Origin of the sequence: Bacillus cereus group sp. BfR-BA-01360 (genome assembly GCF_022663595.1) — a bacterium.
Classification (GTDB): Bacteria; Bacillota; Bacilli; order Bacillales; family Bacillaceae_G; genus Bacillus_A; species Bacillus_A cytotoxicus.
In genome coordinates this window covers 1-115343 of the sequence record NZ_JAKUFV010000003.1, presented here as the reverse complement: position 1 = coordinate 115343, position 115343 = coordinate 1, and the positions used below count along the sequence as shown (strand labels likewise).

Below are 115343 nucleotides of genomic sequence, written 5' to 3'. Positions count from 1 at the left end.
AAGCAAATGGCCTTCAAGATACGTCTGTATTTTTGACTTAGGTATTTTTAATTCGGACAAAGCTCTTACTAAAGCTGCATTTGCATCTTGTGGCCAATCTTTTAAAGCTTTACGCTGCTGTTTACTGAGTGCTGGATCATATTTAATAAGGTGGTGCCATGCATGATAGAAACCTTTCTCACGATTTGGCATTGCCCAACTTGACTGAAAGTTATCCAGATATAATTTACACCATTTGATAACATGATAATCAAGGATATTCGCTAACCTTTCGCTATCTTGATTCTCTATAAGCGAACTTATTGGTTGCATTGAGAAATCTTCGGTACTTTCTGTATTTACATTATTTATTTCCGCTGCTAATGTATTTAACTCTTTTGATAATAAGAGGTGAGAAGGTAACTTATCTAACTTTAAAGCTGCCTGGCAATAACGTTCTACTTTCTCTCTTGGTATATGAAAGGATTGTGAGTCAAGCCAACGATGCAATCCCGCATATAAAAAAGATTCATCGATCTCTCCTCTTCTCTTTGCCGAATGAATCATAGAAGCGCTAGGGTATATATCCACATCACGAATTTCTTTTAGCCAATCTGCAACTTGTTCAAAGGATTGCTTTTCAAGCCCCACCCAAGGATGACGCGCTGCAAACGTAGAGATAGGCCACAGTGGTGCTATAACTCGGCTAGCAGATTGAACGAAATCATTTATATCCTTTTCCTGAATATTCATATTTACGTCTTTCTTTTTAAAACTTTCTTTCGTTACTACAGATGATACGCTCATCACTGATTACCTCCCTGTGATACATAGTGTTTCAAGTAGTTAGGGTGACTTTCTACTGACTTTTGATTTGCCTCGCCTACTCGAACTAACCAAAGGTATAATATAGCGAATATAGTAAAGGATCGATTGCGAGCAACCAAAGCAACAATAGCGCTACCAAATAGTAAGAGACAGATAACAAAGGTAATAGCTAGAACTGGAGGTTGAACATTTTGATACACATCTGTATGCAACCACTCATAAAAAAGGGTATGAACGGTAAAGTAAATGAGCGAAAATCCAATCAAAAAAGATAAGCCAGCAATTCGACCAATTTTTCCCTCTCCGAAAACAACAAGCTGTTTCCATGAAAAGTATAATGACCATCCTAAGATTAGCGCACTCACCAATTGATATCCCTCTTTAGGAGTCATAAGCCAGAAACCAATTGCTATAAGTAAGCCTAAAATACGTCCAATCATAATCCATAAATACGATGCCTTTTCATGAGAGTGTTTCACAACCTCAAAATGGCGTACGGAAGAACCAGCTTGTAAAAACAATGTAGCTTTGAACAGACCATGTAAAATTAAATGAATAATGGCAGCTAAATAAGCACCCAATGCGCATTGAATGAGCATAAATCCCATTTGTGCAATCGTTGAACCCACTAGCTGACGTTTGTAGTCAACTTGGACTAGACTAATTCCAGTTCCTATTAATACAGAGATACTAGAGAAAATAAGTAAAATAATTTGTGCTATATCATCATGAAAAAGAGGTGAAAATCTAGTTAGCATGATACCGCCAGCATTTACTAAACCTGCATGCATAATAGCGGAAACAGGAGTTGGAGCAATAGCAGATTCAATGAGCCATCGTTGGAAAGGCCATTGGGCTGCCGGAATCATCACAGCTAATAGGATTAATAGGTTAATCCCCGCTTTCTCCCATTTTCCATATTGAGCTAAACTTTCATCCCCTAAAACGGATGTTAACTGCCACTGGCCAGTTACTTGAGAAAGCCAAATGACAGCTAATAATAGAGCCACCCAACTTATTGTAAATAAACGACCAGAAATTTTCGTTGCTTCACTTACCACTTTCCAACTGCTATTTAATCTTATGAGTAGGAGCAATCCGACAAGAGTTACTCCCCAACAAATGACCATTAAACGAAGATCATTACTTAACCATGCAATGGAAGAGGCGCCTGTAGTGAATGTGAAAAGTATAAAATATTTTCGATATGAGCGATCTCCCATTAAGTAACGTAAAGAAAAACGCTGAATGATAAAACCAATTGTAAGAACAAAGAAAGCCATTAACCAAGCTAAAGAATCTAGATGCCAAGGACCAATAACTCCATCTACATTTGTATGAATAAGTGCAAGTAAGGAAACGAATGATGGTAAAGCAGCGATGCCAATATGAATACGAACAAAATGTAAGGGTATCCTTGAATTTAAAAACAATAATCCACTTAGCAAAGAAGCACTAAGCGTAATGAACAATAATGTTAATAGTGTTGATGAATTTAGCGAAATTAACATTTAACTTACTCCCTTCCCAACGACGAACTTATACAAACTTCTGTTTCATCAAGGTAATTTTTCAGAATTTCAAATCTTCATTTCCTTCTTTTAGCGAATAGATGTTTTTTATCAATAAAAAAACCGACAACTTCCATAATTCAATGATGATATAAAATCATTGAATTATGGACATTGTCGGTTTCACTTCAACTAACTTCAGCGAAGTTTTTTGAAGAGCTCCCATTTTATAAAGGATCATAATTTATTTGTTTATTACTTCTATCTAAAGAAAAAATAATATACCTCTAACCTTCTAGATTATGCGATATACAAATTTATGTTACACCCAGTTTTTATATTCAGAAACTTTTTCATTTAGTCAATATGAATGATTAAAAAAATGCTAAAGCTCTAAATATAAACATCTGTAAGTTTTTAAAACAACTATAAGATAAACCATATTTAAAAATTTGTCAATTCCTTCATAAGATTTCTGAAAATTATTTTCATCAAAATTCACCAGAACACTCCTGAGTTGAAGTATATCTCTTTCAAAAAATCCCTATTTCTAAATCATTGTACGTTTCTTTACTGTTATCAACTATTTTTTCGAGTTTATCCCCGTTACTGCTTGTTATGCTTCTAACTTGTTGTTTACATTAAATTTTTTTCTCAAGATTATGAAATAACTTAAAAATCATTATCCGTTCACCCGTACGGGAACTTATATCAGTATGAAAGCTTTTTACTTTTTCTCCAGTTAAGTCTAGTATAATCTCCTTAAGATCATCTATTCCCGATTCCACTAGTTCCGAACGTGTTTTCTTTATCGTTAACATACCATCTTTCGTTTCACAAACAGCATATTCAGCTGGTGTTAAAATACCTTGTAAATTCACAATAATCATATCCCGTAATATATCTGTCTTAACAGATATAGACCCACGCCCAAGATAATCTTTTTCCCACTGCGTAATTGCTTTACTTATCTCTGATTCGATAGAACCTTTCGACTTTTTCATCATACTATGTATCCTCCTTCAACAAAATAAAATTACAATAATAATATAATAATCTGGATTCCTTCTATTTTCAATTACTACGGCGAAATGATAGAACTTCTAGTTAGATAGTATTCAATAAAAAATTAGAAGCAACTATAACCAAAAAGGATACAGCCTATAAAAAGAAACATAATGCTCCAAACAAAGAAATACGTGTCAGTACAGTAGGCCTGCATGCGAAATCGAAAATGCTAAAAAAGAGGCAAATGAAGGGGTATTTCATATATCGATATCACTTTTTATTATGTTCCCCATACTCTGAGAAAAACTGCTAATTATAGAGTTTTTCTTTCATGTATAGTTCTTCTTCACAACGTGTAACATAAATAAAAAAGGAAGGTGAAAGCATATGGACGAACAAAACAAAAAGAAAACATTCGATGAAGAATTCGCCCCTGAAATTTCACCTGGATATCGCCAAGATGTTCATAAGCCTCCTAAATATAAAAATACATCTTTTTTAGTTGGTATTACCATCTTCGCTGCTATATTGCTTCTACTCATCATTTTCGTTTATTTTTAATGAAAGGCGGACCATTTTATGAAACAGCAAAATGCTCATCCCTCCAAAAGAGTCGTTCCAACAAAAAAGGAATACGCTGGAAATTCTATTCATGAACAGAAACAAATGGAGCGAGGAAATCTTCACATCGCACAAAAAGAAATCGGACAGCAAAATGAAAACCTGTAAAAGAAGATAAAAAGTGATACCAATGTGTAGACGGTATCACTTTTTTAAACATGAATATACGATTCATATTACCATTCCTATGTTGATAATAAAGAAATTTCTGATATTATATAGTGAGAACTCTCACTATAACAGAAACGGGGAATAATGTATGAATTCTTTTCAACGATATATACAACAAGCCTTCCGCATTTACATATAGATTCTTTTCAACAAAATGAAAGCGGCTGGGATCATATAGCGATTATTATAAATAACGCTTTGCTTTTTCGCTTTCCTAGGGAAGCCACGATTGCAAAGAGAATTCCGCTAGAAAAAGAACTTTGTTCCCTCTTAGCTAAGTCTTTACATGATATTGAAATTCCTAATTATCACCTGTTCTATACAAATGAATCAGACACTATTCCAACTTGTAGTTACTATACGCTCATTTACGGAGAGCCCTTAACAGCTCAAATGATTGCTAACTTAACCATACAAGAGCGCGAACAAGTAATTACACAAATTGCTCAATTTCTTGCGACTTTACATACTATTTCACTAGAACATGCTACACAATTAGGATTTAAAATAGAAAAAACAATCACCTACTGGAAACAACTACAAATGAAATTAAATCGTTACCTTTCCCATACATTCATAAAATGCGAAAAAGAGGCCTTTGACAAATTGTTTCATCAATTTTTCACACTTTTCCATCGATACGACTTACAGTATACAATGATTCATGCCGATTTTACTCATCATCATATTTTATTCGATGAGAAGCGTAAAAAGGTTTCTGGAATTATTGATTTTGGCGATACACAAATTAGAGATCCTGCCTTTGATTTTGCTGGTTTATATCATGATTTTGGGAATGTATTTACCGAAGATGTTTATAAAAAATACTGTACCCTTATCCTTCATCATGATTCGTCCTTCATGCAACGCATTATTTCTTTTTATCAGCATAGTCCTTTACTTCATCAGCTCCTTTACAATTTGGAACGAAAAGATGAACACGCAATACATAATGGGTTGAAAAAATTACGAACCATGCTGCAGGGATTGAATTAGATTCTTTCCCTATATTCTTTTTCCTCATACGCCATTAACTTTTTATCTATTTCAACCATCACTTTGTGCATTTGAAATGCTTGTAAAATTTGCAGTCGAATCCAAAACGGCGCATTTTGTTCTTTTAACCATTGAAATACTTTTTTTTCATTTTCCACTAGTATCCCTCCTGTTATCAGGCAAAACTTTTATCAATTACAGTTCCTCCATTTTTTATTACTTATTCCCTTCCACTGCTAACTATATACTTATGTCTTTTTTTGTTGCTCACTTGATTCCTTTCCATTTATAGCGTAAAGGATGAAAAGCGTTTCATGTCAATCCTTACTATATATATTACTTTTTTATGTGAAAAATTTACCTCTAAGAAAAATAGTAAGGGCAGGAATAAAACTCTCCTGCCCTTACTATCTATGATTTTCCTTATTTAATACCAGGAAACAAAAACTGTAGTATATTCGGTGTATCTATAAAACGATAAACTGTGAAAAAGAAAAAACTACTATATAAAATCATAATGAATATTTTTTTCATGATAACTCAGCCACCTTATCCTTCTGCTTTTGGTAAATTCTCAAGATATTGATCTGATAAATATAGTAACTTTCTTGTCTGTTCGAATTGATTTTTTATCTCTGGAGTTAACGGAACTTGTTCTCCTTCTAAGCTCATTGCTTGTCCAGTTTCAAATTTTTCTTTTGGAATATAACTGTACTCCTGAGCAATAAATGTTCCATCTGGAAAAAAGAATCTCTGCGGAATCATATTTTTTCTATAATTCAGCAAATCTTGCCCAAATATAACTTGATCTCCTGTATCGATACCTAATAGATTTGTAATGGTAGGTAAAATATCTACCTCACTCCCTATTGTCTCAATTTGCTTTCCTTCTTCTAACCCAGGATAATGTATAATGAATGGAATGCGATATGGATCAATTTGCCCATTTTTCAGTTGAGATTTTGGCAAATATTTTTTTTCATGATTTGGTAGAGCATTTGTATCAATAATATGATGATCTCCATATAAGACAAATAAAGATTTATCCCATAATCCTTCACGTTTTAATTCCTCTATTAAGAAGCCCACTTCTTTATCTGCATAATGAACAGCCTGAATATAATCACCAAATTGTGTCCCTTCTAATTCTTTTGGTAATACTAGCGGTTTATGATTGCTTGGTATCTTGAACGGATGGTGACTACTTAATGCAATAATATGTGCATAGAATTTTTTATTCTGTTTATCTAATTCTTTTAAAATCGGTACTGTTTTTGTATACAATACTCTATCACTGGCTGCTATACCGATTACCTCTTTATTTCCAAAATATTGTTGGTCATAAAATTGATCAAATCCTAATGCTTTATATACTCGTTTTCGATTATAAAATTTTGCATGATTTGTATGAAACGTATTCGTCACGTAATGATTCTTCTTTAATAGTTTAGGAAGGCTTGGAACTTCACGATTTGCAAATCGATTTGAATTTAGCTCATGAATTCCTGGAAACGTTGATGTATTAACAGTCCACTCAGCGTCTATCGTATTTCCTCTTCCTGTTTGTTGAAAAAAGGTTGGAAATGACAGAGATTGATCACGTAACTGATCTAGATTCGGAGTGATTGATTTCCCATTTAGTTTTAAACCGATTACATTTTCTTGCACTGATTCGAGTTGAACCATAATTAAGTTTTTCCCCTTAGCAACGCCCTCATATTCAAGATGTTGTAAAGGTTGTATTTCTTTCACATCTCTTATAACAGAATTTGTTATTTTACCATTCGCTATATCATACAAATTATTTTGTGGGAAGATCTTACTCATTGGAAATGATACATTATACGAAAAAAAGCCCATTTTCTCTGATTTTTTTTTCTCATCTACTATATCTTCTTTATTTATGACATAGGTGAATGTAAATATTACAACTACAAAACTTAGAGCAATCACGCCCATCGCTTTTTTTGAAACTTTCATATCCTTTCGATTTTTGTTCATTTTCCCTGCCCTGTAAATCAAAAAAGGTATGATAATCATATCTCCTATGTAATATAAATCTTGCCATTTCCAAAGAGAAGAGATGCTTCCCTTTAATTCTACAGTTTGATTTGCTAATGCTAAGGAATGATACGTCGGCATCACACCATAAAACCTCTTATACAATACACAAATAATCAATAACACCCCGACTATTAAACTGAGTACGCTATATAAAGTTGGTCTTATTTTTTTCGTTATGAAAAATCTAATTAGAAAAAATACAAAGATAATATATAAACAGTCCATTATAAAACTATTAATATTAAATTGTTCATACAACTCAGTATATCCAATGAACATTTTACAAACTATTATAAAAAACATTAAGAAACTCAATTTTATTCCTCCACTTTTTCACTCTCTACACTGATTCTTCCATTTTTATCATATTTTCTCTATCCATTACTCGATTATGCGGAGTATGAACCCATACCTTTTCTTTTCTTTTTATAAATCCTAAAAAAATAATAGGTACCCATGAAAAACCAAAAATATAAACAATAGGTGTCCATATTATATTCGTTACCTTTTTCTCTTGTAATAAAGCTATAATAGGTAGTATATAAAAAGATACCGCTATCAAAAGCCAAATCCATGGATGTAATACATATAGCATGATGTAAGATGGAAGCAAATCATAGTATGTAACAAAAAATAAAATGATAGAATTTACTGAGAGCATTGTTCTTGTTGGCTGAACAAGATAAATGAACATATCTATTGCATTCATATTAAATGTTTGAGTAAAATTCTTCAAAAGTGGACCAGAATATCTAACCATGCAGTCCATGTGCCCTTGCATCCATCTAATCCTTTGACGAAACGACACCTTAAAATCCGTTGGTTTTTCATCATAAATTTTCGCATCATGTGCCCAGCCTACCGCTCTTCCTTTCGCCAATATATACTTCGCTGTAAACTCAAGATCTTCTGTTAAACTTTCGGTTCCCCAACCAATCTCTTTTAAAATATTCATTGTAAAGCACATACCTGTTCCTCCAAGTTGTGCTGATAGCCCTAATTTCCCCCTACTCAATTGATATAAACGATTAGTAGACCAATAAGCAATTGCATACGATTTTGAAATCCAGTTATCTTTTGGATTTTTCGAATCTAAATAGGCTTGAACAACTTCGTATTTTTCTTTTACCAACTTAGCATTTAATACTTGTAAAAAGTTTCTTGATACTACGTTATCTGCATCTAATATAACAACTGCATCATATACTTCTTGCTGCTCTTTTTCCAGTCGAAATAAATTTTGAAACATCCATTCTAGCCCATATCCCTTTCCTCGTTTCTGATTATCGTGCCTTTCCCAGGCCTTCACTTGATTCTCTCTCACAATTTGAGCTGTATTATCTGTGCAATTGTCACAAATTACATGGATATCATACTTTTCTTTCGGATAATCAATCTTCTTCAAATTTTTCACAATTTGTTCAATTACTTTTTCTTCATTATGTGCACATACCAATATAGCGAATCTAGTATGTGCAATATCATGATCCAACACATATGAATTCTTTTTCTTAACAAAACCTAATAAACTAACCACTACTTGATATAATGACAGCACACCTTGAAACTGTGTCAAGAAAATCAAAAAAGCTATCATCACATATAAAAGTACTCTGCCTATATAGCTCACAAACGATATATCATTAAAACTCATAAGTACTGTACAAATCGTACACAATACGAATAGAATCCAAAGCCTCTTCGCTTTATTGATATTCATTTTTTATTCCTTCTCCCATCTCTAACTTTTATAAACTGAGAAAAACACCTTTTTTTGTAAAACCTATATAAATTAATATTTTCATTAACAAATCATTCACATAACTTCCAAAAAAATCGTAAGTTGCGAATTACATATTGAAAATTCTCTTGTCCTATAAACCGTTATTTATCCTCTACTGTACCTTGTTCAATTTTAAATTTTGCTTCTTTATAATTTTGTATCTCTTTTCTAGATTTTTCATCCTTAAATTGAACAATAGAAACAGTATGTTCCCCTGTCTTCAATAATTCTCCTTCTAAGTTAACAAAAGTAGAAAACGCTTTCGTTACTTCTTCTTTTGTAATAAATTGCTTATCCACATATATATAAGCGGTTTCATTTTCATTTAACCCTTTTAACTCCAATTGAATTTGAGCTAAATTGAACTTGGGATCTACTTTTAAAATTGGGATTTGATTTTCTTCTTTTTTCTCACTATTCGTAATTAATTGCATACTAGCTTCCCCAGTTTCTTTTACTCCTTTAGGAAAAGTTATTTCCTTCCTTTCTCTATCTTCTTGTTTATTGATTTCCTGCTTAACCATATTCTCCTTACTACTTGAACATCCTGTGCTAAGTAATAAACAAGCTATTCCGATTCCAACTAGATATTTGTTCATTTCTTCTCTCTCCTTAACAAAATATCTTTATTACGTAACACTTATATGTGTGCGTCATCATTTCATTGTTAAAACTTTTAACGAATCCCCCTTATCCATTCTCTATTAATTTTATATTTAACACTATCATGATAGTGTTAAATATAAAAAAATTGAACAAATTAGTTAATTATTGTAAAATCATAAATATAGAATTTATGTGATTAAATCTCCCTCATGCACATCCATTAGGTTATATCGTTTCCTAAAAAAATTCAACCCTTTTTTTTACATATTTGGAAATAGATTAATGATTTATATTGATAAACATTTTATTTATAAAACCTTATTTTTATTAAAAAACTCATTTTAAATCCCTTTATATCAACATTTATTCATTATGACGTACTCTAAAAAAAGAAATGAAAGAATCTAAATTTTTTAAAAATAAGTTTGATTTTTTTTCCAAAATGTTATAAGGTAATTTGCGTGTTAATTTTGACACCAAACATACTAGAGGAGGATTTCTTATGAGAGAACCATACAAAAAAAGAAATGGTAGAAGAGTCATTACATCGCTATTATGTTTATCTGTATTAACAACACCTATCGTTTCAGAAGCTGCAACGGAACAAACTAACAATTCTAAGATTACTAGTAAGGAACAAATAGGTCATATGATCTTACAGGTGACCCCAAGTAATCCAACCCCTATGCCTGGTGAAACGATTACATATCGCTATAAGCTTACAAATGCCACAAATAAAGTCATTAAAGATGTGTGGATTGCAGATTGGAATGTGAATATGTTACAAGGCCGTTTCGATTTAGATAATGATAACGCTTTCGGACCAGGGGAAACCATTACAATGACGAAAAAATTCACTGTGCCAAATGATGTTACAGAGGGCCAAACGCTTCGCAGTTTAGCTACCGTGTATGGTGTGATTGACGGTGAAAAAATAACAACTCAAGCAAAAACATTGATTACAGTTGATGTAGTACAACCAGAAATTTCGCTAAAGGTTTCAACAAATAAAGAGGTTGTAACACCCGGCGAGACTATCATATACACTTATCATATAAAAAACACAGGCAATCGTAATTTGACTAACGTTTGGGGAGCAGACTGGCATCTTGGCATGTACCAAGAATATGCGGATATTGGTCCTGATAAAATTTTAATACCTGGAGAAGAAGTTACAGTTCAAAAAGAATTTACTGTACCAGAAGATGCGGAAGATCAGAAGCTTATTTATAGTGTTGCCTCCTATTATGGCTACTATGGAGATACCGTGGTGAAGCAAGATGCACGAATTGGTATTACAGTAAGCTACGAACTCATCAATAAAGCAACAAAAGGAGTAAATCGTTTATTCACTGATGAAGGTCATTCCACATTACATGCAAATATTACTCAGCGTGACATTGATGCTTCAGCGAAACTTGTATTAAGTTTACCTGAAGCAAAGCATAAACAACAATTACAGCAAGAATTGGAAAAAGCGCAAAATCTATTGAATCATCTCAATAACGCAACAAGTATCGTCCATGGACTTTTTGGCGATGAATCTCATTCTATTCTTCACAACGAAACATCAAAGAAAGAGATTGATGCAGCAAAAGAAAAAGTATCACAACTTCCTGATAACAGCAATAAAACAGAACTGTTAAACGAGATTAAAAAAGCGCAACAATTGCTCAAGGAACGGGAGGCAACACAATTAAAAAATGCGCAACAAGCGGTTAATGCTCTATTCAGCGATGATAAACACACTATATTAAATGACTCTCTTACTGAAAAAGAAATCAAAGAAGCTAAGCAAAAAGTGGAACTTGTATCAAATTTACCTGAAAAAGAAGTATTACAAAAAGAAATCGAACGAGCTGAACATCTATTAAATGTATTAAACGAGACTCGTAAAAACGTAGATTCTCTCTTTACTGATCGTTTCCATACAGCATTAAAAGAGACCATTACTCAAGTTGATATTGATAATGTCAAAATAAAAGTTGACCAACTTTCTGACAACAATGATAAGCAAACTTTAATAAAAGAAATTGAAAAAGCACAAAATTTATTCAATGCTACTCAAACTCTAAAATTACAAAATGCTCAAAAAGCAATTAACGATTTGTTCACGGCCAATGATCACAATACGTTAAAAGCTAATATTACACAAGCTGACATTGATGCCTCCAAAGCGAAAGTTGATCAACTTCCTGATACGGAAGATAAAACAAATCTATTAGATGAGATTAAAAAGGCACAACGACTCTTTTCTGAATTGCAAAAAGCACAAGAACTACTAGAGTCGCTATTTACAAATGGTATCGGAACTCCTGTCAAACAAGGCATTACACAAACAGATATTGATAAAGTACGTACAGATTTAAAGAAACTTCCTGATAGCCCTGGACGTACAAAATTATTAAGTAGAGTTCCTAGCAACTTCTCTAACATTACGTGGTATGCAAAACCATTTGGTGATAAAAACGTCACTGACTCACAAAACATTACAGTTACCAAATTATACAAAAATACTCAACATGCTCCGTTTATAGACTTCAATTTTGATTATTCTTTAAAAGGAGCACAAGTTACTGTCTCAAACCGTGATGTTCTAGACCCTATCATCTATCCTGATTATGCTGAAGCGGGTAATCTAAATATGAAAATCATGAATCGAGGTACAACAAAGGTAACAATTAGCTCCGCTGATGGACTATATTTTAAAGAAATTACGGTCAAAGTGATATAAGTAATGATAATCTTTCATACTATATATCGTCTCTAAGGTATATAGTATGAAAGATTTATAACGAATAAAAAATCTAGTCAATATAACAACTGACTAGATTTTTTATTCGTCATCATATCAGTTTCTTTTTTTAAAACTATATTTCAAACTTACTCTTACCTAATATATAATGATGAATTTTTATTATATCATATTCTTTATACCTATCAAGATATAAAATAAAGAAATAGCATCCAAATGAATATTATTTTAATGAATTGTTGTCTCTACTGACTGGTTTCCTCGAACACATTCTCTTTGAAATACACAGTTTGCACATTTTGAATGGAATGAAGCCTTCATATAGTTCCTCGAGTCTATTATCATTTCCTTCATTATCTTTAAATACTCTATTCCTTCTATTATATCTTTATCTTTTGGAACATATTCATACCTAGTTCCTTCTATTAAATTAACAAATTCAATTGTCTCTGGCAATATACCAAAAGCCTTATAACAAAATACAGTTGTTAATTTCTGACAAAGAGCAAACATTTCTTCATTTCCATCCACAACATACTTTTTTATGACAAAAGATTGAGAAGACCATTCACCAATTTCAAAGGTTAAAGAAATATGGATACCTAGTTCTTCCATGTACATTTGAATTTTTTCATATAAAAATAAAGGTGGTGTTTTACTTTCATCTTTTTTCACAAACTGTAACAAATGATCTGTTAATTTTGCCAACACAATATAATATTCTATTTTAGAAGAAAACATAGAAGTTTTTACTTTATGCCAATGTTTCTCCAATAGCTCTAGCAACAAGATTTCTGTTTGTTTCTCCTTTGACGTCAAGTAATATTCATGAACAATTTGATTTACAATCATTTGAACGATTTGTTGCCATTCAAGTGAAGAAGATTCTCTCCTTTTTATATGACGAAAATAATATTTATGTGGACAACGCATAAATTCATATAAATGATAGTCTGTCATCATCTTAATTGAGATTTTCCTTTGCAACTGCTCTTCATCTCCCTCCCGCCATTAAGAAAGGTATTTTATAAAATCGATACCAAATTGAAGACACTTTTCTATATCCTCATCTTCTGGCGTTAACTCTACTTTTAGTCCCTCTAACACAACTTCAGCACCGCGTTCTTGTAATTTTTCTATTAAAATATCCACAGCTGCACCATATTTTGGATAAGCGGAGTCACAAGAACCAAATACAGCCGCTTTTTTTCCTGTTAAATGAATTTTATCCATTTCATCGTAGAAATCTAAAAAATCATCTGGCAGCTCACCATCGCCCCAAGTATATGCACCTAAAAGAATACCATCGTATTCTTCTAATATAGAAGCTTCTGGTGTAGTCATAATATCGATCACATCAATTTCATTTCCTGTTTCACGAATTGCTCCAGCAATGTGATCAGCCATTTCTTCTGTATTGCCACTCATACTTGCAAAAACCATTACCAACTTACTCAATTCAATCTCTCCTTCGTTCATGTACTACTTTTTCTATGTGATTCGTTTCCATTCCACATTTTTTATTAATCAAAAATGATAATCATTATCATTTTTATTTACACCATTAGGTTAATTGATAACGATTATCAAAGTCAATGACTATTTTCAAAAAAATAATGAAAAGGTACAAGCTTGTCCTCTAAAAGTTCATATACTATGAATGAGCATAGTTCTTTCTCAGCCCTCTCTAACGGAAAGAAATAAAAGCAACTGCGATTCTCGCAGTTGCCTTTTTTTATCCCGGCTATTTTAAAGCGGTAATAATTCGGTTGGTGAAGAACTTCCCCACTGATTAAAGGTTCACTTTATATCAACACTCGATTTCTAATAGTTTCATTGTCGCTTCTAAAAATAGCATCGCACCATACATAAGTGCCGACTCATCTACATCAAATTTCGGATGATGATGTGGATAACACGTCTTTTTTGTTTCATTCCCAGTCCCTAGTTTAAAGAAACAGCCTGGAGCTTTTCTTAAATAAGCAGAAAAATCTTCTCCTCCCATGGAAGGACCCAGTTGTATAATGCTGTCACTTCCCAATAGCACTCGAGCACTTTCTTCGACAACTTTTGTAACCTCTACATCGTTAATCACTGGATCATATCCATAGCGATATGTATATTCATATGTAGCGCCATGTGCTTCTGTAACACCTTTTACAATTTGGTTAATTTTTTCTTCTGCTTCTTTTCTAACATCTTGCTGAAAAGACCGTACCGTTCCCATTAAAAATGCTGTATTAGGAATAATATTATCCGCTGTTCCGCCATGAAATTGTGTAACAGAGACAACTCTTTGTTCAAAAACACCTGTATTTCTCGAAACAATATGTTGTAAATTCGTAATGATTTGCGCTCCTACTGCTATCGGATCAATTGTTTCTTCAGGTCTAGCCGCATGCCCCCCCCTTCCCTTCACTTCAATTGTAAATACATCTGGCGCTGCCATCATAGGCCCGTATACGATTCCAATTTTACCGGTTTCTAACCCAGACATGACATGCAGACCTATAATACAATCTACTCCCTCCATAACCCCAGCCTTTACCATTTCTTGAGCACCACCAGGATAAACCTCTTCTGCATGTTGAAAGAATAACCGAATCTCGCCAGCCCATTCTTCCTCCATTTTTGCAATCGCCTCTGCTGCTCCTAATAAAATAGCTGTATGTGCATCATGACCACATGCATGCATAACATCTGAAACGAATGATGTATACGGCTTTTCGTTCTCTTCTTGAATTGGTAACGCATCTATATCTGCTCGAATGGCGACAACTTTTCCGCGTTTCTTACCCTTTTTCTTTGCCATCACACTATATTTTGTTGGTCTTGTTACTTCAAAAGCGGAAAAGGAGCACAATATATCATAGATAAACTGAGAAGTTTGTTTTTCATGGAATGAAAGTTCAGGAAACTGATGAAGATGGCGACGCCACTTTATTATATTTTTCTCTGAGATAAGCTTTTGCCATTTTATCATTTTATCATTCATCCCTAATACCCTCCTTCTAATCGTTCGTCCTCTATTTCAATATATTTATTTTTAAAGGCAGTCTTTTAGGATTTCTACGTTTCACATGACAAATTCATTACAAATTTATGATGATTGTAATATAATTAGCAAGTTGGGGATTTTCTTTTTTAGTATTTAGTGCTACTATCAGAAAAGAGCCTTTCATCTTATTTTTACCTAAAATGTGGAATTTTGTTTTTTTCACAATTATGTAGGACATGCTACCTACATAGAGTTATCATTTTATAAGAGAGGGAAAGACATGGAAAGATTAAAAGAGATATGGTCTCGACCACTCACACAATGGGTTACAAAAACCTTTTATTACCTTGCAATTTTATTTGCATTACTTTGGTTGTATGGCTTTCATGATACAAACACAAGTACATTTATTTACAATGAATTTTAGGGTGGGAAGAACGTTATGAAGTTATTAGAACAAATCGAAAAGTGGGCAACAGAAACGCCTGATCAAACCGCTTTCGTTTGGCGAGATGCAAAGATTACGTACAAACAGTTAAAAGACGATTCTGATGCATTAGCACATTGGATTTCATCTGAATATCCAGATGATTCTTCACCAATTATGGTGTATGGCCATATGCAACCTGACATGATCATCAGCTTCTTAGGTTGTGTAAAAGCCGGACATGCTTATATTCCTGTTGATTTATCGATTCCAGCTGACCGTGTACTACGTATTGCGGAAAGTTCTGGTGCGAAACTTCTTTTATCAGCAGCAGAATTAACTGTAACTGACTTACCAGTTCGCACTGTATCTCAAAACAACTTAAAAGACATTTTCTTTACACATAAAGGGAAAATTCCAAATCCTGAACATGCAGTAAAAGACGATGAGAACTTCTATATTATTTACACATCAGGAAGCACAGGTAATCCAAAAGGTGTACAAATTACGCATAATTGTCTTGTTAGTTTTACAAAATGGGCGATTCAAGATTTCAACTTACAAACAGGACAAGTATTCTTAAATCAAGCACCTTTCTCATTTGACTTATCTGTGATGGATATTTACCCATCGTTAGTAACAGGTGGTACACTATGGGCAATCGATAAAGATATGATTGCGCGTCCAAAAGATTTATTTGCATCATTAAAACAATCGAACATTCAAGTATGGACTTCTACACCATCTTTTGCAGAAATGTGTTTAATGGAAACATCTTTCTCTGAAAGTATGCTACCAAATATGAAAACATTCTTATTCTGCGGGGAAGTATTACCAAATGAGGTTGCGAAAAAATTAATGGAACGTTTTCCAAAAGCAACAATTATGAATACGTATGGCCCTACAGAAGCTACTGTTGCTGTAACAAGTATTCCTGTTACGCAAGAAGTTATTGATACGTATCAATCCCTTCCAGTTGGCTATTGTAAATCAGACTGCCGTCTTCTTATTATGAAAGAAGATGGAACGATTGCATCAGATGGAGAAAAAGGTGAAATCGTAATTGTCGGCCCAAGCGTAAGCGTTGGTTATTTAGGAAGCCCTGAATTAACAGAAAAATCATTTACTATGATTGACGGCGAGCGCGCCTATAAAACAGGCGATGCTGGCTATATGGAAAACGGTCTTCTATTCTATAATGGTCGTCTTGATTTCCAAATTAAGCTTCATGGGTATCGAATGGAATTAGAAGAAATTGAGCATCATCTTCGTGCATGTTCTTACGTAGAAGGAGCAGTTATTGTTCCTATTAAAAAAGGTGAGAAATACGATTATTTATTAGCGGTTGTTGTTCCTGGGGAGCATTCGTTTGAAAAGGAATTCAAATTAACATCTGCAATTAAAAAAGAACTCAATGAGCGATTACCAAACTATATGATTCCACGTAAATTCATGTATCAATCTTCTATTCCAATGACACCAAATGGAAAGGTAGATCGCAAAAAATTATTGAGTGAGGTTACAGCATGACCGCATATGGATCATTTTATTTTTTCGTGATTGTAGGCATTTTATTAATACCTACGATTATTGCCGGATTAAAAGGTAAAATGTTGCGAAAATATAACGCTGTTTTAACACTTGTTATGCTTGCGATAATCTTCTCAGACAAACCAAAGCAAGCCATTATGTTAGCAGTATTTATTATTTGGCAATATGTCCTTATTCGAGGCTATTTACATTTGAGGAAACAAAATAATAACACGTTCATGTTTTGCATGGCTGTTATTTTGTCGATTTTGCCGCTTATTTTAGCCAAAATCGCACCGTTTGTACCGGAACTAAAGTTTGTTGTTTTCTTAGGTATGTCTTACGTAACATTCAGAGCAGTACAGATGGTCTTTGAAGTACGTGATGGCTTAATTAAAGAGCTTTCATTCTTTCATTTCTGGGAGTTCGTTTTATTCTTCCCTGCTATCTCTACGGGACCTATCGATCGGTACCGAAGATTCCAAAAAGATATTCAAAAACCACCTAGTAGTGAGGAATATCAACAACTACTCTATACAGGAATGAATCGTATTTTCCAAGGTTTTCTGTATAAATTTATTATTGCTTATTTAATAAATCAACATCTTATGGAAGCAGCATTTGCTAAACAAGATACTTTTCTTTCAAATGTAATTTACATGTATAGCTATAGCTTCTATTTATTCTTCGATTTTGCTGGCTATAGTGCATTCGTAATCGGTGTAAGTTATATGATGGGAATTAAAACGCCAGAAAACTTTAATAAGCCGTTCATTAGTCGTAACATTAAAGACTTTTGGAATCGCTGGCACATGAGTTTATCGTTCTGGTTCCGTGACTTTATCTATATGCGCTTTGTCTTTTTTGCAACGAAGAAAAAGTTATTGAAAAATCGGTATACGATTTCATATATTGGCGCATTTTTAAACTTTTTCATTATGGGGATATGGCACATTACTGGTGAGCATGTATATCAATACATTATTTACGGCCTTTATCATGCTGCTTTATTTATCCTGTTCGATATTTTCGAACGGAAAAACAAGAAGCATAAATTTTGGCCAAATAATAAATGGATGCATATCCTTGCGGTTGTAATTACATTCCATTTTGTATGTTTCGGTTTCCTAATCTTCTCTGGTCACCTAAACAGATACTTTTAATGCATCACTTCTTATTTCATTAAGAAGTTCGCATATATAATACATTTCGGATATAAAGGAGATTTTTTAAATGGCAGAATTTAAAGAGCAAGTATTAGATATTTTAGAAGAAGTATGTGAAAATGATATTGTGAAAGAGAATCTAGATATTCAATTATTTGAAGAAGGTATTCTTGATTCTTTCGCTGTCGTATCTTTATTAGTAGAATTCCAAGAGCGCTTAGGTATTGAAGTTTCTATTTCTGATTTCGACCGTGATGAGTGGGCAACACCAAATATGGTTATTAAGAAATTGGAAGAAATCCGATGAGCAAAGCAAAATTTGGACCGATGCTTCTAGCATTGGCCCTTTTTGCTGTATTCTTACTTATTCCAACACGCGTTCTACTTCCACTTGTCAGTGATAAGAAAGTAGAACGAGCTGCTACTTCTTTACAAGAAGAAAAAATTCAAAGTATGATTTTACAGCAAAAAATGTTAGAAGACCCGAAATACCTTCCGATGTATGGTTCATCGGAGTTTGCTCGAATGGATGCTTTTCATCCATCCAATTACTTTAAAGTAAAACCAGAAGGATTCACACCATTCCTTCTTGGCCGAGGTGGAACACAAAACCTTGTACATGTATTAAACTTTGCATCTACAATGGATCAATTAAAAGATAAAAAAATGGTCTTTGTTCTTTCACCTCAATGGTTTGTCCCACACGGTATTGACGAAACGCATTTTGCACCTAACTTTTCTAAGCAACAAGGCTATCATTTCATTTTCAACAATGATTTAAAACCGGAAATGAAAAAACAAATTGCAAAGCGTTTGCTGAACTTTGAAATTGTAAAGAAAGAAACATTGTTGAAAACTTCTTTAGAAGGTATTGTTTATGATGATACAGAGCATAAAATAAAAGCAATGGCTGTGAAACCTTTTGCTTATCTGTATCGCAATATTTTAGATCGTAAAGATTTATTTACGGCAATGTTTCATATTAAAACACCGAAAGAAAAGCTTGATCCAGCATTGAAACAAATGAACTGGGAAGAAGCGCGTAAATATGCGGATGAAGCTGGTAAAATGGAATCGCAATCGAATGAATACGGTATCGAAGATCATTATTTCAATAAAAAAATTAAAAAGAAATTAAAACAACGTCAAGGATACTTAAAACATGATGCGTATGATCAATCTCCAGAGTATGAAGATTTACAAACTGTACTTGACTTATTAAAGCAAACAGGTGCAAAACCACTCTTCATTTCTGTTCCTGTCAAAGGAACTTGGTACGATTACGCTGGATTCCCGAAAGAACGCCGCGAATTGTACTACAAAAAAGTTCATAAACAAATTGAGAAAGCTGGGTATCCAATTGCCGATTTCTCAAATCATGAGTATGATAAATACTTCTTAAAAGATCATATGCACTTAGGTTGGAAAGGCTGGGTTTACATCGACGAAGCTATCCAACAATTTTATAAAACAAACTAACGAAAAGACCGCTTGAATTACTCAAGTGGTCTTTTTCTATATACATTTTCTAATTGTTCAATGGCATTCTCTGCTTCTTTCATCACTCGCTCCACGACGCGCTGAGCTGATTCTACTCGTGCTAATGATGATGCTTGTCCTGCCCAAAGCGACATGTATTCTCCTTTATTTTGTTTCGCTGCTTCTTGGCGTATTTTAGAAGTTAATACGTTTTGCACTGGATACATCGGAAGCCTATCTTCTTTTCCTTCATGCTTTTCTATAAAAGTATTCCGTATACCTCTTGCATATCTTCCAGAAAATACTCTCGTAACAGTTGTACTCGTATCTGCACTTTGCAGTATGGCCTCTTTATATACATCATGTGCAATACTTTCTTCACTCGTTAAAAAGGCTGATCCCATTTGAACACCTTCTGCACCTAATGCCAATGCAGCAACAAACCCTTTCCCGTTCATTACACCACCAGCTGCAATAATCGGGATATGCGAGACTGCTGCTACTAACTGAGGTATTAACGCAAACGTACCAATCATAGCATCTTGTTCTTTACCGATAAATGTTCCTCTATGTCCTCCTGCCTCGCTACCTTGCCCAGTAATCATATCTACCCCTAGTTCAGCAAGTGCTTTTGCTTCCGCTACATGAGTAGCTGTTCCAATCACTTTTATTCCTCTTCTTTTCAAAACATTTATTTCTTCTTGTTCTAACGTTTGAAATGCAAAGCTAACAACCGGCACCTTTTCTTCTAATAGTACTTGTAATTGTTCTTTATAGCTTTGTGGAAGCTTGAATTCATCTTCCTCTATACCTAACTCTCTACTCATTCCACTAAGTAAGACTTTCGCCTCATTTACCTTCTCTTTTTCTATTTGTATCTCTTTCGTTACAAGTAAATTAACACCGAAAGGCTTATCAGTTAACTGCCTTATTTTATAAATCGCTTCACGAATTTTTTCTGGGCTCATATAGCCGGCTCCAAGCGTGCCTAATCCTCCGCTATTACTTACAGCTGCAACAAGTTCTGGTGTCGTAATCGCACCTGCCATACCTGCTTGAATGATAGGGTACTTAATTTGTAATATGTCTGTAACTCGACTTGTAAACATTATGCCTCCTCCTATTCCCCTTATACCTTCTTTATTTGACAAGTTTTCCCCTTCTTTTACAAGGATTGAATTTCATACGAAGCGAATATATTGAAAGAGAAGGAGGCTGAAAACAATGATATATCCAAATGCGTTAAAACAAGGTGATACAGTAATGATTATTGCACCGTCTGGCCCACCAACACTTGAAAATGTATTAAAAGGTGTGGACATCTTACAAGAGATGGGCTTATCCGTAATAATTGGAAAGAGTGTTTATGAGAAGTATGGATATTTAGCTGGAAATGATCAAGTTCGTCTTGATGATATACATGAAGCCTTTACAAATAATGAAGTAAAGGCGATTTTCTGTGCACGAGGTGGTTACGGAAGTGCTCGTCTTCTCCCTCGCATTCAATATGAAATCATTCAACAAAATCGAAAAATCTTTTGGGGATATAGTGATATTACAGCTTTACATACCGCTTTTTCACGCTATGCAAACCTCGTGACGTTCCATGGACCGATGATTGAAGAATTAGGAAAAGGGGTAGATTCTCTATCGCGTTCTTCTTTCAATCAACTCTTCTCTCCTTATTCATCTATCTTAACGGCATCAGAATGTATTGTGCCAGCCCCTTCCTGCTTCACTACTGGAACACTCATTGGAGGGAACTTAACTGTATTGACAAGCACACTTGGGTCACCATTTGAAGTCGATACAACCAATAAAATTGTATTACTTGAAGATATTGGCGAAGAACCATATCGCATTGATCGTATGTTGAATCAACTCCATTTATCAGGAAAATTTAATAAATGTCGAGGTATTATTTTTACAAGCTGTCATAACTGCATTTCTTCAAAACCATCTCAATCGTTACAAACGATATTGTACGAATACTTTGCACCGCATCATATCCCAGTTCTATTCGGCTTACCAATTGGACATATTAACCCTAATATTGGGATTCCCCTTGGGATTACAGTCACAATGAATACAAACAGAAATACAATTTCTATCCCTTCTGGTATCGTGCCATTTATAAACTAAAAAAGAAAAGCCAAAATGGCTTTTCTTTTTTAGTTGTAATACTGAAAGATACGACCAGACACAATATCTGCGATTTCTTCAGGAATAAATGTTTTACTTATTTCCGTGCCTACATTTAATACTGCCGTTGCGTCCTTATCCATACTTTCAAACAATTCTTTACCACGTATCGTAATAAGGGGCGTATCTTCTGGCAATACTTCTTTTACAAATTCCAATTGCGTAAAGAACGGAACAATCCATCTACCCTCTCCTTGAAAATGGCGCAAACGCAACGTTCCTTCTTTTGCTGAATCTTCTGCTTCAATTGTACCAGCAACATAAAAATGAGTTATAAGCAACAGTTCATAAAATTCTTTTTGTTTTTGCTTATCATCCTCTGCTAAAACGAGTACGGTTTCTATTTTTTTTACTGGAATTTGCTCCATATACTGCCACCCCTATTTCTCAAAATAATTATACTTTAATTATACGAAATATTCTTATTTTTTTCCATATAATTATGCAATTATTTTATCGGAATAGTTTTAGCGATGAATCAGGCTGTAATTGAAATACAAATCCAAGTTGCTGCGACGCAGTAATAAAACAAATATACGCGCAAAGCTCTACAATTTCTTTTTCCGTCCAATATTGTTTTAATATATGAAACAGATTATCATCTATCGCCTTTCGATCATGAACAAATGTATGTGCAAAAGTAACTGCTACACTAATTTCTTCCACCTGTTGCATATCATCAGGTCTTCCCTTTGCCATGCAGTACGGACATTCATTCCCATACGCTAATGTTCTTCTTACTTGCTCCTTCAACTCTGGCGAAAGATTTCCTGTATGATACAGCGTGTTTTCTAACGCACTCCATGAATGTAATATATCCGGATTATGACCTAATAACTTTTGAAACTTTGTATCTCCTACATTTGATAATGAAATTCTCTCCATCACTCTCTCCTCCTCTTCACACTTTTATTGTAAAATAGATAAGACGTTCTTTACATTTCATATGAATCTTAATTTATATGTTTTCTTTACAAAAAATATAAATTTTCTGGAGGTATATTTACAAATGCAACTAGACCGTGTGGATCGTAAAATTTTAAATGAATTATATAATGATAGTCGCCTTTCAATGCGAGAGCTGTCAAAACGTGTGAATTTATCCGCACCTTCGACAACAGAACGCGTTCGTAAATTAGAAAGTGAGGGGGTAATCCGAAAATATACAATCGATATTGACTATAAAAAAGCTGGCCTCGTTTTAGATTGTATTTTAGAAATTACTTTAAAAAATGGTGATACAACACGTATGCAACAATTTATTCAGTCTTATCCATCAGCAAGCTTTTGTTATCGCGTAACAGGTAGCCTCTGTTATATCGTGAAAATTTCTGTTCCTTCCTTAGTTGAACTTGAGGAATTTATTAATGATGTCTCTTCCTATGCAACAACTGTTTCTCATATTGTCTTATCAGAAGTTGCACTAACGCCTGATATTGAACATGTTTTTCCAGAAAAATAAAAATTAATTTTTATTCAAAACAACCTTAAAAACCCCTTACAAAGAGAATAAAAATGTTTTATTATGTATTAAAATACAAAATCTTCGAGAAAGGGGTATCGTTTTGAAAATTTTGTTTTATGAAAAAACAGCGCAGGAAGATGACTTACTTGGCATTTGGGATAATGTTCCTACCATTCCCCGCATTGGGGAAAAAGTAGAGATTTTAAAAACGATTCGTACCGTTACAGATATTAAATATATAAAAAAAGGAAATAACTTTCATGTAGAAATTGTTATTCATTAAAAAAGTAGCCTTCCTTTCATCGGAAGGCTACTTTTTACTTTACTCAGCTTTTTGAATAATAATTTGATCATTCTCTACCGTTATTGTTACTTCATCATTTTCTTCTAATTTGATCCGATTGACAACTTCATCTGGTAATTCTACAGCCATCAATCGCTCCGTTATAATAACTTGACTATATATTCTATTTTGCGGCGCTATTTCCGTTCTCTTTTCCTCATCGATGAAACGAAGAGGCGGCACTCCTGTTTCCTTTATGTTTCGCCAATTCTTCCGAATAAAAGGTACAAACCATAATAGACTAATCAAAATGAAAATAGCTCCAACCCATAGGTTTCCTACTCCTTGTAATGTACTAGCAGAAATCGTATCATTTGCTTCTTCTCCTCCTATTAATTGCATAATCGTTACAATACAATTATTTAAAGCATGTACAGCAATGTTCATCCATATATTTTGTGTCTTAATATACAAAAGGCACATAATGATTCCAAATAAGAAAGCACCTACAATATCAAAGTGACCTAACCCAAAAATAAGAGATGAAATAATTACAGCTCGTTTAATTCCCCACTTTACTGTCATACGTTGTAAGAAAAAACCTCGAAAAATCACTTCTTCCATAATCGGTGCAAATATACATGCCGAAATAAAGCTAAATATCATTGTGAACACATTGTTCGTATTCATTAAACTAGTATCATTCAATATATCTACAATAAAATTCGGGACAAGATGTGCTAGTATGTAAAATTGAATAAATGATACACCAAAAGAAAAAATCATTCCCATTGCTGTTGCAATCAAAATTAATTTCCAATTCATTTTTGATGTTTTATCAAAAAAACTAGTAAATACAATATTATTTTTTTGTGTTTTCATATATAGCCATAGTAATGGGAATATAAAAAACACTGTCGTTTGCATGACGACATCTTCAATCGTTTTTGAAACTCCTATCACCGTTAACGTTACTACTGTAACAATCATTCCTAAAATCATCCATGCAAAAAAACTGCGAAGTCTTATATGTGAAAATGCGTACTGAATAAAAAACACCCCCAAAGATGATGTATCCATAAAATTCTTCCGATTTTGCTCAGTTCCTTTGTTACTACATTTCAATGAAACTATGTAATAAAAATTCCTCTTTACAAGATAATGCCAAATATTGCATTTTATACTTTCATTTTATAAAACATCTTAACGTGTTGAAAATAAGAAAAAGTTTTTACACGGATTTCTTTGAAAATATGATAACCTCTACCCCTTAATCTATTACATTATTAAACGCATATTTGTAGAAATAAATTCATGCGTACTTCTATAATCACAATCATTTTCCAGACCGTTATACCCTCTTTATAAGCATTGTATCCATCTTAATTGTCATTAAGAAAATCACTGCAAGACGATATACAAAAAGTAAAAAAGAACAAGTTCATAAATGAATCCCCCGCTCATCGCGGAGGATTTTTCATTTATAATACATCACGTTTTTGGAATAAGGCACTTGACACAATCAGTAATATAGCAAAGTATACGATATCGATTAATAATGATGTTGTAAAGGTAAACCCAGCAAATGGAGGTTTCATTCCCGCGTTAATGAATTCATTACTATCATATACACTTAAATCTAAATGAGAAAAAACAGAGAACTTTGCTACACCTTCTGCCAAAATCATTAATACCGTATTGATTGTTCCTTTTAAGAAAAAGATAAATAGGGTCATAACTAATGGTAATACAGATTTTCTAAAAATATTTGCTAAACAAAAAGCTAATGTTATAAAGAATAACACTGATATTATCTCATACATAAACTTCTTCATTAATACCGCAACTGTTAGTCCCTCTTTTTCTCCACCAAAAACAACCATTCCAATTAATACGGAAACCATGAAAGCAATAAATAATATGACTGTTACAACTAATGCAATTGTTATATATTTTGAAAATAAAACTGTAACTCGCTTTCTAGGACGAATCAGCAACTGTTTAATTGTTCCTTTTTGAAATTCTTCTGTAATAGAACGAGTTGCTAAGGTGATTCCAAAAATTGTAACAACAAGAAATATAAAATCGAACATGCTATTTGTAAATGAGCCATATCCAGACGGTTGCATCTCAGACGGTGCCCATTGTTTCACACCGACTGCGATTATAATTTCCAATCCAATTAATATTCCCATTAAAATATATATACCTTTTTTCGCATGTAATTTTAAACATTCATTTTGGATTAATTTTACCATTATGCCTTCACTCCTCCTGTAATTGATAAAAATTTATCTTCTAGTGTTTTGTTTTGTACTGTAACGCCATATACGAGAATATCATGATGAACAAGTTGTTTCACAATTTGCGGAATTTCAGTCTTTGTTATAGAAGCAACAATAATATTTTCTTGCACCTTACCTTGAATGATTTCATTTCCACGTTCGATTTGATCTACTTCAAACATTACGACAACAGTTTCATCATGCTTCGCTTGCTCATGTAAGTTATATGCTTGTACAAATTGACCATTCTTAATAATAACAACGCGATCACACATTAATTCAATCTCACTTAATAAATGGCTCGATACAATGACAGCTATATTTTTTTCCTTCGCTAATTTTTGTAAATAATCACGAATTTCATGAATACCAGCTGGGTCTAATCCATTTGTCGGTTCATCTAAAATAAGAACTTTCGGATTGTGAAGAAGTGCTTGAGCAATTCCTAGGCGCTGCTTCATACCAAGTGAATATGTCTTTACCTTTTTATGAATCGCATGCTCTAGTTCAACTAGCTTCACAATTTCAGCGATACGCTCTTTACTAATTGGCGTAACAGCCATATTAGCAAAATGTTTTAAATTTTGCATACCTGTCATATAATCATATAATTCCGGGTTTTCAACAATCGCTCCAATGTGTTCTAACGCCTTCTCACGTTCTGTCCGAATACTATGACCGCAAATCGTAATATCTCCTGCTGTCATGGCAATAAGACCTGTCATCATGCGAATTGTTGTCGTTTTTCCGCTTCCATTCGGCCCGAGAAATCCATATACCTCTCCCGCTTCCACTTCAAATGAAAGACCGCGAATAATTTCATTTCCACCAATCTTTTTATAAACATTTTCTAATTTAACTACTACGTTTCCCAATGATTCTTCCTCCTTTAGGCCTCTAGTTTGTTATCGATGATGTAGGCTGTTGCGTACATACATGCTACACCTATTATGCAAGCAAAACTAATATTGTATATATTAATAGTTGTTCCTGCATACATACCAATTTCTAATCCTTCACCACTTAAATACATTACTTTTTTTGTGAATTCATATGCTGTTGTTACTTTTCCTAACCCTACATATATTCCTTTAAAGATTGCATTTAAAATAAAGAAAGAAACAATGATAGATAAGAATTGCAGCTTCCTCTTTTTAATCAACCATTTCATTAGTACGATTAAAAATAATATTTGAACCATAATACTTTCTACTTTCAGCATTTCTATCAAAGAATTCAAAAGCCATTCCATTCTTGTCATATCTTTTATTTCAGTCAACAATTGAAACAATGTCGAACCCGGTATTGCCAAAATTCCCAAAATATATAATAGACAATCCGCTACAACTTCCCATACTATCATCACCGCAAATAAGAATAAAACGATTCCCCATACTATTTTCCATCCGGAAACCCCACTTAAACGAATAAGTGGATTTTTTAAAAGTTTTGAAAAGGTAGCTACCGTTTGTATAAAGGAAAGAAATAGACTAAATATATATAATATTACTATAACAAAAAAGAGTTCCAATTGCTTCTTATCAGATGTACCACTTAACTGCACATTCATTTGTATACATAATATAGCCATAATAAATATAAGTATACAAAATGAAATAATGAACCTCTTTCTATTACAATTCCACATATAATGTAGTAATCCGCTCACCTACTAAACACCTCCTTAAACAACTCAGTCACAGCTTTCCCTTTTTGAAAACGAAGCTCTTCCACATTTTCATGAAGTACAATTTCTCCATCCTTTAAAAAGAGAATTTCATCAAAAATATTTTCAATTTCACCAATTAAATGTGTCGAAATGATAATTGTACAATCCTCTCGATAAAACTGTAAAACAAGCTCTAATACATGTTCTCTTGATATAGGATCTATCCCACCAAGCGGTTCATCTAATATGTAAAGCTTTGCTTTTCTGGAAAATGTTAAAATGAGTTGTAACTTTTCAACCATTCCTTTTGATAAAGCTGTAATTCTCTCTTCTAACGGTATTTTGAATGCAGCAATTGTATCTACCGATTTTTGTATATCAAAATCTTGATAGAAATCACGATAGAAAAATATTGCATCTTTTACAGTCATCCACTCATCAAATACAGGGTAATCTGGCATAAATGAAACAACCTTTTTCGTATCTAATCCTATTTTCTTTCCTGCAATTGTAATACTTCCTTCTGAAGGATGTTGTAAACCAGCCATCATTTTTAATAGCGTCGTTTTTCCGCTTCCATTATCCCCAACAAGACCAATAATTTTTCCTTCTGTAATCTCCAAATTTACATTCCGGATTACTGTCTTTAAACCATACTTCTTCCATAGGTTTTTGATCACAAGTAAATTCGTCATCCTTTATCCCCCTTTTTGTCTTCTAATGAAGAACGAAGGATAGAGAGAATTTCATCTCCAGAAAACCCTAAATGATCCATTCCATTGATAAAAGAATCCAGCAGTTCTTTGGCCATCTCTTTACGCAATTCCATAATTTTCTCTCCTTCGCTCGTTACATATCGTCCCATCCCTCTACGAGTTATGACGATACCCTCCCGCTCTAACTCCTGGAAGGTTCGCTGAATTGTGTTTGGATTTACCTGTAACTCACTTGCCAATTCACGAACAGAGGGAATTTTATCACCAAGTGATAAATGACCGGTTGCAATCTCTTTTTTTATGTATTCCATCACTTGAATATAAATTGGTATATTTGGAGAAAACTCAATTTTCATTTCTTCCCTCCTTTTGTATCGGTGTACTAGTTTAATAGTACACCGATACAAGAGGATTGTAAATACTCATACGAAAATGAGCATAAAAAAAGAGTATGAACTTCTCCTGCCCATGTACACGTTTCAAATGCGATTTACATCCTATCAATTGTAAAGATCGTGACGAAATCATAAGACAGAGAAACTCTTTTGCAAAATAATAACATTATGTAAACTATTTAAGGAATATATGAAAACAATGGGTAACCTAATCATTACTGATAATTGGGTAAATGAAATAATATGAGCAATATGGTAAAAAACAAAAACAGGAGGCTTTTGCCTCCTGTTTCCTCAGTCATCTATTAAAAATCAAATACAAAATCATCATCCGATAATTTTTCAACATTCGTTGCTTTTACATAGCCATTCCCTTTTACAGAGAAGAAATCATGATTTTTCGTATCCGTACGTAAACCATTTAAAACAATTGGGTTAATTTCTTCTTCTTCAAAGCGTGGTTCTAATCCTAAGTTCATAAGCCCTTTATTCGCATTGTAACGAACAAAACGATTTACTTCTTCGACAAGACCAATAGACGCATAAATTTCTTCTGTATATGCCGTTTCAATTTCATACAGTTCCATCAATAAATCTTGTGTTTCCTTTTGCACGTCTTCTTGTTCTTCTGCAGACAGTTCAGCGAAGATTTGCTGTGCTAAAAGACCAACGAATACGCCGTGAATACTTTCATCACGAATGATTAGATTAATAATTTCACCACTTGCAGTTAATTTCCCTTGTCCTGCTAAATATAGAGGATAGAAGAAACCACTATAGAATAAATAACTTTCTAAGAATACACTCGCTACCATTGCCATGTATAACTCTTTTTTCGTTACTTGTGGCTTTAATAACTTGCGATAGTATCCTGTAATAATACCAGCTTTTTTCTCAAGTAATGGATGCTGATCCACCCAATCGAAAATCTCATCAATTTCTTCTTCTGTTGCAAGTGTCGTAAAGATATGACTGTAACTCTTTGCATGCACTTCTTCCATAGCGCCCATGAAAGCTAACACACTTTTCGCTTGTAAATTCTCGATATGTACAAGCACAAGTGGCATCCCTTCGCCACCTTGTTTTGTATCTAAAAGTGTTAAGCCACCTAATACACGCTTATACGTCGTTTGTTCTTCTTTTGATAATTGCACCCAAGTATTTTTGTCAGAAGATACTGCGATTTCTTCTTCTGTCCAAAACTGAGCGATGTTTTGCTTCCAAAACATTAAACTAAAATCGTCTTCTTTTTTATTCCAGTTTACCGCACGCATTGAATCGCCCCTTCTTTTTTATAATGAAATCCTTTCTAAACTCATACTTCCTAATCACAGTCTATCAGAACCTAAAAATTTATAACTAAGCATGAGCAGGGTTATAAAACCCTGCTCATGATGTCTTATCCTTTAAGTTATATATCATTACATCAAACCGTACAAGCTACACATTCTTCCACACTTAACTTACGCGTTCTTGTATAATACAGACTCTTTAAGCCTTTTTTATGTGCATAAATGTAGTAACGTGCTAACTCTCGTGTAGAAATGTCACTATTTACATAAAGAATCGTACTAATTCCTTGATCAATATGCTCTTGAATCTCTGCAATTAAATCAATCAGTTTAAACTGATTCATATCATAAGCAGACTTATAGTACCAGAACGTATCTTTTGATAAATATGGCATTGGATAATATGTTGTCGCATTCGCATATGTTCTTGACTCAATTTGACTTACAATTGGCATTACGCTTGAAGTTGCATTTTGAACATAACTAATCGATTGTGTTGGCGCAATAGCTAAACGATATGAGTTATATAAACCGTACTTCTGCACCTCTTCTTTTAGACTTGTCCAATCTTCTTTTGTTGGAATGTAAATCCCTTCAAATAACTGTTGTACTTTCTCCGTTACAGGGCTATAGTCTGTTGTTTCATACTTTTCAAAGTACGTGCCATTTGCATAATCCGACTTATCAAAGTCTTTAAATGTTTCGCCCTTTTCTTTCGCAATACCCATACTCTTTTCAATCGAGTAGTAGTTTAACATCATAAAGAATGTACGAACAAATTCTTTCGCTTCTGCACTTTCATAAGCGATTTTATTTTTCGCTAAATATCCATGTAAGTTCATAGCACCAAGTCCAACCGAATGAAGCTCATCATTTGCCTTCTTCACAGTTGGTGCGTTTGGAATAACAGTCATATCAGAAACGGCTGTTAAAGCTTCCATTCCTGCATGTACCGCTTCACGAATTTCTTTATTCTCCATTACGTTTACAATGTTTAATGATCCTAAGTTACAGTTAATATCACGGCGGATTATGTCATCTGTACCGTAGTCGTTAATTTCGGATGTTTCTTGTAATTGAAAGATTTCTGTACAAAGGTTCGACATCTTCACAGTTCCAATATTCTTTAATGGATGTTGCTGATTCGCATTTGATTTAAACATTAAGTATGGATAACCAGACTCAAGCTGAATCATTGCAATTTTAATGAGCATATCACGCGCACTTAAATCTAGTGACTTTTTCTTTACATTTGGATTGCTCATTAACTCATCATACATTTCATCAATATCAATATCATCTAAATGTTTTCCGTACTCTTTATATACTGTATATGGTGCGAAAACATGGAATGGTTCATTTTTCTCAGCAAGCTCAAAGAACTTACTTGGAACGATAATACCGATTGATAGAGACTGAATCCGGCTCTTCTCGTCGGCATTTATTTTTTTTGTATCGAGAAATTCAATAATATCCCAATGGAAAATGTTTAAGTATACAGCACCGGCACCTTTTCTTTGCATATTGTTACTCCATACCTTAAAACGTATGGGGGATAGTCATTTCTGCTACCCTCTCTATATCGCTATAGAGTTCAGACCATATCTTCTTCTCACCAAATTCTTTGTTTAGCCACTCATCATGTTTTTGATGTACCTAAATATGCCACGAATCACAAAGTAGCAATAAATTCATCATAAGATTTGCTTGATCAAGACTTTCAAAAAAACGAAATGGAATAATGTGATGTAATCTCAGTGTATTTTTTGTTCTTTTGATTAACCACATATTTACTTTTACAAATAGGACATATTTTTGTTATAAAGCTCTTTGTTCTCTCCATAACTATATACACCCTTTGAATTTGGTTTGAGAAGCCAGGTTCGAGCTATATAGTCACCTACATAACTACTTGGTCGTTGAACCTTCTCCATATCTAATAGACTTAGGAGCTCGGCTGCTGATTTCCTGCAATCTTGGTTTTTTAGGGGGCGCTACGTAATTTCTTCGTAGTATCCTACCTCGATATACTCAGGCGTTCCAGCAATTGACCCGGTTTTATAGTTGAGCCATAAGTTAACCCAACTGATTCGCATATGAAAACGAATCTTCAAGTAATTTCATAACTGGTACAACACCGCTTGCTGCGTTCTCGATACCTTTAATTTGTTCACCACGTGCACGCAGCTTAGATAAGTTCAAGGCTACTCCGCCACCGATTTTTGATAGCTGCATCGCCGTATTAATATTAAATCCAATCGAATTTAAACTATCATCCATCTCTAACAAGAAACAAGACACCATTTCTCCTCTTCTGCTTCTGCCGGCATTTAAAAAGGTTGGTGTCGCTGGTTGGTAGTTTTGTTTAACAATCATGCTCGCAAATTGTTTTGCCTTTTTCACATCACCGCGTCCCAAATATAAGGATACAATTGCTACACGATCTTCATAGCTTTCTAAATATTGCTTTTGATCATTTGTTTTGAGCGCATAATCTTTATAAAACTTAGATGCTGCCATATAAGATTGGAACTTAAAGTTTTCTCCGTACGCAATATCGTATACTGCTTCTATTTCCTCCAACTTATACTCGTCCAAAACATTGTAATAATAATCATGTTCAATCATATACTTTATTCGTTCTGCCACGCTATCAAAATGAATGGTATTTGCTCTCGCTTCTTCCATAAAGACTTCCAGTGCTTCTTTATCTTTATGAAGCTGATAGAAACCATCTTGCATTTGCGTGATTTCATTATTCAGTTCAATGTGTCGCAATCTCCCGCACCCTTTCCTTAAAATATTCTACATCCTTATTTGTTCCAGATAACTCAAATTTTGATACAATAGGTACTTCGTATTTCATTGAAATTTTGTCTGCACTCGCTCCAAACATATCTCCCCAGTTGCGATTGCCACTTGCAGATACGCCTTTTAAATTTGCATTATTGCGTTCTAAAAATTCTAAAACACGTTCTGGCACATTTCCAAAACCTGTTGTATACGTAATAAGTACAAACTCTTCATCTATTACTAAATCCTCACTAATTTGAACGGCCGGCATATTTAATTTGTTGATGAAACGCTTCACGTTCCCTGTCATAGAATCATATGCAATTAACATCTCCGACCCTCCCTTTCTTCCTTTTATATCTCGCTGCCGATTCTCGATGTCCCTATATATTGTATTACGTTTTAAAACAAGACACAAGATGTATGTATAAATTCTTTCTTTTTTTAACTTTTACTTTTCGACATAAACAGTCGTTTTTTTTAATACAATGACTATGAAACAACATTCTAAAACTCATGTCAATAAAGTGCTTTTCAAAAAAGTTGTCAATGAATTTAACCATTTTTACAAAAATGTTAAGAATCATTTTTGTAAAAAACGGGAAATGCTGAAGAAATCCTTTTCTCCAGCACACACAAAAAAGAACAGACTGTATGTTGTAATCTGTTCGAAACCGGTTACACATTATCTATATTGTACAAATCAGAAATACGACTCTCTAAATACATATACTCATTTTGTTACATAATAAAAATATCATTTGAATGATAAAAGACAATTAGAAACGCACATCCATATATTGATTCGTGCGACTGGATTGTAAAACAAGTGCATTATATATACAAAACTTTGTTATTCATTGATAATATTTAACTTTGAAACATCTTTTATAAAAATGTGATGAAAATTTTCTTCTTTATCTTGAATCGTAAATACTGGTGCCTCTTCATCAAAATATACAACAGTTCCTTCAACATGTTGATAAGTATGTTGTACTTTTACTGTCGTTTCAATTCTATTCCCTTGCTCATAGGCAACTTTTATTCTTTCCACGATCTCTTTCATATGCTTTCGTCTCTCAGGAAACATAACCATGCCAACAAGCCTTCTCCCAGCTTCATCTTTCCACATATAGTCCCAATGTGGCAAAGCTCCTTGTTTAAACTCTCCCATAAATCGCCTCTCCTTTATCTCTTATTATGAACGTGGGGTTTCCGTATATGTATAAATAACCTGCCCACCGCGCTGTGCATTTCCAATAAAATGTTTAAAATCTTCTCGGTTTACTAAAACTTCACGAAACGTATAAAATACATCTTTTGTTACAACATACTCTTTTATCTCACCATTTTTCAGTTGATCTAAAATTGTATTTGCTAATTGTTTATCCATGTATTTCACCTCTCTGCAATATTCTATCTTATCTTGTACCAGTCGACAACGGTAATTTTATCTTAATTCGGAAAGAAGGATCATTGAGTCATCGAACACGGCTACCTACTTATAAGCCTAAGGTGAGGGAATCTCTATGTTTCTTACTAACTAAACAAATGATTCACCTTATTTTACTGTTCAGCCTTATTATAGCTTCTTTAAAAAGCTTTCTCTATTATGGATATAGAGTAGCTCCAATTTGATTTTATGTTACAATAAGGTTAACAATTAGGAGGGATACTATGATTCGGAAAGCAAAAAAAACAGATGCACGAGCAATCGCTCCGCTATTGTATAATGCTCTGCATGAAATTGCTGAGAAACTCACCGGTGCAAAAGAGAAAACAGAAGTATTAAAAGGCCTTGAAAATTGGTTTTCCAAAACAGGTAATCGGTTGAGCTATGAAAACTGTTTCGTTGAAGAATTAGATGGGAAAGTAGTTGGAATTATCGTTGCTTACCACGGAAGTCATGCAAAGCAGCTCGATGCTCCAATTGTAAAACACCTGCAAAAGCTACACCAAGATTCAACCATTACGTTAGAAAAAGAAGCAGAATTAGATGAGTATTATATCGATACATTATCTGTTTCAAGCAAATATAGCGGACGAGGAATTGGCTCCCAATTAATTAAAACGGTTGAAAATGACGGATTGGACAAAGGGTATGAAAAAATTGCGTTACTTGTAAATTTAGAAAACATAAGAGCTTTCTCTTTATATAAAAAGCTTGGCTACGAAGAAGACAAGACTGTCATGCTTGTAGGTGAGCCATATGCTCACTTAGTAAAACCGCTCTTAAAAAAGACTTTCGTTTCATAACAAAAGCACGCGATTCACCGTTTGAATCGTGTGCTTTTATGTTAAATTCGTTTTTAGTTTCGTTCCGTTTAAAGCTTCGTGAAATGTATATTCTGTACATCCCCACGGTTTCCTATGAAAGATAGGTGGCCCAACCCAACCTCTCGTACGTAATTCCGTACCAATCATTGTATTAAAATAACTGTGTCCTACAAGGACAATGTGGTTATAGACAAGGGCATAACCAATAAGTGTATCAGCAGCTTGCTTTGCTCTCTCCCGTGCCTCTCGATAAGATTCAACCCCTTTAGAGTAACCTATAATCCATAATGTACGCCCTACCATTGTCCATATTTCTGGTTTACATTTTATCCATTTGGGAGCAAAAAAATAAGATGGTACCTCTACTTCTCGAAAAAGTTTATTTTGGATAAAAGATAAAGAATTTGTTAACTCTGCTGCTGATTGCACAGCACGTTTTTGATTACTTGTCACAACTAACTTGGAAGATTCAATCGCTTCAATCGTTTCACGTGGTATGCTTTCCTCTACTCTCATCTCCTCTATATCATAGCATTGCATCCATTCATGAAACTCAGTAACTGTCATTGGATTTACACAATGATTCAAGCGACCGTGACGAATAAAAGAAATTCGCATTCTCTTCCCTCCTCATTCACCGCTTATCGCCCATATGATTATACACGGATTTCTTATTGTCATCATACCATGAAAAAGCAGAAAGACATACTCTTACATACATAGTAACTGAATCACAATTTTATCTCCTTTCTTCCTTTCAACATATCTTTACAAATTTCTTATGAAAAATGAATATTTTTCAAACTCTCCCTTTGGAAGCATTTACAAACCAAGAAATATAGTTCAAAATAGAAGAAACTAGAAAAAAATTTATTTTTTGTTAAAACTGTAATAAGGAGAGTTGTTCATGGAAATCGCAAAGGCTGGAGATATTATCGAATTTAAAGACGGTATGCACGGACGTGTTCAAAAAGTAAATAAAAATTCCGTTATTGTTGATATAACAATTATGGAGAACTTTAGAGAATTAGATGTGGAACCTCTTACAGTTGTAAACCATAAAAATTATACTGTAATCAATCAATATGCATAACTTCCTAGATAAAAAGGATCTGTACACAACGTACAGATCCTTTCTCATCAACGGTTATCTACTGTTTCCGGATATAAATCATGATTCATCATGCGATACTCTGCCATTTTCTCATACTTCGTACCTGGGCGCCCATAGTTGCAATATGGATCGATTGAAATACCACCGCGTGGCGTAAATTTCCCCCACACTTCGATATAACGCGGATCCATTAATTCTATTAAATCATTCATAATCACATTCATACAATCCTCATGAAAATCACCATGGTTACGGAAACTAAATAAGTATAACTTTAACGATTTACTTTCCACCATTTTTTTCTCAGGAATGTAACTAATATAAATGGTTGCAAAATCTGGTTGTCCTGTTTTGGGACATAGACTTGTAAATTCAGGGCAATTGAATTTCACAAAATAATCACGATTTGGATGATTATTATCAAAAGTCTCTAAAATTTCCGGGCTATATTCAAATAAATATTTTGTATTTTGATTTCCAAGCAACGTTACATCTTTTAAATCTTCATCTAATCTTCCTGCCATCTTTAAACATCCCTTCTATTCACTTATACGCCTCGCTTATTTCCCCATACTAAGGCATGAAGCTGAGGTAATACTTTTACATCATTCATTTCTTTACTATGAACTGCCTTTTCAATTAACCATTCATATTTCTGTAATAATTTAGGAATTAACACTGCGTCCTCTGCTGTTTTTGTATCATCGTTTCCAACCTGTAGGAAAAAAGGTACATGAGGATAACGTTCATGAACGTTCTTTGCATATTCAAAGTCATCATCATCAAATATAACTACTTTTAAACTCATATTTTTATCTACTAATCTTTCTACTACTAAGTCTAACATCGTAAAATTTGTTTTCATTTTTGAACTTGGTGGTTTCGGTGAAATTGTAATTTCATCTATGTCCAAAAGCCATTCTTGCCATTTACTCCCTTGCGTTTCAATGGCGGTCCGAATGTTATTCTCTTTTAATCTCTCTAAAAGTTCTTTCATATGTTTCAGTAACACTGGATTTCCACCTGAAATTGTTACATGCGAAAAGTTTTCTCCACCAATCTCAATAAGTTCCTTCCAAATTTCTTCTGGGGTCATTTGTTGAATCTGATCTTTCGCCGATCCATCCCAAGTAAAAGCAGAATCACACCATGCGCAACTATAATCACATCCCGCTGTACGAATAAACATCGTTTTTTGCCCCACAACCATTCCTTCTCCTTGAATGGTTGGACCGAATATTTCTAAAACGGGGATTTTACTCATCGAGCATCCACTCCCGTCTTACTTCTGTATAACTTGTCGGCGTTTCAAACAGACGAACAAATTCAACTCGAGCTCCTTTATACTCTTCTGCTCGGCCTCCCTTTGTTAATGCCTCTGCCATTTTCTCATAAATCCAAACGACCATATTTTCCGCAGTCGTATTCATCGCTGGTAATGTTTCGTTTAAGTAACGATGATCTAAATAAATTTCAATTTCATTTTTCCAAATTTCTTTTATATCTCCAAAGTCAATGGCAATACCAATTTCATTTACATATCCACTAATTCCAAAGACAACTTTATAAGTGTGCCCATGTAAGTTTTTACATTTCCCATCATAGCAGTGCAAATGATGAGCTGCATCGAATGTAAATTCCTTACTGACCATTACGCGTTTATTATGATATTTTAATTGCTGACGCTGAATATCCTTATCTATTTTTTGTAAGTTTTCTACAACACGAAACCCAAAAAAACTTTGTTCCATTATGCCTTCGCTCCTTCACGTTCTTGTAGGTACGTATCTAAACCTGCTTTGCGAAGTTGACATGCTGGACATTCACCGCATCCATCGCCAATGATTCCGTTATAACACGTTAAAGTCTTTTCTCTCACAAAATCAAATGCACCTAATTCATCTGATAGCTTCCATGTGTCCGCCTTATCAATCCACATAAGCGGAGTATGAATGACAAACGGATAATCCATAGATAAATTTAAGGTAACATTTAATGACTTTACAAATGCATCACGGCAATCAGGATAGCCACTAAAATCTGTTTCGCACACGCCAGTTACAATATGACGTGCTCCTACTTGTTTCGCTAAAACAGCTGCAAATGATAAGAACAGTAAATTTCGTCCCTCAACAAAGGTAGATGGTAATTCACCTTCTTCATGCGTAATATCGATATCTGTTCTTGTTAAAGCATTGGGAGCAAGTTGATTTAAAAGGCTCATATCTAGTACTGTATGCTTAATTCCTAATTCCTTTGCAATATTTGCTGCACATTCAATTTCTAATTTATGACGTTGATTATAGTTGAACGTTACAGCCTCTACTTCTGCAAACTGTTGCATAGCCCAAAATAAACAAGTTGTACTATCTTGACCACCACTAAAAACAACAACTGCTTTCTCTTTTTTCATTTTACTCATTCTCCTTCTCTATTATAAATAAGAAGAAAGAACGTTCTTGAACTATCATAATAAAAAAACAAAACAATACCTTAAGATATTGTTGTTCTCATAGTTTTTTATAGAGGGAGTTCGCGAACCTCTCCCATGTTATAACATGGAATTTCTTCTTTCATTGACAAAACATATTGTATCATACGGTGCAGAATCAAGGAAATATCTAATTTTTTTATCCTTTAAAAAAACGTGATGATAATCCATCACGTTTTTTCCGTTTCACTTACAAGTTCTGCAAAAGCTTTTACTTTTCCATGTGGCTTTTGATTTTCTTTCCTTGCTTTCCAAGCACGCTCTTTTTCTTTCTTCTTTTTGGACATATTTTCAGCTCCTTTCTATCCTTGTATTATTCCAAGTATGATCAGAAAAATTCTTTCACCCTAATAAAAAAAGTGAGTCAATCGCTCACTCACTTTCTTTCATATAAAAAGGTAACTATCTTTGTAAAATAGCATGTTTTGCCTCTTTTAATTGGGTAAGGTGTCTTTGTTCATGTAAATCAAGAAATTGAATCCATTGATACAAACTAAGTTCTTGAAAAATCGAGTGTTTTAATGAATTTTGGCATAGTTCTTTTTCATCTATAATACTATGGAGCGTATGAAGGAGCTCTTGCCTTGAGTGTTCTAGCAATTGAATTCCGTGTTGTTTTTTCATAAGTGTCTCTGTAGGTTGCATTTGTTGAGGAGCTTCGCGTTTATACGTTCGATCAAGTGTTAACTGGAGGTCTTTAAATGGAACGAATTTTCTTTCTCTTTTCTGCAGTGCATATACAAGCGCCGATGTAATAGACTGTTCCACTAAATGTAAATGATGCATAATTTGAATGATACTCCATTTATCACGCCGTGGTCTTATGTTTACGTCTGTATCATTTAACGTTTCAACTTCTGATAATAATGCATGTCTTGTTGCTTGTAATGATTGCAGCAATGTCTCCAAACTTATATTCGATTGAATCATATATTTCCCCCCTCTTTTTTGGTGAAAAGAGGTGCTTCTTCATGTAGAAACACCTCCTTTTAATAAATCTGAATTTTCTTTTATTATCTCATTATTTTATAATTGTGTCGATGAGAAACAGAACGAAAACAGCATATGTTTTTTACAATTTTGTGTCCTCTACTGCATGTAACCACGCGTGAATGTCTTTAATAACTCCTTGTACACACCCTTCTGCAAACGGAGATGTTAAATTTGCAGTTTCTACTAATTGTAAAAATGACTGACTTCCACCTTGTTGGCAAAGATTCACATAATCGGCCCATGCTTCTTGTCTATTCTCCCTTGCGCGTTTCCAAAATTGGAGCGCACAAATTTGAGCCAATGTGTAGTCAATATAATAAAAAGGTGCATTATAAATATGTCCTTGGCGTTGCCAGAATCCACCGCGCTCTAAATAATCATTATTTTCATAATCACGATGAGGTAAATATTTCTTTTCTATATTCCGCCATGCTGCCTTTCGTTCTGCTGGTGATGCTTCTGGGTTTTCATATACATAGTGCTGGAATTCATCAACAGACACACCGTATGGTAAAAATAATAATGCTGAGCTTAAATGAGAGAAGTAATATTTGTCTGTATCTTCTTCAAAGAATAACTTCATCCATGGCCATGTGAAAAATTCCATACTCATGGAATGAATCTCACATGCTTCATATGTCGGCCAATTATATTCTGGAATTTCATATTTGCGGCTTTCATATACTTGAAATGCATGACCAGCTTCATGTGTTAATACGTCAATATCTCCAGACGTTCCATTAAAGTTTGAGAAAATGAACGGAGCCTTATAATTTTCAATATATGTACAATACCCACCGCCAGCTTTTCCTTTTTTCGCAACTAAATCTAACAAATCATTATCTAGCATGAAATGGAAAAATTCATCCGTTTCTTTTGATAACTCTTGATACATCGTCTTTCCATGATTGATAATCCAATTCGCATCCCCTTTCGGAGTCGGATTGCCTGTTGCAAATTCAAAGTTTTCATCATAATATGCTAATTTCTCTACACCAATTCTTGTTTTCTGTCTATTTCGAAGTTCCGTTGCAACTGGGACGATATAATCTAATACTTGTTTCCGATAACTTGCAACCATTTCCGCATTATAATCTGTACGGTACATTCTCGCATATCCAAGTTCGACAAAGTTTTTAAAGCCTAGCGCTTTGGCAATCTTCGTTCTTACTTTCACAAGTTCATCATAAATACGATCTAGCGCTTCTTCATGTTCTGCTAAGAAACCATAGTATACTTCACTTGCTTGTTTCCGCGTATCTCTTTCATTTCCTTGCATAAAAGGAATCAGTTGTGATAGCGTTCTTTCTTCTCCTTGAAATGGAATTTTTGCACTAGCTAACAACTGTGTATATTGCGAAGATAATTTATTTTCGATTTGTAAGTCTTTCACAACTTCATCTGAATATGTTTTTACGTCACATTCTGCTAACGAAAATAATTGATTTCCATAGTAGTCCTCTAATTCTGCACGAAATGGAGAACTTAACAATGCTTTATAATACTTTGTTACATACCCTTGTGCCACTGGCTCATATTCATCAAAAAAATCTTGTTCTTCTTTATAGAAAGTATCTGTTGTATCTATCGAGTGACGAATCGAACAAAGAGTGCTCATTGTCCCAAAATCATTGCGAATCCGATTAATAAACCCAATAGCTTCTTTTTGTTCTTCTACTGTTTTTGCCTTTTCAAATCGTTCTAAAGCTGCAGTAAAGTTTGTTTGGAACTCTTCTATATCCGGACGTTTATATTCATAATCTTTAAATGACATAGAAAATATGCCTCCTTTCAATTATATGTATCTGTTTATAGTTCTATTTCCCTTCCCCTTTCTCCTGTTATTTTCCAACAAAATTCGCCAGAACATAACGATTTGTTTTAAAAACGAAACATTTTCAGTCACTTTTTTTCCTCTAAAAAATGACTGAACAAAAAACTTTAGATCATTTTTCCCGCTATTTTAGGGCAGTAATAGCCCGATTGGTGGGAGGATGGAGAATCCCCATTAATTAAAGTTTCACTTTATCAAAAACTTTTTTGATCACATATCACTTTTCATATTTCCCAATCTTTTTCAATAAAGTTAACAACTCTGCCTTTTCTTCTTTTGTTAACATTTCAAAAGATTGATGTATAAGCCTTTCGTGATTCGGAAAAATAGAATCAATTAGCATTGTTCCGTCTTCCGTAAGTTCCGCATATATAACACGTCTGTCATTCGGGCAAGGAGTTCGCTTCACAAGCCCCTTTTTTTCTAACTTATCTACAACATATGTAATACTACCACTAGCAATTAATATACGCTCTCCAATTTGTTGAAGAGGTTGACTTCCTTTATGGTATAACAATTCTAGCACAGCAAATTCAGTTGGATTTAATCCATTACCTTGTATATACTTATTTGTTGTATCCATAATTGAGCGTTGCACACGTGATAACGCAATAAATATCTTTAAAGATTGCGAAATTTCTTCTCGTATATCATTCGACATTACATTTTTCCAACCTTTCTTGTAAATTCTAAAAATGAAAGACACTCTGCATCATAACCCATTCATCCTGCTCATTTCTGACTGATTGCTCACTCATCTTTTACTTCTTTACATATCCCAGTAATTTCCCTGAATAAAACATGACAATTTTAACATAGTTTATATATAATGATAATAAAAAAGAAGGAGTAGCAACTTTGAGTAAGAAACTCCGTGGCACCACTTTGTATATATTACTTGTTATATTACCCACAATCGGAATTGGTGTAACATTTTATTCGTACCATACTTATCAAATGAAAGAAGAAAATAAACAAGCTACTCATACGGTCTTATTTGTATATAGGGATTATCTCGATCATCATATCGGCGAAGCGATTTCTGCCCTCGAAATGCTCGCTATGGTCGTAAGCACAGAAACAGGAAACAGAAACGGTATTAAGCAAGTGCTTCATGAGACAGATACGAACGACGAACGGTTTTCTGGTCTATATTATACAAATTCCGATGGAGTCATAACTGTTGCCTCAGAAGGACTAACAGCTCCTGTCAATGTTTCAGATTGTTTTTATATTAAGGAAGCTTTTCAATCAAAAAAAACAACTGTATCATCTGTGATTACAGATCATGTACTTGGCCATCAAGCAATTATGATTGCTACCCCCATTCTCACAAAACATGCGAAAACTTCTGGTCTATTACTAGCCAGTTTGCGTTTCGATTATATATCAGATACTTTAAATGCTATTAAACCGCAATATCATTTTGAGATAACTGATCAATATGATGTAGTCTTCCTGAAGGATCATAATAACGAACAAAACGAACAGCATACGAATATACTTTCTACTCCACTCCAAAAAGTAAATTGGAAAGTATCTGTTGCTCCATTACCTATCCATACAAAAGCTTTATATCAAATGGTTATTGTAGAATGTCTTGTCACATTATTTTTAATGACCATTTTATTTTTATTAATTCAAAATATGCTATTAAAGCGACAAGCACGTTTAGAACGCCAACAAAATGAAATGCAAAAGATTGAGTTAGTTGGAACTTTTGCAGCTAGTACAGCTCATGAAATTCGCAACCCGCTAACTGGAATTAAAGGCCTTGTTGCTTTATTGAAAGAGAAATATACACTAGAACAAGACCAATTCTATTTTTCAGTGATTGAACAAGAAATCGAACGTATTAATGAGATTGTTAGCGAATTTCTCATTCTTGGTAAACCGACGGCGATTATCGAAGACAAATATGATATACGAGATATCATGCAAGAAGTTTCATTAATTATTCGATCAGAGGCAAACCTATATAACATTACATTTACTTTGTATTTACCTGATCATCCTGTTTACATACGCTGCTCAAAAGATCATATGAAACAAGTGATTTTAAATATTACAAAAAATGCAATTGAAGCTATGTCATCTGGTGATACATTAACAATCATCATAACCAGCAATCAAGATCATGCGCAATTACACATTATTGACACAGGAAAAGGAATCCCAAAACATATTCAAAAACACCTCTTTCATCCGTTCTTTACTAGTAAAGATACTGGAACAGGTCTTGGACTTGTTATATGCAAACGAATTATAGAAATGTACGGTGGTCGTATTCTAATCAAAAGTAAAGAGGCTCAAGGAACAACTGTGCAAATAGAGTTTCCGCTAGATTCAGTATAATTATCCTTCTCTTTGGAGGGTAATTATACTTATTTCATAAAACCGGTTACGAGAATTTTCCAAAAATCATTTGATTTTGCTCCCCATTCAATTTGAAAGATCGGTATTTTAGTGAAAAATAGCCATCTTGATGATTGTTTTTCTTTGTAACGCTGATACTTCACAATAAGCTTGTCCAATTCTTGGCTCACTTGAACTGTTTCCTTATTGGTTAATCCATATGTCAATCCTAAATGAATCATTTCTTCACGCTTCATATGAATATCACGTGAAAGTTTTTCCATTGTGTACTTCCTTTTTGCTGTAAACATTCATATCCCCCTTATTCTTCCCATACTCTCATCCTTGTTTTTTCTGTTCATCACATAAGCTTTTCAGTATCCATATTCAAGTTCGAATACTCAGAAATTTTAACAATTTCTCCCTGTAATTTACAAACCTTTAACCTCACCTTGAGAATTATTACAAATTATTCTATCTTTGTAAATACATTCGCAATAATAGACATTTTTTTTATATTATTTTTTTACAATACGTGGACAAACGTTGTTTTTCCGTTATTACCTTATTTTTCTTCGACATTTTTTGTTTAATTTAGATAAAAAAGCAAATCATAATGATGATGTTATTTCTTCCTATCTCCAGGTAAGCGCACCGATTGTAGTAGGTACATATATCCTTTTTAAAAAAGATGATTTATTTTATGAAATAGAAAGGAATTTCATATATGCGTAAATACATGATTACATTTATATTATTCATTTTGATTCCATTTCTTATATTCCCAATCAACATACATGCTCATACGAATAAAGTAGCTATTGTAATTGATGATTTTGGAAATAATATGAAGGGAACGAAAGAAATGTTATCTCTTCCAATCCCACTTACAGTTGCGGTTATGCCTTTTCTCCCTTCCACTAAACAAGATGCAATCGCCGCTCATAAAAAAGGACATGAAGTAATTATTCATATGCCAATGGAACCGATAAATGGAAAAAAAGAATGGTTAGGACCGAAAGCTATTACAACTGATTTAAGTGACGATGAAATTAAACATCGAATCGAACAAGCAATTGAAGCAGTACCATATGCAATCGGTATGAATAACCATATGGGGTCCAAAGTGACAGCAGATGAACGAATTATGCGAATCATACTCACTGTATGTAAAAAACATGGTTTATTTTATTTGGATAGTAAAACCAATTCAAATAGCGTCGTCTCAAGAATTGGAAAAGAACTAGATGTTCCGATTATCGAAAACCAAATGTTTTTTGATGACATCTATACATCATCACACATTTTGAAACAAGCACAGTTCCTTCTACAAAAAATAAGAAAAACACCTGTTGTCGTAGCGATTGGCCACGTTGGACCGCCAGGAGAAACCACTTCACGTGCAATCCAATCTACCATTCCAAAAGTACGGGAACATGCAGATTTCATTTTTCTATCTGATCTTGTCCTATCTCCTCCTGTTTCTAAGCAAAAATAAGAGAACAGCGTATCACTGTTCTCTTATTTTCTTAAATATAATCAACATGACTGACTCGGAATCCTTTTTTCTCTAGCTTAGCTATTAATTGCTTGAGCGCTTTATCATGTAATTCGTCTGTAATATTGACAATCACCCGACGAATGTATTGATCTCCATTATCTAATGTCAATAGCCCCCCAATATGATACGATTTTAGCACTGTTCCTATCTCTTTCATCGTTCCTTTACAATCCTGCGTTGCAATTGTAAGTATATGCCCACCTGTTCGCATACCAAATGAATCTTCAATCACATCAAATATGTTAGAATGTGTTAATATCCCAACAAATTCACTATATTCATTCAAAACGGCTAGAAACGGCAGACGTCTAATCATATAAAACGCTCGAAAAAAAGAATCTTTTTCAAAAATAAATGCAGATTGATCCTCACATATGTCCTTTACATATATTCCGTTTCCTCCACCTCCACATTTTTGTTCTAGAATATCTACTTTATAAATGATTCCTTGAAAGTGTTTTTCATCTTCTGCTAACACAGGAATGGCCCGATATCCATTTTCATTCATTATACTTAGTGCTTTTTCTGCCGAATCATGGCTTTTACAAAAAAACACCTGCTGTTTCGGCAGAAAATGATATTTAACTCGCAAAATATGTTCCCCCTCACATTAACATGTAATCTATATATAATAAGGAGACCTATATTTTATGAGTAAAACTAATATTAAAACGCTTTCATTGCCTAGTTTATCAATAAGGAATATTTCACATTACCGAACTCTTTACCCCTTTAATCATTAACAACTTGACATGATAGTTCATTAAATATTCAAGTCCTTCTAACCATTTTTTGGTTTCTTCTGGTGTTTTTCCCCAAACAATCATTCCATAATTATGAACAAGAACAACGCCCCCGTCCTTTGTAAAGTTTGGAACACTCTCCTCTAATAAATCTGCAAATTCCTTTTCATTTTCTACAATCGGAATCGTTAGCTCTTCTATCCCTTCTGATCCAAAAATACGTTTCACACTCCCTTTTTCAAATGTTACTTCTCCTTCTTTCCCGTATAGCTCTGACATTAAATGGCTGTCTACTGTCTGAACTTGTAAAATGCATTCCGCATTACTTTTTTTATAAATATCAGCATGCATAAAGGATTCAATAGCCGGCTTTTGATCATTTTCAAAAACAGGCTCACACATACTGTTTACCACAATAAAATCTTCATCAACAAATAAACCTTTATCCTTTCCTTCTATGTTCACTAAAAATGTTAATGGTTCTTTTGATGTACACATAGACAAACTAATTTTTGTTCCATAAAACCAATCACGAAGTGCCAATTCCATCTTTACATTCTTTAATTCTTTCCATTTCTTTAAAAAAAATAACATTTCGTCACCCCCATGGTAATCCCACGATCATTTCTATGTAAAAAAGACTGTTTTTTGATTATTCTAAAAATTTAATTGAATTATTACATGAGAACGCTTTTTTGTCAATACGATTTCTCTATCTAGAAAAAGAGAGGATTCTATCAAGCCTAAAATAAAAAGCCCTTTCTCATAGGGCTTTTTTGTTCATCATTTGAAGGATTTGACTTTTTTCTTGCTCATTAATGACTCGCAGTTTCTGTAATATATGAGCATACAGTACTAATTTATTGTATATGCGTTCCGACATTCTCGTCCCCCTCTTTCCTCAAGTCAACTTTTTTTCATTGGTAAATTATATGAACAAGTTGGGAAAATGTGTCCATTTTTTTGCACAAATACAATTTTTCATGTGTAAATTCAATTTATATTTAACTAATCGTCCACCGAATATGATGTTTAGCGATCTCTTCTTCAAAACTATACGGCATTCTTTTATTACAAATTACATGTTGAATATGAGAAAACCCTGCAATTCGATAATTTCCTTTCACACTAATCTTCGTATGATCACAAAGAATGAATGTTTTTTCTGCTAATTGAATCATCGCCTCTGATAACTTCGCTTTTTCCAGTTCAAAACTTGATGCTCCGAAACTTGGTAATAATCCATCGATTGAAATAAAAGCCTTATGAAAATGGAATTGGCGAATCATCTGCTGTGAAATAGAACCTGATACACGAGAATGCTTTGGAGATACTTTCCCTCCAATAAAGAGTACTTCACCATGAAACATATTTTTATTAATAGAAGAAATCAATTGTGTTGCAACTGGAAAGGAACTTGTTACAATCGTTAAATTTTTCCGGTGTATGAGATAGGGAACCATTTGGAGTGGTGTACTTCCATCATCAATTACAATAACATCACCATCTTCCACAAACGTCGCTGCTTTATAGCCAATTCGCTTCTTCTCTTCTATATGTAACATTTCCCTTTCTAACATAGATGGTTCTGTACCTACTCCTGGCAATTGAACAGCACCACCGTACACCTTTTTTAACTTTTTTTCACGATCTAATTCTTCTAAATACCTGCGAATTGTTTCGGTTGATACAGAAAACTCTTTTGCTAGTTCGGACACTTTCACTTTTCCTTTAAACTCTACTTTTTCAAGAATAGTACGCTTTCTTTCTTCTCCAGCAACAGACATTCTTTCACCTCGTTTCTTTCACTTATATAGGCACCCTTTTCTCAGCTCTATATGCTGAATTCCTCTTATGCAAAATACGTTTTTTTCATTTCAAAAGATAAATATTGTATGAAATCTAAATGTGCTTCTCGACAAGTTTTACTTGCACGCTTAAACAAAATACTTTCATCCAATTACAACTCCTTCAGAAATACAATCTACTAATTGATGAATATCACTTTCATACACATCACCAATATTCCCAATTCGGAATGTATCTACCTTTGAAATTTTTCCGGGATAAATAACAAATCCATGCTCTTTTAACTCCTCATATAACTGCTGAAATGTAAAACCTTCCCCTGGATATAGAAAAGATGTAATAATAGGAGACTGATATGCTTCATCTAACAATGGCTCAAACCCAACTTCTCTCATTCTCTTCACTAATACTTGTTGATTGTTACGGTAACGGGTATTTCGCGCTTTCACTCCCCCCTCTTCTTCTAACTCGAGCAAGGCTTGATAAAATGCACGTACAGTATGAGTTGGCGATGTAAAACGCCACTTCCCATTTTGAAGTTCCATTGTTTCCCACTGGTCATAAAGGTCTAATGATAAAGAGCGAGCCCTTCCTTTACATTGTTCTAACTCCGTACGCTTTGCAATGACAAATCCAAATCCTGGAACACCTTGAATACATTTATTTGCACTACTAATCATAAAATCAATTTGTAAATCAGCAACATCCATTTCTACTCCGCCAAAACTACTCATAGCATCCACAATTGTAACTTTTCCATATTGTTTTCCTAACCGACATACATCAGCGATTGGATTGATTATTCCTGTTGTTGTTTCACAATGCACCACCGCAATATGCGTAATTTCCGAGTCTTTTTGCAATATCTCTTCTACTTCTGCAAGATTCGTTGGTTCCCATTCATTTGTATAACTCTCAACAACATTAATATGTAATGTTGTTGCTATTTGAACGATTCGCTTTCCATATGCTCCATTCGTACAAACAAGTAGCTTTCCTTCTTGTGGAATCACGGATCCAATAACTGATTCTACGGAGAATGTACCGCTTCCTTGCATGAAAACAGTTGTATAATATTCCTCTTCTTTCGTCGCCAATGATACAAGGCGTTTTCGTATTTCTTGTACTAACTCGTTATATTCTGTATCCCATGTGCACCAATCGTATAGCATTACTTCCTTGACGGTTTTTGTTGTTGTTAATGGCCCTGGCGTTAATAATAAATAGTGATGATTCTTCATAATTTATGCTCCTTTCAAGAAATGATAAATTCTTGTTTTTCGATATATTCGATTACTTGAGGTAACTCTTTCATTGTTTCGATTACATAATGAGCGCCGCTTTCGATAAATCGCTTTCGGACAACTTCCATTCTCTCTTGAAGTGCTACCAAATCCATACTTTCAACTTCTTTTTCTGTCAATCCAAGTTCACTGCTACCAAGAATGACACCAACCGTCCACATTCCTGCATTTCTTCCTTCTTTCATGTCCGAAATTGTATCTCCAACTTTCACCATATGCTTCATTGGGTATACATTAAGTTGCATCGCATTCTGATAACACATCCATGGATACGGACGGCCAGCTGGGACATCATCTGGTGTAACAAGATAATCTGGTTCATATCCTTGCGCTTTTGCTTCTCTTGCCACAATATCCATCATTTCTCTTGTATAGCCTGTTGTGGAACCAATTTTAATTCCTTGACTTCGTAAATAAGTCACTACCTCTTTCACTCCAGAAATCGGCGTTGCATAACGCGGTAAAATGGAAAAGAGAATCTCTTCAAACTCTTCATACATTTCCTGAACATCTGCTTCCGTTGGTAACTGTCCAAAAACTCGCTCCCATTCTCCACGTATACGAGGCATTTCTGTTAATGCACGAACGTGATCAATTTTTAGTAATCCCATCGGCCTTCGTGCCTCTTCAGCCGTAATCATAACACCACGATTTTTAAAAATTTCCATAAACACTTCAAGTGGTGCAAAACATCCATAATCAACTGTTGTACCAGCCCAGTCAAAAATAACAGCCTCAATTTTCATATAATGTCCTCCTTTTTATCTTTTCTGCCATAATGATGTTCGCCTGCGAACAGCCTTTGTTCCCCATTCATAAATCGCTCTCACGACAATATTCGTTACAACAATTAACACACTCATCGCCGCTGCCGGCGCCACGTTTCCAGCATCGTCCATATTTACAATTGAAACAGCTGCTAATTTAAAATCAGCCGCATATAAAAAGACAACTGCTGACACTGTGACCATTGAATTCACAAAATAATACATCACCATTTCTAAAATTGCTGGTAAACACATCGGTACGGTCACTTTAAAAAACATTTTGTAAAAAGGAATGCTCAGCGATTGTGAAACAAGCTCAAACTCTCGATCTAGTTTCTTTAATGCTGTCGTCGCTGTAACAAATGTTACAGCGTAAAAATGAATAATATTTACCAGTACAAGAAGCGCAATCGTGCCATATAAAGAATGAAACGGATTTGTTACTTCCCACCCTAAAAATTGAAGAGTAGGCTGACTAAAGAAAAAGACATATCCAAGCCCCAGCACTAACCCTGGAATAGCTAGTGGAATAATAGAGAAAAAATACCCCACTTTTCTAAAAAACGCTAACTGCTGAATTTTTTCAATGATGTAAGCAAATACAAAAGTGACAATTGCTCCAATGACAGCTGTAATACATGAAACGATTACGCTATTTTTAAAAGCTTCTATTCCATCTCCTGTTAAACTTGAAAAATTGAAGTGTTCTAGTGTAAATGTCATGTTATACGGCCATACTTTCACACTTGCTGCAACTCCAACCGCGACAAATAATAGAATAATCATTAACGTAATGACGGTGCAGTACATAAATGAAATGATATCTCTTGTCTTATTTGGCGTGATCCGGTATGGTACGGCTTTGGAAGATAAAAAGGTTTCCTGTTTTCTATGCGTAATCCGATCCACCATAAAAGCAAATATGGCTGGAAGTAACAATATCATTCCAACAGTTGCCCCCATCGGCATATTCTGTTGTCCAATGACTTGTTTATAAACATCCGTCGCAAGCACATTATACTGCCCTCCTACAATTTTAGGAGCGCCAAAATCAGTAAAACTCAGTGTAAATACAACGAACATAGCGCTAACTAATCCATATTTTACCCCAGGCAATGTAACAGAAAAAAACTGTTTCACCTTGCTCGCACCTAGCATATTTGATGCTTCATGTAATCGGTAATCAGCTCCTTGAAACGCAATGAACAAAATAAGGAACGCTTGTGGAAATGTGTAAATAACTTCAGCGATCGTAATTCCAACAGGACCATACAACGGAATCTGAATCCCTTCAAATAAACCAAATAGCCCCTTTGTTACTAATCCTTGATTTCCAAATAAATATGTAAGTGCGATACCATGCAACATCGTCGGCGCGAATAATGGTAACAATGCAATGTATTGAAATATTCGCTTCCCCAAAACGTTGGTCCTTGCAATTGCATAAGCATACATAAAAGCAAGTGTAACGGAAATTACTGTTGTCATTCCTGAAATCCAAACCGTATTCTGTAAAGATTGAATTAACGTTGGTGTTGTAAAATATTTACTAAAATTTGCAACGCCAACAAATGTACCATCTTTATCATAGAAAGCTTGTGTAAACAGTTGTAGCAGCGGTAAAACGAGCATGATTAGAAAGGCTACAAGCACGCCAAAAATGAGCAACCTTTGTAACCCCTCTTCCTTCCCAATACTTCGCTTGACTTTTTTTTCAGAAATTTCTATTTTGTGATTTTCTAACATGTCCATCTAAACAACGACCTTCTTTCCATACGACAGCATATGCTTCTCTGAAAAAGTGATTTGTAAAGTCGTCCCTTTTTGAATGCGCTGTTTTTCGGCTACAGACGCTAATATATCAACAACAACTCTCTCATTATAAAGATGTGTCTCCTCTTCGATTACACGTACTTCCGCTCGATATACAGATCCTCGAAATTCCATATTTTCGACAACTGTTTTCAATCCATTCTCCTTCACAACCATTATATGTTCAGGACGAATGGCTTGACTTCTATCATTTTGCGAAAAGAAATTGATAGAACCAATAAAGTCTGCTACAAACGGATTAGCTGGTTTTTGATAAATCTCCTCTGGTGTTCCAATTTGCATAATCTCAGCATGATTCATGACAACAATTTTATCAGCCATTGTCAATGCTTCTTCTTGATCATGTGTCACCATAATTGTTGTCACACCTACTTTTTCTTGCAATTCTCGCATTTCCCTGCGCAATTTCTCACGCACTTTTGCATCAAGTGCAGACAATGGCTCATCAAGCAACAGAATATCTGGAGACAGCGCAAGTGCGCGTGCAAGTGCCACTCGTTGCTGTTGTCCACCAGACATTTGAGCAGGATATTTATCTTTCACATTCAACAAATCAACAAGCTCTAATGCCTCTATTGCTTTTCGCTTGATTTCTAGTTTTGGATATCGTTTCGCTTTCAAACCATACTCAATATTTTCAAGTGCAGTTAAATTCGGAAATAACGCATAGGATTGAAAGACCATTCCTACATTTCGTTTTCCAGGAGGCAACGCCGTTATATCTTTTCCGTTAATCGTAATACTACCTACTGTAGGTTCTTCTAAACCAGCCAAAATTCGAAGTAATGTCGTTTTCCCGCAACCACTCGGTCCAAGTAAACAAACAAATTCATTCTTTTTCACTGTAAAAGAAATATCTTTTAATGCCGTAAATGTATCAAACTGTTTTTGAATATGTTGAATGGATAAATATTCGCTCATTTTCTTCTCTCCCACTTACTTTTTCGCTTCTGCTTTTTGTCCAAACTCTTTTTCCCAGCGCTCTAAGATTTTATCTCGATTTTCAGCAACCCATTTAAAATCATTCTCTCTATACAACTTATCGGTCACATTTTTTGGAAAACCATCTGGAAGTTTATAATCATTTTTAATTGTTGCAAATCCATTTTTCTCAAAATATAATTTCATAACATCATCTGTAATGGCCCAGTCTAAAAAGGCTTTGGCAAGCTTTTCATTTTTAGCGTCCTCTTTCTTAATGAGTGCATTTGCTTCTACTTCCCAGCCTAGACCTTCTTTTGGAAGAACGACTTCAATCGGAGCACCTTTTTGTTTCTCCTTCAAACCGCTATAAATCATAGATACACCGACAGGATGCTCCCCAGCACCTGCTAATTTTGCCGGTTTTGAACCAGAATGCGTATAAGTTGCTATATTCTCATGAAGTTTCTTCATGTAAGCCCATCCCTTCTCTTCACCCATGATTTGCAACCATGCAGACACTGTTAGAAATCCTGTGCCTGAAGAAGCTGGGTGCGGCATCACAAGCGTTCCTTTATATTCTGGTTTTGTTAAATCTTCGTATGATGCTGGCATCGGTAATTTTTTCTTTTTCAATTCCTCTTTATTCACTGCAATGCCTGTCATAAAAGCTGTATTTCCAACCCATTTCTCCGGCTTTTTATCATCTTTAAATTGAGGAAGAACACGATCTACACCTTTTGGAGAATACTCTTTTAACATTTCTTTCTTATCTAAAGCAAGAAGACTAGACGCTGCCATTCCCCATACGACATCCGCATTTGTATTTTTTCCTTCTGCTAACAATTTCGCTGTAATAACTCCCGTTGAATCACGAACGATATTTAATTTCACATCCGGATATTTTTTTTTAAAAGAGTTAAGATAAATTGGTACAAGTTCTTCTTCAATCGCTGTGTAAACAGTTAATGTCCCAGACAATTTATCATCCTTTGCTTTCGCATCAGCAGTGGCTTCTTTTTTTGCAGCTCCACAGCCCATTAATAAAGAAAATGTCATCGCCGCTGTCACCGCTTTACAAAACATTTTTTTCACTGTTTCCCTCTCCTTTAACTTTTCTTATGTACAATTCAAATATAAACTATTAGTGTAAAAGGAGTATTAAACCAACATTAATCTTTTGTTTGTTGTGTCTATTTGTGCAATACGTTGCTACTTCAATGTTCTTCCGGACTTTTTCGTCAATTTAAAACAATAAATTTACAAATAATTAAAAAAACATTTAAAATCCCACAAAAAAATGAGGCATTTGTAAAAAATGTCCCATAATAAAAACAATATTTGTAAAAGAGCCCACCCACGGCAGGCTCTTAAAAGTCCAATTCATAAGCACTACGAATCAACAGAGGATAAACCTCCACTAATTAAAGTGTCGCTTTATTTTTGCTTCCCTTTTTTTGAATTACGATTCGCATATTTCGCTGGATTTTCATTTTCATATTCTAATGCAAACTCTGCATCGGGCAAACTTTCTTTTGGTGTTTTATTATGATTGACTGCTGCATGTTGTTTTACTTTTCGCTTTACCATACATTTCAGCCTCCTTATGAAAAGTCTTTACTCTAATAGATTAAGGAGACTACTTCATTTTATAACTGGGAAGTGTTAACATGTACAAAATACTATACTCGCGGAAATACTATATATGATTGTGCTCATTATAAAAAAAGGAAGGATTACTTTGAAGAAAGCATCAAAAATTCAATCACCAATTTTAGACGAAACGCTTCCGCATCAAATAAACTTTCCGTCCTATAAAGGAAGCGGAAAAAAGATGCAAGAGCCTTTTACTAATCAATATGGTGTTGTCATTGGGGACAGTCAATACAATTCACCAAACAGTCCTCTTAATCATTGGAGCGATGACATTGACCCTGCTATTATGGCCGGTGAAGAGTGGATCCACCCAACGAATGACATCGGATGGATTTCAGAAGAAAACCAAAAGTTATTAAAAAATAAAACCCAAAAAACAGAAGATATATTTATGCATCCACAATTTGGGATTCACGATTAAAAAAACCATTCTGCCTCCTTAGGTAGAATGGTTTCAAGTTATCCAATGATAATTCGTTCTTTCGGATATTTATAGCGTGGCGGCTGTTCTCTTCCACCGCTTGCTAAAATAAAGGTTAAAATCCCTACACGTCCAATAAACATAAGAACAATTAGGACACATTTTCCAACAGTTGTTAAATCTGATGTGATACCAGTCGATAAACCGGTCGTTCCAAAGGCTGAGCAAACTTCAACAATTAATTTCATAAGTGGTGCTGTTTCTGTAATAGATAAAATAAATAATGCTGAGGCACATAATAAAATGCCCATCGTCATCACAACAGATGCTTTTAAAATATCTTCCTCATGTAATTGGCGTTTAAAAATACGCACCGTTCTTCCACCTTTTGCAAATGAATATAAAGAAAGAATGTTAACTGCAAAAGTTGTTGTACGTATTCCCCCTCCAACTGAACTTGGCGAAGCACCGATAAACATTAACACACTCATAAATAGTAGTGTTGGTTGTGACAAGTCCCTTATATCCATTGTCGCTAATCCACCACTTCTTGTCGTTACAGATTGAAACAATGCATAAAACAATGTTTCATGCCATGACTTTCCCGTGAAAAATCGGCCCTGCTCTAATAAAATAATGACGATCGTACCAACAACAATAAGCGCAAAAAATGTCGTAGTCGTTAATTTTGTAAATAATGAAAAGCGGAACAATTGATGTTTCCTCTTACTTATGTACTGCTTTATTTCCATTAATACCGGAAAACCGATTGCTCCTAAAATAATCAATAGCATATGAATGATTTGTACAATATAATCCTTTTGATAAGGGATAAGCGATTGACCTGTTAAATCAAACCCACCATTTGTTGTCGCACTAATTGCAGCAAAAAAACCATGAAAATAGGCTTCTTGCCATGTTGAAAAATAATTTAAAAATCTCGTTCCTAAAAGAAGCGCACCGACGAGTTCTATTGAAATAATGACAATCAAAATAGATCGCATCAATTCAACAAGGCCAGATAAATTTCCTTGGTTATGGTCGGCCATAATTAATCGTCTACGTTGTAAACCAATTTTTTTACCTGTTAAAATCCAAAGAAACGTTCCAAGCGCCATAATTCCTAAACCGCCTAATTGTAAAACGAACGCTAAAACAATAATACCCACTGTATTAAATGTATCGGGAATTGAAACAACCGAAAGCCCTGTAACACTTACAGCACTAACCGATGTAAACAACGCATCTATAAACGTCCACTTTACCCCCGGTTTAATAACAAAGGGCATACTTAAGAGAATTACCGAGACAATGACTGCTATAAAATAAAAGAAAACGATAAGCTGCACTGGTCGTAATTTTTGTAAAAATTTCTTTATACCTTTCATTCCATCACTTCGCTACCTTTTTTCCATCAATTAAATAAAGAAAAATTATTTTCCTCTCCCTGTTTGTTCCTAATATACGTAGTACATCTCTACTGCACCGCGACTAACAATAAACACATCACATATCATATCATTTTCCAATAGCGAATAACAAGGTATACTCTTTCCTTTACTTCAAAACAAATTCTCACTTTTGCCGTTTTTTGATTATACTTCTATATTCGTTTCGTTCCTTTCATCCCGCTATTTTAGGACAGTAAAGCTCTCATAGTAAAAGTAAAGAACCACATGCTAATGTAAAATACTTCACTGTTCATCATGTCATAGAAAAAATCCAGCTAGCTACCGTTAGCTGGATTTTTTCACTTTATTGAGAGCGCTCTTCAAGCCACTCCCCAATGGTTGGATATGTTTGTTTTACAGCTGTTCCACCATATACGATAGACATATGTCCTGTCGGCAAGCAAACATATTGTTTATCCACACTAGAAATATGTTCTAACAATGCTTCTACTTGACACGGTAAAGCAATGTGATCACGTCTAGCAGAAATGTTTAATACATTTGCCTTAATGTTTTTTAAATCCACTTTTTGTCCTCGAATAACAAGCTCACCTTTTACTAGTTTATTCTTTTGATAAAAGTCACGAATCCATTGTCTATATGCTTCTCCTGGGAATGGAATTCCATCTCCCACCCATTTTTGAACCAGCTTCCAGCTTGTTACAAACTTTTCGTTTTCTGATCGATCCAGTAATGCTACATACGGCCCTACAAAATTTGTAACTGGTTTTAACATTTTATTTCCGAAATCAATCATCTCTGGAGGTATATTTCCAAATGTATCAACAGCTTTATCTAAGTTAAAATATTTTTCATCTAATAAAGGACCATATAATCCTGTATTAGAAAAATCAAACGGACTTGTCATAAAAATTAAATTGCGAATCGGCATGTGCGGATGAAGTGCTGCATAAATAGAAGTTAACGTTCCGCCCATGCAATAACCTAATAAAGAAATCTCGTCCGATTTTGCAGTTCGCATTACCTTCTTCACTGCTTTTGCAATATAGTCGAATACGAAATCATCAAATTTCAAATGACGATCCTCTAAGCCAAATGTTCCCCAGTCTAACATATACACATCAAAACCACGATCTACTAAATATTCTACCAAGCTGTTTCCTGGTGTTAAATCCATAATATACGGCTTATTGATTAAAGCATATATTAATAAAATAGGAACTGAATGTGTCGTTTCCTGCTTTGGAATATAACGATATAATTTCGCTTTGTTCTTTGTCCAAATGACCTCTTTCGGCGTTAAACCAACTTGCGGTTCCGGTTCGCGCAATAAAACCTCACTTGCTCTCTTCAAACGACGATATGCATTTCGATACTCTTCTGGGTATAACTCCAATTGTTTTTCCCATTCAGTTACGAATGTAGTCATTTTTCTATCTCCCTTTTCGATTAATTTCCTTCTTCAAAAAAGAAGTGCACTCCTGCTATGGATATGCACTTTTTTCTCGCTTCATTACATATATAATCCGCCATTAATATTTAATTGCTGCCCTGTAATATATGCTCCATCTCGGCACAGATACACAACGCCTTTCGCAATTTCATCCGCTTGTCCAAATCGTTTCTTTGGAATCTTTGCAACGATTTGCTCACGAACATTTTCCGGTACTTCTGCAACCATCTCAGTATCAATAAAACCTGGGCAGATTGCATTTACTGTTACATTTGTTTTCGCAAGCTCTAACGCTAACGATTTGGTAAATCCTATCATACCTGCTTTCGCAGCGGCATAGTTCGTTTGACCGAATCCGCCTGCTTGTCCAATAATAGAAGAAATACTAATAATCCTTCCACCTTCAGACTCTGTTATGTAAGGAAGCGCTGCGCTTGTTGTGTTGAATACACTACTTAAGTTCACATCAATGACGCGCTCCCAATCTTCACGATTCAACTTTTTAAACGTACGATCTCTTGTAATACCAGCATTATTAACTAAAATATCTACTTTACCAAAGTGATTCACAGTTTCATCTACAAGGCGCTTTGCATCTTCTAACTTTGAAACATCAGCTTGAACTGCATATACATCATGACCCTCTGTTCCTAGCTCATTTACAAGATTTTCAGCTGCTTCTTTACTGCTATTGTAATTCATAACAACCTTTACTCCTTCTTTTGCTAAAGCCACCGTAATTGCTTTCCCAATTCCTTTTGCTCCGCCTGTTACAATTGCAACTTTTCCATTTAATTGAGTCATTTCTTTTCCCCCTTTAATGAATTGTGAACAATAGTTAATAACTCCATTTGGTACTTATTCAAAAAATCCTATATATAGTATGTTTTCGCCGTTTACACAATCTCAAGAAAGTTCTCCCCATCTTTTTTGAAATTGATAAACAAGGCGCCTATTCCTTATTTTTTATTTTCTGGTTTCACTTGTGCTTTTGTCTCTTCCTTCACAGGGTCTTGTAATTTTGCTAATGTTTCATTTTGTTTTTCTAATAATTCTAAAATTTTATCAACTTTATTTTCTAAAGTTCGAATGTCTTGTTTCACTTTTGTCACATCACGTTTTAGCGTAGGAGGTTGGCCTAAAGTTTCTGCTTTTTCCTCTAGAATTTCCTCAATGTTATCAACCTTATTTTCCAAGTTAATAACAAGTGTTGCTACCCTAGCAATGTCTTCTTGAGTCGGTATGTTTACTTTTTCTAAATAGCCCTTCGTTACATCATTTAACATTTTCTGATAAAACAAGTTCAAATCTAGAACGCTTCCCATCCAAGCAGAATACTCTTCTGTTTTGATTGTTTCATTTAATGCTTTTCCCCAAAACGTTTCTGTTTTTTCATAAACCTCTTTCCATGTTTGCAGTGGATCAAATTTTTGATCAATCACTTCTCCTACACTCCTTTATTCGTTTTTGAAACAATTCAACCTATTCACTATTTTCTGATATTATGAAAAAAACTTCAAGTCTGTATTTTACTTTTTTATTCCAATAAATGTATTGACATGAGAAACAGATAGGTGTAAATTGCACTTATAAGCAAAAAATTCCATCTAACTGATTCATGAGGTGATGTACAATCATGCTACATAATGAACCAGACCAACAAGAAAGTATTGAAAAAATCTCAGCAAAACAACCAAACTCCATGCCAAAAAACTTCTTAGTTCCCTTCTTACTTCTCTGTCTGAAAGACTGGAGTCTTCACGGTTACAAACTCATTCAAATGCTAATGGACATCGGCTTTTCTTCTATCGATCAAGGTAATGTTTATCGAACATTACGCAAATTAGAAAAAGAAAATCTTATTTCTTCAACTTGGGATACAAGTGAAGGAGGGCCAGCAAAACGTATCTACTCTTTAACGGAATATGGAGAGCAATATTTAGCAACATGCGCGACCTCTTTTGAACATTACCAAAATATGTTGCGAACATTTTTCACTTTATACACCAATGCATTCTTTCCGTTTTCTACTTCTCCAGACAAGGATGAAAAAAATTCTTCATCTTCACCTGGTGGTACAGCAGAATAATCTGCGTTCACAATATGTAAAAAAACATTTGGAGGTCAAACTATGGAAACTAAACCATATGAACTTATCGATGCATTTTGGAAAAATTGGTCACATTCGCTTTCCCTTTTTTCTTCAGCGGGAAAACAATTAGAACAACTTACATTAGAAATATTAAAACAACAACAAGACGCTTTGCATAAACTAACAGCAGGAGTTGACGAACTAGAAAAAGAACTTCAACAATTCACTGCTCAATGGAACAGCCAATATACAGAATATGTGAACCAACTTACAGGCAATTCTCTAAATGATCAAATTCATGAGTGGCAAGAAAAATGGAATGAACTCTCTAACCACATTCATCAACTTACTGTTTCTCCTACAAAAACATCACTGTCTATTCTTACACAAACAAGCGGTCAATTCGAGGAAACAACAAAACAATTTATTGAGCAACATCAACTTCAGCGTGAGGAACTTCAAAAACAATTAGATGATTTTTTGACGGAGTTCAAGTCTACACAACTGGAACTTGTAAAAAAGTTCGAGGAAAACTCCAAAAATCTATTTACTTCCATCAAATAAGAAAAATGTGGCAGCTTACTGCTAAACAAACAAAACTCTTTCTTCCTCCTATTGCATCTAGATGGCTTACATTTTTCGATATGGAAAAGAAGGAGGATCACATGAATCTATTTCAAGAAGCACAATCCGTTCAAGAGCTTCAGTACGATGAGATTCAAGTTGGCGATCAAGCTTCATTAACCAAAACGATTACAAATGAAGATATCCTTGCTTTTGCAAAATTAACTGGGGACGTCAACCCCATTCATATTCTAGATTCCTTTGCAAAAACAACAATCTTCAAAGAGCGTATCGCACATGGAATGCTTGTTTCAGGTTTTATTTCTACTGTTCTCGGTACGCAATTGCCAGGTAAAAATACCATCTATTTATCGCAAAATGTTTCATTTCGTGCACCTGTAAAAATTGGTGATACATTACGCGTTATAGTAGAAGTGATAAAAAAACGTGATGATAAAAAAATCATTACATTGCAAACAAACATATATAACCAATCAAATGTTATTGTTGTCGAAGGAACTGCAACGATACTCAAAAAGGAGTAGCAAATGAGCTACTCCTTTTGTATATCCAAGAACTACTAATCCCTCCGATTACTTCCGCGTATGACTGGCGCTATAACACATACAATAACGATACCAGTTACCAAACTGGATTATAGACAAGGATGTGTGTATAAATGGTAAAAACAAATAAATTACTTGTTCCTGGTGCTGAACAAGCGCTGGAACAATTCAAATACGAAATTGCGCAAGAGTTCGGCGTAAACTTAGGATCGAATACAGTTGCTCGTGCTAATGGATCTGTCGGTGGCGAAGTAACAAAACGTCTTGTTTCTTTAGCACAACAACAATTGCGTGGATAATTTTATACTGTTTGGATTTAGAAGGCAGAGATTCTGCCTTTTTCTTTTTAGACATACATTATATTTCTTCTTCACATACTACAGAGAGCACACTGAAAGGACAGATGTACATGAAACAGATTAATATGAAAATGAGCCCACCTCGTGTACTCATTTTATCTTTTATAATGCTCTCCATTGCTGGAACATGCTTATTAAAACTCCCCGTTTCAACAACAACTTCTATTTCATGGCTAGATGCTTTATTTACAACTGTTTCTGCCTGTACCGTTACTGGACTAGGTGTTGTAGATACAGGGAAAATATTCACTACATTTGGACAATGTGTCATTTTATTTCTCATTCAAGTCGGTGGACTAGGTATTATGAGCTTTGCCGTATTCATTGCGATTATGTTAGGAAGAAAAATTGGACTTCAAAACCGAATATTACTCCAACAAGCATTAAATCAAACGAATATTGGCGGTGTAATCGGCCTTGTCAAATCTTTGTTTATATTTTCGTTTACAGTTGAGTGTATCGCAGCTCTTTTTCTTTCGTTCGAATGGATTCCTAAATATGGTATAAAGAAAGGGGTCTATTATAGTTTGTTTCACTCCATTTCTGCATTTAATAATGCCGGTTTTTCCATCTGGAGTAACAATTTAATGTCTCAATCTCACAGTATTCTTGTGAATATTGTTATTTCGACTTTAATTATTTTAGGAGGGATGGGTTTTACAGTCATCGTGGACATAAAACGAAAAAAGAGTTTTAAAACACTGACCTTACATTCTAAACTTATGCTCTCTTCTACTCTTATAATTAATATTATTGCAACACTTTTAATTTTTATATTTGAATTTCATAATTCTATCTCCATGAAAGGATTTACACCATTTGAAGAAACATTAGCTGCCTACTTTCAAGCCATTTCGACACGCACTGCTGGTTTTAATACAGTTGATATCGCACAGCTCTCCACCCCCTCTCTTTTACTCATGATGCTACTTATGTTTATCGGGGCTGGTAGTGCATCTACGGGAGGTGGTATTAAATTAACAACCTTTTTAATTATGTTATTTGGTGTATTTAAGTTCCTTCAAGAACAAGATGATATTGTTATTTTTAAAAAATCGATAAAAGATACTCTTATCGTTAAATCTTTAACAATTACTGTCATATCCATTTCATTTATTTTCTTTTCCATACTTATTTTAAGCATTACTGAACAAACCCCTCTTTTCATGAGTGCATTCGAAGTTTTTTCGGCATTTGGAACCGTTGGATTAAGCATGGGACTTACACCGCAGCTAACGGTCATTGGAAAATTTATTATTATATTTATGATGTTTTTTGGAAAGATGGGTCCACTAACACTAGCCTTTTCCTTTGCACGTAAAAAGCAAAAAAAAATAAAATATCCAAACGAAGATCTTTTAACAGGTTGACAACCAATTCCATCCCTCATATAATATAACTACAATAACATATCTCCAAAGGGGAGTAGCGTCCAAGAAATAATTCTTGGAAACAAAGTCGTCATTACGTAGAACTTAGTTCTTCCGGCTTTGTTGGCATTTTCATTACATATGTCTAGCAAGACCTTTGCCTACCAACGGCAGAGGTCTTTTTTGCATTCTTTTCCAGATTCTTCTACCGCTGATAGGTAGGAGTATGGGGAAACTAAACTGTGGGGATTTTCGTCACTCGTTTAGGATTTATACAAATGAGAGGAGAATGTGTATGGATGTATCATTACTTTTGGAGTACAGCTGGGTATTACTTATTTTAATTGCATTAGAAGGGATTTTAGCAGCAGATAATGCACTTGTTCTTGCCATTATGGTAAAACATTTACCCGAAGAAAAACGAAAAAAAGCATTATTTTATGGATTAGCTGGTGCTTTCATATTTCGCTTTGGATCACTGTTTATCATTTCTTTCTTAGTTGATGTATGGCAAGTGCAGGCGCTAGGTGCCATTTATTTAATGTTTATTGCAGGTAACCATTTGTTCAAAACTTATATGAGAAAGCATACAAATGAAGAAACGAAGAAAAAAGATGCAAACATAAAGAAAAAACAAGAAAACTTTTGGTGGACGGTATTTAAAGTCGAAGTTGCTGATATCGCATTTGCAGTTGATTCTATTTTAGCTGCTGTTGCATTGGCAATGACTTTACCAAAAACAGGATTAGGTACAATCGGTAGCCTCGATACTGGTCAATTCCTTGTTATTTTTGCCGGCGGTATAATTGGTCTAATCATTATGCGATTTGCTGCTTCTGCTTTCGTACACTTATTAAAACGGAAGCCAGGACTAGAAACAGCTGCCTTCTTGATTGTTGGTTGGGTTGGGGTAAAACTTGCTGTTTACACATTAGCACACCCAACTTTAGGGATTCTCCCTCATTCATTCCCTGAATCTGCTCCATGGAAAATTGGATTCTGGATTGTACTAGTTGGAATTGCAGCTGGTGGTTGGTTCTTCTCCAAAGATACAAAAACAAACACTATACAAAAGAATTTTGATGAAAAAGCGTTGTAATCACAGCGCTTTTTTCATTTATTATACAAGCTTACCCTTCCTACTTTCTCACATAAAGCGCAACTGGAATCAATGGCAATTGTCTCCTATCCTCAACTGACTATGAGCCCTCACTATTCATCTGAATGTCCGCAAATAGTGAATAAATTACATATTAATCCCTATACTCTTTGTTTTAATATGTGTCCCTTTTGTGAAACGTTTCACAATTTTGTTGAAAATGGAATCGAATCCATGTACTTTATTCATATAAAGAGTATTTACACAAAGGAGCGCAATTATTATGCTAGAACACGGATTGACTTACGTTGTAAAACTTGCTCAGAAAAAAAAAGAAATGCTAGACACAAATTTAATGCAATACTTCATTCGTGCTGCACTTGCTGGCGTTTATATCGGCTTTATTATTGTACTATGTTTTAAATTAGGTAATTTCTTCAGTATAGAAAATTCTCCGGCAACTTATTTAGCTGCTTCTATGTTTTTCGGTATTGCACTCGTATTAATCATATACGGTGGCGCTGAATTATTTACAGGAAATACAATGTATTTTACAGTCTCCACTTTAAGAAACAAAACAACTATTTCCGATACATTTCGTAACTGGATTACTTGTTATGCAGGCAATTTAGCAGGGGCATTATTTTTTGCATTATTATTTTATGCAACTGGAATTTTTGAAACAATCGATCATGAACATTTGATGAATAAAGTTGTGGAAATCAAAATGGGAACACCTACCATTCAGCTTTTCTTTAAAGGTATTTTATGTAATTGGCTTGTCTGTTTAGCTTGTTTTCTTCCGTCTCAAGTGAAAGGTGATACAGCCAAAATTCTTGTTATGATGTTCCTTGTTTTTACTTTTTTCCTATCCGGTTATGAGCATAGCATTGCAAACTTATCATTATTTGCATTATCTTTACTATCACCACACTCTGATACAATTAGTTTTGCTGGTGCCATTCACAATTTAATTCCCGTAACACTCGGGAACATCATTGGCGGATCCGTCTTTGTAGGTATGGTATATCATTATTTAACAAGCGGAACAAAAAAAGCTGGTAAAGTTGCTCCTCAAGAGGAAATCATTCCTTTACAAGCTCATATGAAACATTAATGAAAGGGCTGTCCCAAAAGCTCCTTTCAATGACTAACCCCCCACAGAGAAAATGTACTTTCTCTGTGGGGGGGTGTTATTTTTTTGATTTCCTTCCTCAAACAAGCTGTTTTTTTCGCCTGTTTGAGGAAGTTGTAGCCTATGGCAATCAGTTCGTACTAATGCCTAGTCTTGCCTCTGAAACCAAGTCCTAAATATTTAAAATAAAAGCCGATGATCCCCTAACGTACAGGAAATCGGCTTTTTCTATGTGAAAAATTGCTTAGGATACGAAATTCGCGTTTTGTTGATACTCCCCCACTTTCATACTATTTTATTGCGATCGTTTTTTGATCTCCGTCAATAACAGTTAATATATTTTGTTTAATCGTTATTAAAACTTCTATACTACGTAAAAAAAATTCATTCTCATTAATTGCATGTAATTCCATTGGCATTGTATTTGGTAAATATATATATAAGCGATTATTGGGTTGTAATACCACCTCAATCGCATATTCAGGATTCTCTTGTAAATAGTATTTTCCCACATATCCTTCCAATAATTCAGTTGATAAATGTATAGCTTTCAGTTGCTTAGGTTTTTTTGGTAAGATTAATTCATTTGTTTTTAGTGCCTTTTCAATCGCTTCTTCAATCGCTTGTTCGTAGGTTAATCCTTGCTCTTTACTACGTAAAAAGACAAAGATTGTTTTAGATTGAAGAAAAATTTTAAAGGTGGCTGCATAGCCTGGCCAACCACCAGTATGGGACACGCATGTTCCCAGTTGTTCATCTTCATATATCATCCATCCCATACCGTAAGGAAAAGATTGTTCTGCCGAAAGAGTTGATGGAGTAAAAGCTTGTTCAAGCAATTCTTTATTCCAAAGTTGCGCACAAATGACAGCACGCCCTAATTTCCATAAGTCCTCCACCGTTGAATAAATTCCTCCATCACCGGTAATATAATCTAAACAAACAGTATCCCTAGTTTCTTCAAATTCAACAGGCCTAATATGTTTGCCACTATAAACATCATATACATATCCTTGTGCAATTTCACAAGGATATTCCTCTATAAAAGTAGTTGAAGTTACTGTTGTATGTTTCATATTTAATGGATTAAAGATCGCTTCAGTCATATACTTAGAAAAACTCTTATTCGTAACACGCTCAATCAACAGGGATAATAATACATACCCTGTATTGCTATATACCATTTGTTCACCTGCTTCAAAGAGCCGAGGTGGTGCATATTGAGTTAAGAGTTGTAGCACATCTTCATTTGAAGCAAATGTTGATTCGTTCCAATGATCAGCAAACAATTCTATATAATCAGGTAAACCTGATGTGTGTTGTAAAAGGTGGCGTACAGTAATATTATCATAAGGTAAATTTGCAAACCATTTGTTAATATCATCATCTAATTTGATTTTATTTTCTTGCACTAATAGTAAAATACCTAATGCTGTTAGGGGTTTTGATACAGAAGCTAAGTTAAAACGTTGCTTGAGTTTCATTGGAGCATGTGTTTGAATAGAAGCTTCTCCATAGGCACCTTGTAATAGAATTTTTTATCTTGTGCAAGCAATATCGTGCCATTAAACGTATTTTCAATCTGTTTTTTCCCCTTATTCCAATCCATCATAGTCAATTTCCTCCTCAGAAATTCATTGTAAGCGCAAAAAATTGAGATACATGGTCGATTTGTGAAATTTTTTATAAATTGACGTGTTCTAGTTTAACTTATGGCCTCACTCACTAGCATTCTCCAAATAATTCGGTACAAATTTACGCTTATACAATTCATTCTACAGTAAAAAATATGCAACTAACTGAAATAATATTTTGTAGATGTTAGTAACGGTGGTAAACTCCCTTATAACAACAGTTCCAAATTCCCCGAAAATAACAGCCAATAGTTTCAAAACGATAATGATGGAGTAGAGAAGCTATGGTCAAGATTGGGGAATTTTGCAGGATAAAGATTCCGTTCCAAATAACTGGAATCTTTAATTGTCTTCTTGTATATTTAAATTTAGAGGGAATAACCGATAGAATATTCAAAATTTTCAAGAAAGAAGGGTTCAATATGCCATATTGCAAAGTTAAACAAGCCGACATTTACTATGAAGATATAGGGAAAGGAAAACCAATTTTAATGGTACATGGCTATGCACCTGATCATCGATTAATGAGTGGTTGTATGGAACCTATATTTACTAAAAGAGATGGATGGCGACGTATTTATATCGATCTACCTGGAATGGGAGTAACAAAAAACTATGACGAAATAAGTTGCTCTGATGAAATGTTGAATGCTGTTTTAGATTTTATTCAAGCCGTTCTCCATGATCAAGAATACATAATTGCTGGTGAATCTTACGGCGGCTATATAGCTAGAGGACTTATCGAAAAACAAAAAGAACGAATACTCGGAGCAGCATTTATATGTCCTGTTATTATCCCTCTGAACGAAAATAGAGCCGTTGAGAAACATAGAGTCTTGAAAACAGATGCTAAATTTATTGAAAGTTTATCGAAAGAGGAATTAGAACATTTCAAAAGCAATCAAGTTGTACTTGATGAGTATAATTGGTTGCGTTACAAAAATGAAATTGTTGCAGGCTGTAAAATTGCAGATGAAAAGTTTTTAAATAGAGTTAGGAATAAATATGAGTTTTCATTTAAAGTTGATCAATCTAATTTTGATAAGCCCAGTATATTTCTTTTAGGAAGACAAGACGCTTCTGTTGGATATAAAGATGCCCTTAACATTTTACATAAATATCCAAGAGGAACATTTGCCGTATTGGATACAGCTGGACATAATTTACAAATAGAGCAACCACAACTTTTTAACACTCTAGTAAATGAATGGCTGGACAGAATTGAAGAAGTTTATCATTAATATTCTTTTATTTTAAAAACTTTTTCATTGAGTTCTTGATAATAAAAGAAAGTATTCATTTCATCCCAATTTCTTATTTATATTAGAGGGCTCGCCCCGTTGCCATCAACTTAAGAAATTAATTATTCCCAAAAATGAACTTCATTTTTAAACTATAAAAATATGATCGTATAGGTTTCAATTCAGGTAATTCTCGCAATGGTTCGTATTCTCGTACCTGACACACCGAGTATGGAGAGTTACACTTACAAATACCGCGCGTGATCTAACGGCGAATTTAAGCAACAGACAGTGGCACCATATCAGCGCTCAAATGATACGCGAAACGCGACTGTGATTCATCTCTTTCCAAAAGGAATTACAAGGACAGAAATTGCACGTTTAATCGAGAAAATGTACGGTCATCATTACACGCCTCAAACGATTTCAAATATGGCGAAATCTGTTTCTGAACAAGTTAAAGCGTTTCATCAACGACCTTTACATACTCGCTATATATGTGTGTATATAGATACAACCTATATCGCTGTTGGTATTTGTGAAGATAAATCAAAAGAAGTGCTTGCGTACACGATTGCGCCAACTGAATCAGCGTATAACTGGCAAGAGCTTTTAGAAGAACTCAAAGATCGTGGTGTAAAGGATGTCCTTCTGTTTATTTCAGATGGCTTCAAAGACATGGTAGATGCCATCTCAAACGTATTTTCAAGAGCCAAATATCAATCTTGTTTAGTCCATATAGCCCGCAATTTATCACACAAAATTCGTAAGGCGCGTGCTGCATCGTTAACGATGTTGGAAGAATTTGAAGAGGAAGGACACAGCATCGTGAAATTTTATTTATTGGCAGGGCTAGCCCTGCCAATAAATAAAATCGATCCTTCGAGCAAAGCTTATATTTATACTAAAAGTGACGTTCTATCCAAAAAGGTTGAAAATGCATTTACACAAAAATATTGACGCTCCCAGTGGGAGATCGGGGCATATAAAACTTCAACATTATTAATACGTTTTCTTTTAAAATATAAATAGTTAAACATATGAAAAAACTTCGATTGTTATATCATCCCTTATTTCTTAAATACAGGTGCTATTTTATCAATGCGGTTTGTCCAAATTCCACCTGTATAATCGTCAGGAAGACGTTTTATATCTTCAGATGAGTCAAATCCACTTGAAAATCCAAATCCATTTCCTCCTACAACGATAACTCGAGTACCTGCTTTATCCATTCGATTAAGAAAACGATTTGGCCATCCCCAAAGCCAAGGAGCTACTTTGTCTGGTATATGTAATTCTCCATGCTTCAGGCTTGAAGGTATGTAGCCAGTCCACCCTAATGCAATATAAGTAAGAAGATCCTTTTTCATGGTTGCTTTTGACATTGTTCGTAAACTAGGGATACGCTCTTTTATCGCAGCAATTGGTTTATCACCGCCATATACAGTTAGTTGATCAAGGCGTTTCGCTGGTAGTTTCTTGAGGTAAGCCGCCAATTGGTTTCCTTCATTTTCATCATCACTTTTAATATGAATAAGAAAAGAACGATCTGGAAAATGGTGAAGTACTTCATCAAGTGTTGGCATAAGATTAATCCCTTTACCACGAAACGGGAATGTTTTACCCCCATCAGCTGTATAACCGTAACCAATATCAAGTGCTTGTAATTCTTTTGTTGTAAAATCTCTTGTAACACCTTTACCATTAGTACGGCAATCAAGAGTCCAGTCATGAAAAATAACAAAATTATTATCTTTAGTTGGTTGAACATCAAACTCTACTAGATCAGCTCCAGCTTTAAATGCCGCTTCCATAGATGGAATTGTATTTTCTAAATAAGGATGTTCAGGTTTATCTATACGTTCTGCTGTACATGTATCATCCTCAATCCCTTCCATGCTAAATGTTTGCGAAAGTCCTCGGTGAGCAAGAAGAAGAGGAGTCCCCTCGGCCCTCTTAGCCAAAAGAGAACTGTTATTTACATAAACAAATACAAATAGGATAAGAATTATCCAAGTCGTTTTACGTTTCAGTAACCGTTTTATTTTATTCATTGTATTCTCCTCTTAAATACTAGTTAAAATCCTTTAAACAATGTTCGTCATTTAAATACTGGTAAATGTTACAACCAATCATATTTTATTGCAATGGATATGATTGGTTATTAAAGAATTGATATGCAATTCAGCAATGTGCCCCCGCCTTATTCCAAAAATTTTATAGCGACATAACAGATTGTCCCAAGTGCAATAAAAGGGCCAAACGGCAAGGGATCTCTTATATTCATTCGCTTAAATAGGAAACAAATTCCTAAAAAGCAAAGACTGGAGCAAGAAGCAATACAAAGCGTAATCAAAATCCCTTTTATTCCTAGTACAAATCCAAGTAGAGATAACAATTTCACATCGCCACCTCCAAGACCATTTGGATATATCATTCGGAGTATATACAATACGCAAAATATAATTCCTCCACCAAGCACACTATCCAACCAAAAAATAAACGGGCTTATCATATATTCGATAAGAAAAATACAACTAAAACTAAGTAATACAGCATTGGGAATCATCATATAAAAAAGATCCGTAAGCGTAATCATAACAAGTAAAGAAAAAAGTGTACAAATGACAATCAATTCTTGCCCCACTCCCACCATGCATACTGAAATAAGAAATAAACTTCCCGTTATCAATTCAACTATCGGATAAGTATAAGGTATTTTCCTTTTACAATGTTTACAACGACCGCTTTGCATACAAAAAGACAAAATGGGAATCAGTTCTTTAGGCTGCAATCTATGCTGACAATGAGGACAATATGAGCGCGGAGTAATGATAGATTCTCCCCTTGGTACACGAAGAGCCACCACAAGGTAAAAGGATCCGAGCACGATTCCTGTTACAAATGCATATATATATAACAGCACTACTTCCTCCCCCTTTCTCCCCAAAATATATCAAAGAGAGTGCGATCTTGCTAATTACTGTTTTCTTAAGTCCACTAAAAAAAGCAGGCTATTTCTCGCCTGCTTTTCTCCATTTTATACTACAAAATAGTATGCTTTTAATGGTCCATGTACACCAACAACAAGATTCATCTCAATATCAGCTGAGTTACTTGGACCTGTAATAAAGTTAATACAAGATGCTACCGCTTCTCCCTTTTCAACACGTGCATTCATATCACGAACTGCTTGTGTAATACGAGGTACAATTGTTTCACGCGGAATAATCGAAAAGTATACAGTTGGTAAGAAATGCAAAGAACGACCTTGTCCTTTACGACTTTGGACAACGATAGTACCCGATTCTGCTAATGTATAATCACTGAATGCAATTCCAATGTTTGCTTTTTCAGCGAAACGAATATTTTCGTCCTTTTCTTCAGGATCCCAAATATTCACCTCAACATTTTGGCTTGGAAGCTCTTCTCTAAAGAAAGATGTTAAACCATACTTTTCAAAACGTTCATCATCAGATACTAAAATAGGTCCTCCACCATTTTCAGCAATCATTTGTTGAATCGCGTCTTTTAACTCATCTTTTGTTGTTTCAATTACAGTTGTATGAATGTTTTCACATTGTTTTTTAAATACTTCTAATAATTCTTCCTCTGAACAATCTTTTAATGTTTCGAGATTCACATTGTTTTTCCATACTGGGCGCTGCACTCCTTCTGTCTTGCGTGCACGTCCAAGTTCTTTTGCAATGTTATCTAAAAAAGAATCACGATTTTGAATTGTTCCTGCCATCACTTGTCCCCGCCTTTCTTATGCTCTTTATACCAATCGCGGAATCTTTCTTTACTTGGAGCTGGGAACTCACGAATTTCTGTCCAATTTTTCAGTGGCCCTACTCCTTTTGTAACACGATTACCGGATGTAAATGGGCTTAGTGCAACTGGTGCCATTTTTGATCCTATTTTGTATAAAGCGGCTGAAGAAGCACCCATACTAAACATCTTCATTGCTAATTTTTCTGCAAATGGGGCACGTCCTTCTTTCTCAACAATAACTTGACGATGTTTCAACAGTAAATCATGCAATGGAATTTTTACTGGACATGCTTCTGTACAAGCTCCGCACAGACTAGATGCATATGGAAGTTCTTTATAATCGTCATATCCACCTAAAAGTGGGGATAAAACAGCTCCAATTGGGCCTGGATAAATAGAACCGTAAGAATGTCCACCAACGTGACGATATACAGGGCACACATTAATACATGCTGCACAACGAATACATTGCAGTACTTGGCGGAATTCAGATCCTAAAATTTCAGAACGTCCATTATCTACAATTACTAAATGGAATTCTTCAGGTCCATCTATTTCTTCTTCTTGAATTGGACCAGCTACTGTTACATAACTCGTTAGTTTTTGTCCTACTGCACTGCGGCATAGTAAACCAACTAAAACATCGAGCTCTTCCATAGTTGGAACCATACGCTCCATACCCATTACCGCAATTTGTGTTTTCGGAATAGACATAACAAGGTCTGCGTTCCCCTCATTTGTTACTAGGCAGAGAGAACCTGTATTTGCAACCGCAAAGTTACAACCTGTTATCCCAATTTCAGCATCCATAAATTTTTTACGAAGATGCTTACGAACAAATTTTGTCATTTCATATGGATCATCAGAGTTTTCATATCCTAATTTTTCTTTAAAAACATCACGAATTTGTGTTTTATTTTTATGAAGTGCTGGTGCAACAATGTGAGATGGTGGATCATTGTCCACTTGTAAAATATATTCTCCTAGGTCACTCTCAACAACTTCGCAACCGATTTCTTCAAGCGCGTGGTTCATGCTAATTTCTTCGGTTACCATTGATTTTGATTTCACAACCTTTTTTGCATTTTTCTTTTTCGCTACTTCTTGAATATAGTTAGCTGCTTCTTCTTTTGTTTTCGCAAAGAAAACATTTCCACCTCGTTTTGATACATTTTCACTCAGTTGCATCAAGTAATAATCAAGATTTTCTAAAGTATGTTGGCGAATTTGTTCACCAAGCTCACGCCACTCTTCCCAATTTCCTAATTCATCTGCTGCTTTTAGACGATTCGTATATAAACGCGTCTGCGCAGAAGTTACTGCACCGCGCATAAATGAATCTTGAATTCCATCACCAACGCGATCATTAAATTTTTTTTCACTGATTTTCATAGACATAGCTTATGTTCCCCCTTTATGAACGACTATTCAATACCTCAGCAATATGCATGACTCTTACTTTTTTTCCCAAACGATCGATACGTCCGCCAATGTTTAACAAGCACCCACAATCTGCACCAATTAAGTAATCTGCGCCTGTTTCCATCACGCTATCTACTTTCTCATCTACCATTTGCTCAGAAATTGGTGTCATCTTAACTGAGAACGTTCCGCCAAAACCACAACAATTTTGCACGTTAGGCAGTTCTTTTACAGTTAATCCCTTTACATTAGATAATAGAATTCCTGGTGCTTCTTTTACTCCAAGCATACGTGTCATATGACAAGATTTATGCACGGTTGCTGTTCCTTTTAAACTCGCTCCAACATCTGTAACTTTTAACACATCTACAATAAATTGTGTTAATTCATATGTTTTGTCTGCTACTTTTTGTGCACGTGCTGCCCACTTTGGATCGTCTTTAAAAACGTGTGGATACTCGTGAAACATTGTCGCACAAGATCCAGAAGGTGTAACAATATATTCTGCATCTTCGAAAGTTTCAATCATATGCTTCATCGCTTCTTTTGCTGATTCTACATGCCCGCTATTATAAGCTGGTTGCCCACAACAAACTTGCGCTTCCGGGAATTCGATTTCACAACCTAAACGCTCCAACACTTCGACTGTTGCTTTACCGACATTTGTTTCAAACATATCGACTAAACAAGTAACAAATAAAGTAACTTTCATAATTTAAATTCCCCCTCATTACAATCTAGCTCACAATCATATGGTCATCAGATGACCAAAAAGAAGAAGTAGGCTCAACCAACGCCCAAATCTCCTTTTCTAAAAACACGCTCAGTTAATCTTTCTCTAACAGTAAATGTTTGAATGACCAAATCACGAATTTATATCTTTTTACCTGTGACAATATGCTCTACATTCGTTAAATGATTTAGCATTGCTTGTTGTGCAGAGTCTATATCCTGCCCCAATACTGCCTCATAAATTGCTTGATGCTCTTCTAAAAGTCGTTCTGCTGTCGTTTGTTCACCATATAAAATAATGCGCCTTGACTCACCAATCGTTTCAGCAATCATTTCTGAAACATGATTCATAAGCTCAAGTAAAATCTTATTATGTGAAGCTTCTGCAATTGCCATATGAAAATGAAAATCTGCTTTTTCGCCAGCTTTTTCATCTCCAATACCTTTTTCCATCTCATCTAACCAATGCCTCATATTTTGCAAGTTATCTTCCGTGCGCTTTGCTGCTGCTGCTCGAACTGCCCCCACTTCAAGCACTTTTCGCACTTCTAATAAATTCAAAATGTCTTCCTTCTTCATTAATAACGTATGATTTAACGACTTTGTCAATGAAGAAGAATCAAAGTTCTTCACATATGTTCCTTCTCCTTGTTTCATTTCAATTAGGCCCATCGCTCTAAGCGCGCTTAACGCTTCACGAACCGCAGATCTGCCCACTTGAAACTGCTCCGCTAATTGATGTACAGGAAGAAGTTTGTCTCCAGGTTTTAATGTACCATTTTTAATCATTGTTAAAATGGCTTCAGATACCTCTTCGTAAATTTTTTTTGGTTTAATAGATTTGTATTCCAGTTAAATCACCTCAGTATCATCCAAACAACAATTAAAACGATTTATAAGAATTAAGCATCATACCTATTTTAGAACGAATTGGTATGAAGTACAAATATTTTGTTCATAAATTCGTCAATTTTTCACTATACAAGGAATAAAATTAATAATTCTTCTATTTATCTTCCTTTTCTCTGCATACTATATTATTTTCACCCTTCATTTCCATAAAAATCCTATCGTTCTACCATACGCCCCTCTCTGCGTTACTCCATTTGTAATTGGATCATAACAGTTGTTCCTTTTCCTTTTTCGCTCTCAATTTTCCATTTCCCATCATGAATGTGCACAATTTGTTTTACAATCGCAAGTCCGAGTCCAGTCCCACCATGCTGACGACTTCTTGCTTTATCAACTCGATAAAATCTTTCGCCAAGTTGTTCTACATGTTCTCGTTCAATTCCAATTCCTGTATCCATGATTTTCAACTGACAATCTTTCTCCAGCTTCTGTAGCTGCACTGTAATCTTTCCCTTTTCATTTGTATAGCGGATAGCATTATCCAATATGTTATGGAGCACCTGTTGCATTCGATCTTCATCAATCATTACAATAATATCCGGATCTAGTTCCATTGAAATTTCCACTTGTTTTTCGATACATTTCCATTCATACGTTTCCACCACATCTTCAATAAGCTGCGCAAAGACAATTGGCTGTTTTTGAAGTGGAAAATGCTCCCCTTCTAATTGAGCTAAATCTAATAAATCATGCACAAGTCGCTGCATCCGTCCTGCCTCTTTATGAATAAGTTGCATAAATTTCTCTTGTTTCCCCTTTGCCACACCATCTAAAATCGCTTCACTATATCCTTTAATATAGCTAAGAGGCGTCCGAAGTTCATGTGAAACATTCGCTAAAAATTCCTTTCGCTTTATATCTTCATTCTCCAATGAAGTAGCCATTTTATTAAATGCTCTTCCAAGGCGACCTATTTCATCCTCAGATGAAATGGTAATACGCTCTGAAAAGTCCCCCGTTGCCATATGGTTTGCAATCTGTTCCATTTGTGAAAGCGGCTTTGTAATCGCAATAATAATTTTCCGGCCAATCCATACAGTAAGTATTACTATAATAAGCGCTAACGGTGCTAAAATAATGCCCATATCAAATATTAAATCTTTAATACTTTTTAAAGGGATGTAAGAATATACAATTCCCACTAATTTCTTTTCTTCTAAAACAGGAATAACTACTCCCATAATATTCCGATTAAAGTGTTCCTCATATCCAACCTTTGTCACTGTTTTACCGTCTAATAATATTTGTCGATCCTGTTCACTAATAAGTGAATCATAATGCACATCAAAAGGTAAGCACGCACTTAAATCACGCGGGTTATTTACAAACAGTATATCTGCATGAGAGACTCTATCAAACATTCTTACCTTTTCCTCAAATGCGGAAATCCCTTCACGCTTATTGTATTGTGAAACAAGTTTTTTTCCTTCTACAATTAATGTGTCTTTAATATTTTGAACGTATAATTTTTCATACGAGTACAATGACACAAAGTAAAGAAAAGAAACTGTTATACATACTGCACATACAACTGTAAGCCATAGCTTCTGTACCATTGTAAACATATTACACCTCAAATTTATATCCTACACCCCAAACTGTTTGGATGCAGTTTCCGCTTTCTCCTAGTTTCAAACGCATTGTTTTCACATGTGTATCCACCGTTCTTGTACTTCCTGCATAGTCATATCCCCATACTTTCTCTAATAACTGCTCTCGGCTAAATACTTGGCCATGGTGCTGGCAAAGAAAATATAATAAATCAAATTCTTTTACTGTAAGGGAAATGATTTTTCCGTTCGTTTCAGCCTTCCTGCTTTTTTCATTCATACGTATTGGGCCAAATTCCAATTCTTCTTGTTGCTCTTGCTTTGTATATCGTCTGAGTACAGCTTCCATGCGTGCAATCAGCTCCCCGGGACTAAATGGCTTCACAACATAATCATCCGCACCATTTCGTAAACCATTTACTCGATTCCATTCTTCTCCCTTAGCCGTTAAAAAAATAATCGGAATATCTGATGTTTTCCTAATTTCTTTACAAACGGCAATTCCATCCATCTCTGGCATCATAATATCTAAAATAACAAAATCATAATGCGCCTCTTCTAATTTTAAAAGTGCCTCTTTTCCATTTTCCGCTTCATCCCATTCATAACCAAAGTTGTCTAAGTACATACCAACAAGTTGCCTCATATCACTCTCGTCATCAACAAGTAATACTTTATATTTGTTCATTTTTCTCTCTCCTCTCTCTCAGTCAAGTGAAATGGCCCTTTGCCAACTGCAACCGTTTGTTTTATCTTCATATCCTTTATATCAATGATATACACTTCGTCACTATCATAGCTGGCGACATATCCTTCTTCTTCCCCGCTCTTTAAGAAAGCAAATGGATTGGATCCTACTTCGGTTGCTCCTACCTCTCGATATGTTCCCGCATCAAACTTTCGAAGCATATTTGACCCATGACTTAAGACGTATACAAATTTTCCATCCCCAGAAATACTAATCGGCATAAATGGTGCATGTAACGAACGAAGCATTTCTCCATTACGTAGTGAATATACAAGTACTTTTTCATTCACTTGCTTTCCATCTCCATGTCCGCCGATCCATATTTCCTTCCCATCGCTACTCACCATAGCTCCTGTCGATGCTGGTGGTACTATAAAAGATTGTTTCACCTGCTTTTTCTCTAAATCGATTGTAGATAGCTCTGTATCATAAAAATTTAGTACATATAAATTTTTATGATGCTGCACCATTGTAAGGGGGCCTTTTGCTACAGGAACATTTCCTATCTCTTTACCATCCATCGTAAAAAATCGTATCTTTTGTTCATTTTGGTCCGCCAAAAACAATTGCTTACCATCATTTGCTACAATAATATTTGCAATTCCTTTTCCTGTCTTCCACTTCTTCATTTGCTTCCCCTCTGTTAACGAATAAATATATATATATTCTAATTGCTTTCCGTATACAAGCATATCCTCACCATTTGGAAGTATCGTAACACCAGTAATAGGTTCTTGCAGCTCCCATGATGCGATTACTTTTTTTAACTTTTTATCAATAAAGCTAATGCTGCCTTCTTTTATATTTGTTGTTATAACTACACTTTTATGTTTTGCAATCGGTGTATACGAATTTTCATTACACCCTGCTAACAGAAACAAAAAACATAGAAGAAACAAATATTTCTTCAAGAGATTCCCTCCATCTGTAGATAATTTCGTTATAATTGTAAAATAACAAATAATTGTGAGGAATGTGTGAAATCTTCCTATATGAATACAACGACAACATATATAATGTACAACAAATAAAAGTAGAGGTGTGCAAATTATGCTTTCTCCTGATTTAGCAAATAAAATTGTCCGTGAAGTGAGAAGACTCATTACAGGGAATATTATCATTATTGATATACAGGGGATCATCATTGCGAGTACAGATTTCGAGCGAATTGGACAGTTTCATGAAGGAGCCCTTCGGTGTGCAAAAGAAAAGAAAACTGTCATTATTACAAAAGAGGATGAACACCATTTACAAGGCGTAAAAGCTGGAATGAACCTCCCGCTCCTTTTTCACGATGAAGTCATCGGTGTGATTGGCATAACAGGTGACCCCAAAAACATTTCACCATACGGAGAAATATTACGAAAAATGACAGAGTTGCTTATCCATGAAAATTATTTTCTAGAACAGTTAGAACTGAAGCAGCGCTCCTATGAAGCATTCGTGTTTGATTGGCTTCAAAGTAAGGATTGGTCACCTAGTTTTTTAGATCGTGCCAAAACACTTGGAATCGATTTATACAAAAAGAAACAACTCGTTTTAATCTCCTTTAATCAGGAGGACGCAATGTTACAAAGAAAAATTTGGCAACATATTCGCAATTTATTAACAAAAGATGCATTATTTGTACGATGGGGAAATGACCGCTTTATTTTATTTACTACAATCGAATCTAAAAACAAATCCTTTCAATTTTTCAAACGATTAAAACAAGATTGTGAAGCTTTATTCCCGATTACAGTTTATATTGGAATCGGTCAAACTGTTATGCCTAGCGAGATGCATATATCTTATGAACAAGCATTGCGTGCCCTTTCTGTCGCCTTTGAAACAAAAGGAATTGTATTTCATGAAGACTTACGATTGGAAATGTGTTTACAAGATATTACCACCGAAACTCGGAAAGAATTTCTGAAACGTACAATCGCCCCTTTATTATCTGAAGGGGAACTGATGCAAACATTACGACTATTTCTTGAGCACAATCAGTCGTATAAACAAACAGCTAAAAGTTTACATATTCATATTAATACATTGCATTACAGGTTAAAAAGAGTCGAGGATCGTACAGGACTTAATCCAAAACAATTTAAAGATTTAATTGTTTTATACTTTGCCCTCCTCCTATTAGATAATCATACAAAAAAAGGTGAAAAAACGAACTAATCTTTAGTTGTTTATATATAGAAAGAAATTCCCTACTTTTTTATCATTATTAATGAAAACACTGTGACAGCGCTTTTATTCTTATTTTCTTTCAGAAGCATGTCAACAATCTCAAGGTTATTCACGGGAGAAAAACAATTTACTTGAAAGATGTTTGTACTCATAATGCGATTTGTTTCACAAAGGCAAATCATGAAATAAGTCCAACTCTCATGAATAGGATATTAAGTCAACAGTTTGAGGGGGATTTCTAATGCTAGAACAACATATTATTGATTCATTTGTATCTATTGTTGGTCAAGAGAATGTAGATACATCCAATATGGGTCGTTTAACGTATAGTTATGATGCGACGCCAAACTTTCAATCGATTCCTGATGCAGTCGTTGCACCACGTAATACAAATGAAGTATCCGAAGTGCTAAAGATATGCAACACGCATAAAGTGCCTGTATACGTTCGTGGTTCTGGTACAAATCTCTGTGCAGGAACATGTCCGCTTGAAGGTGGCGTTGTTTTGATTTTCCGTCATATGAATCAAATATTAGAAATAGATGAAGAAAACTTAACAGTTACTGTGCAACCTGGCGTTATTACCCTTGCTATTATGAATGCTGTAGAAGCGAAAGGACTCTTTTACCCACCGGACCCAAGCTCAATGAAAATTTCTACAATCGGCGGGAATATTAACGAAAATTCCGGTGGCTTACGCGGCTTAAAATATGGTGTAACAAGAGACTATGTAATCGGTCTTGAAATCGTTTTACCAAATGGTGATATCATCCGAACAGGTGGTAAATTAGCGAAGGATGTAGCGGGTTATGATTTAACTCGTTTATTCGTTGGTTCGGAAGGTACTCTCGGTGTTGTAACAGAGGCTATTTTAAAACTCGTTCCAATGCCTGAAACAAAGAAAACCATGCTCGCATTATATCAAGATATGAATGAAGCTGCTCAAGCCGTTTCTACGATTATTGCGAATAAAATCATTCCTGCAACACTTGAATTTTTAGATCAGCCGACAATTGAAGTCGTAGAAGAATTTGCCCAAATCGGTCTGCCTACCGATGTAAAAGCCATCCTTCTCATTGAACAAGATGGTGCAAGTGAAGTGGTGAATCGTGATATTGAAAAAATGGCTGAAATTTGCCGCGAGATGCATGCGGTTGATGTGCGTATTGCAAAAGATGAGCAAGAAGCAGATGCACTGCGTACCGCACGTCGTAGCGCCCTTTCTGCCTTAGCAAGATTAAAGCCGACAACAATATTAGAAGATGCAACTGTTCCTCGCTCACAAATTGCGCCAATGGTGGAAGCAATTAATGCAATCGCTAAAAAATACGACATTTCAATTTGTACATTTGGTCATGCTGGTGATGGAAACTTACACCCAACTTGTATGACAGATGCTCGCAATAAAGAAGAAATGCACCGTGCTGAACAAGCCTTTGCTGAAATTTTTGAAACAGCTATTAAACTCGGCGGCACCATTACAGGTGAACATGGAGTAGGTGCTATGAAAGCTCCTTATTTAGAATTAAAATTAGGCAAAGAGGGCATCGCGGCTATGAAAGGAATTAAGCAAGCTTTCGATCCAAACAATATTATGAATCCAGGAAAAATGTTCGCCAAAGATTCTCGTAAAAGAGTGGTGGTCGAACAATGACAACATTGAACAAAGAACAAATTCAAAAAGAGTTTAAAGAGCGCTTAAATGAAGATGAATTATTAAACTGTATGCGTTGCGGATTTTGCTTACCAACTTGTCCTACTTATATTCAATCTGGTTATAAGGAGTCTCACTCACCTCGCGGGCGTATCGCTTTAATGAAAGCGGTTGTTGATGGTTTAATAGAACCTGATGAAGATGTGGAAAATACATTAAATGTTTGCCTTGGTTGCCGCGCGTGTGAACCTGTTTGTCCATCAGGTGTAAACTACGGCCATCTATTAGAAGAAGCACGAGATATTATTAATCAAAATAAAAAGTTCTCTATGCCTGTGAAAGCTGTTCGTAAAATGGTATTTGAGGGACTATTTCCCCATCAAAATCGCATGCGCACATTAACAGGAATCATTGGATTTTACCAACGCTCTGGTTTACAAACATTGACACATAAAACAGGGATTATGAAGCTATTTCCTGAAACACTTGCAACGATGGATCTTGTCTTACCAAAAGTACCAAAAATGAAAAAAATGAAAAACCGTCCAGAATTTTTACCTGCTCAAGCGACAAAGAAAAAACGTGTTGCTTTCTTTACAGGATGCTTAATGGATACCATGTTCTTAGAAACAAATAATGCAACGATGAAACTTCTTCAACTTGCTGGTTGTGATGTTGTGATTCCGAAAAATCAAAATTGCTGCGGTGCGCTCCATGGTCATGCTGGTGAAAAGAGGGGAGCAAAAGAACTTGCGAAACGAAATATCAAAGCTTTTGAGGATTTGAATATTGATTATATTATTACAAATGCTGGTGGTTGCGGAGCATATCTTGTAGATTATGATCACTTGTTAAAAGATGATTCGAAGTGGGCTGAACGGGCAAAACAGTTTGTTGCGAAAATAAAAGATATTACAGCCATTTTAGTTGAGTTAGATTTCCATAAACGAACTGATTTACGCCTACCACCGCAAATTATTACGTATCAAGATTCTTGTCATTTGCGCAACGTAATGCATACATCCTCAGAGCCACGTATGCTCCTACAAGCAATTCAAGGCATAACATATCGAGAAATGAAAGATGCTGATCGTTGCTGTGGTTCAGCTGGAATTTATAATATTGTTCATTCTGAACTATCGATGGAATTTTTAAATTACAAGATGGAACGTGTCCACGAAACAAATGCAACTACAATCGTTACTGCTAATCCAGGTTGTTTATTACAAATGAAACTTGGTATTGAACGTGAACATCTCTCTCATAAAATGCGAGGAGTTCATATTGTAGATCTACTATTAGAGGCAATTGAGTATAACTCATAATAATAAGAAAACGGCTATCCCTTTCTTCTATGTAAAGAGATAGCCGCTGTTTTTATCCGCTACAAGATTAAAAATATGTTACTGTCCGATAAAAAAGAACAACAAAAACGTTACAGTTTTGTTAAATAATATCCATTATATTCCTTCCAAAACTTTGAAACTCTTCGCTATGTGAGGTTTCTTATAATGAAACTACGGTAAATTATACCAAAATTTCATCTTTATTAGTAAAGATAAAATTGCTAATCATTCCTCTTATAATCTAGTGTTCTCCTATTTTTATTCTCCTCCTACTCTAGGATAAAACAGGAAATTTTACAGTCTATGAATTTTTTTCCATCTTTTTTGCGACCTTTTCTGTGTTACCATAAATTTGTCAGTCAGACAGGCTGTCAAAAATGAATCTGTTGAAAACAGTACAATACTTTTCCATAGGAGGACACATCTTTATGAAAAAACGTGTTTTATTATCTGTAGCAGCTGCAACTGCATTAACGCTAGGAGTAACATCTTTAGACGCACAAGCTGCAACTGTACAACCAGCTAAAATTAAGATTCAAAACATTCATAATTCTAAAGTTATGATGAAATATATGAATCAACAAGAATTACAAGCATACTTACAATCTATCGGAATCCAATCTTTAGCAGAGTGGAATCAAGTAGCATTCCAACAAAACTGCTTCATTTCTAATAAGCAACCCGTACCTATAACTCCAGAAATACAAAAACCTACTGTAAACAACGAAACAGCTAAACCTGAAGCACAAAAACCTACTGTAAACAACGAAACAGCTAAACCTGAAGCACAAAAACCTGCTGTAAACAACGAAACAGCTAAACCTGAAGCACAAAAACCTGCTGTAAACAACGAAACAGTTAAACCTGAAACACAAAAACCTGCTGAAGAAAAAAAAGGTTCTTTAAGCGAATTTGAACAACGTGTTGTTAAATTAACAAATGCTGAACGTGCAAAACACGGTTTATCAGCGTTACAAGTTGATAACGAATTAAGCAAAGTAGCACGTGCAAAATCTGAAGATATGCAAAAAAATAACTACTTTGATCACAATAGCCCAACATACGGTTCTCCATTTGACATGATGAAACGATTTGGTATCTCTTACAAATCTGCAGGTGAAAATATCGCACAAGGTCAACGTACACCAGAAGAAGTTGTACAAGCTTGGATGAATAGCGAAGGTCACCGCGCAAACATCTTAAATAGCAGCTTTACTCACATCGGTGTGGGTCATGTAGAAAACGGTAACTACTGGACACAACAATTCATTACAAAATAAAATAAGAAACATAAAAAGAGTCTTCTAAGCGAAAGGCTCTTTTTATGTTTCATAGTTTGCTAACAAATAGGAATATAGAATACCGAATAGAAAAAAAATGGCTCCACAGCAAATGATACTAATTAATACATACATCCCCCATTCTAACCTTAACAACAAGGAACATAAACTCATGTAAGCCATGCTGCAGAAAACACGTTGCCCCAATAGACATATTTTTTGCAAAGGAACCGGCTCTTTTTCTTTCCCCATCTTTTTAAAGCTTTTACTAGTCATAAAAAGAAATACACTAATTCCAATTGTCAAACCGATTTGAAATGGCACCATCATCCCTAAAGCAATGAAAAGAACGAGCATATGAATAAACAATAGGAATACTGTGATATTTGTTTTAAATTCTATTATAATTGTTTGATTCCCGCGATCCATTTTAGGTATATATTTCGAAATGATATACAGCAAACTATGAAAAGCAATAATAAAACAAGGAATCAAAAATACGACGATTTGTTTTCTGGCAAATTCATTTGGCTCATTGTCCTGATTCCAATGCACCGCGATAGAGTACGGTAAATACGGATAGAGAAATAAAGTAAATAAAAGGCAAGTCAAAAATATCCACAACATATATTTATCCCTTACCAATTGATCCTCCCCTCTCTTTCCTATTTACGGCTTCTCTTTTCACAACAAAATTCCTGCAAAAAATATTTTTCTCAAATTTCTACCAAATCATTTACATGTTGGATTTTCGAAAACTTTGCATAAGCGTATCTATTTTTTCAGGAGCTGGAATGTCTACTATAATCTCCTCTCTTGTAATGGGATGTAAAAAAGCAATTTGCATGGCGTGTAATGCTTGCCGAGACATATATGTTACATTTCCACCATATAGTACATCGCCAAGGAGCGGATGGCCATTGTAACTCATATGAACGCGAATTTGATGCGTTCTTCCCGTTTCCAATTGTACTGTGACAAGTGTCGTATCTTGCCTTTTAAAATACTCTTCTACTGTATAATGCGTTACGGCACGATCTCCTTTTGGAGACACGCGGCGCCTTGTTGCATGATGACGATCGCGGCCAATTGCTGCATCGATTGTTCCTTTTCGTTTCTTCATTTTCCCTTCAACAAGCGCCATATACGTTCTTTTAATGTTCCGCTCCATCAATAACTGATCCATAATGGCGCCAGCTAGTCTATGTTTCGCAAATACAACACCACCCGTTGTATCTTTATCTAAGCGATGAATATGGCGCACTTTCGTTTCTAAACCTTGCATTTGAAAATGAAAAGCAATTAAATTTGCAAGCGTTCCCGTCCCATTTTTTTCAGATGGATGTGTATCCATTTGTTCAGGTTTATTTACAATTAAGACGTGATCATCTTCAAATACAACATCTAATTCCCCAAATTCTGGTATAACACCATATTCTTCTGGAATAAACATATGTACTTGCAGTTTATCTCCTTCTTTTAAAAGCTCGCTCCAACGCTTCTGTTCATTATTTACAATAACACTTTTTCCCATTCGAAGTTGATGTAATATCTTTTTAGGCACGCACCATATTTCTCTTAATAAAAATTCGATAGAAATGCCGTTCCATTTAGATGGAACTGTTATTTCACACCATTCTCCTTTTTTGTTCGTCTTCATAGTTCTCTCCTTATTTCTATTGATTCTTCTATTGTATCGGAAATTCTTCTATGATGCACGATGCATAAGAAGGCAGCCTATTAAATAGACCGCCTTCTTATGCAAGAAGTCTTCTCATCTCTTGCAATACTTCTTCTGCTTTTTGCTCATATGATAAGTCCTTAAAGAAATCTGCTAGCCGTTTATAGTCATTATATGCATCTAACAAATCATCCATTGTCGCCACCTTCATAGTTTTCGATCTTTCCTTCAGTTTCACAGGATATCGATAGCCAGAGACCTCATGAATTTTATAGTATTCATCATCTACTTGAATCACTTTCACTAACTCATCTTCTTCTGCATCTAGCGTATATCCATCAAACTCCCGTAACAATTCGTAAATAATATGAGTCCATTCATCCTTTGGATAAAATCCTTTTTCTAATCTATAACCGACAATGCGATACATATGTCCATCATTTTCTGCAAACTGTACAGTATCATTTAATTTAAATTTAAAATAGCGAAACATTGTCTTCACCTACTTATCTATATTGTCCTTATCACATACTATTTGCAAAAAAAGGGGCATGCTATTCATAAACAAAAAGTTTCATTTCACATAAATAAAAAAACACTTATCAAAAAGATAAGTGCTTTCCTATGCTTTTTCTTTTTTCTTTCGAAATGGTAGCCACCAATTCCAATCTCCAAACAGTTTCATTAAACTTGGAACAAGCATAAGTCGAATAACTGTCGCATCGATGAAAATTGCAAGTGCTACTCCAAGGCCCATCTGTTTAACTGGCAGAATATCGGTGAAAGCAAATGCCCCTGTCACTACAATCATAATTAAGGCTGCCGATGTAATGATGCGACTTGTTGATATAAGCCCTTCTAACGTTGCTACATCATTATCTCCTGTCTCCTCGTATAGCTCATGAATACGAGAAATAAGAAATACCTCATAATCCATACTTAAACCAAATACAAGACCAAAAATAAAAATAGGTAGTACAAATAGTACGGAACTTTCATCCAATCCAAAGTGTCCACCTTCAAATAACCAAACAACAAGACCAATTGTTGCGCTGAGACTTAATATATTCATGGCAATTGCCTTTATTGGAATGAGTATTGATCTAAAAGCAAATAATAAAATTAAAAATGTAGATCCAAATATAACAGACATCCCAATTACAACTTTATCTTTTATTGCATCCTCTAATTCTTGTTGAAACGTTGTCATTCCACCTACATAATAGGTTAAATGATCGGCTTTATAATTTGTTTTAAAATCTCTCACCCATTGTTTTGCTGCTTCTGTCTTCGGCTTTGTATGTAAGAAAATTTGCAAAGTTGTTCGATTCTCTTTCGTGTAAATATCAAATATCGGAGCGATTTTGGCTCCCTCAGGCGTTTGTAATAACGCAGCAACTTGTTTTGCAGTCATTCCATGTAGCTCATCGTAAAGACTCTCCACTTTGTATACGTGCTTATCTTTTTGTAACTTTTGTACAATAGATTCTAGTTGCTGCAAGCTTTCTTGCTGTGTTATCTTTTCCTTTGTCTCTATTACTACCGTAACATCCGCATGAGTTTTCATCATGTTACGGAATGTCTCTTCATACTTTTCATAAGCAATCCTTGTCTCACTTTTTTCCGGCAATGCTTCTACACCTGGAAATTGAAGATTCGCTGTGCGAAGAGGTAAGAGACAGATGATAATAAACGTTGTTACGATTATGATCATCATAATTGGATGACTCATAACAAACTGCGCAAATTTCCTCCACACTCGTGAAATACGCGGCGGTGTTCGCTTCTTATTAAGAAACCGTTTTCCCATTAATGATAAGAGTGCTGGCAGAAGCGTAAGTGAAAAAATAATACTCATAATAACAACAATCATTCCGCTGATTGCAACTGATTGAATGTAGTCTATTTCAAAGAAAAATAAACCTGATAGTCCAACGAATACGCACAATCCCGAAAATACAATCGCTCGTCCTGCTGTTTGATATGTAACTAAAATTGCCTCTCGAACGGGGCGATATGCCAACTCCTCCCGAAAACGATTGACAAATAAAAGTGCAAAATCAATGGATAAGGCAAGGCCAATCATCGGCGCAACATTTAAAACAAAAATTGATAACTCTTTATCTATACCGATAAAATATAAAATCCCCATCGTACTAATTACACTCAGTACCCCATTTACAATAGGTAAGATGGACGCAAGCAAGCTACCAAACGAAAAAAGTAACACGAGAAAGGCAATTGGCAAGCCAATCATTTCAGCTACTTTCAAATCGTTCTGCGTTCGCTCATTGATTTCTTGATTAATTTTCGGAAAACCGGTTGGAGTTACTTTCAAGATACGATTGCTTTCTTTTTTTATTTCTTCGGCAAACTGTAATGTTTTTTCATTTCGTTCTTTACTAGTTTTCCCAGAAAATAAAATTGTCGCATAAGCTAGATCATTTTGTAACATACTCTTATTTTCTAACGGATGATGAAACGACTCATACGTTTCTTTCGTCTGAATTTTTGCTACGATTTCTGCAATTTTTTTTTGAAAAGCGTCGTTTGAAATCCCTTTATTTTTTTGAAACACAAGCAGCAGTGTGTCTTGTGATTGTTTAAAATCTTTGTCCAAAATAGCTTTTGTCTTTTGATAGTCTCCTTTTGTTTGAAAGCCATCACCGCCCAATACTTCTGGAAGTTTTGGCGCAAAAATACCTAGTATGATAGCTAGCATACATAATATAGCTATTACAGTATAGCGGAACTGAAAAAGAAAAGCTCCCATTTTCCCCCATGTATCTACTTGATCTCTTTTTATTTTCATCACCTTCACCTACTTTATCCCGCTATTTTAGAGCCGAACAACCCGATCAGTAAGGACATGAAGCCCACCGATTAGAGTTTTACTTTATTCCATCCAGACATGTATCTCCATTTTAACACATTCCTATTTCCTAAAAAAACATCTAGAAAAACCGTTTTCTAGATGTTTTATCGCTCTTGATTCACTTGAAATCTCTCTGAAATGAGACGATGAAAATAAATGGTAACAATTAACAGAATACCCCCTACTGCGTACCCTGCTAAAACATCAGTTGGATAATGAACAAATAAGATAATCCTGCTTAGTCCAATCCATATAATAAATAGTGCCGCAATGATTATGCTTATATATTTGCTCATTGTATTGTGCAAGTTTGCTGCGATAATATAAGCAAGAAATCCATACGTCATAATGGACAACATCGCATGTCCACTTGGAAAACTATATCCAAGTGCATCAAACGCTTCATTCAAACTTGGACGATCCCTTTTCACAATTTCCTTTATGCCTTTGTTCACAAGATGCGTTGTTAATATAGCAAACGGATATAGGAACATTGCAACATAATAACGCTTCTTCCAAAAAATAAGCAAGCTAAAAATAAGTACGCTCGTAATCCCAATTGCAGACCCCATTTTTGTAAAGTATGAAAAAAATACAAGCAAACGATCTGTTTGTAATCCCTTTACGAGCTCTTGTACATATGTATCCATCATTGTTACGCCATTAGCTTGTACTCTCCAAGCAACGATGCCAAATATGATACAAAATAATACCATACATAGTAATTCATATTGATGCAATTTTTTCTTCAAACTTTCTCCTCCTACTTATGAAAAAATGCGATTTCTATATAGAAACCGCATTTTTATTCTTTATTTTCCTTTTGTTTTTAACTCTGTCCAGTAACGATCATACTCTTTTAATTTATCATCTACATCAACAAGCCATTCTGTACGATTTAACTCATCTTGTGACAAGAAAATCATTTTGTTATCGCGGTATTCTTTACTATGAAGTGGCCAAGCTTTTTCGTTTGGATTACTATATCCAATGGATTCATAGTTTTTCACACTTACTTTTTCATCCATTAAATAGTTCATAAACTTCTCAGCAAGTTCTTTATGTTTCGCACCTTTTGGAATTGCTAATGTATCCGCCCAAATTGTACCGCCTTCTTTTGGAACGACATACCCTACATCTTTATTATCTTTTGCAATAAACGCTGCATCTCCAGACCATACTGTTCCAATCCATGTATCTTCTGTAATGAATTTTTGCTTAATGTTATCTGTGTCAAATGCAAGTAGGTTTGGAAGTAACTTCTGTAAGTCCGTTGCCGCTGTTTTTAATTGGGCATCATCTTTTGTACTATTGGAAAACCCATTTTTCTTAAGCGCCATACCTAATACTTCACGAGAATCATTTAATAAAGTAACGCGTCCTTTATACTTCTCATTCCATAAATCATTCCAGCTTGTTGGCGTTTCTTTTACATACTTTTTATTGTAAGCAATTCCTGTTACACCCCAAGTGTATACAAGAGAGTATTTATTCTCCGGATCAAATGCTGGCGTTTTAAAGTTAGAAACAAGATTTTCTACATTCGGAATGTTTTTCTTATTTAATGGCTCTAATAAATCCATTTCCGCCATTGTTTTCACCATGTAATCAGATGGCTGAATTAAATCATATTTCGCACCACCAGCTTGTAACTTCGCAAACATTTCTTCGTTACTTGCATACTTGTCATAGTTAATCTTGACATTGTATTTTTTCTCAAAATCCCTTAATACTTGCTCATCAAAGTTATCCGCCCAGCTATAAATGTTAAGCTCTTCTTTTTTTTCACCGCCGCATCCTGCAAGTACACCTGCTACAAGGCTAAAACTAATGGCTGCGCCGGCTATCGTCTTCATTAATTTCATCGATTCACGACCTCCTCTGTCTGTTTTTATAAAGGAAGATGCCCTCCGGAGTTTTCTTCTCCATCCGCTCCTTTATTACGAAATATTTCTGATGCAATCATTAATCCAACAATGACAACAATTAATATTGTTGAAAGTGCATTAATTTCAGGTGATACTCCGCGTTTGACCATACTGTAAATATATAGTGGCAATGTTGTTGATCCTGGCCCAGATACAAAGAAACTAATGACAAAGTCATCAATTGATAACGTAAATGTTAATAACGCAGCGGAAATAATACCAGGGGCAATACTTGGAAGCGTTACATGACGAAACGTTTGCCAAGGGGTTGCTCCTAAATCATTGGCTGCTTCTTCTAAATCATGTCCCATACTAGATAAACGCGCTGCCAAAATCACAACAACAAATGAAATACTAAACGTAATATGCGCAATGATAATAGTAGCTTGTCCAAGCTCCATTCCAATTTGGCTAAATAAAATAAGTAGAGATAATCCCATTAAAATATCAGGAATTAAAATGGGTAAGTATACAAGTCCATTTATCGCTCCTTCAAAACGATACTTATAACGATGTAATGCTACTGCAAAAAATACACCGAGAGCAGTTGTTACGAAAGTTGTAATAAGAGCAATTGTAATACTATTTACCAATGCATCAATAACGTCTTGCTTTTGAAATAAATCTGTATACCAATGGAATGTAAACCCTTGCCATTCTGCATTAATACGCGAATCATTAAAAGAATAGACCATTAAAACCATCATTGGAAAATATAGGAACAATAAAATTAACCAAGAGTAAGAAACTAAAAACTTTTTCATCGCGTACTATTCCCCTCCGTTTCCATATTTATATACTTTCGTCGCACGATAATATAAGTAAATTAATAGAACAGAGAATAGGACGACAATAATCGATAATGCAGAACCAAATGGCCAATCACGTGCACCTAAAAATTGGTTTTGAATTACGTTTCCAATTAATGCTACTTTCGATCCACCCATTACATCCGATACGACAAACATACCAATAGATGAAACAAACACTAAAATGGAACCCGTTGCAACTCCTGACATTGTCATTGGAAGTGTCACATGCCAAAATGTCTTAATTGGCGTTGCGCCTAAGTCATACGCTGCTTCTAACTTGCGTTTATCAAACTGTTCAATCGCTGCATACACCGGTAAAATCATAAATGGTAATAAAGAATAAACCATACCTAATATTACAGATGGTGTATTATATAATAAATTTAGTGGTTCATGAATGATGCCTAATTTTAGTAATACTGTATTCACAAGACCTTGTGAACGTAAAATAACAATCCATGCGTATGAACGGACAAGGAAGTTAATCCAAAACGGAATTGTTGCCAATAATAAAAGAATAGAACGATATTTACGATCTACAATCGTGATTGTATATGCAAATGGATATCCAATTAGTAAGCAAAGCACCGTTGTAATAACAGCAATCTTCACTGTCTCCCATAATGTACTCATATATAGCGAATCAAAGACGCGTACTATATTATCAAATGTAAATTGCATTTCCACTGTGCCGTACGCACCGCGCTGGAAGAATGCAAATGCTAATACAAATAAGAGCGGAAATAAAAAGAAAATTAAGAGCCATGCAACTGTAGGTAATGCGAGTAGTTTCCCTTTTTTCAACTTAAGGTCACCTCATCCTCTTGCTCCCAGCCTACGTATACATTATCTCCGATACTCCACTGCGCCGCTTCTTCTGCAGTTTGATATGTCATTAATAATTCAGATGTTTTTTCCTCACGTACATACAGCTTTTCCATATTTCCAACAAATTCAATATCTTCAATATGCCCAAGATGGTATTCTTTTAAAATCGGTTGCTCAACCGAACGGATTTTTACATTTTCAGGGCGAACTGCTACATAGTTTTCCCCGGATTTTATAATATTATTTTCACCAATAAACGTCGCTACAAACATTGTTTTTGGTGCGTTATAAATTTCCTTCGGTGTTCCAATTTGCTCGATATGTCCTTTATTCATCACGACAATACGATCGCTCATGCTCATCGCTTCTTCTTGATCATGAGTTACATAAATAAATGTAATTCCTAAATTACGCTGTAAGTTTTTTAACTCGCGCTGCAAATCTTTTCTTAACTTAAAATCAAGTGCGCCAAGTGGCTCATCGAGCAAGAGTACACGCGGGTTATTTACAATCGCTCTCGCAATTGCAACACGCTGCTGTTGTCCGCCAGAAAGTTTCGCTGGTTTTCGGTTACGGAATTCTAATAACTGCGTTAAACGCATAGCTTCTTCCGCACGTTCTTTTTGTTCCGCTGCTGATACTTTTTGCATTTTCATACCGAAACAAATATTCTTTTCAACTGTCATATGTGGAAATAGTGCGTAATGTTGAAATACTAAATTCATATGACGCTTATAAGGTGGTAATTCATTAATCCGTTCTTCATCGAGTAAAAGGTTACCTTTTGTTGGCGTTTCAAAACCTGCAATCATACGAAGTAACGTTGTTTTCCCGCAACCACTCGGTCCAAGAATTGTTAAAAATTCCCCTTCTTTAATATCTAAAGAAAGAGGTGGAATAATGACTTGATTTCCAAAATGTTTTTCTATCGCTTCAATTTTTATAATCTTTTTCATTTTCCCGTCCTATCTACCTCAAATTTTTCATTTTTATATTCATGAATAAATATTAACTTTTGCAAACTTTTTATTTCGATCCAAATAAAAATGATGATTTACCAGCATTCTTTATGTAGTATGTTTGATTCATTTTCGCATGATACATAGTCGAACAGAAAAACCCCTTCCCGTAAGAAGGGGTTTTTATCATGCGGCTACGCCTACTGATAAACACCCTCATCATTTTAACAACTTTCGTATAAATTTTAAAGCACTTTTTGTAGAAGAATAACGAATTTTCATATCAAAAATTGTAGATTGAGATAAAATGCTCTTATAATGAGAAAATGTTTGAAAACTTTGTTCACCATGGTAACTGCCTAATCCGCTACTACCAACTCCTCCAAAAGGTAAATACGGCGTTGCAAGATGATATACGACATCATTTATACAACCGCCACCATATGAAATATTCGTTGTAACTTGTTGCTGAATTTGTTTATTCTCTGAGAAAACATATAAAGCAAGTGGCTTTGGCTGTTGTTGAATAGTCTCAATGACCTCGTCTATTTCTTCATATTCTATAATAGGTAATAGCGGTCCAAAAATCTCATCTTCCATAATTGTACTTTGCCATGTAATATTCGTTAAAATGGTAGGCTCTATATGCAATGTTTCTTCATTATAATTGCCACCAACTTCAACATGCCCCTCCTGTAAAAATGCACATAATCTGTCAAAATGACGCTTGCTAACAATCCGGACATAATTTTCATTTTGTAACGGTTCTCCATATTGCCTAACAATCTCACTACGAAGTGCCTCAATCAGCCCCTTCTTCACTGATGAATGGACATAAATATAATCGGGAGCAACACATGTCTGTCCGGCGTTTAGAAATTTCCCCCAAACAATCCGTCTTGCCGCTACATCCATTTTCACATCTTTATGCACAATACATGGACTTTTCCCGCCAAGTTCTAACGTAAGAGGTATTAACTGTTTCGCTGCTACTTCCATCACAATTTTCCCTACGCTAACACTACCGGTAAAGAAAATATAATCAAAAGGTTCCTTAAGTAACGCTGTACTTTCCTGGATTCCACCTTCTATTACAGTAACAAGTTCTTTTGGAAACAATTCTTGCATCATATGAGCTAATAGTTTTGATACATTTGGTGTTAACTCAGACGGCTTTAAAACAACCGTGTTACCCGCCGCTAACGCCCCTACAAGGGGAGCGATTGCCAATTGGAATGGATAATTCCAAGGGGCCATAATAAGCGTAACACCGTATGGTTCTGGAACTATTTTCCCTTTCGATCCAAAATGCGTCAAAGCCGTTCGAACACGTCTCGGCTTACTCCATGAAGAAAGGTGCTTCATTTGAAAAGAAATTTCCTTTAGTACATAGCCAATTTCTGTTGTAAATGATTCATGATGGGATTTATTTAAATCTAACTGAAGCGCCCGAAAAATATCAGACTCAAACCGCTTAATCCCTTCATATAATGTATGTAAATGTAATTTTCTTATCGCGATTTCTCTCGTATAACCGCTATAAAAATATTCTTTTTGCATCTTGACAATAGAAGGAATATCCATCCTTTCACCTACTTTCTATCCGATTCTTTTATTTATAAATCGAAAGACTTCTCATTTACAGCGAAGCCTCTACCGATTATGAACTCTCTACTTATTAAAAAATAACTATTTGTAGAGTTTCATTATATCTAAGTTTTCTGCTTCTGTATAACTCTTTGTCTATAAAAAAAGCTGTTGAAAGGCAATCTTTCAACAGCTTTTTCCTATTATCGATATAAACGAACTGCACCTGCTGATTTATCATCAGCTTGACCAACTACTTCAAATTTCAAACCAAGCTTCGGTAAAATGCGCCCTGCATCTGGAATTTGATCATTGATGTAAACTTTTGAATCATCAAATTTCGCAACGCCAGGTAACCCGTTATATTCAAACGTTCCACGAGTTGGTGAGACAACTTTCCAAGCTGGTGTTTGATCGAAAGAGAATGCTGCATCTGCAATTTGATAACGTGTGCTATCTTTAAATGTTGGCTTACCATTTAAAGTGCCTGCAATGGCTTCAGGATGGGAATCAACTACTCCAAGGAAACCATGTCCCGGATGAACCCCAACCCAGTTATCTGTATAGCTTGCATCCGCATACCAGACAACCATACCTGTGTTATATACCGGACCACGAGCATATTTTAACGCTTCGTCGGCACCTGCATAATTTCTCCACTCTACATAATAGTTATGGCTCTTCTTCTCAATTCCATTTGAAACGACAAAACCATTTAATTTAAACTGCGTCTCTCCTTCTGCATCATCAGAAAATACAACGTTACCGTCTACTGTTAATGATGCATTATCAAGCGTAAATCCATTTAATGCAAGACCGCCGTCTGTTACATATTCAAAGACAAGCTTCACTTTTTTACCTTTGAACTGGCTTAAATCATAAGACTTGTCCACCCATTCTCCTAAAGTTGTATCTGCCCCATCTTTTACATCTTTATTACCAATTGTATCAATTAATGTTTTTGTACCATCTTCTGTTACCGCATGTACTTCTAAGAAATCATACCCTGTTTCAATTTCATACAGTGATTTAAAATCAAATGTTGCATTCGTTGCACTTGTTAAATCAAATAAAGGTGTTTCTAAAGTCGTGTGAAGATCGTCACCTTTTGTACTATAGTAGTACTTCTGTCCAAAGGCAGGCTCAATTCCTTTTACATCCTTGTCCGGTAAGTTGACACGAATTAAGCCTGGTCGATTTGATTTTGTAACACTTTGATCTAAATATGTTGCATAACCAATGCCTCGATTTAATTTCTCATAATCTATTTCTACAATATTTGCCCAATTCCCCCCCATTGTTTTTTGGAAAAACTCTTTATTTTGCGGAGAGAAACTTGTTGGCGTCGTTCCAGCAATTTTACCTGCCCAACTACCCCCGCTCATAATAGACCATGATTGAACTGGTTCACCGCCGCCAGAATATTTTGTATCATACTCATCTGGAAGCCCTAAATCATGACCATATTCATGTGCGAAGACACCAACTGCGCCATCCTCTGGCTCAATTGTGTAATCGAATGCAGCCATTTTCCCGTCCCAATATGGAACTTTCGCTGTTGTCCCATCAATTGGAAATGGTTTTTGACCAATTGTCCAGCGATGTGACCAAATTGCATCATCACCTAATTTACCACCACCAGCTTCTTGTCCAACACCAGCGTGAATAACCATTAAATGATCAACTAAGCCATCTGGTTCATTTTTATTTCCGTCACCATCTATATCATATTGATCAAATTGATCGAACTCCGATAAATCGATTCCACTCTCTACTGCTGCTTTTAATGCATCTTTTATTAAATCACGCGGTCCTAATGGTCCTTTATTATCATGCCCTTCTCCAGCATCCGCACCATAATCAGCTGCTTTGCCTGGAACGGTTAACCACTTTGACACTGTACCATCTACTGTATAGCTACCGCCAGATTGTTCTTCATAATACTGCTTAAATGTTTCAATTTTACTTCCATCATGTAGCGTAAATGGTTCATCACCGAATAACATTTTTTCATAATGTTCCTGATTAAAATCATCAGAATACATATACCCAGGTTCTTGTTCGATATTGTTATGCTTGAAATCATCATATTCAACAAGCAACACAAGTACTTTATCTTTACGAACCTCTCCGTTATACTTTTTTTCTTTTGCAGGAGTTGTTGGTACTTTACCATTTAAAGCGCTCTTTGCTGGAACAGTTCCCTCTGTCTGTCCACTTGCTGGTTCTTTTCCTTTCTCTTTTGTATCTGTTTTTGCATCTTTCACCTTCTTCAGAAATTCAGATGCCTCTTTCGTTACTTGATCCCCAACCATCTCATCTTTCCCAGGCTTATCACCTTTCTTTTTCTCGACATACTTCTCGACCGCTTTCTTTGTCTCTTCATCGGACGCCTTTTCGTTAATCACCCCGCGCTTCTTAAGTGCATTTGCTAAGCGCTCTTCTGGAATCAAATGATCATCAATTGGACTCGTCGCTATTGCCTTTGCAGATGTTTCTGCCTGAACAGCCGGACTTCCAAAGCTAAATGCGCCTCCAAGAACAGCCGCTACCGCAAGTGCTGATAGCACTTTAAATGGTTTCTTTTTCATCCCCAGTTTTCCTCCCCTAATAAAATATATATTTCAACATAAATTTTATTAAATTTTCAATTAATTTTCAATATTTAGTAATATTATGTAATTTTTTTAATGTTTTTGTAAAAATTATTTATTTGTTATAGAAGTATATTATGATTTATCATTCTTTCTGAAAATATTGATAAATCACGACAAACCTTTTATAATTTTTGATGAGAGAACTCGATGGGGATTTTATCTTTGTTTTTTATCTACAAAATACGACGATACATATACAAATTTTTTAAAGAAATTATTATTTTTATCATAAAAATGTTAAAATATCGAGTATTTTGTAATATTACTTATGACCGACAATTAGGGAGGAATAAATTTGTACAAAGATAAGACAGACTCGTTAGATCAGGAATGGATTGATTTAATACTTGAGGCGCTTGATGCAGGAATTGCAATTCAAGACATTGAACATTTCTTCCAAAATATGAAGCAATCCACGCAAGCCTAAGGCATTGTTCTTTTTAGAGAAATTTATGCTATAATAACATCATAAGTGGATATACATTTACAGAAAGGTGCGCAAATATGATTGGAGAACGTATAAAACGCCTTCGCTTACAAAGAGGGATTTCTTTAACAGAACTTGCTGAAAAGGCCGGTGTTGCAAAGTCCTACATTAGCTCCATTGAACGTAATTTACAACAAAATCCGTCCATTCAATTTTTAGAAAAAATCGCAGCCGTTCTGCAAATACCAATTGACACACTTCTTCATGACACAACACCGTTAGAAAATCAATTAGACTCTGAATGGACACACCTTGTTAAAGAAGCAATGAACTCTGGTGTCTCAAAAGAACAATTCCGTGAATTCATTGAGTTTAGTAAATGGAAACAAAATCAAAAATAATGTACATGAAAAGGAGGATATATGAAGATCCTCCTTTCTCTATCAAAAAAGCGGGAAACTCCCGCTTTTTTTCTGTATTTATCTTTCTTCTCCATCAGCTTGACTTGCATTAAATGTCCATTCTAAGTTTAATGTATCGCCTTGGAATTTATTTTGATCTTGTCCATTATCTTTAAATTCAAATTCTACCCATAGGTAGTCCTCTGTGTTTGGTTGTAGGCCTCCTTCTTCCCCCCACTCTGGAGCAAAGATATCCTTCGCTAATAAATCAGGATCCGCTTTTTGTAAATCTGCTAAAGTTGTTTCATAAACTGGTTCGCTTTGTTTATCCCAGTTCCAAATAAATTTCACATTAATATGACTCGCAAAGTCTTCCCCTGCGTTATCACCCTTCGCATCTACAGTTGAGTATTTCGTTGCTAATTTCACATCTTTAATCGCGATAGAACCACTGTTCTTTAATAAGAACTCTTTCTTAACAGAATCTCCTGGCTTCAAATCTTTAATGTCTACAATCGTCTTAGGATCCAAAGTAAGATCTAAAGTACCTGCAGCGAATGTATTGTTCGATACTTCTTTATCGCTAAAAAATGCAAACGTTCCTCCGCCAATTAAAGCAATCCCTAATGCCGCTGACGCAACTCCCATGCCTAACTTTTTCTTTAAACTCACTTTTCCATTCCTCCTAGATTTTTTTATTATCCCTTTCCATCATTCAGAGATATCGGATAAAGCCATAGTCTTTCTACCTCGCTCCTCCACTCACACTATCTCTAATATCTGTTCTTTAAAAAGTTGTTTCACGTTCATTATAAAGAACATTTTATTTAAACGCAATCTTTTCATTTAAATTTTTTATTTTCATATGTAGACAAAAATACAGCGATTCAATAGAAACACTCTATTTGCTTGTTGCTTCTTTTAAATGAGAGTCAACATCTTGTTCAGATGGTTGTTCTTCTTTATGATGAGACGGCTGTTCTGTCGCTGTTGACTCCGTAGCCGTTACATGCTCGGCTTCTTGTTTTTCTAATACATTTGCTTGTTCATGCAATTTTTTCCCTTTTTCCGCATCGACTTGCTTTTGAAGCGTTCGAATTTCTTCATCAATTTTTTGAATTCCTGCAGCTTTATCAACATTCTTACAAATCATATTGATAACATTTAAATTCTCTTTGACAGATTGAAGTTGCTCCTGTGAATGGCTTTCTTGTAATTGATGATAATACCCTTCCATTTCTATATATATTTTCTGTAATAACTCGCGCTCGAAAGCAACTTTTTCACGTTGCTCTTTCCATGAAACAAGTCTGTTTTCAAGTACTTCTATAGATGCTTCTTCTTCTACTTCTTTTTTCATGTTTTCATATACTTGTAAAATTACTTTCTCGTGCTGCTTTGCAGTTTGTTTCAACGTGTATATGGTTTTCGGAAACACAGGAGCTGCAGCGATCGAACCTTGCACTTTTTGCTCTGTTACAAAAGCTGCTTCTGTATGAGTGACAATTTGAGCTCCCATATAAAAAGCTACAGAACACATACATGGGAAAACAAGCATCATTTTTATTCTTTTTAACGCTTTAGGCATTCTACCCTCTCCTATTTACATCTATCCATTCTTTCAAAATAAAAACAAATACCTTTAACGAAAAAAGCTATCAATTTGATAGCCCTTTCTTCACTTTTCCTCCCCATTTCCTTGCTGCGCATCAAATGTCCACTTCAATTCGATTGTATCGCCCTGAAATTGATTTTGATTTTCCCCATTATCAACAAATTCAAAGCGCACTTTAAAGGAATCTTTATGCCCAGCCCTAATCCCTTTTTCATCCAATGCTTCCGCAAGTGAATCATTATTTACTGGTATGGATGGCTTTCCTACTAATTCAGATAATTTCTTTTCCTTTATCATGTTATGGCCCTTATCTGTATTCTTTAAGATTGTAACTTTTATGTGATCTCCAAAATCCTCTGTATTATCACCTTTTGTATCTTTCACTATATATTCGGAGTATAAGAAAACTTTCTCAATATTGAGTGTGCCGCTATTCACCAATTCAAAATCACGTATAATCGTATCCCCGGGTTTTATATTTCCTACTTGAATAATCTCCGTAGCCGGCTTTACTGTTAAATCTAACGTGCCTGCCGCAACCGTATTGTTCGTAACTTCCTGATCGCTAAAATACGCAACGGTTCCGCTCCCAATTAACGCTGCTCCCATCAGTGCCGATCCAATCCCTAGTCCTAATTTTTTCTTTATGGTCATATCCATATCCCCCAAGTGTCGTAAAGACTTTCTATCCCCGTATCTTTATACAGATTGTCCTACATCTGCTGACTTATTTTTCTTCTCTTTATCAATGCTACGAATTGCACTCGAAATAGAGAATACCGAATACCCAAGTAAGAAAAGTCCTGGAATAATTAATAGAAGAGCTGCTCCTGCCTTTGAATTTGCATAATTTAACAAATAACCAACATACGGAACTGTAATATCTTCATACTTCCCTATCACATTTTCCGCTAATACAGGCTTCATATCTGGTCCGTTGTTATTATCACCTTTTGTTACATACATCACTTTTCCATTCGCATTTTGCACATCAATAATACGGTGCGTAACAATTTTCGTATCACTTTCCTTAAATGTAATAACATCTCCCTTTTGATACTTAGAACCATCTTTCGTTGGTTCAATCGCAATTACAGAACCCGTTAAAAACGTCGGCTCCATCGAACCAGATAGTACCGTTTTAAATTGATATCCCATAATAGTTGGCTCCCCGCCACTTGCCTTAGAAGAAATCACAACAAAAGCTAAAAAAACCATTAATGCGAATAAAACAAACGAAATCACATTACTCATTATCTTCCAAACAAATTTCATCGGTCTCCCTCCTCTTTTTCATATATATGTAAAAAAATAGAATACTTTATCTTGTTCTTTAAAAAGAACTCAATTTAATACTATAATGAACAACTCGAAAACGCAATAAAAAATAGGCAATTCATCATTGCCTATTTTTCTTCTGAAACCGCATTCTTTTTCGATTTTCTCGTAATATATATACCAAGTAATAAAAGTATAATCATACCAATTCCAACACAAGCTGCAATCCCTTCAAAAGAATACGTTTGTCCCGTTTTTTCTATCTTCTCCTTCGCTGCCGCAAACTGCACATCTTCTTTTGAAAGAACATGAATGCTTGCAATCGTTTCATTATTCTTTGTTATATCTACAGTTCCCACTACCTCACCGCGATGAATTCCTCTTTCATATAAAGAATCTGTATCTACAGGAGCTTTTCGAAAAACTGTTTTTACATTTTTTCCTTCCCCTTTTTTCAGCATCAGTTCTGCACTTTTCTCTAATTCACAATCTATATCTCTATCTAAATACGTTGCTCTTTCATGCCAATAATTCTTATCGAGTACGAGCTGTTTCGTAAACTGCGGAAATGCATATTCAGCCATCTGCTTCATATCTTCATAGATTTCCGGCTTTTGTGAAGCCATCACAACATTAATAATTCGATTTCCATCTTTCTCATTTAATAAAACAAGCGTGTTACGTGCTTCATTTGTAAAACCTGTCTTTCCACCAATACTATACGGATTCTCAAAATAATTTGCTTTATTAAAAATAGAAACCGTTTGTCTAGAAGTTGTAACCGTCGTACGCTTTGTATTCATCGCCTGTAAAATTTCAGGATACTTTTGTACGCCTCTCGTAATCATTGCCATGTCGTATGCGGTCGTATAATGATTTGGATCGTGCAAACCATTCGGTGTAACAAAATGACTATCCGTCGCGCCAAGCTGCTTTGCCTTCTCATTCATCATATGCGCAAAGTTTTCTATACTTCCTCCAATATGCTCCCCTATCGCATACGCGACATCATTCGCACTCAGCACCATTAAAATCATTAGCGCCGTATTCCGATCTACCGTCTCTCCAGCTTGAAACTCCAGTTGATAATTACTCTTCTCCTGGTCTAATGCCGCTTGTGAAAGTGTAAATTGCTCTTCAGGCTTCGTATGCTCCATAAGTAAAATAGCCGTTAATACCTTTGTCATACTAGCCGGAAACGCATGTTCATGTGCATTCTTATCATATAGCACATCCCCCGTCTTCGCATCAATCGAAACAGCAAACTTTCCAAACACATTTGGACCTTGTCCAGGTGCTGGTGCTGGCTCCATTCCCGTCTCTGCATGTAATGGTAAAGGGGTAACAAAGAACAAACATATCACCAAAACAAAAAACATAATTTTCTTACATTTACCCATATAACTCTCCCTTTTTTCGTAACTTATATATAAAAATCACTAACCCACCTTTAAATTGGAAACAAACTGGAAAACAACCATCATTCTTCACTATATCACACTTTTACAATAAAGTGAACGAACTATTTATGAACAATCCAAAACAAAAAAGCAGGATTTACTCATTCTGATCCTTCTTATCATGCAACAAATCTATGAACCGATTCCTAGCTTCCTCTTCCGTAACCTCATCGGTCATTCCCATAAATGACCATCCCCTTCGAACCAACCTAGTTCACTAACTCCTTCAAAAACTCATCATGCGTCACATCCACATCTAAAATCGCACCATAAATCGAAAACGTTCTATTTCTAGGTGCTCGCATCTGAAAAGATTTTTAACCATACGGATCGCGCCGCTTTTCCCCACAAAAATTTTACAGCATCCACAGCTCATTCTGTTACATCGTATTTTCACTCCATTTGTAAAAGGATTAGTCATCTAAACGAAAAAGTGAAAAATTCTAAAATTTCACACTTATATATTGATTTCACACCAAAATTCTATTACAATGAATCATACATTCTACTACATATCCATGATCCCGTAGCTCAGCAGGGAGAGCGCCACCTTGACAGGGTGGAGGTCGTGAGTTCGAGCCTCTCCGGGGTCATACAATTCACGGTAAAATAGCGTTCTACCAACGGATAGAGTGCTATTTTTATGCGATGATTTATTCGTTGATTTAGTCGACAGGATTGCGGTACACCGCCAAACTGTATGTCGGTATGGAAACCTCCTATTTCGTTACAAAACAGAAAAGGGGGGTTTTTGTTTGTCTTCTAATCGTTTAAGAGGGAAACGTCTGAGGCTATTCACAAAGAAAGCACGGATAAAGTGAAACTTTAATCAGTGGGGATTTTCTTCATCCCCACTGATTATGAGCCCTCACCAATCGGACTGTTACGGGCAGTAAGACTCCCACCTATCTTCCTTGCTTCTCTCTGAATCTTGAGGTGGGAGTCTTACTGCCCTAAAATAGTAGGATAAGGAAAAGTGTACCCAATAATGATTTCTGAAAGGTAATTCATCGACGAAGAGATATATGGTCTGAGTGATACCTTTTTGAAATAGAATGCTCCTAGGAAAATATAGCCAATTATTGTTATAATTAAACTTGGAATATGTTTTTAGAAAGGCAATAAGGAGTTGGTATACTTCTGCTGCACTCTTCCCGATATATTTAGAGAAATATAGAAAGGGGTATACGATGGGACAATTTCAAAGTAATTTTCAAACGGCAAAACAAATTGCTACTCAAATGGGGAATGCTGTGGATACCATTCAAAATGCAACAAATCATTCTATAAAAAAGGCGACGCGTACAACACTATCTGTTAATTCCAAAGCACAAGAGGCGAACCAACAAGCTTTAGATTTGACGAAACAATTTTCTGCTGCCTTTCAACAAGCGGTGAATAATATTCATTCGGTAGCCCAAGAGTTCGAGAGAATGGATCATGAACTTCACAATACTTTTCGCTAATGTGACAACCTACGTAAAGGTAAAACGGTAGGAGGAATATGATGAGTCCAGATATTGAAAAACAAATCCAGCAATTAAATCAAAAGTTATGCAGTGTATTTGAAGAACAGGAACGAAATCAATCCGCGATTCAAACTCAGGAGCAAGCGGAAACAGATTTTCACGAATGGAAAAGTCGAAGCAATCGTTTATTTAACCGTATTTTAGAAACTTGGCACGGCGATAGAGAATTATCTCATTTTTTTATGAATATGCGTCAAGAAGCAGGGCACATTGAGCGAAAACTTACATTCGAATTAGAAAACAGAAAAGAAACATTGCTTAAAGAAAGACGAGACCTTAGTGATTTAGAAAACGACCTATCCTATCAGCAACAACAATTAGCAAGGGAGGTCACTGCATGAGTTTAAATATGTATTTGGGAGAAGTACAAAGCCAAACTCAAAGTATGAACGCTGTATGTACCGCTACCATTCAAGGCATGGAACAAGTCATTCAGTCGATTGATGCTTTTGCAATTGATACTGTTCTGCAAGGACAAACATATAGTAGTGCAAAAGCATTTTTTGTGCAAACCTTTCGTCCTTTAGCACAAGGAATCATTTACTTATGTGAGGAATTAATCCGTCAGAATGATGCCTTTCCAAGTCAATTTCAATCACAAGTCGCCTCCACAGATGTAATCGAACAAGAAATATTAGAACAAATTCGAGAAATTGACCGAATGATAGCAAGTATGGAAGCCATTACTCAAACTATGCCAATACCAGGTATGGATGCTATGGTAAATCTTTTCACTGCTATGAGAAAAAAACTGCAAGAAAAATTAGATCACCTATATGAGTTTAATCAAATATCTAGTAATAACTATAGTATAGCAATTCAATTGGCGGCTAGCATTGCGATGGGTCTTACAGAAGTCCAAAGTGGAAAAGGTTTTAGTCCTGTAAGTGGTACATTTAGTACACAAAGATTGAATATGGAGTGGACTACTTCTATTCAAGCGATTACAGAAGCTAGGGAACGTCAAGCGGACAATATTGTAAATAGCAATTTATCATCAGATGATAATATCGAAGAAGGTACAATGTATGATACCCCCCCTGAAAAATCTATGCTTAGAAAAGTTTGGGACGGTATATACGTTGGTTCTGGGCAAGTTATCGGAGAGATTGTAGAAGGATTCAATTCACTAGACGATACAGTAACAAAAGAAAATATTAAGTATGCTATAGGTCATCCACTAGAGACAGTCTCTACTGCATGGAATACTTTTTCGGATTCATTTATGAATGATGTTTGGAATGGCGATGCGGAAAGTCTTGCAAAATGGGGAACAACTACTTTTATGGAATTTGGATTAGGATGGATTGGTGATAAAGGGATTAGCAAAGTAGGAAAAGTAACTACACTTGGTGAAGGTGTGAATCTGGCGAAATTCTCAGAAGGTAGCTCGTCTGTTTCGAATCCGTTACCATTGAAAGATCGATTTGCTTTTGCTGGTGGAGGTGGTTTGCGATCTGGATTTGATACACCAGATTTTAGACAAGCTGAAGAAAAGCTATCGACCCATCAGTTTGCTAGAGATGAAAATATTCTTAATGTAAAACCTGGTGATAGCAGTCCGCTTACTCCAGGAGGCGGACTAGAAGCGCATAAAGCTAGAGGTGGACATTTAATCGAAAGACACGTAGGAAAAACAGATGAAGAGTTGTTGCAAAGATTACAGAATGATTCTAGAATAACAGGGGCATCAACTTTTACTGATAGGGCTACCGCTGAGAAAGTAGCTAATGCTACCCTCAGTGACCCTAATAACCAACGAATTATTAGAGATTGGTTAAATAATCCCCGAAGCCGTTCTACGATAGCGTTGGATTATTATAATAATGATATTATTGGGCGTGGAGTACGGAGAGGGTCTACAACAGCTCATGATATGAAAAATGCCAAAATTGTCTTAAAAAAAGACGGCAATGGAAATTTCATTTTAACAGGTTACCCAGTTGACTAATAGGAGGAAAGAAATATATGCTATTAAAAAAAAATCCAGAAGATCCGGTTTATCAGTTCTTAGCAGCAACATTTCATCAAGATACATTTTATGAGGAAGCACTCCAAGAGTTACTTGAAGAAGAAAGTACGGAATATTTACAAGACGCTATTATTTTTCTAACTGAATTTATTCAAAGTGATTATAGTGATAAAGAAAAAAATGAATACATACAGTTTTCAGCAGATGGGATATATTTTGAAGGATTAGAAATAACACCATTAGAATGGCTTGAACAAACAGTTAAAACGCTAAAACAAGCATTAAAAAACACTTAATAAAAAAATCGACCGCCTATTACGGAGGGCACTGAAAAACTCCACTTCATAAGAAAAAGGATCCCACCACCTACTATATAAAGGTTATGGGATCCTTTTTAATTTCAACATATTGATAAAATGCGTGTTATTTTCTCAAAGTAACCACTTTTTCAGTGGCCTCCCTATTACGGGCGGTCTTTTTACGTCCGATTAACGTACTTCCATATACGAATTACTAGCCATAATGTAATACGTATTCCCTTTCGAATTGTGCACGCGGTATTGAGGCGAACCGGTATTATCTACCGACTACAATTTAAACGTTTTTAATTTGTCCTCGATTTGTTCTTCCGTGATTCCAATGTATCTTAACGTTATCGAAGGGTTACTATGATTTAATATCTTTTGCAACTCCGCGACGTCCTTATGCTGCTTATAGTACCAATACCCGAACGACTTTCTCAACGTATGATTACCGACGCTCTCTACTCCTGCAAAGTCTGCGGCTTTATTTAGCTGACGATATGCTTGCGTTGGTGAGATTGCCTTGTCGCCTTTCCTCGAAGGGAACAACCACTCGCTATCCAGCGTGGATACGTACGCCTGTATCTCATCGTATATCGAGTCTAGGTAGATAGTGCGTTTCTTTTGTGTCTTACCTTCCTTAACGATTGCCTTACGCTTCCCCTTCACATCCGATATCTTTAACTTTAGTAGATCACCGACACGTAATCCCGTATTAATACCGATTAAGAATAGTATGTAATCTCTTTCGCTGCAATGTCTTCGTAATGCCCACTTCATGTTATCGATCTGTTCTAAATTCCGAATAGGTTGTACGTCTTTCAATTGATTCATACGACATCCCCCTCTCCTCAAAACAGTAATACCAATGTTTTGAATGTACGATTTTTTAAGATAAGTCTATTTTATCGCCGATATCTCTCAACGTCAATAGAATAGACGAAACGAATGTACGTTTTCACTTAGAATCATACATTTGAAATGAGGGTCGAAGTTTTTGAAGGACATCCGTCGTGAAGACATAAACTAATAAAATCGGAAGTAATCCATAAGCAGAAAACGAGTTTCTACTACTATACGGACGAAAAATGACCCACTTCCGAAAGTTCTAATCGGGTGTCTATCCGACGGCGAAGGTTTCCGAAATGTAAACCGTTGTAAACTGACGAATTCATTTCCTACTATATATAGCAGTAAATCAGTGCGCTTTACACTCACGTTAAAATTATCGAAGGGTTACGTATAACAAACGAAATGGGAAGCGTTGGGAAGTCGATAATGTAATTGCTTCTATATATACGCCATAAAACCGCCGCTTCCCATCGTTAGATATTACGCGGGTTACGATGAACGGTTTCCGTGCGTGGGTGACTATTTATTTTCCTATATATACCTCATGTAGTAGGATTATATAATAAAACTATGTAAAGGAGTGCGTTAAATGTTATTAGAGTTTAAAAATTTTACTATCGATGTAATAGATTATGTAGAGGAGAAAGATGATTTAGGTAGCCTCATTTCTCATTCACACAAAAAACGGCTTCTCTACGTTACAACTTTTCACACCATTTAACGTCACTCATTTTCGCCTTTTAGTTTACCTTACAATACCTTTATGTTTTTCTGTTATATGTTGTGAGAAAACCTCTACGATTCTTTGTATAAATCTTGATAGATCACACATGTCATCTACTAATTCTCTTGAAGGAGTATAATGGATTCTGGTCGTAGTTACACCATTATCCGTTTCAAAACGATTATGTACCACATATGGTGGTTGACTGTGAATAATTGCATTCCTAATCTTTGAAACTTCTTTATATCTATTACTAAATTTAATTTTACCTATTTTTTTATGTAGGTCTATGTCCCTCCTTTGATTTTTCAAATTCCAAAATGCATTATTAAAGGTTATATCTTGTAATCGCCCATGTTTCTTTTCTTGCTTTAAATCAAAATATTTGAACAGCAAATGTCCGAATATGTCTAATGCAGTAAATGCCTTTTGGAAAAATACATCTATGTGATACTCAAAATGAATTTTGTTCGTCCAGTGCTCGTTTTTAAAATCCGGGTAGTATTTTACACCTCCAGTAGCTTTTGACCTAAACCATTCATCATCCGGGATTCCTCTATTAAAATAACTCATTACGTATGCATAACTTAAGTTTGCTTGAAATATTCGGTTTTGATACAAACTAAGCATCTCCCCTACAGTAATTGAATAATCTAATTGCTCTATTGGATTAAGATCTTCCCTGCGAAACAATACCTCGTCTATATTTATTTTATTTAAAGGGCTATCTTTTAATACAGGTAGCATCTCTTCTTTCGTTGGATATTCGAATAATTCTATATGCACAGTCATCTTTTTCCTCACTCCACATTTTCTTCTACGTATTTCAATATAATCAAATACATAAATTTATATTAACATATCGCCAATCGCTTTTACCGCATTTTATCTCGATCTAAACCTAATAGAAAAATCCTCGATTGATTACTTACTCATATGTTGTTTTTTGTTAAGGCTAGAAAAACGAAGTATTAACAAAACATCTCGTTCAGCTTATCCGCCACCTCACGCTGCATGTTCGGTAGCACATGACTATAGGTATTCAAAGTCGTTTGTATATCCGTATGACCCAATCGTTCTGATATCAGCTTTACAGAAGGGAAAAACAAGGAAATTTATGTCGGATTATTTATCGACGAGGTGGTGGTATATCCTGTTGTAGTATTGCGGTGCTAATGCTATAATCGGTAGTAACGAAATAGGAACGTTTTCCTTTTACCGTTGCTTTAGCGGTTGATTTAACGAAATGATTTATCGCATGATCCCGTGAAACCTTGACAGGGTGGAGATCGTGAGTTCGAGCCTCTCCGGGGTCATATTTTTAGAAACCGTGTCAAATTAACGTTTGATGCGGTTTTTATTTGTGTATTCCCATACTTTATAAAGCCAGTGGTCACAGAATTGGTCACATTCCCTACAAAATCTCTTCTATTTTATTAACTACATCTTCTTGCATCGTTGGCAGTACATGCGAATAAGTGTCTAATGTGATTTTGATATTACTGTGTCCTAAACGCTCGGAAATTACCTTCACATTCACACCTTTAGCTAGTAGTAAAGTCGCATGGGTATGACGTAAATCATAAAAGCGAATCTTTGGAACAGCTGCTTTCTTAATCAAAGCGTTTAAACTTCTCCTTAAATTAGCAGGGTTAATTGGTGTTCCAGAAGGAGTACACATTACCAAGTCATTGTCTTGGTATTCCTCACCTTGAGTCAGCTTCTCTTTCAATACGACTGCTCTATGTTTCTTTAGCTTTACTACTGTTGATGCAGGCAATAGTATCTTTCTTAAACTTGATTTCGTCTTTCCTCCAAGTAAGAATGTCTTCCCGTCATGACTTAACGTTTGGCTAATAGTTAAATGCCCCTTTTCTAAATCAACATCTTTCCACCGCAAACCTAACAATTCACCCTGTCGCATTCCAGTTACAAGAGCGATATGAAAAACAATAGAATATCTACTGTCTTGTGCAGCTTTTAAGAATAATTGTACTTCCTGCTCATTCCATATAGTTAACTCTTCCTTATAAGCTTTTGGCAACTTTGTTTTAGCTGCAACATTTTTACTTATTAACTCTAAATCAATTGCATGTTCAAGGGAGTTCCGAATGACTTTGATTATCTTCTCGATTGCCCCTCGCTTTAACCCTTCGTCTCGCAGTGAATTAACATAGTTTTGCATGTGCAATGATGTTAACTTAGCTAGTTTGATATTGCCTAGAGATGGAATGATGCGACTGTTCAAGTACCCTTTTAGTACTTTTGCTGTTTGGATACCAACACTGTGTTTCTTTGTATTAAACCAACTCTCCAGATACTCACCATAAAATAGCTTACTAGGTTCTACGTATGTTCCAGTATGAACTTCTGAAAGCAGCTTTGTTAACGCATTTTCTGCTTCTTTTTTAGTAATGAATCCTCTTTTCTTTTTTTGCTTTCTTTTACCTGTTAGAGGGTCAATACCAATGTCTACAATATAAAAATATTTTCCTGTTTTCTTATCTTTTTTGACGCTTCCTTTCATCGTTAAGAGCCTCCTTGGAGTCCTTAACTGTGCTGTATATGGTAATTTTATTATAGCGGATATCTTGGTTTGATAGACTATAATTTTACTTTATGATATTTTCCCTATACGAAAAGGCTATCTTCACGTTGTAAGATAACCTTTTCGTTTATCTGTTACTAATCCAACTAAAGCATTTCAGTTGTTGAGAATATAGCCGCTGCTGAAGCATGTTATTAATTATAAATAATAACATACGACCCATCTTATCATGAGTTAGCTTTTCTCTTTATCCTCTTTAATACACAAATCATCATTTATTTTAATGACTATTATGACAAACAGTTTAAGAATTAAATAATAATCCGACTCATATTGTTTCTCATCATTAGTATTTGTTCCATGTAAGTATTTATTTCGAATATCATGACCATTAGTGAATTTTGACTTATTAAGATAATAGTCAAGATAATCTTGTTCATTTCTTGAAAACAGGCTATTTTCAAAATCAACAAGATTACGAGTACTTAACTCCTCTATCAATACTTGTATATCCTGAGGATAATGCCAATAACTCATTACCTCTTTATAATACAGTTCTTTAAGAATATATATGGCTCTTTGGTCAGCAAACTCTAAGTAACCCATGTTACTTTCACAAATCAAATTATTATCGAATAACCATTGAATGTCTTTCAACTGATACTCTTCAAAATCACTTCTAGTTAAATTTTCTAAAGTTATCAAGTCAAAAAAATTCTTATATTCCTCTTCTTTATTTGGTAAATAGACTATACTACTCTGGTCTGAAAATAATAAAAATGAAGCCGTTTTATACCAATCACTAGAAGAATAAACATACTTTTTTCTATTAAAAGACTTTATATCTTTATTTTTAAAACTTGAAGATGACATTTGAATTAACTCCTGGTCTATCATCCCATCTTCAATCAAAGTATTATACTGTTTAAAAATTCTATCTATCTCAGGAAGAATGGTTCTACATTTTTCAAAATACGATGCTTCACTCGAAGGCATTTTAACGATGAAATCATTAATTTGAAATTCTTCTTTCAAATATATTTCAAAAAACCATTCAATCATTTCTTCCAATCTTATACTAAGAACATTTAACACATTAACATAACTATATATCTCAGCATTAGACAGCATTTCTTTGAAATAAAAAGAGGTTGATTGGTTATACAAATGTTCTCCTTGTGGTCTAAATACTGACTCTAGAGCACTGCTATCACTTTTTTTAGAGTCAATTGCTAATCTCATCGTACCATCAAAAAATCCGAATAGATAAATGAAATTATTCCAAAGTGTGGGAAAATCAATATTTTCTTCAATCCACTTTCGACTTACCTTGATGTCTGCTGTTCTCCCATCCATAGTAACTAATATAGCTTCATCTTGCTCCTGTGGATAAGAAATCCTTACTCCAGATTCAATACCTGTTCCTTTAGTAAAAACTTTTTCTTCCTCTTCTTTAGCTTTCCTCTTAGCGTGCAATTTGATTTTATCAGGTATATTTAATCCCTTATTTGTTGGAAAATTAATAATTTGTCTCAATACATTTATATTAACTTGTGGTGAATCAATATATTCATCAATTAAATTTAATATATCCGTTTCGTTCAAAGAAGGTGGCAGATATAAATCATCTTTCTTTAGATACTTTGATAGAATTGTCTCCGCATTCCTAGAGTCAGCTAATAACACATCCTTAACTGCTTCATTAAAATACTCCGTCAATCTCTTAAATTTGAGTACTATATAAATATGTACATTACTCTTTTCAAGAAAATGTCTGAAATCATTAATTTCAATTTTTTGATATATCTTGTAACCTTCAAGAATTTCAAAGAAATCACCTTTATTACCAAATTCAATTTCATCATATAGATTCAGGAAGACATCCTTATAACAACCCATGAAGATACCAATTTTTTGTTTTATTTTTTTCTCATAAGCTTTTATATCAACGCTTGTTTCTTCAACAATATAATCACTAAATCTTTCAACACTTATATATTTTAAAACATTATGAAAATCTAATAAATCAGTAATACCCCATTCAGAATCAATAACCTCATTATTAACTTTCTCTACTATTTTTTCGAGTTGCCAGCCACAAGCCATATCATACTCAGAATAGAATTTAACCCTTGACATATGTTCTCCTTTCTTTTTTTTAGATTTTTCAGCTATAGTATCTTCATTTTCTCATCTCTTTTATATCAATTCCTTTCTTGGTCCTTCCTAAAATTATTAAGCCTTTTAACATATTGTTGTATTTAATCTACAGTAGGTGAAACTAAAATTTGCAAACCTTTTTCTCCATAATCCCACATTTTCACAAAAGGATATGTAGCTTCTGGTAGGATAAGTAATCTTTCTTCAAGTGGCTTAATCGGCGTTTCATCTCCTTTACAACCATGAATAAATGTAGCAGGATGAATAGAAACTGTTCTTCCTGTATCGTTGTAATATTTAAATTTCATTTAAATCCACCCTTTCTTCTTTACATATCATCAATATGGAAATCATAATACGTTAAATAATTCTAATTAAATATAATATTTCCTATCCCCTTGTCTTTTTGGCACCTCCTTCCACCTAAAAATCTATTCCTTTTTATTGAATAGAGACATACTTTCTAATGTTGTTCTAAATCATATTTAATTTTATATTCTATTGTCTCAACCCTAGATTGCTGTTGAAGTTTAATAATACCTTTTTCAAAGACCGCAATATTATTATATATTTTATCCCCAGCGCATTTATAGTAAACACCATCAAACCCAACCTCGTTACAAGCACTGGCTATGAAATTAGTGAATAAATAATTTCTTTTTACTAGGGTACTTTCATCGTTTTCTCTATTTATAAACGCAGAAAAATCCTTAAAAATAGTATCTATATCAAATAAAATAAGTTCTTGCTGTACTTGATACTCTGCCACGTCTACAACTTCATTTTTCTTAGGTTCAATTTCATAAGGTATACCCATTTTATCGTCTGTTACATATAAAACAGATGTCCCAACTAAGTTATACCTTCCATGACTCGCTAGGCCTTTCGGAGGCATACCTAAACTACTAATTTCAAATTTGGTACTATCCTTTGCTCTGCATCTCCCCCGAAATAAAGATTCTCCTATTTGCACACTTAAATTCTCTTTCTTTTCTAAAACCTTATTAAGGACTTCAAATATTGATTCTGCTAAATCATGCTTATAAGCTAGCATAGGGTTATCAAAACAGTGTTGGATGAAATCATCAATTTGTTCCATTGAAATCGTCACACCATAAATTTGAGCAACCTCAATTAATCCATCCTCAAATCCTCTCCAAAATTCATCGATTTCTTCTGATTTGTATATTCTATCATAGTAATCAAATTGCCCATTATCAGGATTTTGTTTAGGGTGATATCCTTCCCCATAACTACAATTACTACATCTTAATTTCGACATAATTTCATCATGCATATCCTCTGGTACATTCATCATACATAAAAAGTCATAAATATCTGTACCTCTGCTTGTATAAGGAATTTCTAATTTTTCAGCTTGAAATTCGTATTGCTGCAATTCTCCTCCTTTACAATGTGAACAATACTCAATCTCGTCCGATAATTGATTAGCAATTTCAGTTACAATTAGCGCTAAACCTACTTTTAAATCCTTCTCACATAAAAAATACATATCTAATGCTTCCAATTCCACTCCGCATTCTTTACATAAAAAAGCATCTTCTTCACCATAACCAACTACTTTTATTCTAGGGTACTCCTCTAAGTCTTCTATTTTAATTTCAAATTCCGCTAAATATGTATTAATTGAACAGTTACAACAAATAATTTCATCATAGACTTTCATACACTTGCTCCTTTTCACTTTATATTTCCGTCTAATTATATATATTTAAATATGATACTACATACTAATCTAAAAAATCACTTACTCTCTCTAATACAAACAGAAAACATATACATAAAAATTTGAATAAATGTTTTCTTTAATTAAAATAAAATTTCACATCAAAAAGACAGTGAGCATCTACAATTGCTCACTGTCTTTTAATTATGTATTCATATTCCCTTTTCAAATCCTTAAAATATATCCTTAGTTTTCTCTTGATAATCATTTAGAATAGTATGAGTAATAAAAGCAAGCTCTTTCATTAGATTAATTAACTGTGTATAGTTATTAATACTAGAAGGTAATTTCCCCTCATGTATCACATGACTGCTAGCTGAATAAACTTGCTTTAACTCATGGGAGAGTTTTTTTGAAAAAACATCCTCTTCAATTAATAAAGAGATTATTTTAAGAACAGGCATCCTTGTTTCTTCATTAAACCTGACAAAATACAGCTGTCTTATTATAGTTTCTAATATTATTCTTTGCTCAAATACCTGTCTAATTTCTTCACTATCATTAAAAAATTCATTAAACTTAACTTCTTCTTTTCTTTCGTTGTTGAGATTTGGTAACGATAATTGATAGTGTTGCTCACTCTCTATATCATCCTTACCCGTTTTTTCTTTTTTAGTTACAGGAATAATACTATCCCCTATAATTCTTACTATCTTTTTCACTACCTGCTCTAATAAAGGATTCACTAATATTAAAAGAATAGTCGGCACAACAACTACAGCAACTTTTAATATATTATTTAGGTTAAGATTTGATTCAGAATACTGAGCAAATTGTACAATAAAAAGAAACACGAATAGTGATGCTATTAAAGAAATTCTTGAAGTAAATAAAGAAAATCTATCTGAATCACTTTGGATAGTAGTATTAGTTATATCATATCTAATATTCTCCAAAATCTCTTCTAGTTGTTTTAATAATTCTAACCTTATTTCATTAGAAATATGTTCATTTTCACATACCCTTGCGTAAATCATTTTTACAATATCTACTCTCTCCATGTTTAATTTACAATTTTTATTTTTTTCAAACCCTTCTATCAATGAATCCAAATCAATTCGGAATATGTGAACCTCACTGTTAACATGGTTTCTAATTACCAAATTGATTATCTCTTCTTTTAATCTTATTATTTCTTTTTGTCGCTCTTTTCTTTGTTTAATCTCTTGATATAAAAAAAATACGATTGCTAAAATTAAAGAAAGAATTGTAGCTGTATTTATAACAGAACTTGAGTTTATTATGTCGTTAAAAAAGTTCATATGTTTAAACCTCTTAAGATAATATATGGATTTGAGTCAATATTTTGGACACAAAAAAGTTAAATCTAAGCTACTTTTATAGCCAGATCTTCTATTGTTTGAGGAGTTTTATAACCG

At 34.8% G+C, this 115343-nt stretch carries 113 protein-coding genes, 1 tRNA gene, 6 pseudogenes and 2 riboswitches (1 of these 122 running past the window's edge); of the genes and pseudogenes, 37 read left to right on the top strand and 83 right to left on the bottom strand.

Annotation, left to right across the window (positions count from 1 at the left end; all coding sequences use genetic code 11):
* The 3 genes from MR056_RS04210 to MR056_RS04200 all read right to left on the bottom strand — a co-directional run.
* Window positions 1-786: the 5' portion of a DUF2309 domain-containing protein gene (locus MR056_RS04210; RefSeq protein WP_011984186.1), read on the bottom strand. The gene continues 1839 nt to the left of window position 1, outside the view; the window shows 786 of its 2625 coding nt (coding positions 1-786); the start codon lies at window positions 784-786; the stop codon falls past the left edge of the window.
* Window positions 786-2318 (bottom strand): NADH dehydrogenase subunit 5, encoded by a 1533-nt coding sequence (locus tag MR056_RS04205; protein WP_011984185.1) that lies wholly within the window; start codon window positions 2316-2318, stop codon window positions 786-788. The genes MR056_RS04210 and MR056_RS04205 overlap by 1 nt, the downstream gene beginning before the upstream one ends.
* 641 nt (window positions 2319-2959) lie before the next feature.
* Window positions 2960-3322, bottom strand: coding sequence for a Na-translocating system protein MpsC family protein (locus tag MR056_RS04200; protein ID WP_041810286.1), 363 nt, complete (start codon window positions 3320-3322; stop codon window positions 2960-2962).
* Between the two features lie 391 nt (window positions 3323-3713).
* Here MR056_RS04200 and MR056_RS04195 point away from each other — a divergent pair, with 391 nt between their 5' ends.
* The 3 genes and pseudogenes from MR056_RS04195 (at window position 3714) to MR056_RS04185 (ending at window position 5114) form a co-directional block, all read left to right on the top strand.
* Window positions 3714-3887 (top strand): hypothetical protein, encoded by a 174-nt coding sequence (locus MR056_RS04195; protein ID WP_011984183.1) that lies wholly within the window; start codon window positions 3714-3716, stop codon window positions 3885-3887.
* 18 nt (window positions 3888-3905) lie between these two features.
* Window positions 3906-4055, top strand: a complete 150-nt coding sequence (locus MR056_RS04190; RefSeq protein ID WP_011984182.1) for a hypothetical protein — start codon at window positions 3906-3908, stop codon at window positions 4053-4055.
* A gap of 151 nt (window positions 4056-4206) precedes the next feature.
* Window positions 4207-5114: pseudogene (locus tag MR056_RS04185) on the top strand (aminoglycoside phosphotransferase family protein).
* On the opposite strand, the gene MR056_RS04180 reads toward MR056_RS04185, so the two are convergent.
* The 4 genes from MR056_RS04180 to MR056_RS04165 form a co-directional block, all read right to left on the bottom strand.
* The gene (locus tag MR056_RS04180; protein WP_011984180.1) at window positions 5111-5272 is read right to left on the bottom strand and encodes a hypothetical protein; all 162 of its coding nucleotides are present in this window, start codon (window positions 5270-5272) and stop codon (window positions 5111-5113) included. The pseudogene MR056_RS04185 and the gene MR056_RS04180 overlap by 4 nt on opposite strands.
* 391 nt (window positions 5273-5663) lie before the next feature.
* Window positions 5664-7256, bottom strand: coding sequence for an LTA synthase family protein (locus MR056_RS04175; RefSeq protein WP_235436383.1), 1593 nt, complete (start codon window positions 7254-7256; stop codon window positions 5664-5666).
* A gap of 262 nt (window positions 7257-7518) precedes the next feature.
* Window positions 7519-8898 (bottom strand): glycosyltransferase family 2 protein, encoded by a 1380-nt coding sequence (locus MR056_RS04170; protein WP_048722473.1) that lies wholly within the window; start codon window positions 8896-8898, stop codon window positions 7519-7521.
* A 164-nt stretch (window positions 8899-9062) separates the two neighbouring features.
* The gene (locus MR056_RS04165) at window positions 9063-9560 is read right to left on the bottom strand and encodes a hypothetical protein (RefSeq protein WP_210351519.1); all 498 of its coding nucleotides are present in this window, start codon (window positions 9558-9560) and stop codon (window positions 9063-9065) included.
* Window positions 9561-10069: 509 nt separating this feature from the next.
* On the opposite strand from MR056_RS04165, the gene MR056_RS04160 reads away from it, so the two are divergent.
* Complete coding sequence (locus tag MR056_RS04160) at window positions 10070-12301, top strand: toxin Cry1Ac domain D-VI-related protein (protein WP_210351517.1); 2232 nt, start codon at window positions 10070-10072, stop codon at window positions 12299-12301.
* Window positions 12302-12550: 249 nt separating this feature from the next.
* Here the strand turns inward: MR056_RS04160 and MR056_RS04155 are convergent, their stop codons facing one another.
* From MR056_RS04155 to MR056_RS04145, 3 genes are all read right to left on the bottom strand, one after another.
* Window positions 12551-13309, bottom strand: a complete 759-nt coding sequence (locus MR056_RS04155; RefSeq protein ID WP_210351515.1) for a hypothetical protein — start codon at window positions 13307-13309, stop codon at window positions 12551-12553.
* A gap of 24 nt (window positions 13310-13333) precedes the next feature.
* The gene (locus MR056_RS04150; protein WP_011984174.1) at window positions 13334-13780 is read right to left on the bottom strand and encodes a flavodoxin; all 447 of its coding nucleotides are present in this window, start codon (window positions 13778-13780) and stop codon (window positions 13334-13336) included.
* A 352-nt stretch (window positions 13781-14132) separates the two neighbouring features.
* The gene (locus MR056_RS04145) at window positions 14133-15317 is read right to left on the bottom strand and encodes a M20 metallopeptidase family protein (protein WP_011984173.1); all 1185 of its coding nucleotides are present in this window, start codon (window positions 15315-15317) and stop codon (window positions 14133-14135) included.
* Window positions 15318-15600: 283 nt separating this feature from the next.
* On the opposite strand from MR056_RS04145, the gene MR056_RS04140 reads away from it, so the two are divergent.
* The 5 genes from MR056_RS04140 to dltD all read left to right on the top strand — a co-directional run bounded on the left by MR056_RS04140 (window position 15601) and on the right by dltD (window position 19922).
* Window positions 15601-15747: a teichoic acid D-Ala incorporation-associated protein DltX gene (locus MR056_RS04140; protein WP_041809557.1), complete on the top strand. Its 147-nt coding sequence runs from the start codon at window positions 15601-15603 to the stop codon at window positions 15745-15747.
* Between the two features lie 15 nt (window positions 15748-15762).
* A complete protein-coding gene (gene dltA / locus MR056_RS04135) occupies window positions 15763-17277 on the top strand; it encodes a D-alanine--poly(phosphoribitol) ligase subunit DltA (protein WP_011984171.1) in 1515 nt (504 codons plus the stop codon).
* On the top strand, window positions 17274-18440 hold the full coding sequence (gene dltB, locus MR056_RS04130) for a D-alanyl-lipoteichoic acid biosynthesis protein DltB (protein ID WP_011984170.1): 1167 nt from the start codon (window positions 17274-17276) through the stop codon (window positions 18438-18440). The genes dltA and dltB overlap by 4 nt, the downstream gene beginning before the upstream one ends.
* 70 nt (window positions 18441-18510) lie before the next feature.
* Window positions 18511-18750: a D-alanine--poly(phosphoribitol) ligase subunit DltC gene (gene dltC / locus MR056_RS04125; protein WP_048722458.1), complete on the top strand. Its 240-nt coding sequence runs from the start codon at window positions 18511-18513 to the stop codon at window positions 18748-18750.
* Window positions 18747-19922, top strand: coding sequence for a D-alanyl-lipoteichoic acid biosynthesis protein DltD (gene dltD, locus MR056_RS04120; RefSeq protein ID WP_048722455.1), 1176 nt, complete (start codon window positions 18747-18749; stop codon window positions 19920-19922). The genes dltC and dltD overlap by 4 nt, the downstream gene beginning before the upstream one ends.
* Before the next feature lie 17 nt (window positions 19923-19939).
* On the opposite strand, the gene MR056_RS04115 is transcribed toward dltD, so the two are convergent.
* The gene (locus MR056_RS04115) at window positions 19940-21031 is read right to left on the bottom strand and encodes an NAD(P)H-dependent flavin oxidoreductase (protein ID WP_048722452.1); all 1092 of its coding nucleotides are present in this window, start codon (window positions 21029-21031) and stop codon (window positions 19940-19942) included.
* Window positions 21032-21146: 115 nt separating this feature from the next.
* On the opposite strand from MR056_RS04115, the gene MR056_RS04110 reads away from it, so the two are divergent.
* Complete coding sequence (locus tag MR056_RS04110; RefSeq protein WP_048722449.1) at window positions 21147-22064, top strand: S66 peptidase family protein; 918 nt, start codon at window positions 21147-21149, stop codon at window positions 22062-22064.
* 29 nt (window positions 22065-22093) lie between these two features.
* Here the strand turns inward: MR056_RS04110 and MR056_RS04105 are convergent, their stop codons facing one another.
* Both MR056_RS04105 and MR056_RS04100 read right to left on the bottom strand, forming a co-directional pair.
* A complete protein-coding gene (locus MR056_RS04105; RefSeq protein WP_048722446.1) occupies window positions 22094-22492 on the bottom strand; it encodes an SseB family protein in 399 nt (132 codons plus the stop codon).
* An 85-nt stretch (window positions 22493-22577) separates the two neighbouring features.
* A complete protein-coding gene (locus tag MR056_RS04100; protein WP_011984164.1) occupies window positions 22578-23009 on the bottom strand; it encodes a carboxymuconolactone decarboxylase family protein in 432 nt (143 codons plus the stop codon).
* Between the two features lie 124 nt (window positions 23010-23133).
* On the opposite strand from MR056_RS04100, the gene MR056_RS04095 reads away from it, so the two are divergent.
* Together MR056_RS04095 and MR056_RS04090 are read left to right on the top strand one after the other, a co-directional pair.
* Window positions 23134-23586, top strand: a complete 453-nt coding sequence (locus MR056_RS04095; RefSeq protein WP_011984163.1) for an Lrp/AsnC family transcriptional regulator — start codon at window positions 23134-23136, stop codon at window positions 23584-23586.
* Between the two features lie 103 nt (window positions 23587-23689).
* Window positions 23690-23872, top strand: coding sequence for a DUF3913 family protein (locus MR056_RS04090; protein ID WP_011984162.1), 183 nt, complete (start codon window positions 23690-23692; stop codon window positions 23870-23872).
* Window positions 23873-23911: 39 nt separating this feature from the next.
* On the opposite strand, the gene MR056_RS04085 is transcribed toward MR056_RS04090, so the two are convergent.
* From MR056_RS04085 to MR056_RS04030, 12 genes and pseudogenes are all read right to left on the bottom strand, one after another.
* Window positions 23912-24922 (bottom strand): CPBP family intramembrane glutamic endopeptidase, encoded by a 1011-nt coding sequence (locus MR056_RS04085; RefSeq protein WP_041810278.1) that lies wholly within the window; start codon window positions 24920-24922, stop codon window positions 23912-23914.
* Between the two features lie 431 nt (window positions 24923-25353).
* Window positions 25354-26130: an ABC transporter permease gene (locus MR056_RS04080; RefSeq protein ID WP_048722443.1), complete on the bottom strand. Its 777-nt coding sequence runs from the start codon at window positions 26128-26130 to the stop codon at window positions 25354-25356.
* The gene (locus MR056_RS04075; protein ID WP_011984159.1) at window positions 26130-27032 is read right to left on the bottom strand and encodes an ABC transporter ATP-binding protein; all 903 of its coding nucleotides are present in this window, start codon (window positions 27030-27032) and stop codon (window positions 26130-26132) included. The genes MR056_RS04080 and MR056_RS04075 overlap by 1 nt, the downstream gene beginning before the upstream one ends.
* 14 nt (window positions 27033-27046) lie before the next feature.
* Window positions 27047-27826: a hypothetical protein gene (locus MR056_RS04070; protein WP_048722440.1), complete on the bottom strand. Its 780-nt coding sequence runs from the start codon at window positions 27824-27826 to the stop codon at window positions 27047-27049.
* Window positions 27823-28521: an ABC transporter ATP-binding protein gene (locus MR056_RS04065; protein ID WP_048722437.1), complete on the bottom strand. Its 699-nt coding sequence runs from the start codon at window positions 28519-28521 to the stop codon at window positions 27823-27825. Before MR056_RS04065 ends, MR056_RS04070 begins: the two co-directional genes overlap by 4 nt.
* Window positions 28518-28898, bottom strand: a complete 381-nt coding sequence (locus tag MR056_RS04060; RefSeq protein WP_011984156.1) for a GntR family transcriptional regulator — start codon at window positions 28896-28898, stop codon at window positions 28518-28520. The genes MR056_RS04065 and MR056_RS04060 overlap by 4 nt, the downstream gene beginning before the upstream one ends.
* A gap of 344 nt (window positions 28899-29242) precedes the next feature.
* Complete coding sequence (gene nrdF, locus MR056_RS04055; RefSeq protein ID WP_048722432.1) at window positions 29243-30211, bottom strand: class 1b ribonucleoside-diphosphate reductase subunit beta; 969 nt, start codon at window positions 30209-30211, stop codon at window positions 29243-29245.
* A 152-nt stretch (window positions 30212-30363) separates the two neighbouring features.
* Window positions 30364-31779: a ribonucleoside-diphosphate reductase subunit alpha gene (locus MR056_RS04050; RefSeq protein WP_370684822.1), complete on the bottom strand. Its 1416-nt coding sequence runs from the start codon at window positions 31777-31779 to the stop codon at window positions 30364-30366.
* A 529-nt stretch (window positions 31780-32308) separates the two neighbouring features.
* Window positions 32309-33007 (bottom strand): annotated as a pseudogene (locus MR056_RS04045) (ribonucleotide reductase N-terminal alpha domain-containing protein); the annotation flags it as partial.
* Window positions 32994-33353 (bottom strand): class Ib ribonucleoside-diphosphate reductase assembly flavoprotein NrdI, encoded by a 360-nt coding sequence (gene nrdI, locus MR056_RS04040; protein WP_048722429.1) that lies wholly within the window; start codon window positions 33351-33353, stop codon window positions 32994-32996. The gene nrdI and the pseudogene MR056_RS04045, both read right to left, overlap by 14 nt.
* Before the next feature lie 522 nt (window positions 33354-33875).
* On the bottom strand, window positions 33876-34196 hold the full coding sequence (locus MR056_RS04035) for a hypothetical protein (RefSeq protein WP_048722426.1): 321 nt from the start codon (window positions 34194-34196) through the stop codon (window positions 33876-33878).
* 24 nt (window positions 34197-34220) lie between these two features.
* Window positions 34221-34415: a hypothetical protein gene (locus MR056_RS04030; RefSeq protein ID WP_011984150.1), complete on the bottom strand. Its 195-nt coding sequence runs from the start codon at window positions 34413-34415 to the stop codon at window positions 34221-34223.
* A 284-nt stretch (window positions 34416-34699) separates the two neighbouring features.
* On the opposite strand from MR056_RS04030, the gene MR056_RS04025 reads away from it, so the two are divergent.
* Window positions 34700-35278 carry a GNAT family N-acetyltransferase gene (locus MR056_RS04025; RefSeq protein ID WP_011984149.1) on the top strand — a complete coding sequence of 193 codons (579 nt, stop codon included), beginning with the start codon at window positions 34700-34702 and terminating at the stop codon, window positions 35276-35278.
* A 36-nt stretch (window positions 35279-35314) separates the two neighbouring features.
* On the opposite strand, the gene MR056_RS04020 is transcribed toward MR056_RS04025, so the two are convergent.
* The gene (locus tag MR056_RS04020; RefSeq protein WP_011984148.1) at window positions 35315-35917 is read right to left on the bottom strand and encodes a histidine phosphatase family protein; all 603 of its coding nucleotides are present in this window, start codon (window positions 35915-35917) and stop codon (window positions 35315-35317) included.
* Window positions 35918-36206: 289 nt separating this feature from the next.
* Here MR056_RS04020 and MR056_RS04015 point away from each other — a divergent pair, with 289 nt between their 5' ends.
* Window positions 36207-36392 (top strand): YkvS family protein, encoded by a 186-nt coding sequence (locus tag MR056_RS04015; RefSeq protein ID WP_011984147.1) that lies wholly within the window; start codon window positions 36207-36209, stop codon window positions 36390-36392.
* A gap of 47 nt (window positions 36393-36439) precedes the next feature.
* On the opposite strand, the gene queF is transcribed toward MR056_RS04015, so the two are convergent.
* The 8 genes from queF to MR056_RS03975 all read right to left on the bottom strand — a co-directional run bounded on the left by queF (window position 36440) and on the right by MR056_RS03975 (window position 42392).
* The gene (gene queF, locus MR056_RS04010; RefSeq protein ID WP_011984146.1) at window positions 36440-36937 is read right to left on the bottom strand and encodes a preQ(1) synthase; all 498 of its coding nucleotides are present in this window, start codon (window positions 36935-36937) and stop codon (window positions 36440-36442) included.
* Between the two features lie 23 nt (window positions 36938-36960).
* Window positions 36961-37677, bottom strand: a complete 717-nt coding sequence (gene queE, locus MR056_RS04005; protein ID WP_048722422.1) for a 7-carboxy-7-deazaguanine synthase QueE — start codon at window positions 37675-37677, stop codon at window positions 36961-36963.
* Entirely contained in the window at window positions 37670-38164 is a 495-nt protein-coding gene (gene queD / locus MR056_RS04000; RefSeq protein ID WP_011984144.1) for a 6-carboxytetrahydropterin synthase QueD, read from the bottom strand. The genes queE and queD overlap by 8 nt, the downstream gene beginning before the upstream one ends.
* Window positions 38164-38826: a 7-cyano-7-deazaguanine synthase QueC gene (gene queC, locus MR056_RS03995; RefSeq protein ID WP_011984143.1), complete on the bottom strand. Its 663-nt coding sequence runs from the start codon at window positions 38824-38826 to the stop codon at window positions 38164-38166. The genes queD and queC overlap by 1 nt, the downstream gene beginning before the upstream one ends.
* Window positions 38827-38919: 93 nt before the next feature.
* Window positions 38920-38963, bottom strand: a riboswitch (PreQ1 riboswitch).
* Window positions 38964-39074: 111 nt separating this feature from the next.
* On the bottom strand, window positions 39075-39191 hold the full coding sequence (locus MR056_RS03990; protein WP_011984142.1) for a DUF6254 family protein: 117 nt from the start codon (window positions 39189-39191) through the stop codon (window positions 39075-39077).
* Window positions 39192-39306: 115 nt separating this feature from the next.
* Entirely contained in the window at window positions 39307-39834 is a 528-nt protein-coding gene (locus tag MR056_RS03985) for a DinB family protein (RefSeq protein ID WP_048722419.1), read from the bottom strand.
* A gap of 142 nt (window positions 39835-39976) precedes the next feature.
* On the bottom strand, window positions 39977-41671 hold the full coding sequence (locus MR056_RS03980; protein WP_048722416.1) for a M3 family oligoendopeptidase: 1695 nt from the start codon (window positions 41669-41671) through the stop codon (window positions 39977-39979).
* Window positions 41672-41948: 277 nt separating this feature from the next.
* Window positions 41949-42392, bottom strand: coding sequence for a MarR family winged helix-turn-helix transcriptional regulator (locus MR056_RS03975; RefSeq protein ID WP_041809554.1), 444 nt, complete (start codon window positions 42390-42392; stop codon window positions 41949-41951).
* Between the two features lie 197 nt (window positions 42393-42589).
* On the opposite strand from MR056_RS03975, the gene MR056_RS03970 reads away from it, so the two are divergent.
* Window positions 42590-44086, top strand: coding sequence for a DUF3149 domain-containing protein (locus MR056_RS03970; protein WP_011984138.1), 1497 nt, complete (start codon window positions 42590-42592; stop codon window positions 44084-44086).
* Between the two features lie 29 nt (window positions 44087-44115).
* On the opposite strand, the gene MR056_RS03965 is transcribed toward MR056_RS03970, so the two are convergent.
* Entirely contained in the window at window positions 44116-44397 is a 282-nt protein-coding gene (locus tag MR056_RS03965; protein WP_011984137.1) for an aspartyl-phosphate phosphatase Spo0E family protein, read from the bottom strand.
* Window positions 44398-44813: 416 nt separating this feature from the next.
* Here MR056_RS03965 and MR056_RS03960 point away from each other — a divergent pair, with 416 nt between their 5' ends.
* A complete protein-coding gene (locus MR056_RS03960; protein WP_048722414.1) occupies window positions 44814-45584 on the top strand; it encodes a divergent polysaccharide deacetylase family protein in 771 nt (256 codons plus the stop codon).
* A 31-nt stretch (window positions 45585-45615) separates the two neighbouring features.
* Here the strand turns inward: MR056_RS03960 and cbpA are convergent, their stop codons facing one another.
* The 9 genes from cbpA to MR056_RS03915 all read right to left on the bottom strand — a co-directional run bounded on the left by cbpA (window position 45616) and on the right by MR056_RS03915 (window position 54614).
* On the bottom strand, window positions 45616-46239 hold the full coding sequence (gene cbpA / locus MR056_RS03955) for a cyclic di-AMP binding protein CbpA (protein ID WP_011984135.1): 624 nt from the start codon (window positions 46237-46239) through the stop codon (window positions 45616-45618).
* Window positions 46240-46354: 115 nt separating this feature from the next.
* On the bottom strand, window positions 46355-46984 hold the full coding sequence (locus MR056_RS03950; protein WP_011984134.1) for a class II aldolase/adducin family protein: 630 nt from the start codon (window positions 46982-46984) through the stop codon (window positions 46355-46357).
* Window positions 46985-47394: 410 nt separating this feature from the next.
* Window positions 47395-48177 carry a DeoR/GlpR family DNA-binding transcription regulator gene (locus tag MR056_RS03945; RefSeq protein WP_011984132.1) on the bottom strand — a complete coding sequence of 261 codons (783 nt, stop codon included), beginning with the start codon at window positions 48175-48177 and terminating at the stop codon, window positions 47395-47397.
* Between the two features lie 165 nt (window positions 48178-48342).
* Window positions 48343-49440 (bottom strand): 2-aminoethylphosphonate--pyruvate transaminase, encoded by a 1098-nt coding sequence (gene phnW / locus MR056_RS03940; protein WP_011984131.1) that lies wholly within the window; start codon window positions 49438-49440, stop codon window positions 48343-48345.
* A 14-nt stretch (window positions 49441-49454) separates the two neighbouring features.
* Window positions 49455-50249 (bottom strand): phosphonoacetaldehyde hydrolase, encoded by a 795-nt coding sequence (phnX, locus tag MR056_RS03935; RefSeq protein WP_011984130.1) that lies wholly within the window; start codon window positions 50247-50249, stop codon window positions 49455-49457.
* A 15-nt stretch (window positions 50250-50264) separates the two neighbouring features.
* Window positions 50265-52022 carry a putative 2-aminoethylphosphonate ABC transporter permease subunit gene (locus MR056_RS03930; RefSeq protein ID WP_048722409.1) on the bottom strand — a complete coding sequence of 586 codons (1758 nt, stop codon included), beginning with the start codon at window positions 52020-52022 and terminating at the stop codon, window positions 50265-50267.
* Window positions 52023-53024 (bottom strand): ATP-binding cassette domain-containing protein, encoded by a 1002-nt coding sequence (locus MR056_RS03925; protein ID WP_011984128.1) that lies wholly within the window; start codon window positions 53022-53024, stop codon window positions 52023-52025.
* 15 nt (window positions 53025-53039) lie between these two features.
* Entirely contained in the window at window positions 53040-54119 is a 1080-nt protein-coding gene (locus MR056_RS03920) for a putative 2-aminoethylphosphonate ABC transporter substrate-binding protein (RefSeq protein WP_048722406.1), read from the bottom strand.
* A 342-nt stretch (window positions 54120-54461) separates the two neighbouring features.
* Window positions 54462-54614 carry a hypothetical protein gene (locus tag MR056_RS03915; protein ID WP_011984126.1) on the bottom strand — a complete coding sequence of 51 codons (153 nt, stop codon included), beginning with the start codon at window positions 54612-54614 and terminating at the stop codon, window positions 54462-54464.
* Between the two features lie 151 nt (window positions 54615-54765).
* Here MR056_RS03915 and MR056_RS03910 point away from each other — a divergent pair, with 151 nt between their 5' ends.
* Complete coding sequence (locus MR056_RS03910) at window positions 54766-55101, top strand: DUF3905 domain-containing protein (RefSeq protein ID WP_011984125.1); 336 nt, start codon at window positions 54766-54768, stop codon at window positions 55099-55101.
* A 38-nt stretch (window positions 55102-55139) separates the two neighbouring features.
* Here the strand turns inward: MR056_RS03910 and MR056_RS03905 are convergent, their stop codons facing one another.
* From MR056_RS03905 to phaR, 4 genes are all read right to left on the bottom strand, one after another.
* Window positions 55140-56489 carry a TrkH family potassium uptake protein gene (locus tag MR056_RS03905; RefSeq protein ID WP_048722404.1) on the bottom strand — a complete coding sequence of 450 codons (1350 nt, stop codon included), beginning with the start codon at window positions 56487-56489 and terminating at the stop codon, window positions 55140-55142.
* A 367-nt stretch (window positions 56490-56856) separates the two neighbouring features.
* The gene (phaC, locus tag MR056_RS03900; protein WP_048722401.1) at window positions 56857-57942 is read right to left on the bottom strand and encodes a class III poly(R)-hydroxyalkanoic acid synthase subunit PhaC; all 1086 of its coding nucleotides are present in this window, start codon (window positions 57940-57942) and stop codon (window positions 56857-56859) included.
* Window positions 57943-58026: 84 nt separating this feature from the next.
* On the bottom strand, window positions 58027-58770 hold the full coding sequence (locus MR056_RS03895) for an acetoacetyl-CoA reductase (RefSeq protein WP_011984122.1): 744 nt from the start codon (window positions 58768-58770) through the stop codon (window positions 58027-58029).
* A gap of 155 nt (window positions 58771-58925) precedes the next feature.
* Window positions 58926-59408 carry a polyhydroxyalkanoic acid synthase subunit PhaR gene (gene phaR / locus MR056_RS03890; RefSeq protein WP_048722399.1) on the bottom strand — a complete coding sequence of 161 codons (483 nt, stop codon included), beginning with the start codon at window positions 59406-59408 and terminating at the stop codon, window positions 58926-58928.
* Between the two features lie 194 nt (window positions 59409-59602).
* Here phaR and phaQ point away from each other — a divergent pair, with 194 nt between their 5' ends.
* The 7 genes from phaQ (at window position 59603) to MR056_RS03855 (ending at window position 65133) form a co-directional block, all read left to right on the top strand.
* Window positions 59603-60055 (top strand): poly-beta-hydroxybutyrate-responsive repressor, encoded by a 453-nt coding sequence (gene phaQ / locus MR056_RS03885; RefSeq protein WP_011984120.1) that lies wholly within the window; start codon window positions 59603-59605, stop codon window positions 60053-60055.
* Window positions 60056-60097: 42 nt separating this feature from the next.
* A complete protein-coding gene (phaP, locus tag MR056_RS03880) occupies window positions 60098-60622 on the top strand; it encodes a polyhydroxyalkanoic acid inclusion protein PhaP (protein WP_011984119.1) in 525 nt (174 codons plus the stop codon).
* 101 nt (window positions 60623-60723) lie between these two features.
* Complete coding sequence (locus MR056_RS03875) at window positions 60724-61167, top strand: MaoC family dehydratase (protein ID WP_011984118.1); 444 nt, start codon at window positions 60724-60726, stop codon at window positions 61165-61167.
* A 134-nt stretch (window positions 61168-61301) separates the two neighbouring features.
* On the top strand, window positions 61302-61487 hold the full coding sequence (locus tag MR056_RS03870; RefSeq protein ID WP_011984117.1) for an alpha/beta-type small acid-soluble spore protein: 186 nt from the start codon (window positions 61302-61304) through the stop codon (window positions 61485-61487).
* A 110-nt stretch (window positions 61488-61597) separates the two neighbouring features.
* Window positions 61598-62917, top strand: a complete 1320-nt coding sequence (locus tag MR056_RS03865; protein ID WP_048722395.1) for a TrkH family potassium uptake protein — start codon at window positions 61598-61600, stop codon at window positions 62915-62917.
* A gap of 38 nt (window positions 62918-62955) precedes the next feature.
* Window positions 62956-63130: riboswitch (yybP-ykoY riboswitch) on the top strand.
* A gap of 82 nt (window positions 63131-63212) precedes the next feature.
* Window positions 63213-64016: a TerC family protein gene (locus MR056_RS03860; RefSeq protein WP_011984115.1), complete on the top strand. Its 804-nt coding sequence runs from the start codon at window positions 63213-63215 to the stop codon at window positions 64014-64016.
* Window positions 64017-64299: 283 nt separating this feature from the next.
* A complete protein-coding gene (locus MR056_RS03855; protein WP_011984114.1) occupies window positions 64300-65133 on the top strand; it encodes a formate/nitrite transporter family protein in 834 nt (277 codons plus the stop codon).
* Window positions 65134-65441: 308 nt separating this feature from the next.
* On the opposite strand, the gene MR056_RS03850 is transcribed toward MR056_RS03855, so the two are convergent.
* Complete coding sequence (locus tag MR056_RS03850) at window positions 65442-66686, bottom strand: serine hydrolase domain-containing protein (protein WP_265183403.1); 1245 nt, start codon at window positions 66684-66686, stop codon at window positions 65442-65444.
* A gap of 521 nt (window positions 66687-67207) precedes the next feature.
* Here MR056_RS03850 and MR056_RS03845 point away from each other — a divergent pair.
* Both MR056_RS03845 and MR056_RS03840 read left to right on the top strand, forming a co-directional pair.
* Window positions 67208-68026, top strand: a complete 819-nt coding sequence (locus MR056_RS03845; protein ID WP_011984109.1) for an alpha/beta fold hydrolase — start codon at window positions 67208-67210, stop codon at window positions 68024-68026.
* 138 nt (window positions 68027-68164) lie between these two features.
* A pseudogene (locus tag MR056_RS03840) lies at window positions 68165-68794 on the top strand (IS256 family transposase); the annotation flags it as partial.
* Between the two features lie 302 nt (window positions 68795-69096).
* Here the strand turns inward: MR056_RS03840 and MR056_RS03835 are convergent.
* The 9 genes and pseudogenes from MR056_RS03835 to MR056_RS03795 form a co-directional block, all read right to left on the bottom strand.
* The gene (locus MR056_RS03835; protein WP_011984107.1) at window positions 69097-70080 is read right to left on the bottom strand and encodes a glycerophosphodiester phosphodiesterase family protein; all 984 of its coding nucleotides are present in this window, start codon (window positions 70078-70080) and stop codon (window positions 69097-69099) included.
* Window positions 70081-70229: 149 nt separating this feature from the next.
* Window positions 70230-70952 carry a prepilin peptidase gene (locus MR056_RS03830; protein ID WP_048722387.1) on the bottom strand — a complete coding sequence of 241 codons (723 nt, stop codon included), beginning with the start codon at window positions 70950-70952 and terminating at the stop codon, window positions 70230-70232.
* Window positions 70953-71066: 114 nt separating this feature from the next.
* Window positions 71067-71777, bottom strand: coding sequence for a LutC/YkgG family protein (locus MR056_RS03825; RefSeq protein WP_011984105.1), 711 nt, complete (start codon window positions 71775-71777; stop codon window positions 71067-71069).
* Window positions 71777-73198, bottom strand: a complete 1422-nt coding sequence (locus MR056_RS03820; protein ID WP_048722383.1) for a LutB/LldF family L-lactate oxidation iron-sulfur protein — start codon at window positions 73196-73198, stop codon at window positions 71777-71779. Before MR056_RS03820 ends, MR056_RS03825 begins: the two co-directional genes overlap by 1 nt.
* A 16-nt stretch (window positions 73199-73214) precedes the next feature.
* A complete protein-coding gene (locus MR056_RS03815) occupies window positions 73215-73934 on the bottom strand; it encodes a (Fe-S)-binding protein (RefSeq protein WP_048722381.1) in 720 nt (239 codons plus the stop codon).
* A 153-nt stretch (window positions 73935-74087) separates the two neighbouring features.
* Window positions 74088-74743: pseudogene (locus tag MR056_RS03810) on the bottom strand (FadR/GntR family transcriptional regulator).
* Between the two features lie 308 nt (window positions 74744-75051).
* The gene (locus MR056_RS03805; protein WP_048722378.1) at window positions 75052-76431 is read right to left on the bottom strand and encodes a sensor histidine kinase; all 1380 of its coding nucleotides are present in this window, start codon (window positions 76429-76431) and stop codon (window positions 75052-75054) included.
* Window position 76432: 1 nt separating this feature from the next.
* On the bottom strand, window positions 76433-77104 hold the full coding sequence (locus tag MR056_RS03800; RefSeq protein ID WP_048722375.1) for a response regulator transcription factor: 672 nt from the start codon (window positions 77102-77104) through the stop codon (window positions 76433-76435).
* Entirely contained in the window at window positions 77101-78075 is a 975-nt protein-coding gene (locus MR056_RS03795) for a YncE family protein (RefSeq protein ID WP_011984099.1), read from the bottom strand. Before MR056_RS03795 ends, MR056_RS03800 begins: the two co-directional genes overlap by 4 nt.
* 139 nt (window positions 78076-78214) lie before the next feature.
* On the opposite strand from MR056_RS03795, the gene MR056_RS03790 reads away from it, so the two are divergent.
* From MR056_RS03790 to MR056_RS03775, 4 genes are all read left to right on the top strand, one after another.
* Window positions 78215-79330, top strand: coding sequence for a CdaR family transcriptional regulator (locus tag MR056_RS03790; RefSeq protein ID WP_048722372.1), 1116 nt, complete (start codon window positions 78215-78217; stop codon window positions 79328-79330).
* A 253-nt stretch (window positions 79331-79583) separates the two neighbouring features.
* Window positions 79584-80996 (top strand): glycolate oxidase subunit GlcD, encoded by a 1413-nt coding sequence (gene glcD, locus MR056_RS03785; protein ID WP_011984097.1) that lies wholly within the window; start codon window positions 79584-79586, stop codon window positions 80994-80996.
* Window positions 80993-82321: a (Fe-S)-binding protein gene (locus MR056_RS03780; RefSeq protein WP_011984096.1), complete on the top strand. Its 1329-nt coding sequence runs from the start codon at window positions 80993-80995 to the stop codon at window positions 82319-82321. The genes glcD and MR056_RS03780 overlap by 4 nt, the downstream gene beginning before the upstream one ends.
* Before the next feature lie 449 nt (window positions 82322-82770).
* Window positions 82771-83622 (top strand): CAP domain-containing protein, encoded by an 852-nt coding sequence (locus MR056_RS03775; protein WP_011984095.1) that lies wholly within the window; start codon window positions 82771-82773, stop codon window positions 83620-83622.
* A 42-nt stretch (window positions 83623-83664) separates the two neighbouring features.
* Here MR056_RS03775 and MR056_RS03770 read toward each other — a convergent pair whose 3' ends face one another.
* The 11 genes from MR056_RS03770 to MR056_RS03720 form a co-directional block, all read right to left on the bottom strand.
* Window positions 83665-84267, bottom strand: coding sequence for a DUF1648 domain-containing protein (locus tag MR056_RS03770; RefSeq protein ID WP_041809546.1), 603 nt, complete (start codon window positions 84265-84267; stop codon window positions 83665-83667).
* 91 nt (window positions 84268-84358) lie between these two features.
* Window positions 84359-85282: an RluA family pseudouridine synthase gene (locus MR056_RS03765; RefSeq protein ID WP_087098070.1), complete on the bottom strand. Its 924-nt coding sequence runs from the start codon at window positions 85280-85282 to the stop codon at window positions 84359-84361.
* Window positions 85283-85379: 97 nt separating this feature from the next.
* Entirely contained in the window at window positions 85380-85796 is a 417-nt protein-coding gene (locus tag MR056_RS03760; protein WP_011984092.1) for a hypothetical protein, read from the bottom strand.
* 129 nt (window positions 85797-85925) lie between these two features.
* Window positions 85926-88115 carry an MMPL family transporter gene (locus MR056_RS03755; RefSeq protein WP_087098068.1) on the bottom strand — a complete coding sequence of 730 codons (2190 nt, stop codon included), beginning with the start codon at window positions 88113-88115 and terminating at the stop codon, window positions 85926-85928.
* A gap of 167 nt (window positions 88116-88282) precedes the next feature.
* A complete protein-coding gene (locus tag MR056_RS03750; protein ID WP_011984090.1) occupies window positions 88283-88930 on the bottom strand; it encodes a phosphatase PAP2 family protein in 648 nt (215 codons plus the stop codon).
* A 60-nt stretch (window positions 88931-88990) separates the two neighbouring features.
* Window positions 88991-90043: a polyamine ABC transporter substrate-binding protein gene (locus MR056_RS03745; protein ID WP_011984089.1), complete on the bottom strand. Its 1053-nt coding sequence runs from the start codon at window positions 90041-90043 to the stop codon at window positions 88991-88993.
* 26 nt (window positions 90044-90069) lie between these two features.
* Window positions 90070-90870 (bottom strand): ABC transporter permease, encoded by an 801-nt coding sequence (locus tag MR056_RS03740; RefSeq protein ID WP_011984088.1) that lies wholly within the window; start codon window positions 90868-90870, stop codon window positions 90070-90072.
* A 6-nt stretch (window positions 90871-90876) separates the two neighbouring features.
* Window positions 90877-91722 (bottom strand): ABC transporter permease, encoded by an 846-nt coding sequence (locus MR056_RS03735; protein ID WP_210351511.1) that lies wholly within the window; start codon window positions 91720-91722, stop codon window positions 90877-90879.
* A complete protein-coding gene (gene potA / locus MR056_RS03730; protein ID WP_011984086.1) occupies window positions 91719-92702 on the bottom strand; it encodes a spermidine/putrescine ABC transporter ATP-binding protein PotA in 984 nt (327 codons plus the stop codon). The genes MR056_RS03735 and potA overlap by 4 nt, the downstream gene beginning before the upstream one ends.
* Before the next feature lie 222 nt (window positions 92703-92924).
* Window positions 92925-94289 carry an aldehyde dehydrogenase gene (locus MR056_RS03725; protein WP_210351509.1) on the bottom strand — a complete coding sequence of 455 codons (1365 nt, stop codon included), beginning with the start codon at window positions 94287-94289 and terminating at the stop codon, window positions 92925-92927.
* A 206-nt stretch (window positions 94290-94495) separates the two neighbouring features.
* Entirely contained in the window at window positions 94496-96883 is a 2388-nt protein-coding gene (locus tag MR056_RS03720) for an immune inhibitor A domain-containing protein (protein ID WP_210351508.1), read from the bottom strand.
* A 361-nt stretch (window positions 96884-97244) separates the two neighbouring features.
* Here MR056_RS03720 and MR056_RS03715 point away from each other — a divergent pair, with 361 nt between their 5' ends.
* Both MR056_RS03715 and MR056_RS03710 read left to right on the top strand, forming a co-directional pair.
* Complete coding sequence (locus MR056_RS03715; RefSeq protein WP_011984083.1) at window positions 97245-97376, top strand: anti-repressor SinI family protein; 132 nt, start codon at window positions 97245-97247, stop codon at window positions 97374-97376.
* A gap of 77 nt (window positions 97377-97453) precedes the next feature.
* Window positions 97454-97777, top strand: a complete 324-nt coding sequence (locus MR056_RS03710) for a helix-turn-helix domain-containing protein (protein ID WP_011984082.1) — start codon at window positions 97454-97456, stop codon at window positions 97775-97777.
* Between the two features lie 78 nt (window positions 97778-97855).
* On the opposite strand, the gene calY is transcribed toward MR056_RS03710, so the two are convergent.
* The 6 genes and pseudogenes from calY to MR056_RS03680 all read right to left on the bottom strand — a co-directional run bounded on the left by calY (window position 97856) and on the right by MR056_RS03680 (window position 102435).
* On the bottom strand, window positions 97856-98449 hold the full coding sequence (calY, locus tag MR056_RS03705; protein ID WP_011984081.1) for a biofilm matrix protein CalY: 594 nt from the start codon (window positions 98447-98449) through the stop codon (window positions 97856-97858).
* A 229-nt stretch (window positions 98450-98678) separates the two neighbouring features.
* Window positions 98679-99365, bottom strand: a complete 687-nt coding sequence (locus MR056_RS03700) for a DUF4047 domain-containing protein (protein ID WP_011984080.1) — start codon at window positions 99363-99365, stop codon at window positions 98679-98681.
* A gap of 90 nt (window positions 99366-99455) precedes the next feature.
* Window positions 99456-100046 (bottom strand): TasA family protein, encoded by a 591-nt coding sequence (locus MR056_RS03695; protein WP_011984079.1) that lies wholly within the window; start codon window positions 100044-100046, stop codon window positions 99456-99458.
* Window positions 100047-100091: 45 nt separating this feature from the next.
* A complete protein-coding gene (gene sipW, locus MR056_RS03690; RefSeq protein ID WP_011984078.1) occupies window positions 100092-100667 on the bottom strand; it encodes a signal peptidase I SipW in 576 nt (191 codons plus the stop codon).
* 131 nt (window positions 100668-100798) lie between these two features.
* Window positions 100799-102070, bottom strand: coding sequence for a D-alanyl-D-alanine carboxypeptidase family protein (locus MR056_RS03685; protein WP_210351507.1), 1272 nt, complete (start codon window positions 102068-102070; stop codon window positions 100799-100801).
* 157 nt (window positions 102071-102227) lie between these two features.
* Window positions 102228-102435: pseudogene (locus tag MR056_RS03680) on the bottom strand (hypothetical protein).
* A 215-nt stretch (window positions 102436-102650) separates the two neighbouring features.
* On the opposite strand from MR056_RS03680, the gene MR056_RS03675 reads away from it, so the two are divergent.
* The 5 genes from MR056_RS03675 (at window position 102651) to MR056_RS03655 (ending at window position 105927) form a co-directional block, all read left to right on the top strand.
* Window positions 102651-102723: transfer RNA gene (locus tag MR056_RS03675), tRNA-Val, on the top strand.
* A gap of 597 nt (window positions 102724-103320) precedes the next feature.
* Window positions 103321-103596: a TIGR04197 family type VII secretion effector gene (locus MR056_RS03670; RefSeq protein ID WP_087098038.1), complete on the top strand. Its 276-nt coding sequence runs from the start codon at window positions 103321-103323 to the stop codon at window positions 103594-103596.
* A gap of 41 nt (window positions 103597-103637) precedes the next feature.
* Window positions 103638-104000, top strand: coding sequence for a DUF3958 family protein (locus tag MR056_RS03665; protein ID WP_210351506.1), 363 nt, complete (start codon window positions 103638-103640; stop codon window positions 103998-104000).
* Window positions 103997-105610, top strand: coding sequence for an RNase A-like domain-containing protein (locus MR056_RS03660; protein ID WP_210351505.1), 1614 nt, complete (start codon window positions 103997-103999; stop codon window positions 105608-105610). Before MR056_RS03665 ends, MR056_RS03660 begins: the two co-directional genes overlap by 4 nt.
* Window positions 105611-105627: 17 nt before the next feature.
* Complete coding sequence (locus tag MR056_RS03655; protein WP_098329798.1) at window positions 105628-105927, top strand: contact-dependent growth inhibition system immunity protein; 300 nt, start codon at window positions 105628-105630, stop codon at window positions 105925-105927.
* A 291-nt stretch (window positions 105928-106218) separates the two neighbouring features.
* Here the strand turns inward: MR056_RS03655 and MR056_RS03650 are convergent, their stop codons facing one another.
* From MR056_RS03650 to MR056_RS03615, 8 genes and pseudogenes are all read right to left on the bottom strand, one after another.
* Window positions 106219-106767: a tyrosine-type recombinase/integrase gene (locus MR056_RS03650; protein WP_210352008.1), complete on the bottom strand. Its 549-nt coding sequence runs from the start codon at window positions 106765-106767 to the stop codon at window positions 106219-106221.
* Window positions 106768-107530: 763 nt separating this feature from the next.
* Entirely contained in the window at window positions 107531-108301 is a 771-nt protein-coding gene (locus MR056_RS03645; RefSeq protein ID WP_242136519.1) for a Cthe_2314 family HEPN domain-containing protein, read from the bottom strand.
* A gap of 179 nt (window positions 108302-108480) precedes the next feature.
* Window positions 108481-108606: pseudogene (locus MR056_RS03640) on the bottom strand (site-specific integrase); the annotation flags it as partial.
* Between the two features lie 317 nt (window positions 108607-108923).
* Window positions 108924-110036 carry a tyrosine-type recombinase/integrase gene (locus tag MR056_RS03635; protein WP_210351504.1) on the bottom strand — a complete coding sequence of 371 codons (1113 nt, stop codon included), beginning with the start codon at window positions 110034-110036 and terminating at the stop codon, window positions 108924-108926.
* Between the two features lie 255 nt (window positions 110037-110291).
* Entirely contained in the window at window positions 110292-112196 is a 1905-nt protein-coding gene (locus tag MR056_RS03630) for a hypothetical protein (RefSeq protein WP_210351503.1), read from the bottom strand.
* 122 nt (window positions 112197-112318) lie between these two features.
* Entirely contained in the window at window positions 112319-112525 is a 207-nt protein-coding gene (locus MR056_RS03625) for a hypothetical protein (RefSeq protein ID WP_210351501.1), read from the bottom strand.
* Window positions 112526-112680: 155 nt separating this feature from the next.
* Window positions 112681-113904, bottom strand: a complete 1224-nt coding sequence (locus MR056_RS03620) for a hypothetical protein (RefSeq protein WP_210351499.1) — start codon at window positions 113902-113904, stop codon at window positions 112681-112683.
* A 233-nt stretch (window positions 113905-114137) separates the two neighbouring features.
* Window positions 114138-115226, bottom strand: a complete 1089-nt coding sequence (locus MR056_RS03615; protein WP_210351498.1) for a hypothetical protein — start codon at window positions 115224-115226, stop codon at window positions 114138-114140.
* Window positions 115227-115343 lie beyond the last annotated feature (117 nt).

Excerpts from the sequence above, each read along its gene's own strand:
- glcD (WP_011984097.1), top strand. The coding sequence starts at position 79,584 with ATGCTAGAACAACATATTATTGATTCATTTGTATCTATTGTTGGTCAA.
- MR056_RS03865 (WP_048722395.1), top strand. The coding sequence starts at position 61,598 with ATGAAACAGATTAATATGAAAATGAGCCCACCTCGTGTACTCATTTTA.
- MR056_RS04080 (WP_048722443.1), bottom strand. The coding sequence starts at position 26,130 with ATGGTAAAATTAATCCAAAATGAATGTTTAAAATTACATGCGAAAAAA.
- MR056_RS03620 (WP_210351499.1), bottom strand. The coding sequence starts at position 113,904 with ATGAAAGTCTATGATGAAATTATTTGTTGTAACTGTTCAATTAATACA.
- dltA (WP_011984171.1), top strand. The coding sequence starts at position 15,763 with ATGAAGTTATTAGAACAAATCGAAAAGTGGGCAACAGAAACGCCTGAT.
- MR056_RS03670 (WP_087098038.1), top strand. The coding sequence starts at position 103,321 with ATGGGACAATTTCAAAGTAATTTTCAAACGGCAAAACAAATTGCTACT.
- queF (WP_011984146.1), bottom strand. The coding sequence starts at position 36,937 with ATGGCAGGAAGATTAGATGAAGATTTAAAAGATGTAACGTTGCTTGGA.
- MR056_RS04105 (WP_048722446.1), bottom strand. The coding sequence starts at position 22,492 with ATGGAGCAAATTCCAGTAAAAAAAATAGAAACCGTACTCGTTTTAGCA.
- MR056_RS03870 (WP_011984117.1), top strand. The coding sequence starts at position 61,302 with ATGGTAAAAACAAATAAATTACTTGTTCCTGGTGCTGAACAAGCGCTG.
- MR056_RS04205 (WP_011984185.1), bottom strand. The coding sequence starts at position 2,318 with ATGTTAATTTCGCTAAATTCATCAACACTATTAACATTATTGTTCATT.
- MR056_RS03710 (WP_011984082.1), top strand. The coding sequence starts at position 97,454 with ATGATTGGAGAACGTATAAAACGCCTTCGCTTACAAAGAGGGATTTCT.
- queE (WP_048722422.1), bottom strand. The coding sequence starts at position 37,677 with ATGAGTAAAATCCCCGTTTTAGAAATATTCGGTCCAACCATTCAAGGA.
- MR056_RS03930 (WP_048722409.1), bottom strand. The coding sequence starts at position 52,022 with ATGGACATGTTAGAAAATCACAAAATAGAAATTTCTGAAAAAAAAGTC.
- MR056_RS03775 (WP_011984095.1), top strand. The coding sequence starts at position 82,771 with ATGAAAAAACGTGTTTTATTATCTGTAGCAGCTGCAACTGCATTAACG.
- MR056_RS03615 (WP_210351498.1), bottom strand. The coding sequence starts at position 115,226 with ATGAACTTTTTTAACGACATAATAAACTCAAGTTCTGTTATAAATACA.
- MR056_RS03825 (WP_011984105.1), bottom strand. The coding sequence starts at position 71,777 with ATGGCAGGAACAATTCAAAATCGTGATTCTTTTTTAGATAACATTGCA.
- MR056_RS04195 (WP_011984183.1), top strand. The coding sequence starts at position 3,714 with ATGGACGAACAAAACAAAAAGAAAACATTCGATGAAGAATTCGCCCCT.
- MR056_RS03905 (WP_048722404.1), bottom strand. The coding sequence starts at position 56,489 with ATGAAAGGTATAAAGAAATTTTTACAAAAATTACGACCAGTGCAGCTT.
- MR056_RS03990 (WP_011984142.1), bottom strand. The coding sequence starts at position 39,191 with ATGTCCAAAAAGAAGAAAGAAAAAGAGCGTGCTTGGAAAGCAAGGAAA.
- MR056_RS03720 (WP_210351508.1), bottom strand. The coding sequence starts at position 96,883 with ATGAAAAAGAAACCATTTAAAGTGCTATCAGCACTTGCGGTAGCGGCT.
- dltB (WP_011984170.1), top strand. The coding sequence starts at position 17,274 with ATGACCGCATATGGATCATTTTATTTTTTCGTGATTGTAGGCATTTTA.
- MR056_RS03665 (WP_210351506.1), top strand. The coding sequence starts at position 103,638 with ATGAGTCCAGATATTGAAAAACAAATCCAGCAATTAAATCAAAAGTTA.
- MR056_RS03815 (WP_048722381.1), bottom strand. The coding sequence starts at position 73,934 with ATGAAAGTTACTTTATTTGTTACTTGTTTAGTCGATATGTTTGAAACA.
- MR056_RS03860 (WP_011984115.1), top strand. The coding sequence starts at position 63,213 with ATGGATGTATCATTACTTTTGGAGTACAGCTGGGTATTACTTATTTTA.
- MR056_RS03945 (WP_011984132.1), bottom strand. The coding sequence starts at position 48,177 with ATGTCTGTTGCTGGAGAAGAAAGAAAGCGTACTATTCTTGAAAAAGTA.
- MR056_RS03915 (WP_011984126.1), bottom strand. The coding sequence starts at position 54,614 with ATGGTAAAGCGAAAAGTAAAACAACATGCAGCAGTCAATCATAATAAA.
- MR056_RS03745 (WP_011984089.1), bottom strand. The coding sequence starts at position 90,043 with ATGAAATTAATGAAGACGATAGCCGGCGCAGCCATTAGTTTTAGCCTT.
- MR056_RS04100 (WP_011984164.1), bottom strand. The coding sequence starts at position 23,009 with ATGGAGAGAATTTCATTATCAAATGTAGGAGATACAAAGTTTCAAAAG.
- MR056_RS03805 (WP_048722378.1), bottom strand. The coding sequence starts at position 76,431 with ATGTTTACAATGGTACAGAAGCTATGGCTTACAGTTGTATGTGCAGTA.
- MR056_RS03855 (WP_011984114.1), top strand. The coding sequence starts at position 64,300 with ATGCTAGAACACGGATTGACTTACGTTGTAAAACTTGCTCAGAAAAAA.
- phnW (WP_011984131.1), bottom strand. The coding sequence starts at position 49,440 with ATGAAGAATCATCACTATTTATTATTAACGCCAGGGCCATTAACAACA.
- MR056_RS03925 (WP_011984128.1), bottom strand. The coding sequence starts at position 53,024 with ATGAGCGAATATTTATCCATTCAACATATTCAAAAACAGTTTGATACA.
- MR056_RS03685 (WP_210351507.1), bottom strand. The coding sequence starts at position 102,070 with ATGGGTAAATGTAAGAAAATTATGTTTTTTGTTTTGGTGATATGTTTG.
- MR056_RS03965 (WP_011984137.1), bottom strand. The coding sequence starts at position 44,397 with ATGTTTACAGCAAAAAGGAAGTACACAATGGAAAAACTTTCACGTGAT.
- MR056_RS03835 (WP_011984107.1), bottom strand. The coding sequence starts at position 70,080 with ATGAATAAAATAAAACGGTTACTGAAACGTAAAACGACTTGGATAATT.
- MR056_RS03655 (WP_098329798.1), top strand. The coding sequence starts at position 105,628 with ATGCTATTAAAAAAAAATCCAGAAGATCCGGTTTATCAGTTCTTAGCA.
- MR056_RS03755 (WP_087098068.1), bottom strand. The coding sequence starts at position 88,115 with ATGAAAATAAAAAGAGATCAAGTAGATACATGGGGGAAAATGGGAGCT.
- MR056_RS03975 (WP_041809554.1), bottom strand. The coding sequence starts at position 42,392 with ATGTCGAATGATATACGAGAAGAAATTTCGCAATCTTTAAAGATATTT.
- MR056_RS03960 (WP_048722414.1), top strand. The coding sequence starts at position 44,814 with ATGCGTAAATACATGATTACATTTATATTATTCATTTTGATTCCATTT.
- MR056_RS04060 (WP_011984156.1), bottom strand. The coding sequence starts at position 28,898 with ATGAAAATTGAGTTTTCTCCAAATATACCAATTTATATTCAAGTGATG.
- phaC (WP_048722401.1), bottom strand. The coding sequence starts at position 57,942 with ATGACTACATTCGTAACTGAATGGGAAAAACAATTGGAGTTATACCCA.
- MR056_RS03950 (WP_011984134.1), bottom strand. The coding sequence starts at position 46,984 with ATGTTATTTTTTTTAAAGAAATGGAAAGAATTAAAGAATGTAAAGATG.
- queC (WP_011984143.1), bottom strand. The coding sequence starts at position 38,826 with ATGAAAAAAGAGAAAGCAGTTGTTGTTTTTAGTGGTGGTCAAGATAGT.
- MR056_RS04140 (WP_041809557.1), top strand. The coding sequence starts at position 15,601 with ATGGAAAGATTAAAAGAGATATGGTCTCGACCACTCACACAATGGGTT.
- MR056_RS03700 (WP_011984080.1), bottom strand. The coding sequence starts at position 99,365 with ATGCCTAAAGCGTTAAAAAGAATAAAAATGATGCTTGTTTTCCCATGT.
- MR056_RS03725 (WP_210351509.1), bottom strand. The coding sequence starts at position 94,289 with ATGGATATTCCTTCTATTGTCAAGATGCAAAAAGAATATTTTTATAGC.
- MR056_RS03985 (WP_048722419.1), bottom strand. The coding sequence starts at position 39,834 with ATGATTCAATCGAATATAAGTTTGGAGACATTGCTGCAATCATTACAA.
- MR056_RS03895 (WP_011984122.1), bottom strand. The coding sequence starts at position 58,770 with ATGACTCAATTAAATGGAAAAGTTGCAATTGTAACAGGCGGAGCAAAA.
- MR056_RS04170 (WP_048722473.1), bottom strand. The coding sequence starts at position 8,898 with ATGAATATCAATAAAGCGAAGAGGCTTTGGATTCTATTCGTATTGTGT.
- MR056_RS03695 (WP_011984079.1), bottom strand. The coding sequence starts at position 100,046 with ATGACCATAAAGAAAAAATTAGGACTAGGGATTGGATCGGCACTGATG.
- sipW (WP_011984078.1), bottom strand. The coding sequence starts at position 100,667 with ATGAAATTTGTTTGGAAGATAATGAGTAATGTGATTTCGTTTGTTTTA.
- MR056_RS04165 (WP_210351519.1), bottom strand. The coding sequence starts at position 9,560 with ATGAACAAATATCTAGTTGGAATCGGAATAGCTTGTTTATTACTTAGC.
- MR056_RS03635 (WP_210351504.1), bottom strand. The coding sequence starts at position 110,036 with ATGAAAGGAAGCGTCAAAAAAGATAAGAAAACAGGAAAATATTTTTAT.
- MR056_RS04025 (WP_011984149.1), top strand. The coding sequence starts at position 34,700 with ATGATTCGGAAAGCAAAAAAAACAGATGCACGAGCAATCGCTCCGCTA.
- MR056_RS04065 (WP_048722437.1), bottom strand. The coding sequence starts at position 28,521 with ATGACGAATTTACTTGTGATCAAAAACCTATGGAAGAAGTATGGTTTA.
- potA (WP_011984086.1), bottom strand. The coding sequence starts at position 92,702 with ATGAAAAAGATTATAAAAATTGAAGCGATAGAAAAACATTTTGGAAAT.
- nrdF (WP_048722432.1), bottom strand. The coding sequence starts at position 30,211 with ATGCGTGCGGTAAACTGGAATAAAAAAGAAGACGATTTTAGTTTAATG.
- MR056_RS04145 (WP_011984173.1), bottom strand. The coding sequence starts at position 15,317 with ATGAATGATAAAATGATAAAATGGCAAAAGCTTATCTCAGAGAAAAAT.
- phaP (WP_011984119.1), top strand. The coding sequence starts at position 60,098 with ATGGAAACTAAACCATATGAACTTATCGATGCATTTTGGAAAAATTGG.
- dltC (WP_048722458.1), top strand. The coding sequence starts at position 18,511 with ATGGCAGAATTTAAAGAGCAAGTATTAGATATTTTAGAAGAAGTATGT.
- phaQ (WP_011984120.1), top strand. The coding sequence starts at position 59,603 with ATGCTACATAATGAACCAGACCAACAAGAAAGTATTGAAAAAATCTCA.
- MR056_RS04200 (WP_041810286.1), bottom strand. The coding sequence starts at position 3,322 with ATGAAAAAGTCGAAAGGTTCTATCGAATCAGAGATAAGTAAAGCAATT.
- MR056_RS03630 (WP_210351503.1), bottom strand. The coding sequence starts at position 112,196 with ATGTCAAGGGTTAAATTCTATTCTGAGTATGATATGGCTTGTGGCTGG.
- MR056_RS04110 (WP_048722449.1), top strand. The coding sequence starts at position 21,147 with ATGATATATCCAAATGCGTTAAAACAAGGTGATACAGTAATGATTATT.
- MR056_RS03650 (WP_210352008.1), bottom strand. The coding sequence starts at position 106,767 with ATGAATCAATTGAAAGACGTACAACCTATTCGGAATTTAGAACAGATC.
- dltD (WP_048722455.1), top strand. The coding sequence starts at position 18,747 with ATGAGCAAAGCAAAATTTGGACCGATGCTTCTAGCATTGGCCCTTTTT.
- MR056_RS03800 (WP_048722375.1), bottom strand. The coding sequence starts at position 77,104 with ATGAACAAATATAAAGTATTACTTGTTGATGACGAGAGTGATATGAGG.
- MR056_RS03740 (WP_011984088.1), bottom strand. The coding sequence starts at position 90,870 with ATGAAAAAGTTTTTAGTTTCTTACTCTTGGTTAATTTTATTGTTCCTA.
- queD (WP_011984144.1), bottom strand. The coding sequence starts at position 38,164 with ATGGAACAAAGTTTTTTTGGGTTTCGTGTTGTAGAAAACTTACAAAAA.
- MR056_RS03645 (WP_242136519.1), bottom strand. The coding sequence starts at position 108,301 with ATGACTGTGCATATAGAATTATTCGAATATCCAACGAAAGAAGAGATG.
- MR056_RS03765 (WP_087098070.1), bottom strand. The coding sequence starts at position 85,282 with ATGAAGACGAACAAAAAAGGAGAATGGTGTGAAATAACAGTTCCATCT.
- MR056_RS04015 (WP_011984147.1), top strand. The coding sequence starts at position 36,207 with ATGGAAATCGCAAAGGCTGGAGATATTATCGAATTTAAAGACGGTATG.
- MR056_RS03980 (WP_048722416.1), bottom strand. The coding sequence starts at position 41,671 with ATGTCATTTAAAGATTATGAATATAAACGTCCGGATATAGAAGAGTTC.
- MR056_RS03845 (WP_011984109.1), top strand. The coding sequence starts at position 67,208 with ATGCCATATTGCAAAGTTAAACAAGCCGACATTTACTATGAAGATATA.
- MR056_RS04030 (WP_011984150.1), bottom strand. The coding sequence starts at position 34,415 with ATGGATAAACAATTAGCAAATACAATTTTAGATCAACTGAAAAATGGT.
- MR056_RS03625 (WP_210351501.1), bottom strand. The coding sequence starts at position 112,525 with ATGAAATTTAAATATTACAACGATACAGGAAGAACAGTTTCTATTCAT.
- MR056_RS03760 (WP_011984092.1), bottom strand. The coding sequence starts at position 85,796 with ATGTTTCGCTATTTTAAATTTAAATTAAATGATACTGTACAGTTTGCA.
- MR056_RS04160 (WP_210351517.1), top strand. The coding sequence starts at position 10,070 with ATGAGAGAACCATACAAAAAAAGAAATGGTAGAAGAGTCATTACATCG.
- MR056_RS04190 (WP_011984182.1), top strand. The coding sequence starts at position 3,906 with ATGAAACAGCAAAATGCTCATCCCTCCAAAAGAGTCGTTCCAACAAAA.
- MR056_RS04020 (WP_011984148.1), bottom strand. The coding sequence starts at position 35,917 with ATGCGAATTTCTTTTATTCGTCACGGTCGCTTGAATCATTGTGTAAAT.
- phnX (WP_011984130.1), bottom strand. The coding sequence starts at position 50,249 with ATGAAAATTGAGGCTGTTATTTTTGACTGGGCTGGTACAACAGTTGAT.
- MR056_RS04095 (WP_011984163.1), top strand. The coding sequence starts at position 23,134 with ATGCAACTAGACCGTGTGGATCGTAAAATTTTAAATGAATTATATAAT.
- nrdI (WP_048722429.1), bottom strand. The coding sequence starts at position 33,353 with ATGTTAATTGCATATGATTCTATGACAGGGAACGTGAAGCGTTTCATC.
- MR056_RS03660 (WP_210351505.1), top strand. The coding sequence starts at position 103,997 with ATGAGTTTAAATATGTATTTGGGAGAAGTACAAAGCCAAACTCAAAGT.
- MR056_RS04035 (WP_048722426.1), bottom strand. The coding sequence starts at position 34,196 with ATGGGAGAGTTTAAACAAGGAGCTTTGCCACATTGGGACTATATGTGG.
- MR056_RS04175 (WP_235436383.1), bottom strand. The coding sequence starts at position 7,256 with ATGCCGACGTATCATTCCTTAGCATTAGCAAATCAAACTGTAGAATTA.
- MR056_RS03780 (WP_011984096.1), top strand. The coding sequence starts at position 80,993 with ATGACAACATTGAACAAAGAACAAATTCAAAAAGAGTTTAAAGAGCGC.
- MR056_RS03875 (WP_011984118.1), top strand. The coding sequence starts at position 60,724 with ATGAATCTATTTCAAGAAGCACAATCCGTTCAAGAGCTTCAGTACGAT.
- MR056_RS04115 (WP_048722452.1), bottom strand. The coding sequence starts at position 21,031 with ATGTTTACAAGTCGAGTTACAGACATATTACAAATTAAGTACCCTATC.
- MR056_RS03790 (WP_048722372.1), top strand. The coding sequence starts at position 78,215 with ATGCTTTCTCCTGATTTAGCAAATAAAATTGTCCGTGAAGTGAGAAGA.
- MR056_RS03820 (WP_048722383.1), bottom strand. The coding sequence starts at position 73,198 with ATGTCTATGAAAATCAGTGAAAAAAAATTTAATGATCGCGTTGGTGAT.